This is a genomic window from Streptomyces sp. NPDC002671, assembly GCF_053592475.1.
This window is the reverse complement of record NZ_JBSFVU010000015.1, coordinates 111209-220325: the sequence shown is the minus strand read 5'-3', so window position 1 is coordinate 220325 and position 109117 is coordinate 111209. Positions and strand designations below refer to the sequence as shown.

At 70.9% G+C, this 109117-nt stretch carries 88 protein-coding genes and 6 pseudogenes (1 of these 94 only partly in view); 36 read left to right on the top strand and 58 right to left on the bottom strand.

All coding sequences use genetic code 11. The features are described 5' to 3' along the window. Positions 1-493 precede the first annotated feature (493 nt). From ACWD35_RS24255 to ACWD35_RS24225, 7 genes are all read right to left on the bottom strand, one after another. Entirely contained in the window at positions 494-802 is a 309-nt protein-coding gene (locus ACWD35_RS24255) for a hypothetical protein (RefSeq protein WP_451353372.1), read from the bottom strand. Beyond that, positions 799-1590, bottom strand: a complete 792-nt coding sequence (locus ACWD35_RS24250; protein ID WP_451353371.1) for a heavy metal-responsive transcriptional regulator — start codon at positions 1588-1590, stop codon at positions 799-801. The genes ACWD35_RS24255 and ACWD35_RS24250 overlap by 4 nt, the downstream gene beginning before the upstream one ends. Positions 1591-1725: 135 nt before the next feature. Continuing rightward, positions 1726-2142, bottom strand: coding sequence for an arsenate reductase ArsC (locus tag ACWD35_RS24245; protein ID WP_451353370.1), 417 nt, complete (start codon positions 2140-2142; stop codon positions 1726-1728). Between the two features lie 32 nt (positions 2143-2174). Then, entirely contained in the window at positions 2175-2909 is a 735-nt protein-coding gene (locus tag ACWD35_RS24240) for an aquaporin (RefSeq protein WP_451353369.1), read from the bottom strand. Continuing rightward, positions 2906-3280 carry an ArsR/SmtB family transcription factor gene (locus tag ACWD35_RS24235; protein ID WP_451353368.1) on the bottom strand — a complete coding sequence of 125 codons (375 nt, stop codon included), beginning with the start codon at positions 3278-3280 and terminating at the stop codon, positions 2906-2908. The genes ACWD35_RS24240 and ACWD35_RS24235 overlap by 4 nt, the downstream gene beginning before the upstream one ends. 81 nt (positions 3281-3361) lie before the next feature. Beyond that, positions 3362-3781 carry a hypothetical protein gene (locus ACWD35_RS24230; protein ID WP_451353367.1) on the bottom strand — a complete coding sequence of 140 codons (420 nt, stop codon included), beginning with the start codon at positions 3779-3781 and terminating at the stop codon, positions 3362-3364. 179 nt (positions 3782-3960) lie between these two features. After that, positions 3961-4896 carry a LysR family transcriptional regulator gene (locus ACWD35_RS24225; RefSeq protein ID WP_451353366.1) on the bottom strand — a complete coding sequence of 312 codons (936 nt, stop codon included), beginning with the start codon at positions 4894-4896 and terminating at the stop codon, positions 3961-3963. Positions 4897-5034: 138 nt separating this feature from the next. On the opposite strand from ACWD35_RS24225, the gene ACWD35_RS24220 reads away from it, so the two are divergent. From ACWD35_RS24220 to ACWD35_RS24210, 3 genes are all read left to right on the top strand, one after another. Continuing rightward, positions 5035-6279: an MFS transporter gene (locus ACWD35_RS24220; protein ID WP_451353365.1), complete on the top strand. Its 1245-nt coding sequence runs from the start codon at positions 5035-5037 to the stop codon at positions 6277-6279. A gap of 97 nt (positions 6280-6376) precedes the next feature. Then, positions 6377-6976, top strand: coding sequence for a cysteine hydrolase family protein (locus ACWD35_RS24215; RefSeq protein ID WP_451353364.1), 600 nt, complete (start codon positions 6377-6379; stop codon positions 6974-6976). A gap of 345 nt (positions 6977-7321) precedes the next feature. Beyond that, positions 7322-7804, top strand: coding sequence for a DUF4231 domain-containing protein (locus tag ACWD35_RS24210; protein WP_451353363.1), 483 nt, complete (start codon positions 7322-7324; stop codon positions 7802-7804). Between the two features lie 68 nt (positions 7805-7872). Here ACWD35_RS24210 and ACWD35_RS24205 read toward each other — a convergent pair whose 3' ends face one another. Continuing rightward, positions 7873-8007 carry a hypothetical protein gene (locus ACWD35_RS24205; RefSeq protein ID WP_451353362.1) on the bottom strand — a complete coding sequence of 45 codons (135 nt, stop codon included), beginning with the start codon at positions 8005-8007 and terminating at the stop codon, positions 7873-7875. Positions 8008-8298: 291 nt separating this feature from the next. On the opposite strand from ACWD35_RS24205, the gene ACWD35_RS24200 reads away from it, so the two are divergent. The 3 genes from ACWD35_RS24200 to ACWD35_RS24190 all read left to right on the top strand — a co-directional run bounded on the left by ACWD35_RS24200 (position 8299) and on the right by ACWD35_RS24190 (position 12330). Continuing rightward, entirely contained in the window at positions 8299-8901 is a 603-nt protein-coding gene (locus tag ACWD35_RS24200; RefSeq protein WP_451353361.1) for a GNAT family N-acetyltransferase, read from the top strand. 474 nt (positions 8902-9375) lie between these two features. Further along, positions 9376-10650: a hypothetical protein gene (locus ACWD35_RS24195; protein ID WP_451353360.1), complete on the top strand. Its 1275-nt coding sequence runs from the start codon at positions 9376-9378 to the stop codon at positions 10648-10650. A gap of 426 nt (positions 10651-11076) precedes the next feature. Further along, positions 11077-12330 (top strand): cytochrome P450 family protein, encoded by a 1254-nt coding sequence (locus ACWD35_RS24190; protein ID WP_451353359.1) that lies wholly within the window; start codon positions 11077-11079, stop codon positions 12328-12330. 437 nt (positions 12331-12767) lie between these two features. Here the strand turns inward: ACWD35_RS24190 and ACWD35_RS24185 are convergent, their stop codons facing one another. After that, complete coding sequence (locus ACWD35_RS24185) at positions 12768-13925, bottom strand: nuclear transport factor 2 family protein (protein ID WP_451353358.1); 1158 nt, start codon at positions 13923-13925, stop codon at positions 12768-12770. A gap of 146 nt (positions 13926-14071) precedes the next feature. Between ACWD35_RS24185 and ACWD35_RS24180 the strand changes: the two genes are divergently transcribed. The 4 genes from ACWD35_RS24180 (at position 14072) to ACWD35_RS24165 (ending at position 17062) form a co-directional block, all read left to right on the top strand. Then, positions 14072-14629 (top strand): helix-turn-helix domain-containing protein, encoded by a 558-nt coding sequence (locus tag ACWD35_RS24180; RefSeq protein WP_451353377.1) that lies wholly within the window; start codon positions 14072-14074, stop codon positions 14627-14629. Between the two features lie 43 nt (positions 14630-14672). Then, a complete protein-coding gene (locus tag ACWD35_RS24175; RefSeq protein WP_451353357.1) occupies positions 14673-14972 on the top strand; it encodes a hypothetical protein in 300 nt (99 codons plus the stop codon). Positions 14973-15055: 83 nt separating this feature from the next. Further along, positions 15056-16651 (top strand): MFS transporter, encoded by a 1596-nt coding sequence (locus ACWD35_RS24170; protein ID WP_451353356.1) that lies wholly within the window; start codon positions 15056-15058, stop codon positions 16649-16651. Positions 16652-16765: 114 nt separating this feature from the next. Continuing rightward, positions 16766-17062, top strand: a complete 297-nt coding sequence (locus ACWD35_RS24165; RefSeq protein ID WP_451353381.1) for a hypothetical protein — start codon at positions 16766-16768, stop codon at positions 17060-17062. Here the strand turns inward: ACWD35_RS24165 and ACWD35_RS24160 are convergent. The 3 genes and pseudogenes from ACWD35_RS24160 to ACWD35_RS24150 form a co-directional block, all read right to left on the bottom strand. Beyond that, positions 17040-17177 (bottom strand): annotated as a pseudogene (locus ACWD35_RS24160) (IS5 family transposase); the annotation flags it as partial. The gene ACWD35_RS24165 and the pseudogene ACWD35_RS24160 overlap by 23 nt on opposite strands. A gap of 220 nt (positions 17178-17397) precedes the next feature. Beyond that, on the bottom strand, positions 17398-17907 hold the full coding sequence (locus ACWD35_RS24155) for a hypothetical protein (RefSeq protein ID WP_451353355.1): 510 nt from the start codon (positions 17905-17907) through the stop codon (positions 17398-17400). A 298-nt stretch (positions 17908-18205) separates the two neighbouring features. After that, positions 18206-19666, bottom strand: coding sequence for an aminotransferase-like domain-containing protein (locus ACWD35_RS24150; protein ID WP_451353354.1), 1461 nt, complete (start codon positions 19664-19666; stop codon positions 18206-18208). 53 nt (positions 19667-19719) lie between these two features. On the opposite strand from ACWD35_RS24150, the gene ACWD35_RS24145 reads away from it, so the two are divergent. Both ACWD35_RS24145 and ACWD35_RS24140 read left to right on the top strand, forming a co-directional pair. Beyond that, positions 19720-21258 carry a DUF885 family protein gene (locus ACWD35_RS24145; RefSeq protein WP_451353353.1) on the top strand — a complete coding sequence of 513 codons (1539 nt, stop codon included), beginning with the start codon at positions 19720-19722 and terminating at the stop codon, positions 21256-21258. Next, positions 21255-21872, top strand: a complete 618-nt coding sequence (locus tag ACWD35_RS24140) for a LysE family translocator (protein ID WP_451353352.1) — start codon at positions 21255-21257, stop codon at positions 21870-21872. The genes ACWD35_RS24145 and ACWD35_RS24140 overlap by 4 nt, the downstream gene beginning before the upstream one ends. Before the next feature lie 84 nt (positions 21873-21956). Here ACWD35_RS24140 and ACWD35_RS24135 read toward each other — a convergent pair whose 3' ends face one another. Together ACWD35_RS24135 and ACWD35_RS24130 are read right to left on the bottom strand one after the other, a co-directional pair. Then, positions 21957-22646, bottom strand: a complete 690-nt coding sequence (locus tag ACWD35_RS24135) for a response regulator (protein WP_451353351.1) — start codon at positions 22644-22646, stop codon at positions 21957-21959. Next, the gene (locus ACWD35_RS24130) at positions 22643-23908 is read right to left on the bottom strand and encodes a sensor histidine kinase (protein ID WP_451353350.1); all 1266 of its coding nucleotides are present in this window, start codon (positions 23906-23908) and stop codon (positions 22643-22645) included. The genes ACWD35_RS24135 and ACWD35_RS24130 overlap by 4 nt, the downstream gene beginning before the upstream one ends. A gap of 196 nt (positions 23909-24104) precedes the next feature. Here ACWD35_RS24130 and ACWD35_RS24125 point away from each other — a divergent pair, with 196 nt between their 5' ends. The 4 genes from ACWD35_RS24125 (at position 24105) to ACWD35_RS24110 (ending at position 27426) form a co-directional block, all read left to right on the top strand. After that, positions 24105-24641, top strand: a complete 537-nt coding sequence (locus tag ACWD35_RS24125; protein WP_451353349.1) for a hypothetical protein — start codon at positions 24105-24107, stop codon at positions 24639-24641. A 209-nt stretch (positions 24642-24850) separates the two neighbouring features. After that, positions 24851-25552 (top strand): helix-turn-helix domain-containing protein, encoded by a 702-nt coding sequence (locus ACWD35_RS24120; protein WP_451353348.1) that lies wholly within the window; start codon positions 24851-24853, stop codon positions 25550-25552. A gap of 113 nt (positions 25553-25665) precedes the next feature. Beyond that, entirely contained in the window at positions 25666-26220 is a 555-nt protein-coding gene (locus ACWD35_RS24115; protein ID WP_451353347.1) for a dihydrofolate reductase family protein, read from the top strand. Between the two features lie 390 nt (positions 26221-26610). Beyond that, on the top strand, positions 26611-27426 hold the full coding sequence (locus ACWD35_RS24110) for an SAM-dependent methyltransferase (protein ID WP_451353346.1): 816 nt from the start codon (positions 26611-26613) through the stop codon (positions 27424-27426). A gap of 336 nt (positions 27427-27762) precedes the next feature. On the opposite strand, the pseudogene ACWD35_RS24105 reads toward ACWD35_RS24110, so the two are convergent. The 6 genes and pseudogenes from ACWD35_RS24105 to ACWD35_RS24080 all read right to left on the bottom strand — a co-directional run. Next, a pseudogene (locus tag ACWD35_RS24105) lies at positions 27763-28105 on the bottom strand (transposase); the annotation flags it as partial. A gap of 648 nt (positions 28106-28753) precedes the next feature. After that, a pseudogene (locus ACWD35_RS24100) lies at positions 28754-29104 on the bottom strand (class II fructose-bisphosphate aldolase); the annotation flags it as partial. Beyond that, complete coding sequence (locus tag ACWD35_RS24095; protein ID WP_451353345.1) at positions 29095-30039, bottom strand: 1-phosphofructokinase family hexose kinase; 945 nt, start codon at positions 30037-30039, stop codon at positions 29095-29097. The gene ACWD35_RS24095 and the pseudogene ACWD35_RS24100, both read right to left, overlap by 10 nt. Next, a complete protein-coding gene (locus ACWD35_RS24090) occupies positions 30036-31043 on the bottom strand; it encodes an ROK family protein (RefSeq protein WP_451353344.1) in 1008 nt (335 codons plus the stop codon). Before ACWD35_RS24090 ends, ACWD35_RS24095 begins: the two co-directional genes overlap by 4 nt. Then, a complete protein-coding gene (locus ACWD35_RS24085) occupies positions 31040-31912 on the bottom strand; it encodes an SIS domain-containing protein (protein ID WP_451353343.1) in 873 nt (290 codons plus the stop codon). The genes ACWD35_RS24090 and ACWD35_RS24085 overlap by 4 nt, the downstream gene beginning before the upstream one ends. 254 nt (positions 31913-32166) lie before the next feature. Then, on the bottom strand, positions 32167-34731 hold the full coding sequence (locus ACWD35_RS24080) for an RICIN domain-containing protein (protein ID WP_451353342.1): 2565 nt from the start codon (positions 34729-34731) through the stop codon (positions 32167-32169). A gap of 434 nt (positions 34732-35165) precedes the next feature. Between ACWD35_RS24080 and ACWD35_RS24075 the strand changes: the two genes are divergently transcribed. Further along, a complete protein-coding gene (locus tag ACWD35_RS24075) occupies positions 35166-36236 on the top strand; it encodes a substrate-binding domain-containing protein (protein WP_451353341.1) in 1071 nt (356 codons plus the stop codon). An 18-nt stretch (positions 36237-36254) separates the two neighbouring features. Here ACWD35_RS24075 and ACWD35_RS24070 read toward each other — a convergent pair whose 3' ends face one another. The 8 genes from ACWD35_RS24070 to ACWD35_RS24035 form a co-directional block, all read right to left on the bottom strand. Then, a complete protein-coding gene (locus ACWD35_RS24070) occupies positions 36255-37337 on the bottom strand; it encodes a glycerate kinase (RefSeq protein WP_451353340.1) in 1083 nt (360 codons plus the stop codon). After that, a complete protein-coding gene (locus ACWD35_RS24065) occupies positions 37334-38152 on the bottom strand; it encodes a sugar phosphate isomerase/epimerase family protein (RefSeq protein ID WP_451353339.1) in 819 nt (272 codons plus the stop codon). The genes ACWD35_RS24070 and ACWD35_RS24065 overlap by 4 nt, the downstream gene beginning before the upstream one ends. Next, positions 38152-39300 carry a dihydrodipicolinate synthase family protein gene (locus ACWD35_RS24060; RefSeq protein ID WP_451353338.1) on the bottom strand — a complete coding sequence of 383 codons (1149 nt, stop codon included), beginning with the start codon at positions 39298-39300 and terminating at the stop codon, positions 38152-38154. Before ACWD35_RS24060 ends, ACWD35_RS24065 begins: the two co-directional genes overlap by 1 nt. Beyond that, on the bottom strand, positions 39300-40451 hold the full coding sequence (locus ACWD35_RS24055; protein ID WP_451353337.1) for a Gfo/Idh/MocA family protein: 1152 nt from the start codon (positions 40449-40451) through the stop codon (positions 39300-39302). Before ACWD35_RS24055 ends, ACWD35_RS24060 begins: the two co-directional genes overlap by 1 nt. Positions 40452-40587: 136 nt before the next feature. Beyond that, entirely contained in the window at positions 40588-41568 is a 981-nt protein-coding gene (locus tag ACWD35_RS24050; RefSeq protein WP_451353376.1) for a hydroxyacid dehydrogenase, read from the bottom strand. Between the two features lie 122 nt (positions 41569-41690). Next, positions 41691-42599 (bottom strand): carbohydrate ABC transporter permease, encoded by a 909-nt coding sequence (locus ACWD35_RS24045; protein ID WP_451353336.1) that lies wholly within the window; start codon positions 42597-42599, stop codon positions 41691-41693. Continuing rightward, on the bottom strand, positions 42596-43537 hold the full coding sequence (locus ACWD35_RS24040; RefSeq protein ID WP_451353335.1) for a carbohydrate ABC transporter permease: 942 nt from the start codon (positions 43535-43537) through the stop codon (positions 42596-42598). Before ACWD35_RS24040 ends, ACWD35_RS24045 begins: the two co-directional genes overlap by 4 nt. Next, positions 43534-44880 (bottom strand): ABC transporter substrate-binding protein, encoded by a 1347-nt coding sequence (locus tag ACWD35_RS24035; protein WP_451353334.1) that lies wholly within the window; start codon positions 44878-44880, stop codon positions 43534-43536. Before ACWD35_RS24035 ends, ACWD35_RS24040 begins: the two co-directional genes overlap by 4 nt. Positions 44881-45161: 281 nt before the next feature. Between ACWD35_RS24035 and ACWD35_RS24030 the strand changes: the two genes are divergently transcribed. Next, on the top strand, positions 45162-47099 hold the full coding sequence (locus ACWD35_RS24030) for a DUF2264 domain-containing protein (RefSeq protein ID WP_451353333.1): 1938 nt from the start codon (positions 45162-45164) through the stop codon (positions 47097-47099). A gap of 5 nt (positions 47100-47104) precedes the next feature. Continuing rightward, a complete protein-coding gene (locus ACWD35_RS24025) occupies positions 47105-47884 on the top strand; it encodes a sugar phosphate isomerase/epimerase family protein (RefSeq protein WP_451353332.1) in 780 nt (259 codons plus the stop codon). A gap of 54 nt (positions 47885-47938) precedes the next feature. On the opposite strand, the gene ACWD35_RS24020 is transcribed toward ACWD35_RS24025, so the two are convergent. Both ACWD35_RS24020 and ACWD35_RS24015 read right to left on the bottom strand, forming a co-directional pair. Beyond that, a complete protein-coding gene (locus tag ACWD35_RS24020; RefSeq protein WP_451353331.1) occupies positions 47939-49009 on the bottom strand; it encodes a substrate-binding domain-containing protein in 1071 nt (356 codons plus the stop codon). Between the two features lie 134 nt (positions 49010-49143). Further along, positions 49144-52095, bottom strand: a complete 2952-nt coding sequence (locus tag ACWD35_RS24015; RefSeq protein WP_451353330.1) for a polysaccharide lyase family 8 super-sandwich domain-containing protein — start codon at positions 52093-52095, stop codon at positions 49144-49146. A 314-nt stretch (positions 52096-52409) separates the two neighbouring features. On the opposite strand from ACWD35_RS24015, the gene ACWD35_RS24010 reads away from it, so the two are divergent. After that, positions 52410-53552, top strand: coding sequence for a LacI family DNA-binding transcriptional regulator (locus ACWD35_RS24010; RefSeq protein WP_451353329.1), 1143 nt, complete (start codon positions 52410-52412; stop codon positions 53550-53552). An 84-nt stretch (positions 53553-53636) separates the two neighbouring features. Here ACWD35_RS24010 and ACWD35_RS24005 read toward each other — a convergent pair whose 3' ends face one another. The 20 genes from ACWD35_RS24005 to ACWD35_RS23910 form a co-directional block, all read right to left on the bottom strand. After that, positions 53637-54623, bottom strand: coding sequence for a TIGR01777 family oxidoreductase (locus ACWD35_RS24005; RefSeq protein ID WP_451353328.1), 987 nt, complete (start codon positions 54621-54623; stop codon positions 53637-53639). A gap of 331 nt (positions 54624-54954) precedes the next feature. Beyond that, entirely contained in the window at positions 54955-55884 is a 930-nt protein-coding gene (locus ACWD35_RS24000) for an amidohydrolase family protein (protein WP_451353327.1), read from the bottom strand. A gap of 135 nt (positions 55885-56019) precedes the next feature. Further along, complete coding sequence (locus tag ACWD35_RS23995) at positions 56020-56265, bottom strand: hypothetical protein (protein ID WP_451353326.1); 246 nt, start codon at positions 56263-56265, stop codon at positions 56020-56022. Between the two features lie 97 nt (positions 56266-56362). After that, the gene (locus tag ACWD35_RS23990) at positions 56363-57307 is read right to left on the bottom strand and encodes an aldo/keto reductase (protein ID WP_451353325.1); all 945 of its coding nucleotides are present in this window, start codon (positions 57305-57307) and stop codon (positions 56363-56365) included. Between the two features lie 38 nt (positions 57308-57345). Next, positions 57346-58836 (bottom strand): GMC family oxidoreductase, encoded by a 1491-nt coding sequence (locus tag ACWD35_RS23985; RefSeq protein WP_451353324.1) that lies wholly within the window; start codon positions 58834-58836, stop codon positions 57346-57348. Positions 58837-58921: 85 nt separating this feature from the next. Next, complete coding sequence (locus tag ACWD35_RS23980; protein ID WP_451353323.1) at positions 58922-60874, bottom strand: radical SAM protein; 1953 nt, start codon at positions 60872-60874, stop codon at positions 58922-58924. 32 nt (positions 60875-60906) lie between these two features. Beyond that, on the bottom strand, positions 60907-61836 hold the full coding sequence (locus ACWD35_RS23975; RefSeq protein WP_451353322.1) for an SDR family oxidoreductase: 930 nt from the start codon (positions 61834-61836) through the stop codon (positions 60907-60909). Beyond that, entirely contained in the window at positions 61833-62873 is a 1041-nt protein-coding gene (locus ACWD35_RS23970; RefSeq protein ID WP_451353321.1) for an ROK family protein, read from the bottom strand. The genes ACWD35_RS23975 and ACWD35_RS23970 overlap by 4 nt, the downstream gene beginning before the upstream one ends. Continuing rightward, on the bottom strand, positions 62854-63225 hold the full coding sequence (locus ACWD35_RS23965; protein WP_451353320.1) for a cupin domain-containing protein: 372 nt from the start codon (positions 63223-63225) through the stop codon (positions 62854-62856). The genes ACWD35_RS23970 and ACWD35_RS23965 overlap by 20 nt, the downstream gene beginning before the upstream one ends. After that, positions 63218-64429 carry a sedoheptulose 7-phosphate cyclase gene (locus tag ACWD35_RS23960; protein ID WP_451353319.1) on the bottom strand — a complete coding sequence of 404 codons (1212 nt, stop codon included), beginning with the start codon at positions 64427-64429 and terminating at the stop codon, positions 63218-63220. The genes ACWD35_RS23965 and ACWD35_RS23960 overlap by 8 nt, the downstream gene beginning before the upstream one ends. 8 nt (positions 64430-64437) lie before the next feature. After that, complete coding sequence (gene malQ / locus ACWD35_RS23955; RefSeq protein ID WP_451353318.1) at positions 64438-66486, bottom strand: 4-alpha-glucanotransferase; 2049 nt, start codon at positions 66484-66486, stop codon at positions 64438-64440. Next, complete coding sequence (locus ACWD35_RS23950; RefSeq protein WP_451353317.1) at positions 66483-69500, bottom strand: Cof-type HAD-IIB family hydrolase; 3018 nt, start codon at positions 69498-69500, stop codon at positions 66483-66485. The genes malQ and ACWD35_RS23950 overlap by 4 nt, the downstream gene beginning before the upstream one ends. An 11-nt stretch (positions 69501-69511) precedes the next feature. Beyond that, positions 69512-70462 carry a carbohydrate kinase family protein gene (locus ACWD35_RS23945; protein ID WP_451353316.1) on the bottom strand — a complete coding sequence of 317 codons (951 nt, stop codon included), beginning with the start codon at positions 70460-70462 and terminating at the stop codon, positions 69512-69514. Then, positions 70459-71565, bottom strand: a complete 1107-nt coding sequence (locus ACWD35_RS23940; protein WP_451353315.1) for a sugar phosphate nucleotidyltransferase — start codon at positions 71563-71565, stop codon at positions 70459-70461. The genes ACWD35_RS23945 and ACWD35_RS23940 overlap by 4 nt, the downstream gene beginning before the upstream one ends. Next, on the bottom strand, positions 71558-73651 hold the full coding sequence (locus ACWD35_RS23935) for a glycogen/starch synthase (RefSeq protein WP_451353314.1): 2094 nt from the start codon (positions 73649-73651) through the stop codon (positions 71558-71560). Before ACWD35_RS23935 ends, ACWD35_RS23940 begins: the two co-directional genes overlap by 8 nt. Beyond that, positions 73648-75111 carry a hypothetical protein gene (locus tag ACWD35_RS23930; RefSeq protein WP_451353313.1) on the bottom strand — a complete coding sequence of 488 codons (1464 nt, stop codon included), beginning with the start codon at positions 75109-75111 and terminating at the stop codon, positions 73648-73650. Before ACWD35_RS23930 ends, ACWD35_RS23935 begins: the two co-directional genes overlap by 4 nt. Next, complete coding sequence (locus ACWD35_RS23925) at positions 75108-75908, bottom strand: ABC transporter permease (RefSeq protein WP_451353312.1); 801 nt, start codon at positions 75906-75908, stop codon at positions 75108-75110. The genes ACWD35_RS23930 and ACWD35_RS23925 overlap by 4 nt, the downstream gene beginning before the upstream one ends. Continuing rightward, complete coding sequence (locus tag ACWD35_RS23920) at positions 75905-76762, bottom strand: ABC transporter permease (RefSeq protein ID WP_451353311.1); 858 nt, start codon at positions 76760-76762, stop codon at positions 75905-75907. Before ACWD35_RS23920 ends, ACWD35_RS23925 begins: the two co-directional genes overlap by 4 nt. After that, entirely contained in the window at positions 76759-77805 is a 1047-nt protein-coding gene (locus ACWD35_RS23915; RefSeq protein WP_451353310.1) for an ABC transporter ATP-binding protein, read from the bottom strand. The genes ACWD35_RS23920 and ACWD35_RS23915 overlap by 4 nt, the downstream gene beginning before the upstream one ends. Further along, complete coding sequence (locus ACWD35_RS23910) at positions 77802-79094, bottom strand: aspartate aminotransferase family protein (RefSeq protein ID WP_451353309.1); 1293 nt, start codon at positions 79092-79094, stop codon at positions 77802-77804. The genes ACWD35_RS23915 and ACWD35_RS23910 overlap by 4 nt, the downstream gene beginning before the upstream one ends. Before the next feature lie 244 nt (positions 79095-79338). On the opposite strand from ACWD35_RS23910, the gene ACWD35_RS23905 reads away from it, so the two are divergent. From ACWD35_RS23905 to ACWD35_RS23885, 5 genes and pseudogenes are all read left to right on the top strand, one after another. After that, positions 79339-80406 (top strand): glucose-1-phosphate thymidylyltransferase, encoded by a 1068-nt coding sequence (locus ACWD35_RS23905; RefSeq protein ID WP_451353375.1) that lies wholly within the window; start codon positions 79339-79341, stop codon positions 80404-80406. After that, positions 80403-81380, top strand: a complete 978-nt coding sequence (gene rfbB, locus ACWD35_RS23900) for a dTDP-glucose 4,6-dehydratase (RefSeq protein ID WP_451353308.1) — start codon at positions 80403-80405, stop codon at positions 81378-81380. Before ACWD35_RS23905 ends, rfbB begins: the two co-directional genes overlap by 4 nt. 340 nt (positions 81381-81720) lie before the next feature. Further along, a complete protein-coding gene (locus ACWD35_RS23895; RefSeq protein ID WP_451353307.1) occupies positions 81721-83421 on the top strand; it encodes a carbohydrate-binding module family 20 domain-containing protein in 1701 nt (566 codons plus the stop codon). 148 nt (positions 83422-83569) lie between these two features. Beyond that, positions 83570-86668, top strand: a pseudogene (locus tag ACWD35_RS23890) (alpha-amylase family glycosyl hydrolase); the annotation flags it as partial. A 192-nt stretch (positions 86669-86860) separates the two neighbouring features. Next, a pseudogene (locus tag ACWD35_RS23885) lies at positions 86861-89914 on the top strand (alpha-amylase family glycosyl hydrolase); the annotation flags it as partial. Between the two features lie 234 nt (positions 89915-90148). Here ACWD35_RS23885 and ACWD35_RS23880 read toward each other — a convergent pair. Continuing rightward, positions 90149-90928, bottom strand: coding sequence for an NAD(P)H-dependent oxidoreductase (locus tag ACWD35_RS23880; RefSeq protein ID WP_451353306.1), 780 nt, complete (start codon positions 90926-90928; stop codon positions 90149-90151). 140 nt (positions 90929-91068) lie between these two features. Here ACWD35_RS23880 and ACWD35_RS23875 point away from each other — a divergent pair, with 140 nt between their 5' ends. From ACWD35_RS23875 to ACWD35_RS23865, 3 genes are all read left to right on the top strand, one after another. Then, on the top strand, positions 91069-91917 hold the full coding sequence (locus ACWD35_RS23875; protein WP_451353305.1) for a helix-turn-helix transcriptional regulator: 849 nt from the start codon (positions 91069-91071) through the stop codon (positions 91915-91917). A 407-nt stretch (positions 91918-92324) separates the two neighbouring features. Continuing rightward, positions 92325-93659 carry a S28 family serine protease gene (locus ACWD35_RS23870; protein ID WP_451353304.1) on the top strand — a complete coding sequence of 445 codons (1335 nt, stop codon included), beginning with the start codon at positions 92325-92327 and terminating at the stop codon, positions 93657-93659. 235 nt (positions 93660-93894) lie between these two features. Beyond that, entirely contained in the window at positions 93895-95148 is a 1254-nt protein-coding gene (locus tag ACWD35_RS23865) for a cytochrome P450 family protein (RefSeq protein WP_451353303.1), read from the top strand. Between the two features lie 563 nt (positions 95149-95711). Here the strand turns inward: ACWD35_RS23865 and ACWD35_RS23860 are convergent. The 3 genes from ACWD35_RS23860 to ACWD35_RS23850 form a co-directional block, all read right to left on the bottom strand. Continuing rightward, positions 95712-96614, bottom strand: a complete 903-nt coding sequence (locus tag ACWD35_RS23860) for an aminoglycoside phosphotransferase family protein (protein ID WP_451353374.1) — start codon at positions 96612-96614, stop codon at positions 95712-95714. 380 nt (positions 96615-96994) lie between these two features. Next, positions 96995-97291 carry a hypothetical protein gene (locus tag ACWD35_RS23855; RefSeq protein WP_451353302.1) on the bottom strand — a complete coding sequence of 99 codons (297 nt, stop codon included), beginning with the start codon at positions 97289-97291 and terminating at the stop codon, positions 96995-96997. Between the two features lie 198 nt (positions 97292-97489). After that, positions 97490-98521: a saccharopine dehydrogenase family protein gene (locus tag ACWD35_RS23850; RefSeq protein WP_451353301.1), complete on the bottom strand. Its 1032-nt coding sequence runs from the start codon at positions 98519-98521 to the stop codon at positions 97490-97492. Between the two features lie 103 nt (positions 98522-98624). Between ACWD35_RS23850 and ACWD35_RS23845 the strand changes: the two genes are divergently transcribed. Then, entirely contained in the window at positions 98625-99569 is a 945-nt protein-coding gene (locus ACWD35_RS23845; protein WP_451353300.1) for a helix-turn-helix domain-containing protein, read from the top strand. A gap of 46 nt (positions 99570-99615) precedes the next feature. Here the strand turns inward: ACWD35_RS23845 and ACWD35_RS23840 are convergent, their stop codons facing one another. Together ACWD35_RS23840 and ACWD35_RS23835 are read right to left on the bottom strand one after the other, a co-directional pair. Then, complete coding sequence (locus ACWD35_RS23840) at positions 99616-99885, bottom strand: transposase (RefSeq protein ID WP_451353299.1); 270 nt, start codon at positions 99883-99885, stop codon at positions 99616-99618. Next, positions 99882-100733 (bottom strand): putative RNA methyltransferase, encoded by an 852-nt coding sequence (locus ACWD35_RS23835; protein WP_451353298.1) that lies wholly within the window; start codon positions 100731-100733, stop codon positions 99882-99884. Before ACWD35_RS23835 ends, ACWD35_RS23840 begins: the two co-directional genes overlap by 4 nt. Positions 100734-100935: 202 nt before the next feature. Between ACWD35_RS23835 and ACWD35_RS23830 the strand changes: the two are divergent. After that, a pseudogene (locus ACWD35_RS23830) lies at positions 100936-101496 on the top strand (transposase); the annotation flags it as partial. A 269-nt stretch (positions 101497-101765) separates the two neighbouring features. Here ACWD35_RS23830 and ACWD35_RS23825 read toward each other — a convergent pair. Next, positions 101766-102620, bottom strand: coding sequence for a DUF817 domain-containing protein (locus ACWD35_RS23825; protein WP_451353297.1), 855 nt, complete (start codon positions 102618-102620; stop codon positions 101766-101768). 351 nt (positions 102621-102971) lie between these two features. Between ACWD35_RS23825 and ACWD35_RS23820 the strand changes: the two genes are divergently transcribed. The 6 genes from ACWD35_RS23820 to ACWD35_RS23795 all read left to right on the top strand — a co-directional run bounded on the left by ACWD35_RS23820 (position 102972) and on the right by ACWD35_RS23795 (position 108494). Then, complete coding sequence (locus ACWD35_RS23820) at positions 102972-103289, top strand: hypothetical protein (RefSeq protein ID WP_451353296.1); 318 nt, start codon at positions 102972-102974, stop codon at positions 103287-103289. Next, on the top strand, positions 103235-104242 hold the full coding sequence (locus ACWD35_RS23815; RefSeq protein ID WP_451353295.1) for an NADP-dependent oxidoreductase: 1008 nt from the start codon (positions 103235-103237) through the stop codon (positions 104240-104242). The genes ACWD35_RS23820 and ACWD35_RS23815 overlap by 55 nt, the downstream gene beginning before the upstream one ends. Next, positions 104239-105045 carry an SDR family oxidoreductase gene (locus ACWD35_RS23810; RefSeq protein ID WP_451353294.1) on the top strand — a complete coding sequence of 269 codons (807 nt, stop codon included), beginning with the start codon at positions 104239-104241 and terminating at the stop codon, positions 105043-105045. Before ACWD35_RS23815 ends, ACWD35_RS23810 begins: the two co-directional genes overlap by 4 nt. A gap of 422 nt (positions 105046-105467) precedes the next feature. Further along, positions 105468-107468: a nitrate- and nitrite sensing domain-containing protein gene (locus ACWD35_RS23805; protein WP_451353293.1), complete on the top strand. Its 2001-nt coding sequence runs from the start codon at positions 105468-105470 to the stop codon at positions 107466-107468. Then, positions 107465-107884, top strand: coding sequence for a roadblock/LC7 domain-containing protein (locus ACWD35_RS23800; RefSeq protein ID WP_451353292.1), 420 nt, complete (start codon positions 107465-107467; stop codon positions 107882-107884). Before ACWD35_RS23805 ends, ACWD35_RS23800 begins: the two co-directional genes overlap by 4 nt. A gap of 313 nt (positions 107885-108197) precedes the next feature. Then, positions 108198-108494, top strand: coding sequence for a hypothetical protein (locus ACWD35_RS23795; protein WP_451353291.1), 297 nt, complete (start codon positions 108198-108200; stop codon positions 108492-108494). 88 nt (positions 108495-108582) lie between these two features. On the opposite strand, the gene ACWD35_RS23790 is transcribed toward ACWD35_RS23795, so the two are convergent. Next, positions 108583-109117: the 3' portion of an AAA family ATPase gene (locus ACWD35_RS23790; protein WP_451353290.1), read on the bottom strand. Its footprint extends 5 nt past the window's final position; the window shows 535 of its 540 coding nt (coding positions 6-540); the start codon falls outside the window, past its right edge; it ends in the stop codon at positions 108583-108585.

The following is a 109117-nucleotide window of genomic DNA, read 5'->3' as shown; positions in this document are numbered from 1 at the left end:
TACCGCAGCCCAATCGACTACGAACACAACCACCGCGCCAACTCCGCCCTGGAGCTGGCCGCTTAGAAGATCTCCACACAACGAGGGGATTGACAAGATCTTCGGGGGCAGTGGTGATATAGGAGGCCGTGACTTCGGCTTCCGCCTTGTGGTCGCTGACGATGCAGTCAGCCCAACCACGTCCGGACAGGACCCAGGCGATTCGCAGGTGGGCCATCCTCGTTCCCCTCCTTCGGCCACGGGTTCCCTGCGCTGATCACTGAGGGCCCCTCGCACACATCAGAATGTTCCAGCAAGCCGAGGGCGGTTGCCGCGCTGAACGTGCCGATCGCGCCGGCGATTGATCTCTTCCGCACCTGCTGCGGCACGCCTGCGTCTCCCACAACTACGAGCGCGGGATGACGCTGTGGGAGGTGCAGAGGGTCCTCGGACGCGGCTGGGCGATCACGGCACTCCGGTACGCCTCCGGACCTGCCACCGGTCCTGCGCAGCCTCAGCCCGTCGGTGCGCCGTCCTCGTGCGGCGGACCGACGGTGGGCATGCCGAGGTCGGCGCGGGGCGGCGCTGTTCCGCAGGCGGCTGCCCGTCGTCGGCGCACGACGAAGAGCCCGGTGACGGCGGCTACGGCCAGCACGGCGAGGGCGGGCACCCAAACGGCTCCGATCGCGGAGGCAGCCCCGACCCCGCCCAACAGGGCCAGGAGCGGCCCCGCGCAGCACACCGCGCACGCGGCCACCGCAGCCGCTCCCGCGCCGAACACGCCCCACGGGCGGGAGGGACGTGGGGACGGGGTGGTGGTCATGCGGGTGCTCCAAAGAGGTCGTCCAGTATCCCGGCGGCCCCCTCTGGTGCGCGGACCGTCAGCTGGAGAGCTTCGGGGGTCAGGTGCAGGGTGAAGTCGAAGAAGGCGCAGCAGCTCTGCTCGGCGGCGGCGAGCGCCGTGATCTGGCCGGCGAGTTCGGCGTCCGGCGGGAAGGACAGTCGCGCTCCGTCGTCGATCTCTTCCCGTCGGTCGGACTTTCCGATGAGCGTGCGCCACTGCTCGGTGCGCTCGTCCAGCTCGGCGCCACCGAGGGTGCAGGCGACCGGGACATCCCGCCACGTCTCTTGCCCCGGCTCGGGCGAGGGGCCTGTTGTGGGGCGGGTCGGGGAGAGCGCCACCGGCACGGGCCCGACGGGGCGCGCACCCGTCGTGGTGCAGCCGCAGTCCGGCCCGCACGCACCCTCGGGTGCCGGGCCCGACAGCGTGGTGTGCACACCGGCCAGGTGAGCGGAGAAGGCGCGCAGCTCCGCGATCCGGCCGTCGGTGTCCCTGATCCGATCAGCGACCAGTGGCAGCATCCGGGCGCGCAGTGAAGCGCACACACCCTCCTCACGGACGTCCAGGAGCTCGCGGATCTCCTCCAGGGCCAGGCCCAGCAGCTTCGCCGAGGAGATGAATGCCAGCCGGTCCACCGCGTCCTCGCCGTACACGCGGTACCCGGACGCGGTCCGCTCGGCCGGCAACAGGCCGGCACTCTCGTAGAAACGCAGTGTCGTCGCCGGGACACCGGAGCGTTCGGCCAGCTGCGAGATGCGGTAGGTCGTCACACCGCCGACGGTAAACCTTCCACCCGACTCGAAGGTCAAGCCGTGACCTCCCCCGCGACGGAACCTGCATGGGAAGAGCGACTCATACGTCGCCCGCGGACGGGGCACTCGCGTCGTCGCTGCCCACCTCGCCGTTCAGGCCGGTGCGATCTCCGCGATCAGGCCCTCGACCAGGGTCCTGATCTCGTCCCGGATCGGCCGGACGGCCTCGACGCCCTGACCCGCCGGGTCGTCGAGCTTCCAGTCGAGGTAGCGCTTGCCGGGGAAGACAGGGCAGGTGTCGCCGCAACCCATGGTGACGACGACGTCCGAGGCCTGGACCGCCTCGGTGGTGAGGATCTTCGGGGTTTCGGCGGAGATGTCGATGCCGACCTCGTCCATCGCCTGCACGACGGCGGTGTTGACCGTGTCGGCGGGAGCCGAGCCGGCCGAGCGGACCTCGACGCGGTCACCGGCGAGATGGGTGAGGAAGGCGGCGGCCATCTGGGAGCGGCCGGCGTTGTGGACGCAGACGAACAGCACCGACGGACGCGGACTGGCGGGAGCGCTCATGAGCAGGGGGCTTTCTCGGGAGAACGGATCGGTCAGGAGGCGGCGCGTTCCGGCTCGCCGTGCGGGACGACGAACTCATCCGCGGCGGGAGCAGGGCGGCCGTAGATCATCACGACGGTCCCGAGTCCGAGTACGGCTCCGAGCACTTGGGCCGCGATGAACGGGGCGACGGAGGCAGGGGCGATGCCGGCGAAGGTGTCGGTGAACGCCCGGCCGATGGTCACCGCCGGGTTCGCGAAGGACGTGGAGGAGGTGAACCAGTACGCGGCACCGATGTAGGAGGCCACGGCGGCCGGCGCGAGCGCGGCGCGGCCGATCCGGCTGAGGCCGAAGATCAGCAGTATCAGCCCGGCCGTCGCGACGACCTCGCCCAGCAGCAGGTGACCGGTGGACCGGTCGTGGCTGGAGAACTTGACCAGCGGCCTGGCGAACATGGCATCGGCCAGGACTGCGCCGCCGATCGCGCCCGTGATCTGGGCGGGTACGTATGCGACGACTTCCCGCAGGGCCGGGCCGTCCGGATCACGGCGGCCGGTGAACCAGGCGGCGAGGGTGACGACCGGGTTGAAGTGCGCGCCGGAGACCGGCCCTAGCAGCAGGATGAGCACGCCCAGGCCGAAGACGGTGGCGAGGGAGTTGGCGAGCAGCTGCACGCCGACGTCCTGCGACAGCTCGGTGGCCTGGATGCCGGAGCCGACCACCACGGCCACCAGCAGCCCGGTCCCGAGCGTCTCGGCGACGACCCGGCGGGCGAGAGAGGCGTTCACGCGTCGGCTCCGGCGGGCTGCGCGGTGGTCAGGAACGCGGCGAGCTTGTCCAGGACACCGGGCAGCACCCAGTAGTAGACCCAGGTCCCGCGCCGCTCGCAGTCGATGAGCCCGGCCTGGCGTAGGAGCTTGAGGTGGTGGGAGATCGTCGGCTGGGACAGGTCGAAGGCCGGGGTCAGCTCGCAGACGCACACCTCGCCGCCCTGGCCGCGCGAGGCGATCATCGACATCAGGCGCAGCCGGACGGGGTCGCCCAGGGCCTTGAAGACCTTGGCCAGGTCGGCGGCCTGGTCCTCGTCCAGCGGTGCGGCGGCCAGGCCCGGGCAGCAGGCGGCATCCTGGCCGATCACCTCAAGCTCTTGTTTTGACATGCCTCTATGTTGACGCTTTTCGATTCAAGCCACAAGGTTGCATCAATAAACGTCAATACAGGCCGATGGTGGAGTCCACCGCTACGACCCAGTCACGCCTGGGGGATCGGTCTGGCAGCAACGCCTCAAATCTGCCTCAGCGCGGGCCACCTCTGCGTCGTACTCGCTCGCGTCGAAGTCGAATTCCAGCAGTGGGCCCTCCCCGTGAGGAACCTGCCAGCCCGACCACTGGACGACATTCCCCATGCGCTGCACGGCCACGGAGAGGAAGCCGCAGCACCCCCCGGTGCACTCCGGCTCGCCCAACTTCACCCGGCGCGGCTCAGACGTCGCCCGCAGCGGGCTGGGGAGCCTGACGGGCAACGCTTCCGCTGCCAGCGGCCCGCGGCCCCCAGGGCCCACCGCCTGCTCCACCACGTCCTCGCCGTTGACCCAGAAGCGCAGCTGGGCAGGGAAACGCGGTCCCGGCGGCAGCACCGTGATCTCCAACCGATCGAACATCAGGCCACCCTATGGCCGCCTGCGAACTCGGCCAGCATGAGCAGGCCCAAGACGATGTCGCTGTAGCTCGCGGTGGTGGAGGCATACGGAGGGGGAGAGCGGGAGTGTGCCGATGGCCACGTCTGTCCCCGAGGAACCGTCCGTCGATCCGGCCGTGATGATCGAAGACGCGGCGTCGTTCAGCGCGGAATCACCCAGCCCGGCCTCCAGGTCCCGGCGGCGTCGTGGCCGGTCGCTGTCGCGGCGAGGTGGGCGCGGAGGGCGGCCAGTGCCGGGTGGGGGTTGTCACGGTGCCAGAGGAGCGAGTGCGGGTAGACGGGCGTCGGGTCGGTCACCGGGATGCGGCGCAGGCCGTGGCCGGCGGGCCAGACGAGGCGGGTCAGCTCGCCCATGAAGGTGGCCAGGGCCGGGGTGTCGGCGACGGTGTCGAGCAGCGCGTCGGAGCCGAAGTTCGGGCCGGTCGCCTCGATGGTGAGGCCGAACTCGGCGACGAGGTCGTCGTAGTACGCGGCCCACTCGGTACCGGGGACGATGCCTGGCATCCAGATCCGGTGCCCGGCGAGCTGAGCGACGGTCACCGACCGGGCGGACGCCAGCGGGTGGGCGGGGCCGGTGAGGAGCTGGAGCGGCTCGTCGAGCACCCGGACGGACTCGATGTCCTCGGGAAGGGGCCGGCCGGGCATGGCGACGGCGCGGAAGGACGCGTCGATGGCACCGGAGCGGATGGCGGTGACGGCCGTCTCGACGTCGAACAGCATCACCACGTCGAGGTCGATCTCGGGGTGCGCGCGGTGGAAGCCGCGCATCAGGCCCGACGGAGCGACGCGTGAGGCGATCACGTCGACGCGTAGCGGACGGCGGCCGGTGCGCACGGACGCGACCGCGCGCTCGGCGGCGCGCAGCAGCTCGCGCGCGTGGGGCAGGAAGGCCTGCCCGTCGATGGTGAGCTCGGAGCCGCGCTGCGTGCGGGTGAACAGCCGCACGCCGAGGTCGCGCTCCAGTGTGGCGATGCGCTTGGAGACGGCCTGCTGGGTGACCGACAGGTCGACGGCGGCTTTCTGGAACTGGCCCGCTTCCACGACGGCGACGAAGGTACGTACGGCTTCGAGATCCATGCCGACCCACCTTAGTGAACAACCGATCGTTGTGAAGAGCAGGCAAGGCAGTTGTTTGACCTGCTGGTCTGCCGCCCGCTTAGCTCTCACCGGTCAACGTCGGTTTGTTCGAGTGGGACATTGAGGGGCGCGCTGAGCATGGTGGGCAGGAGGCCGTTGGGCCGGCAGTTCGGCTGGCTGTGGGCGGCGTACGCGGTGAGCGCGTACGGGTCCGGGCTGGGGTTCGGGGCATTGCCACTGATTGCCGTGCTGGTGTTGCATGCCAGCTCGGCTGAGGTGTCCGCGCTGTCCGCGGTGGGGCCCGCGGTGGGTGCGCTGATCGCGGTGCCGCTCGCGCCGTGGGTGGAGTTCCGGCGCAAGCGCCCGGTCATGATCGCGATGGACCTGACCCGGTTCGCGGCCATGGCGACGATCCCGGTCGCCTACGCCCTCGGCCGGCTCGGTTTCATCCAGCTCCTCGTGATCTCGGCTGTGGTCGCCGCAGCCAAGATCGCGTTCAACGCGGCCAGCGGCGCCTACCTCAAGGCCCTCGTCCGGCCGGACGACCTGCTCGTGGCCAACGCGCGGTTCGAGTCCACGAACTGGAGTTCCATCGCGGTCGGGCCACCGCTGGGCGGGGCGGCGATCGGCCTGTTCGGGCCGGTCACCACCGTGGTGGCCGACGCGCTCAGCTACCTGCTCTCCGCGCTGAGCATCACCGCGATCCGAGGCCGAGAGGAAGCGCCGCAACCAACCGACAAAGGCCCCGTCCGGGTGGGCGCGTTGCTCGACGGCTGGCGACACATCATGGGCGATCCCGGCCTGCGGTCGCTCTACCTCAACAACATGCTCGTCTCCGGTCTGATCATGGCCACCGAGCCGCTGCTGGCCGTGCTCCTCCTGCGCCAGCTCGGGTTCCCGCCCTGGCAGTACGGCCTCGCCTTCGCCGCCCCCTGTCTCGGCGGACTCATCGGCTCCCGGCTGGCCCAGCGTGTCGTGGCCCGCTATGGCCGGCACTGGGTCTTCCGGACCGTCGGCACCCTGCGTGCCGTCTGGCTGATCGGCCTGGCCTTCGTCCGTCCCGGCGTCGTCGGCCTCGTCACCGTGATGGCCATCGAGCTGGCGATCATCGTCAACATGAGCCTGTACACCCCGGTGCTCGCCACCTACCGGCTCGAACGCACGCCCAAGCACCTCGTCGCCCGCACCCTGTCGGCCTGGTCGATCGGCCAGCAGGCGTCCATCGCCGTCCTCACCGCGCTCGGCGGGCTGCTCGCCGACGTCACCAGCCCACGCACCGCTCTCACGGTCGCGGGCTTGCTCATTCTGGTCACCCCGTTCTTGCTTCCCCGACGCGACCAGACGTCGCAGCACGAGCCGGAACTGTCCCGTAGCCACGCATGACGCACCGCGATTCGCCACTGAAGCCCGCAGGCCGCCGCTGATCCGTCAGCGCACGTCCGCATCGACCAGGCACACCACCAGCAAGGAGAACACTCGCGTGAGCACTGCCCCCGCACTCGACCCCGCGCACACCGCTCTTCTCGTCATGGACTACCAGCCCGCGATCCTGGCCGCGCTGCCCGAAGGCGGGGACCGCGAGGCTCTGCTCGGTCGTATGGAAGGGGCCATCGCCGACGTTCGTGCAACGGGCGGCACCATCGCCCACGTACGCGTCGGCTTCACGGAGGCCGACTGGGACGCGATCCCGGCCGTCAACAAGTCCTTCGCCCCGCTGGCCCAACACCGTGTCATGCACCACGAGGACCCGGCCACTGCCATCCACGAGCGCCTGGCTCCCCAGGACGGCGACATCATCGTGCGCAAAACCCGCTACGGTGGCATGTCCACCACCGACCTCGACCAGCAGCTGCGCGAACGCGGCATCACCACTCTGGTCGTCTCCGGCATCAGTACCAGCGGCGCAGTCCTGTCCACCGTCATCGACGCGGCCGACCGCGACTACCAGCTCTACGTCCTGTCCGACGGCGTCGCCGACCCAGACACCGAAGTCCACAACGTCCTGCTCCATCAGGTTCTCCCCTCACGGGCCCACATCGTCGACACCGCCGACCTGCATGCCCTGCTCCGGGCCGACTGACTCGAACCACGCGCCGATTCCACCCACGGCTGCCGCACCCACCTGGTGTGGCGGCCGTCCGCGGCCCAGTGCCGCCCTCGCCGTCCACGGTCTCGGGTGCCCACGGTCTCGGGTGTCCACGATCTCGGTGTCGTCATTCTGCTCGCTGTCGCCGGTCGCAGACGTCGACGACTTCCCGCACACCGACTGCCGGGGTGTGCTGCCCGACAGTCTTGAGGCGACGGGGATCCCGCTGTCACCGGAGCAGAGCGCCGCTAGCGCGCGAAGGCACTGCGGAACCGCACAGTTGCAGGTCGGCGTCTGCCGGGTCGAGCCGCAACGTGGCGACGAATATTTGGGGGCGGAGTGCAGCCGAACAGTGGACCAGGTGTAGGTCTCAGCCCGAGGGAGTCAGCCGCACTCCTGCTGGACAAGATCCGGCAAGGCAACGGCTACGCCCGCGGCAAGAAGCAGAGGTTCCGTAGAAGTGCTTCGGTGATCAAGATGCTGACGCTGGCGCTGTCCGCCGCGTCCACCATCATTCTGGGCCTGCAAAACCTCAACACATGGGCTGGTCTGGCCTTTGCGCTGGTGGCCCTGGGGACGTTGCTAGGGGCCGTTGAACCGTTCTTCAACTGGCGCTCCCGGTGGGTGCTTATGGAGGAAGCGCAGTACCGGTTCCAACGTCTTGCCGATGACCTCGAATACCTGATGGCATCAACGGCTGCCGATGATCTTACCTATGACCAGCTTGGCGAGGTTTTCGAGAGATACCAAACGATTTGGAATGACCTGAGTCGCACGTGGCTAGAGCACCGCCGGGAACCGACGCCGTCGACCAGCGCCTAGCTCGAAGCTGCTGCGGCACTGCATGCGGACGTGGTCAGCAGTGATCTGGCGCCGCTGGCGCTGCACGATCAGACGGTTGGGACGATCCGGCGAAGTCCGCCGCCTGCACCGCCTACCGGGGCAAGGCGCTGGCCGATCGCCGCGTCGGTGATGTCCTGGTCATTCCGCGGGCGCGCAACATAGCGGGACTGCAGGATCTGCATCACCGTCACTCTGGACGCGGCGGGCGCCCGGCCGCTGCCGGGACTGGATGGATCTCTCACGACCGCGGACGTGCGGGCGGTGATGGCGCGCACCATCCCGGTCAATGCGGCCTGGTTTCCAGGGGTACTGGAAGCCCACCGGGTCCCGGAGGGGTAGGCCGAGCATCCGCTGCTCGGCGATCTCGTGATGCTGCGGCACCCCGTGGGCGGCGGTCGAGTGCGGCCCGTCCGGGTTGGAGGTAAGAGCTTCTGCCTGGATGCCGACTTGGGGCGTGCGATAGGTTGCCCGCCATGTCTGGACTCGGACCCGTCGCCTGGCCACCTGCCCCGATAAGGACCGAACGGCTCGTGCTCCGCGAGTCCGAGGCCCGGGACCGTGCGGCGTTCATCGAGCTGTTCGCATCGCCGGAGGTGGGCACCCACATCGGCGGCCCTCGACCGCGTGATGAGCTCGAACGCGCGGTGCCTGAGGTGCCCGGGCGGCGACCTGGCCTTTTCGTGATCGATCTCGACGGAGCGATGATCGGCGTGGTCACGCTCGATCGGCGCGATGCAGAGCGTCCGGGTCACGTCCGTCCGGATGCCGGGGAGGCCGAACTCGGTTACATGTTCCTGCCGGAAGCGTGGGGATGCGGGTACGCCGCCGAGGCGTGCGCAGCGGCACTCGACTGGTTCGCCGACGTACTCCCCAGCGAGCCGGTGGTGCTCTGCACCCAGACCGCCAACGACCGCGCGATGCGCCTCGCGGCGAAGCTGGGGTTCACCGAGGTGGAGCGGTTCGAGGAGTACGGCGCCGAGCAGTGGTTCGGCGTGTGGGCTCGGTCACGCCGTCCGGTTGAGCTAGGGCCCGTCTTCAAACGGATCTTGCCCAGAGCAGGAACGACGCCAGGCTGACCGCCGCTTCGTAGGGGGCGGTGGTCTTGTGGTACCTGGTGGCCGGGACCGAGGCGCGGGACGCGGATGCGTCGAGGCAGCCTGGCACAAGATCCTGACCACTTCTGGTGAACCTGCCCGGCCGGAGGGATCACCTCTTCTGGAACCGTTTGCCGAGTTGGTGCGGGTGGTGCAGGCCGGGCCGCTGCTTGGCAATGCGGAGGAACTGACCGCTTATGAGAGGCGCGGGACAGCAGGGGGAAGCGGGCCCATCCGCTTGGTGGAAGCGGAACCCCAGGACAATGAGGACCCTTGAAGGCGGGCCCTGGTTGGCCCGCCGTCCGGCCGACTCTGTGCTCAGCTCCTGGCGGGAGTTCGGGTCGGTCGCCGCTGGTGTCACCGGCCTGGCCCTGCGGTGCGTTTTCGCGGCGTGAGCAGCCCCGGCCCACGGCCCCCGCAGGGCGCGGTCAGTGGCCGGGGCTACTGTGCTGCCGCATGAAGATCGAATCCCTTCTCGAGGACCTGGACAGCGACGACGCCGCGCGCGTGGAGGCCGCGGCCGAACGGCTGGCGGAGCAGGCCGACGGTGTGGTGCCGACGTTGCTGCGGGGTCTGGCCGGTGTGCAGCGGACCGCTGATCTGGAGCCGGTCATGCGGGTCTTGAGGCGCATCGGGCCGCCGGCCTTCGACGCCCTACTGGCGGCGTGGGGCCGGAAGGAGGTGACGGACTGGCAGGCGGGCCGGCTCCTCGGGGTGTTCGACGAGCGCTCCGCCGACCAGTACGCGGCCCTGGCGGCCGATCCGGACTACGGCAAGTCGGGCAACGGCTTCCAGGGGCTCTTCAGGCTGCGGACGGACTCCGAGGCCGGACTGCGGGCCCTGGTGGATTGCTACGCCCACGGCCGCCTCATCCCCTACAAGGCTTCCGACTACGCCCGCCTGCTGCACGACTCCTTCCAACCGCGGCTGCGCTCCCTGCGCCGCGACCCGGCCGCGTCCCCGAGGACCCGGCGGGGCGCGATGGCGGCGCTGGTGGCGGGCGGCGGCGCCGACGCGCTCGACGACCGCGACCGCGCGGCGATCGAGCGGCTGATACGGGTGAAGATCCCGCACGAGACCCCGAAGCTGCCGTCGTCGACCCTCAGCGGTTGGTGGATGGCCGTGCCCGGGGCGTCGTACGAGGGCGTTTTCGAGGCCCTGGACCTGCACGACCGGCGGCCCGTCACGGTCACCGCCGGCGTCCAGGCGGCGGAGAGCCAGGAGATCCGGGTGCCCGGGCCGGACGGCGCCGGCCGCACGGTGGGGCGAGCCTTCGTCACCCCGGAGCTGGACGGCTGGCGCCTGGTCTTCGGTCCCTTCGACCTGCTCGTCGGCGACCCCTGGGACGGCATGATCGAGACGGTCGAACGGGTCAGTGTCCACTGCGGTCAGGCCCAGTTCTTCTTCCTGGACGACGCCGGCGGCTCCGACGTGTGGATGGTCGCCGAGAACGGCCGGGTGATCCGTCAGTACGCCGCCGAAAGCGACCCCGAATGGGAAGGCGACCCGCTGCCATGGGAGACCCTCGCGGTCGACGACCCGGAATTCGACCCCGAGTACGACGAAGCCCCGTCCAACGCGGGCACCACGGGCGCCCGGTCCGCCTGCGGGTACCTCTCGGTCGACCCCGGCGAGGTCGGCCCGGACACCGAAGTACGCGGCCACGGCTGGCTGGCCCTCACCGCACCAGGCGTCGGCCACGGCGCGTTCCCCGGGACGCTTTGCATCTGAGGCTCAGTGCTGGCGGCCCCGGCACCAGCCCGGCCATCGGTCCCCTCGACGCCCCGTGGAGCCCGCCTGCGGGGCGCCCCGAACCCTGATGCGCGACCTGCGCGCAGTCGCGTCCCACCGGCGATCGGCGCGGGCCTCTTGCACCCCCGGCAGCGTGGTCGCCTCCGTCACAGGCGTCGGCGGAGTCGGCTGGGCTTCTGGGGCGCTGCCTCAGACCCCGCGTCTAAGACGCCGGCGAGGCTGGAAATGCCGGACCCCAGCCCGAAAACGGAAGGCGAGGCTGCAGTCACCGGTCCCCGGCTTCGGAAGTCAGCAGGCTGGATGGACCGAGCCCTCGGCCGAGGTGCCGGCGGGACGGACTTGTACAACCGGCCTTCGACACCGCACTGTTGGCCGGTAGTCGTTCATACGATCAGGAGTCCCGGCTTGTCTTCCCACACTCCCGCTCCCGCGCCCGCCCACGTCGTCGACCCCGTCGGCGGCTGCCCGCACGCCCTGAACGCCGACCTGCGGGCCCGGGGACCCGTTGCGGACATCGTCCTGCCCGGCGGGGTGCCCGCAGCGGTCGTCCTGGGGCACGACGCGCTCAAGGAATTCCTCTCCCACCCCGACGTGGCCAAGGACGCCCGCCACTGCCCGGCCCTGAACGACGGCACGATCCCCGCGGACTGGCCGCTGCGGGTCTTCGCCAACGCCCAGGGCATGCACACCGCCGACGGCGCCGACCACCGCCGGCTGCGCTCCCTCGTCGGCAACGCCTTCACCGTCCGCCAGGTGGAGCGGCTGCGACCGCGCATCGAGGAGCTGACCGCCGGCCTCCTCGACGACCTCGGCCGGGCCGCCGCCGAGGACCCGGACGGCATTGCGGACCTGCGCACCCACTTCGCGCTCCCGCTCCCGATGAGCGTCATCTGCGAGCTGCTCGGCGTGGACCCCGAGCACCGCGGCCGGCTGCACGACCTCACCTACACGGTGGTCATCGCCACCGACACCACCCCGGCGGAGGTGATGGCCGCCGTACGCGAGCTCGTCGCGCTGCTCGGCACGATCGCGACCGCCCGCCGGGCAGCCCCCGGCGACGACCTGACCAGCGCCCTGATAGCCGCCCGCGAGGACGGCGGCGACCGGCTCAGCGAGGCCGAACTCATCGGCACGATGCGCCTGATGCTGGTCGCCGGCCACGAGACCACCCTCAACCTGATCAGCAATGCCGTACGGGCACTGTGCACCCACCGCGACCAGCTGGCGCTGGTCCTGGATGGCAAGGCCACCTGGTCGGACGTGGTGGACGAGACGCTGCGCTGGGACGGCCCGGTCAGCTGGTTCCCCTTCCGCTACCCCACCCGCGACCTGGCCCTCGGCGGCACCGTAATCCCGCAGGGCACCCCGGTCCTCGCCGGCTACACCGCCGCCGGGCGCGACGAGGCCTTCCACGGCCCGGACGCCGACCGCTTCGACGTCACCCGGCCCGGCGCGGCCCGGCACCTCTCCTTCGGCCAGGGCGTGCACTACTGCGTGGGCGCCCCGCTCGCCCGCCTCGAGGCCACGATCGCCCTGGAACGGCTCTTCACCCGCTTCCCGGACCTCGACCTCGCCGTCCCCGAGACCGAACTGCCCCGCCAGCGCAGCTTCATCGGCAACAGCGTCGAAGCGCTCCCGGTGCGCCCGGTCCGGCTCTGAGGCGCGTTTTCCCGCTGACCCCTGCCGGCTCGCGGCGGGCGGGGACAGTTCCCGCTCCAGGTCTGGAAGTTATGGCCGCCGGCGGGGCGGACGAGGGTCCTGACACGGACCCCGCTGCCCGCCGCGGCCCGGATTTGTGCACGTCACCGAGTACGTCTGGGGCGCTGCCAGTGCCTCCACAAGCCGGGCGATCCAGCCGCCGAAGCCTGCCACCGCTACCTGGCCAAGGGCTGGCCGATCGGCGCGGTGGCTGTCGAAGGGGCCTGTAGCCACTTGGTCGGCGACCGCCTCGGCATCACCGGCGCCCGCTGGGGACTTGCCGGTGCTGAAGCCGTCCTCAAGGTGGTTTGAAGCCTCCCCCCGCAGGGCGGCTCCGAAGGGCCAGGGCGTGATCCCGACGCGACGCTGAAACGGGCGCAGGGTTGTTTCCTGTCCTCTCAGGGGTGCCGGTGATAAGCCTTGTTGGCGATGCGCCAGCTGTCGTCGGCGCGGGCCAGCAGGAAGATGTCGGTGAACGTGTCTGCGCCGTGCGAGAGCGTCATCGTCGCGGTCGCGACGGTGCCGTGGACATCGATGGCGTCGATGCGGCGGGAGCGGGTCGGTTCGTCCGGGGCTGGCTGGCCCTGGAAGAGAGCGCAGTACTCGTCCAGGGGCCACGAGACGAATGCGCCGTCCCGGATCCCTTCGATGTGCGCGGTGGGCAGGAACGCGTCGCGAAAGTGGGTGGGGTCGCCGGTGGCGTGCCCGCGGATGTAGGCGCGCAGCGGTTCGAGTACGGCGTCCTCCACGGCGGGGACCGTGGCGGCAACGGCGATATCGGCCTCGGGGGCGGCAGGGGTGTCGGCGAGGCCCGCTGCGCTGCGCAAGGGGATGTCCGACGCGGCGGCCAGCAGGGCCATGTCCTTGGCCAGTGCACCGATGGTGAATTCGGCTGTGGCAGCGGTCGGCTCGCCGAGGAGGAACGGTCGCTTGCGGGCCACGAGCCCGCCGAGCTGGCCGAGTTCGAGGACGTCCAGCACGTGGGTACGGGGCAGGCCGAGGGCGTCGGCTTGCCGCAGTGAGTCACGCAGCGCGAGGACGGCGCCGGCGAGGCTGTTGTTGGCGATCAGTTTGAGCGCGGCGGCGGCGGAGGCGTCGTCCACGCGCCGGACGGTGCCCAGCGTTTCCAGGATCGGTCGGACTCGATCGAATGCGTCTTGGTGAGCGGCGGCGAGAATCTGCAGGGCGCCGGCGGAGGCAGCCGGCACAGAGCCGAGCACGGGCGCGTGGACGTAGGACGGGCCGAGTTGCCGGGCCAGCTTCGACGCTTCGGCGGGCGCGATGGTGCTGGTGTTCAGCACGATCGTCTCCGCTCGCAGCGATTCACGGACGTCGTCGAGGACCTGCAGGCAGGCTGGGCCGTCGAACAGTGCCAGGAGCACGAGGTCGGCCTTCGCCACGGCCTCGTTCGGGTCGCTGGTCATCTTGACGGCGCCTGATGCGCGCCCTGAGCGTGTCCAGCCAACGACGTCCCAGCCCTGGGCGGCCAGTCGAGTCCCGATCGCGCCGCCCATGCGCCCCAGACCGAGGACGGCGATCGTGTGCGGTGTGGTCATGCGCACCAGATTGGTGCACCGCGATGGATGCGACAAGCGCAGATTTCGCAGGCTTGCCCTGCGGAACTCGCATACCGGATAGGCATACTGCCGCCATGGAATTGGCTGTGTGGCCGACCTTCGTGACCGTATGACGGCTCGGGTCGCTGTCGGCGGCGGCAGCCGGGCTCAATCACACGCAGTCGGCCGTCTCCGGGCAGATCCCTGGGCTGGAGCGGCAGCTCGGCGTGCCTCTGATGGAGCGCCATGCGCGCCCGGTGAGGGCCGAGGGGACATCGGCCCTCGGATCGTCAGGACACCGGGGGGCGCCGGGGCGGCTACGGCGGGCCATTTCCGCCCAAGCAGCCACTGCAACCAGGCAAGTTGCCGACTGGACGACAGGACGGTGCTCAACGGCTGGGGGTGTCATGTCCACGCCATCATTCACTACATGGCGAGACTCACCCAAACTCCACCCACTATCAACTGGGAGCTGCTACCATTTACCTATGGCTGTCAGAAATCGCGGTTTAGCGCTGATCGGTCTGACGATCAGCGTCCCTCGTCATCATTCGATACGGCGATCCTGTACGTCGCCCTCCCCGCTCTGGCAGTCGGAACCGGCGCCTCCACGGGTGAGCTGTAGTGAATCGTCGACTCTGTGCCGTCGTCTTCGCCGCCGCGATGCTCCCCGCGGGCTTCGGTGCAGGAAGCATGAACAGTGAGGGTGGCGGCATCGCATGAGTACGCCTGACCGAGGGCAGGTTCGTGGCCCGCCGCATCCTCGCGGTCGCTACCTGGCTGCAGGCCCGTACCGAGGGCTTGGACGGCCTGAAGCTGCCGATGGAGGAGCTGCCCGACAACATGGGGCGCCGCCTCGCCTCCGGCATGGCCGGCACCACCGAGGTGCCGGGCGTGTGGGTGGCCTGGCAACGCCACCGAGCTGACCGCCCAGGTCGGCGCCTCCGCCGCTGCCGGCGCCCTGGCCGCCACCCACATCAACGCCCTGCCGCCACCGCTGACACCAACGCGGCCCTCGCCGCAACACAGGGTGCCACCACCTCCTGACGTCTGGGCCCGCACCCACCTCCCATCCACTCGGCGACCGGTCCTTCGGCGCTGATTCTGCATGCCCTTTTCGAGAGGAATCCATGAGTACGAACCCTGCACAGGTGGCACCCGCTGACGGGAGCGGCGGGGGCGCGCTGGATGCGCGTCAGCTGCGCGCGATCCTGACCACCGTCTCGATCGCGCTGATGGCCGTCATCGCGTCGGTGTCCGGGCTGAACGTCGCTCAGACGCACATGGCCGTCGACTTCGACACCTCGCAGAACACAGTCCTGTGGATCATCAACATCTACACCCTTGCCCTGGCTGCACTGCTGCTGCCGCTCGGCGCGATCGGCGACCGCCTGGGCCGTAAGCCCATGCTGATCGCCGGGCTGGCCCTCTTTGGCGTCGCAAGCGTTGTGTCGGCCCTGGCCCCGAATGCCGAGGTGATGCTCGGCGCGCGCGTGGCCAGCGGTATCGGCGCAGCGACGATCATGCCCATCACCCTGGCCGTCATCACCTCCTCCTTCCCCGAGGAGCAGCGCGGAAAGGCGATCGGCGTCTGGACCGGCGTCGCCGGAGGCGGCGGCATCCTGGGCATGTTCCTCTCTGCCCTTCTCGTGGACGTCGCCGACTGGCGCTGGCTGTTCGCCCTGCCCGTGGCCCTGGTCGTCGTGGCCCTGGCCATGACGCTGAAGTCGGTTCCCAACTCCCACGAGCGCTCCCCCCACGCCTTCGACACCGTCGGCGCACTGCTGTCCATCGTCGCCGTGGCCGCCGTCGTCTTCGTCCTGCAGGAGGGACCGGAGCGAGGCTGGACCGCAGCCAGGACTCTGATCAGCCTCGTCGTCGGCCTCGTCGCCACGGCAGGTTTCGTGTCCTGGGAACTGCGTCGCCGGGACGCCTCGCTGCTGGACGTACGCCTGTTCCGTGAGCGCGGCCTGGCCGGCGGCTCGATCACGCTGGTCGTGGTCTTCGCCGTCCAGGGGGGTATCGCCGTAGTCCTCTTCCCGTTCCTCCAGGCCGTGGCCGGCTGGACGGGACTGCAGGCCGCTGCGGGGCTGATGCCCCTGGCCATCGCCATGATGGTGGCCTCCGGCCTGGCCCCCAAGCTGGCCGCGAAGATCGGCCCCCGAGCGACCATGAGCGCGGGAATCGCGCTGGTCGGCGTCAGCCTGGCGCTCATGGCCCTGTTCGTCTCCGTCGACGGCGGCTACCTGTCGATCCTGCCCGGCATCATCGTCATGGGCCTCGGCCTGGCCCTGTCCATGGTGCCCTCCACCGAGGCCATCACCCGCTCCCTGCCGCGCGAGAAGCAAGGCGTCGCCTCCGCCCTCAACGACGTCACCCGGGAATTCGGCACCGCACTCGGCGTCGCCATGCTCGGCGCAATCCTGACGGCCGGCTACCGCAACGCCATCGACGGCAAGCTGCACGACATCCCCCAGGGGACCGCGGACACCGCACGCGAAGGCATCGCCAACGCCGTCGAGGTCTCGGGCAGCGCAGGCTCACACGCGCATGACCTGCTCCACGCCGCAAAGCAGTCCTACGTCGACGGATGGCAGCAGTCCATGTGGGTAGGCGTCGCCGTCATCGGCGTGCTGTTCGTCTACATCGCCCTCCGCGGCCCGAAGAGTGCCACCCCCGCGGCTGCGTCGGACGAGGCAGAGGACACCGAGACCGTCGCCGCCTGATGACCGCATAAGAACTGGATGAACGGCACTCAGACTGCGCGAGGGCAGACCTGAACTGTGCGGCAGCCGGTCCCGGTTGACGGGGGGCCGGCTGCCGCACAGTCGGGGGCGGGGGTGTTCAGCTCGCTCGGTCAGGTGCTGTCACGGGACTGCTCGTGGTTCATGGACGGCTACCTCATCGGCACCGGTGCGACAGGCTCGGCGGCACGCTTCGTCGTCGCCCGGAACCATGACCAGGACGACTCGATGGGCGAACCCCGTGCGTCACTTCCCAACGACGCCGTTGAGCACCGTCCTGTGGTCCAGTCGGGGCCCCATCATCACGGGCCGGAGCAGCAGTGGACGTATCAAATCCCACTCGGCATCGGTCAGTTCATGGCGACGTTACGACGTGCCGTTTGCGCCCGCTGATCAGCTTGCCGCCGTCGAAACCGCGGCCGTCGGCGCCCACGACGGCATCCGCCGTGACCGACTGCGAGTCGATCACGCCCGCACTCGGCTCCGCATCCCGGCCCGACTGGGTCCGGACCCTCCGGTTGCCGGCCCCGGCCCGGCAGCAGCGACCGGACCACGACCCTGGCGCTTCTCCGGCTTCAACACCCATGAGCTGCACCAGAGGCGGCCTTGTCTCTATGCGCCGACCACCCCGCGATCACCCGAACGGGACTTTCGTTCGATCAACAACCGCCTTGATCGGTACGACAACGGCTGAACGGTGTCGGCTGACGATTGGCGGCCTTCGGTGGTCAGCGGTGGCGGCGGTAGTAGGAGACGGTCACGGCAGCAAGCAGCGGGCCCCAGAGGACCAGGGGCTGGTAGAGGATGCCGACGATGGTGTGCCAGGGCCCGAGCATCGCTGGAGTCTCCTCGACGCGCCACCAGAACACGAGATCGCTCCAGAGGCAGACGAGGGCCAGTGAGCCGAGGGCAGCGGGGATGACGGCGGCGAGCGGGTGAACTCGCCGGCCACCGATGACCGGGATCCACCGCGGCACCACCTCGCCCCAGGGCCGGACCAGGCCGAGCGTCAGCAGGGCGAAGGCCTCGGAAACCACGCTGAGCCCGATCACGTAGACCACACCCCAGCCGGGGATGTGGAAGTCATGGCGGAGCACCTGGTCGCTGTAACCCGCCGGAAGGCGGAGGGCCAGCGCGATCCGCCACAGCCCCGAGGGCACGGTGGTGAGGGCCGCGGCGTGTGCGGCTCGGACCGCCCAGCGGGGCGCCGGAGCAGGGGTGTTCGGGAGATGGGTCATGTGTCCAGACTTGCCGTTGGGCAGCGGCGTCACATCGTCCTGGAGGGTCGGAGACGTCCCCCTGTTGGGCGAGGACACGTCCCCCCACCGGGGGAGGTTCCAGTTCATCGCCGGCGGATGGCTCTAGTCTCCGCCGCAGGCAGATGATCGAGCAGGCGATGGCCGGTTCCAGTGTTCCGACCTCCCACTGAACCGGGCCGGTGAGGCCGAAGCCGTAGCGGCGGGCGAACCCGGGCCAGCGTGTCGTCCCTCTTCCCTTCGGCCGGCGGCGGCAGGTGTTCGCGGACCTGCCCCTCCCTCAGCAGCACCCACTGCGGGGCAGCGCTGTCCAGGCGGCGGCGAGGCGGGCGACCAGTTCGGTCGCGGTGTCCGGAGTGAAGGAGTACGGCAGACGGAGGAAGTCGTCGTGGGCCCCGGTGGTGTCCATGGTGTTGCCCGGGATGACCTCGGCGCCGTGGCGCAGGGCCAGCTGGGCGTAGCCGTGGGCGTCGGTACCCGGGGGGAGCCGGATCCACAGCACGGAGCCGGCCTGCGGGGGCTGCCACTGCCAGTCCGGGAGGTGCTCACCCAGCAGCCGGGTCATGGTGGCGAGCCGCTCCCGGCGCAGGCGTTCGCGCTCGGGTGCGAGGGCGGGAAGCCCGGGAAGCAGGCGCGCGGCCAGGGCCTGGTCGAGCAGCGGGCTGCCGAGATCGTTGAGCGCCTTGAGCCGGGCCAGGCGCTCAACGGTCTCCCGGGGCCCGCGGATCCAGCCGATCCGCAGCCCGCCCCAGACCGCTTTGGTCAGCGAGCCCACCGTCAGCACCGTTCCCCCGGCGGGGTGCGCGGCGATCGGCGGCGGGGCCTGCCCGGGGGCGAGGGCCGCGGCGTGCGCGCTGTCCTCGACAAGGACGACGCCGTGCTGGGCGGCGAGTTCAGCCACCCGGCGGCGGCGTCCGGCGGACATCAGGGTGCCGGTGGGGTTGTGACAGGTCGGCGTGACATACAGCAACGCGGGGCGGTGGACGACGAGTTCGGCTGCGAGACGGTCGATCCGAATGCCGTCGGAGTCGAGTTCGACGCCGATCAGCCGGGCGTCGGCCGCCCGCAGCGCGTCCAGGCAGCCGGGCCAGCCGGGGGACTCCACGATCGCGGTCGAGCCCCGCCCGAGGTATAGCCGGGCGATCAGGGTGACCGCCTGCGTGGCCCCGGTGGTCACCACGACCTGCTCGGGCACGGTCGGCAGGCCGTGCACGTTGTGGTGGCCGGCGATCGCCGCGCGCAGCGCGGGCAGCCCGGCCGGGTGATAGCCCGCGCCGCGGACCAGGTCGGGCAGGTCCTCGCGGGCCACGTCGAGCAGCGCCCCGGCCAGGTCCGGGCCGCTGGTCTCGGCCGCCTGCCCCAGCGAGATGAGGTCCGGCAGCTCCGTCACCAGCCGTTGGATCACCGCGGTGGCCTGGCCACCGCGCACCCGCCCGTCCTCCGGGGTCCGGTGGGAGGCCGCCGCCGTGGACACCCGGGTGCCGCTGCCCCGGCGGGTGTCGAACAGGCCCGCGGCGCGCAGCTCGTCGTAGGCGGCGACCACAGTCGCCCGGCTCACCGAGACCGCGTCGGCCAGCCGCCGCTCGGACGGCAGACGGTCGCCGGCCCGCAGGTCCCCGCAGCGCACGGCGTAGGTCAACGCCTCCGCGAGCCGCCGGTACAGCGGGCCCCCGGCCGAACTCCACTCTCCCAGCAGGTCGATCAGCACGGCGGGCTCGGAGGTCCCCCGATTCCAGTCCACTTCCCCCTCCATTGGCACGGGATCGCATACCGCCGCCGCCCGAGGCTAACGGTATGACAATCACCTCTTCTTTCGACCTTCGGCTGACCGCCGTCTGCGAGCTGTCCGTCCCCGCCGCGCGGGACGGCGCCGGACGGCACGAGTACGACGGCTCCGTCCAGGACCTCTCCCCGGACGGCGTGCGCCGCGGCCTCGCCGCCCTCGGCGGCCCGGCCGGCACCGCGCCGTATACGGACCCGCACGACGAGGCGCACGCGACGGCCGCCGAGCAGGCCCTCCGGGTCCGCCTCGGCGAGCTGGAACTGCACCGCAGCAACCCGATCTGGCACATCGAGAACCTTGAACTGTCCGGCTACGACCGCCCGTACGCGCCCCGACCCGAGCGGGACGCCGCCCGGGCGGCCCATCTGCGGCAGTGGCCGGACGCTGTGGACGCGGCCGTCGAGGCGCTGGACCGGGTGCCCGCGCCGCTGGCCGAGGCCACCCTGCCGCTCGCCCGCGGCCTGGCCGCCCACCTCGACCCCGAGGGCGGCCCGGTGCACACCGCCGCCGCCCGGGCGCACGCACGGCTGGTGGCCCACCTGGAGCGGGCCGGCGCCGACGGCCCGCCGTCCGCCGCGCTCGGCGGCCCCGCGCTCGCCCGGCTGCTCGGCGTGGCCGAGGCCTGCACCGTCGACCTCCCCGCGCTGACCGCCCGGGTGGACGCCGAACGGGACCGGCTGCGCGCGCTGCTCGACGAGTCACTCCGCCGTATCGACCCCGAGGCCGCGCCCGCCGACACCGTACGGGCCCTGCAGGCCGACCACCCCGACGCCGACGGCCTGTTGGCCGAGTTCGCGGAGCTTGTCGACGAGACGGTCGCCTGGACCGCCCGGCTCGACCTGGTGCCCCACCATGACGTGGAGGTCGCTGTCCAGCCCATGCCCGACTCCCAGCGCCGAGCACTGGCAGGCCTGTTCGCGTCCGCTCCGTACGAGGCCGACGCCCCCGCGAGCTTCCGGGTCACCCTCCCGGACGCCGGCTGGTCGGACGCCGAGGGCGAGCAGTGGCTGGCGACCGGCTTCAACCGGACCCTGATGCCCAACATGGCCGTGCACGAGGTGGCCCCCGGGCACGCCAGCCACGGCCGGGCGCTGCGCCGGGCCCCGAGCGAGGTCCGCCGCACGCTCCACTCCGAGGCCTTCATCGAGGGCTGGGCGCACTACTGCGAGGAGTTGGCCCTGGAACAGGGATTCCGCGCGGGCGATCCCCGGATCGCCGTCGCGGTCGCCCAGGACGCGCTGCGCCGGGTGACCCGCTTCGCCTGTGCGATCGGGCTGCATACCGGGGCGATGTCCCTGGCGGACGCGGCGGCCCGGTTCACCGCGGACGTCTCGCTGGCCGGGCCCGCCGCCTGGCACGAGGCGCAGCGCGGACTGTTCGACCCTACCTACGGCCGGTACACCTGGGGCAAGTTCGCCATCCTCGACGCGCGCGAACAGGCCGCGAAGCGCTGGGGCGGCAGCTTCTCGCTCCGCCGCTTCCACACCGCCCTGTTCGACCTCGGCGCGCCCCCGCTGGGCCTGCTGCGGACGGCGCTGGACCGCGGATGACCTCGCTCGCCGCCTTCCTGCTGGCCTCGCTGCTCCTGGTCGCCGTGCCCGGGCCCAACCTGGTCTACATCGTCACGCGCAGCGTCCAGGACGGAAGGCGGGCCGGCCTTGTCTCGGCCCTGGGCGTGGAGACCGGCACGCTGGTCCACGTCCTCGCCGCCGTCGGCGGGGTGGGAACCCTGATCACCGACCACCCGCTCGCCTTCACCGTGCTGCGCCACGCGGGCGCCGGCTACCTCGCCTACCTGGGCGTACGGACATTGCTCAGCCGCCCGCGGCCCGCCGCCGAGTCCGTCCCTCCCGCTCGGCGCCGACTGCTCCGGGTCTACCGGGACGCGGTCTTGGTCAACCTGCTCAACCCCAAGGTGATCCTGTTCTTCCTGGCCTTCCTCCCGCAGTTCCTGCCGACCGGCCTGTCCTCCGGGCAGACCAGGGCCCGGATGCTGCTCCTCGGTGTGACCTTCCTGGCCGTCGCGCTCGCCCTGGACCTCGGTTACGCCCTGCTCGGTGCCGCGCTCACCGGTCGGCTGCACGGCACACCGCGCCGCGAACGGCGGCTGTCCCGGCTGGTCGGCGGCGTCTACCTGGGGCTGGCGGCCCTGGTGTCCGCCTGAGCCCGGGTACGCCCGACGAAGGCCCGGACGGCACGGGCCGGGGGCCCTTTCATCGGGGAGCTGCTGTCATGGCCGTCGCCGCGATCAATCGGTGCTGTCTGTGGCGTAGCCGTGGCTGTGGGCCCAGGCGACGGCCTCGGCGCGGGTGGTGACGCCGAGTTTGGCGAACAGGTGGTTGACGTGAGTTTTGACCGTGGCGGGGCCGATGAGCAGGCGGCGGCCGATGGCGGCGTTCGGCAGTCCGGTGGCGAGCAGCCGCAGTACGTCCTCCTCGCGGGGCGTGAGCTGGAGAGCTGAGGGCGGTGTCTGCCGTCGTTCGTCGTCTTGGCCCTGGCGGTCTTGTACCTGTTGGCCGCGCACGGCCGCGGCGAGCAGTCGGCGCTGGACCTCGGGGTCGAGGGTGACCTGGCGGGAGACCGCCGCCTGGATGGCACGGGCGATCTGGTCCTTGCCGGCGTCCTTGGTGAGGTAGCCCAGGGCGCCGGCCTGGAGGGCGTCGATGATCTTGTCCTCGTCGGCCAGTGTGGTCAGCACCACGACGGCGACGCCGGGCAGTTCGGCGGTGATTCGGCGGGTGGCCTCCACTCCGTCGAGGACGGGCATCACCAGGTCCATGAGGACGGCGTCCGGGCGCAGTTCCACCGTGCGGGCGAGGGCTTCCTCGCCATTGGCGGCGCCGGCGACCACATCGATCCCCGGGACCATGTCGAGGAGGGTCATCAGTCCTTCGCGGACGGCTGCCTGGTCGTCCGCGACCACGATCCGTACGGTCATGCCTCCACCTCCGCGGCCACTCGCCAGCCCTCCGGGCAGGGACCGGCGGTCAGCTCCCCGCCGACCAGGAGCAGTCGCTCGCGCATCCCGGCCAGGCCGTAGCCGCCGGACACGCCTTCCACGGTAGGGGGCCCGGCCGTCTCCGGGGCCGTCGAGGCCATGTCCGGTGCCGTGTGGGAGACGATGGTGAGCCGGACCCGGTGCTCGGTGTACTCCAGGGTCATGCTCGCCGGTCGGCCCAGGGCGTGCTTGGCGGCGTTCGCCAGGGCCTCCTGGGCTACGCGCAGGAGCGCCAGGCTGGCCTCCGCTCCCAGGGGGCGGGGCCTGCCGTGCAGTTGGAAGTCCGCGGCGCGGCCTGTGGCTGTGTGGTGGCCGGCGGCCAGCAAGACGAGGGCCTCGGGCAGGGGCGGGGTGTCGGTACGTAGAGCGGCGATGGCGCGGCGGGTCTCGGTGAGGCCGTCTTTCGCGATCAGGCGCGCCCGGGCGGCGCGTTCGGTCGCCTGGGCCACGTCGGCCGGATCGGCGGCGAGCAGGTTCTCGATCACTTCGAGCTGGATGACGAGTGCGCCGAGGGAGTGGGCCAGTACGTCGTGGATCTCCCGGGCGAGGCGGGTGCGCTCGGCCAGTGCTGCGGCGCGCTGGCGCTCCTCCTGCGCTTCCTGGGTTTCCGCGAGCAGGCGGCGGGCTTGGAGGTGCTGGATGCGGATGCTGCGGCGGGCCACCCCGGCCAGGTAGGCGGCCAGCAGGATCGCGCTCCCCACCGTTAGGTCCTGGGTGTGGGTCCCGTGCCGGACAAGGGCCGTACCGGCGGCCAGAGCGAGCATGCCGCAGGTCAGCACCCCTGCGCTGATCAGCATGGGCAGGTCGGCGCCGGCCGCGATCGTCGCCAGGACGACCAGCAGGGAGACCGGCTGGGCGCCGGGCGCCGCGGTCAGTAGCACGCTGCCGGACACCACGACCACGCTCAGCAGCGCGGCCGTGGTGCGCTGCGGCACCAGGTCGAGGGCGAATGCGGCTCGCGCGGCCACCACGGACCACACCAGCCAGGCCACGGCGAGCAGCACGAATGCGGCGAGGTGGGCCGTGCTCCACCGGAACTGCCGCTGCGGCACGAGCGCGGTGACGACGGCGGCCAGCGCGATGGGCCGGAGCAGGACCATCGTCCACAGCTCGGCGCGCGTTCCGGACGGGCGACGGGATGCGTCATCGGTGGTGGCCTGCCGGTCGTGTGCGGCCGGATCGGGCCGGGAGCCAGGCTGCATGTGATCACGCTAAGCGAGCCGGTGCCCGCTCGTCTCCACCGACGGGTGGACAAGGGTGGACGTCACCGGCTCAACCCTCCTCGACCGGCGGGCGGAGGCCCGCGCGGCCTGGCGTAAGCACACTGGTCGAGGTTCGCCGGAGTCGCCCGCAGATCCTGAACCCCACCCCTTTCCACCACGCCCCCGAGGAGTCTCCATGTCCGCCTTCGAACAGGCACTGCTGGTGAACGCGGCCGTCCTGACCACCACCCTCCTGGCCGACCTTGGCCTCAAGCAGGTCACCCGCAAGCGGTTGACCCGGCCGCTGATCATCGCCGCCGTCATCGTCCCGCTCTTCATGCACACCCTGTTCACCAGCGGCATCGGCCTGACCATCGAGATGGTCGGCCTGGCAGCGGGCATCCTGCTCGGCCTGGCCGTCGCCAGCCGCCTGAAGATCATGCGGCGGACATCCGACGGCGCCCTGTCCACCATCGGCGGCTGGGATTACGCCGCCATCTGGATCACCGTCTCCGCGGCACGGACGCTGTTCTCCTACGGCGCCTCGCACTGGTTCACCATGAGCCTGGGTCGCTGGTTCGTCCAGCACGGCGCACTGCCCACCCAGGTCGACGCGATCGTCACCAACGGCCTCGTGCTGATGGCCGTAGCCGCGGTGATCACCCGCACCGTGGCCCTGCGCGGCCGCTCCCGCAACGCACTGACCGCCGAGCCCGCCCCGGTGCGCGATTGAGCTTTCACTCGGCCTCGCACGGAGGTGGCCCTGGAGTCCTAGACGACCCGACACATGCTCATCGGCTAGGCGCGGGGCTCGACCGCCGACCGCGCAGCGCGGCGCGAGGTGGAGTGCCGGGGGCGCCTGGGCCCGGGCAGGGTTGTCGTCCGGCGGGTGTCAGACTGGCGGTCCGGGGCTGGGTGTGTGGCCAGGGGAGGGGAACCGGGTTGGGCTTGGTGATTGAGAGCCGACCGTCGGAGCTGCCGTACATCGAGCGGGTGTGGCGCAGCCGCAGCGACGACGTCAGCCGGATGATGTCGGTTGCGACGTCGCACTGGGAGCTGGTGTTCTGGGAGCACCGCGGTCAGGCGCAGGCGGCTGTGCTGGGTCCGGAGGCGAAGGCGTCCCGTGCCCCGGTCCCCGGGGACGCTGTCTTCTTCGGGATCAGCTTCGCGCTGGGTACGTCGATGCCGCATATCCCGGTCAGCCGGCTGGTGGGCGGCAATGCGGCGATCCCCGACGTGACGCGGCGTTCGCTGTGGCTGAAGGGGTCGGCCTGGCACGTTCCCGACTACGACAACGCCGAGGCGTTCGTGTTGCGGATGGTGCGCGAGGGCATCGTGGACCTGGACCCGGTCGTGCCCGCTGTGCTCGACGGCGCCTGCCCGGATGTCTCCGATCGCACCCTGCAGCGGCGCTTCGTCGCGGCGACCGGCCTGACCCAAGGCGCCATCCGGCAGATCCACCGCGCCCGCCAGGCGGCGGTGTTGGTCCAGGAGGGCGTGCCGGCCCAGGAGGTCGTGCACCGGCTGGGGTACTTCGACCAGCCCCACCTGGCGCGGTCCTTGAGGCGGTATGTGGGGCGGACCGCCACTCAGCTGAGCGCACCGGACGCGGCCGAGCCGCTGTCGCTTCTGTACAAGACCTGACCCTTGGCGCCTGTCTAGCGTTCATGACGTAGCCGACGGGGTCGGCTCGTCCCGGCCGGAGCACCGTCCGGGCCGGGGCGAGGGCACGACTCGGGACTCATCATGGAGGAATCATGCGCAAGGTTGTTTCGGGTCTGTTCGTCTCGCTCGACGGTGTCGCCCAGTCGCCCAACGAGTGGCAGTTCGAGTTCGACGAGGAGATGGGTGCGGCGCTGGCCCACACGCTGGAGACGGCCGATACGATCCTGCTGGGCGGGGTGACGTTCACCGAGTGGGCCGGATACTGGCCGACGGTGACCAGCGGTGAGGACGCCGGTTTCGCGAAGTGGATCAACGAATCGCCCAAGTACGTCGTCTCCTCGACGCTGGACAGCGTTGAGGACTGGTCGAACAGCACGCTGATCAAGGGCGATCTGGTGGCTGCGGTCAACGAGCTCAAGGCGCGCGAGGGCAAGGACATCACCATCGCGGGCAGCCCGACGCTGGTGCGCTCGCTGCTGGAGCTGGACCTGCTGGACGAGCTGGTGCTGCTGATCCACCCGGTGGTGGCCGGCAACGGTCGCAAGAAGCTGTTCGCCGATGACGCCGCGCTGAAGAAGCTGCAGCTGGTGAGCGCCGAGCCGACCAGCAGTGGGGTGATCATCGCGACCTACCACCCGGCGCGCTGAGCCGGCGCGAAGGATCGTCTCTCCTGGTGACTCACGCGGGCCGTGCACCGGCCGGAGACCCGGCCCGGCTTGCTCCACGATTGAGTCACCGGGCACTGAGCCTTCCCACACTGCAACTGCTTGGGCAGAGTGATCTCGTTGCTCAGGTGCCTCCCGAAGTCGTGAACAACTGCTGTCCGCTTCCGGCGGTTCCTCTGCGGCGCGGTCGATTGCCCGCGCCGTACGTTCGCCGAGCCATTCGCTGAGTCTGCGCTCAGAGCCGAGAAACTTGATCGTCGACAGCCCTCACGCGGGCGACGTTCTACCCGAACTGACAGGTGGGAGGCGGGGGTTCGGACATAGGCTGTGCCTTGAATGATCCACGCCTTGGCTGAAAGACGGACACGACTCATGACTGACCCAACGACGACCACCGAGCAAGCGATGCGCCAGAAGATTGACACGTCGGTGCCGCACTCCGCCCGCATCTGGAACTACTGGCTCGGTGGCAAGGACAACTACCCCGTGGACGAGGAGGCCGGCGACGCGTACACCGAGGTCTTCCCTGGCATCGTCACCATCGCCCGCAGCAGCCGTGCCTTCCTGCGCCGCAACATCGCGTACCTGATCTCGGAGGCGGGTATCCGGCAGTTCCTGGACGTCGGCACCGGCCTGCCGACCGCCGAGAACACTCATGAGGTCGCCCAGCGTCTCGCCCCCGAGGCACGGATCGTCTATGTCGACAACGACCCTCTGGTCCTGACCCATGCCCGTGCGCTGCTCTATTCCTCCCCCGAGGGCGCGACCGCATACATCGACGCCAACGTGACGGACCCAGACCGCATCCTCGCGGCAGCCGCCGAGACGCTGGACTTCGGCCGCCCCACCGCGCTCATCCTCAGCAACATCCTGGGACACGTCGCCGACTACGATCAGGCCCGCTCCATCGCCACCCGGCTGATGGACGCCCTGCCGTCGGGCAGTTACCTCTCCATCAACGACGGGTCACGCGGCATCGACCCCATCTTCGAGCAGGCCCAGGACGCCTACAACAACAGCGGCGCCGCCCCGTACATCCTGCGCACCGTCGACGAGATCACCACGTACTTCGACGGCTTGGAACTCATAGAGCCCGGCGTCGTCTCGGTCACGCAGTGGCGTCCAGAACCTGGTTCGCCCACCCCGGACGTCATCGCCGAACACGGCGGACTCGCCCGGAAGCCGTAACTACTGGCTGGTGCCGGGGCTGCAGCGGCCAGGCTGCTGAGGCACCCTGGGGATGCCTGTGCGTGGGCGGGTCATGGCGCGAGCCGAGAGGTCATGGCGGTGAGACCCGTACGCTTTGATGGTTCCGCCGTCCGAGCGGATCCCTTCACAAGGGGTGCGGGTGCCAGCTCTTCCTCCGTCCCAGCACTACGGGCGTGCGCGTGGCTGGGGACACCTACCAGTGGCTTTACGTCTGGGAGGGGTGCGTCCATGCCTACAAGGACTCGATGAAGGATTTCTCCGGCGCGGTGGTGGAGGCGAGTACTGAGGTTGATCCCCGGGGGTGGACACCGGGTTTCACGCGACGAGTGACAACGTACGTGACGTGATCAATTGCTGTTCGTACTCGGCTGGCGCGAGGTAGCCGAGGGCGGAGTGGCGGCAGCGCCAGGCAGGCCTCGGCGAAGGTGGCCGATCCATATTGCGCGCCCCTGTCCGTGTGAGAGACGACGCCGTGGACCTGGCCGCCACGGGCGGCCACGGCCATCTCGATCGCGTCGGTGACCAGTGAGGTGCGCATGTGGTCCGCGATGGACCAGCCGATCACGCGCCGCGAGCAGATGTCGATGACCGTGGCGAGATACGGCCAGGTCGAGCCGACAGCGAAGTACGTTATGTCGCCGCACCACTTGGTGTTGAGCATTAGATCGTCACCGCCTCGAGTGGGTGCCGAACGGACGTCTTACGTCGACTGGAGCCTGTCCGACAGATCTTCGCGGGCTGCTCCCACGCCTGGCACGCGCGTTTGCAGACCCGCGAAGAGTCACCGGACAGGCCCGGACAGTCGCCGGTGTCGGTAGCCCAGACCGGCTCGCTGTCCCCGTCCCCGCTGTAGATGACGAAGTTGCGGTCGCCCTGCACGACGGCACGGTCACCGGGCTCTCCTTGGGCAACATGGACTACCAGGACTTCACCGACGCAACCGACGACGGTGTCTTCCGTGGCTTTTGATGCTGTGTGTGGTGATCACTGCAGTGCTGGCTGCCGCGTTCGCCGTCACCGCGCTCGTCGCCGCGGGGGCGGCTGTCACGGGCAGTGAGACCAGCGTGCAGGCCGGCAACGTCACCAACCGTCCGTAGCCAGGGACGCGCAGGCGCAGGTACGGGCGTGCGACAGAGGGGTCGGGCAGGTGTGATCCTGCCCGACCCCACCGCTCATTACTCTTGGCGCTGACCGTCGCCGCCGGTGATCGTCTCGACGTGCTTCCTGGGCACGCGCAGGTGTCCTTCGCGCTCGTAGAACTGCCGGGCGGCGGCCAGCTTCACCGCCTCGTATTCGGCTGTGGGTTGGATCCCAAGTTGTCCGCGTACTCCAGTACCGACGCATCGAACATGACGGAGGAGAAGCCGAGTTCGACGGCCTGGCGGACGAGGTCGGGGTCGGTGGCGTGGTCGAGGTGGACGCCCACCGGCACCCGGGCGGCGTCGGCGGCGGCGAGCACGGCGGCGCCGATGACGCCGAAGCCGCCGTGGTAGCGGACGGCGTTCTCGCTGAGCTGGAGCACGACCGGCGTCCGGGCGGCCACGGCACCGGCGATGATCGCCTGGGCGTGTTCGAGCCGGATGACGTTGAACGCGCCGACGCCACCTGCGGCGTCGACGGCGTGGGCGACGATCACGCCGGTACCGGTCAGCGGCATGCGGGAACTCCTTCGCGAGGGGTGAGGCGTTCGACGGTCACCTGCTCCAGCAGGCTCCGGTGGACGCCGGGATCGAAGTCACCGGCCTGCGGCGCGGCGACTGCTGCGGCGGACAGTGCCACGGCCTCCACGAGCTGGGCGGGCCACGGCGTGCCACCGACCACGCCCAGCGCCAGCGCGGCGACGGCCGCGTCACCCGCGCCAGTGGGGTTGCCCGCGATCCGGCGCGGGGGGCGGGCGCGCCAACAGCCCTGCGGGGTCACGGCGAGCAGGCCGGCCGGCCCGAGCGAGGCGACCACGGCCCGGGCGCCTGCCGTCAGCAGGGACTGTGCCGCGCGGAGCGGATCGGCCTGCCCGGTGGTGGCGATGAGCTCGTCGGCGTTGGGCTTGATCACCGCCGGCTCCTCGGGCAGCCCGGCGAGCAGAGCGGGCCCTTCCGCGTCCAGCACCGCGGGCACGTCGTGGCTGTGTGCGAGGCGGAGCAGGACGCCGTACGCGTCGGAGGGCAGACCCGGCGGCAGGCTGCCGGACAGGACCAAGGCCGCGGTGCCGTCCAGCAGTTGTTCGAAGCGGTCGAGGAAAGCCGCCCACTCGGCAGCCGAGACCGGCGGCCCGGGCTCCAGGAGGATGGTGGTGTCCCCGGCCTGCTCGTCCACCACCGCGACCGTGCGGCGGGTCTCGCCCATGGTTGCCACCAGGTGGTCGGTGAGACCGGCGGTGGCGAGGTCGCGGCGGACGGCCTCACCGGTCGGGCCGCCGACCAGGCCGGTGACGGCCGTCGGGTGGCCGAGCGCGTGCAGGACGCGGGAGACGTTGACACCCTTGCCCCCGGCGCGGCAGACCGCATCGCGCACACGGATGCTGGCGCGGGGGAGCAGCCGGTCCACCCGGTAGGTGATGTCCAGCGCCGGGTTGAGCGTGACGGTCAGGATCACGAGAACGTCCTCACGGCGGCGGTGTACGCGTGCTGGGGGAGCGGCGGTCGGCGGTCGGCGAGGTCCCGGGCGAGCAGCGCCGCACCGAGGCAGCCGGCCTGGTGGCCGAGTTCGGCGGGGACGACCGGCGGTGCCGGGCGGAAGGTCAGCCGGGCGGCCAGTGCCTCGCGCAGCGGGCCGAGGTACGGCTCCCCGGCTCGGGCGAGCCCGCCGCCGATGACGATCCGTTCCGGGTCGAGGAGCTGGACGGCCGCGCCCAGCCCGTCGGCGAGGGCGTCGACGGCCTCCACCCAGACCGCGGCCGCCACGGCGTCGCCCGCCTGCGCGCGCCGGTGGACGTCCTTGGCGCTCAGTCCGGTCCGGCCGGTGGCACTGCGGTAGCGGCGGGCGACGGCGGAGGCGGAGGCGAGCGTCTCCACACAGCCGCGGCTGCCGCACCGGCACGGCTCGCCGTCCGGACGGACCGTCAGGTGGCCGAGCTCACCGGCCGACTGCGAGACGCCCGTCCAGGCGCGGCCGTCCAGTATCAGGGCGGCGGCGATCCCGGTACCCACCGGGACGAACAGGAAGGAGCGGCTGCCCCGGCCGGCGCCGAGCCTGGCCTCGGCGAGGCCTCCGGCCCGGACGTCGTGGGCGAAGGCCACCGGGAGGTCCAGTTCGTGGGCCAGCCAGTTCCGTACGGGCACATCGCGCCAGCCGAGGTTGGCGGCGAAGACAGCCTTCCCGGCCTCCTCGTCGACGACGCCGGGCACCGCGATGCCGGCCGCGACCGGTGCGTACCGGTCGGCGAGATCGCGGGCGTGAGCGATGACGGCGTCGATGACGGCGTCCGGACCCTGCTCCGCCCCGGTGGGGCGACGTTCGCTGTGCACCAGCGAGCCGTCCGCCGCCATGACCCCGGCCTTGATCTCGGTGCCGCCGACGTCCAGGGCGATCACCGGTCCGTCGGCGACCGCGGCGGGGTGGTCGTCCACGGGGCTCGCGCCCTCGCCCGGCTCACTCATGCCTGGGCCAGGACGATCGAGCGGGTGAGGTTGCGCGGCTGGTCCGGGTCCAGCCCGCGGGCCTCGGCGAGGTGCACCGCGAGCCGTTGGGCGCGGATCAGGTCGGCGAGCGGGTCGAGTGAGGAGACCGAGGCAGCCGCTCCGGTCGCCCGGACCTGGTCCAGCAGCCCGGTCGGCGGCTCCCCGAAGAACCACACCAGGCTCTCCGGGCCGGTGACGCTGATCGGGCCGTGCCGGTACTCCATGGCCGGGTAGGACTCGGTCCACGATCCCGAGGCCTCGCGCAGCTTGAGCGCTGCCTCGTTCGCCAGACCGACCGTCCAGCCGCCGCCGAGGAAGGTGAACTGGTTTGCCTGGAGGGCGCCCTGGGGGAGCGGCTCGGCCAGCGCCGACTGAGCCTGCTCCGGGAGGTCGGCCGGCGCGGGACCGAGATGGGCGCGCAGCAGCACCAAGGCGGTGGTCGCGAAGCGGGTCTGCACGACCGACTTCTCGTCCGCGAACCCAAGGTCGACCACGGTCTCGGCGGCCTCGCGGATCGGCGTGGCGAGGTCGCCGGTGAGCGCGACGGTCGGCACTCCGGTCGACCGGGCGAGGGCGGCGAGCACCTCGGTGGTGGTGCCGGAGCGGGTGATGGCCACGACCCGGTCGTAGCGGCGGGCCGACGGGAACTCGGACGCGGCGAAGGCGTCGGTCTCGCCCAGCCCGGCCGACTCGCGCAGCGCGGCGTAGGCCTGCGCGATGTAGAGCGAGGTCCCGCAGCCCAGCACCGCCACCCGTTCGCCCGGCTCGGGCAGGCCTGACGGACGCAGGCCCATCGCCCGGCGCCAGCAGGCGGACTGGCTGGCGATCTCTTCGGCGACGTGACTCATCGCGACCTCCCTGTGAGATCAAGTGATCTGGAATGGATCAGGTATATCGCAGAAGATCAGATGTGTGCAATTAGTGATCGCGGATCGATCTGTTGTGATCATTCAGGGTCGTTCAGAGATCGTTCACTCGGCCGCTGTCGTCCTGCCCCTCTCGCACCTCGGCGAGGCGGGGGCACCGGGTGAGCGCACGCGCCATGCCCTGAGGCCCGCGGGCGGAGCCGCGCGGGCCTCAGGGCTTCCCCAGGGGCGACCGGCTAGCCGACGGTGAGGCTGAGGTCGTCGCAGGTGGACGTGGCCGATGCGGACGGCAGGTAGCAGAAGACCCTGGCGGAGGTGTTGGTGGCACCGGTGGTGAAGGTGGTTGACACCCGGGTCCAGCCGGTGGCCGAGGTGTGGCTGGTGACCTGCGCGCCTCCGTAGTTCTTCACACCGAAGCTGGTGGTGCTGCCCGAATCGGCGCGGACCCAGCCGGAGTAGGTGTACGTGGTGTTCGGAGACAGCCCGGTGACGGTGTACTCCATGGTCGCGTAGTCACCGGCCCCCGACGTGAGCTGCAGGTCGTGGGCGGGGCTGTGGGCCGCTGTGTCGGTGACGACGGCGGCGTTGTGGACGCTCCAGCCGGCCAGGTCGCCGGATTCGAAGTTCCCGGCGGGAATGAGGTTGGACGCACCGGCCGGGAAGGTGAGCGTCTGGGCGTTGACCGGGTGGGTGTCACCGGAAGTGCCGGTGTTGGACCAGTCGCGCTGGGGCGCGGTGACAACGCCGCCGGCGCCGGAGGTCAGGCTGAGCGCCTGGCCGCTGTAGCGGTTGACCAGCCGGTAGCTGCCGGCCGGCAGGCCCGCGTCGTCGACGGCCTGCAGGAACCACTGCCAGCCGACGCTCGTGCCCGTGCCCAGCTTGAGCGGGGCGCCCCAGGCGCGTCCGGAGTCCGCGGTGTCGTTCACGCCGATGTTCTGGCCCGAGGCGGCGTTGGCGATGGTGAAGAATCCGTCGCCGGTGGCGGTGAACTTCCAGCTCTGCGACGCGGAGGTGCTGCTGTCGGCCGTGGTGGTCAGGGCGGTCCCGGACTGGGACAGGTACAGGCCGTCACCGGCGGCGATCTGGTAGGGGGTGCCGGAACTGACCGGCGGGGTGGGCAGGTTGGTCGTCGCGGTGTCGATCGTGGTGCTGACCCACTCGGTACCCGACGTGGCGGTGCAGCTGTACATGCAGTAGTTGCGGAAGGTCTTGCCGACCAGGTAGTTGGCGGTCTTGCTGGTCCCGTCCAGCAGTGACCGGTACCAGGCGGCGCCACTGGGGTTGGTGACCGTGCCGATGTCCTCCCATTTCTGCGTGGACAGGTCGGAGGTGGCGTAGATGTGCAGCGGGGTGGAGGTGGTCGGGTTCTCGGGCCGGGCCATGCTGATGTACTTGCCGAGGTACGCGTCATAGGCGACGTCCACCCAGGCCAGCGGTGGGGCGCTGGGCAGCTGGCCGGCGCTCAGCTGCTGCGCGGTGGTACCGGTGTTGTTCGGGTTGTAGACGTCGTCCAGGTATCCGGGGCTGGTCCCGTCCGAGGGGACCAGGTCGGCCTCCTTGCCGCCGGTGCCCGGCTCCGTCCAGGTGCCGCCGTACCACTTCTTCCACGACGACGGCGCCATCTTGTCCGAGATCGGGGCCCGCGCGACGTGGCCGAGGTCGACCCGGCCGCCGCCCGACTGGTTCAGGATCTGCGTGTCGTAGTAGAGGTAGAAGTAGCCGGAGGCGTAGTCGACGAACAGCTTCGGGTCGCCGTCGCCGTAGTAGTAGGTCTGGTTCGGGAACTGGGCGCGGCCGTCCTTGGTGGGGTCGTTGCAGGAAGCCAACTGCACCGTGGTGTAGGCATCGACGCAGATGGCGGGGGTCGTCCCGGCCAGTTTGAGCTGTCCGGTGGCGCCGGCGGCCGGCATGGTGAAGGTCTGTGCCGCCGATCCGGGGGTCTTGCAGGGCTGGATCGTGAAGGTGGCGCCGGCAGCGGTGCCGGAGGCGGTCAGGCACAGGTTCGAGGCCGGGTTGACCAGGGTGTCGCCGACGACGGTCCACTTCTGGTTGGCGTTGCCGTTGCAGCCGTACCTGCCGACCGCGGTGCCGGCAGCCGTGCCGCCGCCGGTGACGTCCAGACACTGGCCGGCGCCCACGTGGACGCTGCCGTCGGAGGCCATCGTCCACAGCTGGTCGTTCTCACGCCAGGTGGCGAACGGCGAGGTGATGATGTGGTCCGTGATGGTCCACGTGTTGCCGTGGTCGCTGGACCGCGCGTAGTCGATCGAGTCGTAGTGCAGACCGTCGCGGAACGGCGACGGGGTGAACTCGTTGTGCACGGCCCCGTACCAGGTGCCGGTGTCCGGGTCGACCCACACGCCGATCAGGTCACAGTAGTTCCGCTCGGCATACCCCGAGGTCTGGGAGCCCTTGGGGTCGTAGGTGGAGAGCAGTCCGGTCGGGCTGTTGTTGCAACGGACCGTGGTGTCGGCGTTGTCGGGGGCCGAGGAGATCGCGGCCTTGGTGACGTTGGTGTCGATGTCCGTCCCGGTCCAGAACTGCCAGGAGCGACTGTTGCTGCCGCCGTACAACGAGTGCGAGGACTGGAAGTAGAACTTCCCGTCGCTGTCGATGAAGGGGTAGGCCGGCGTGTCGTCGGCATAGGCATAGCTTCCAGTGGTGCCGGTCGTGATCGTGTACGCCGGTGTCGTCGCGCCGGCGGGTGGCGCGGTCACCGCGCCGATGGCGGTGACCGTCAACGCCAGCGGTACCAGTCTTGCGAGCACGGCCCGTGCCCGCCGCGCAGTTCGAGACAGCATGAGCATCCTCTACGTGGGGTTCGGGGAAGCCTGGTCGGCTGCCGCGGCGACATGCCGCCGCGCAATTCGGCGGAGGGAGAATTCCCACGCCAGACCGTGGATCGGGGACCGATTCACAGCGGTCCACCTGACGCGGAGAAACCTAGGATCGACAGATGCCCCGGGCAACAGGCCGACAGCACATGACTGGCACATGATTTGCCGGGTGCGGGGACTCCGCGACCAACTGCACGGCGCAGCTGACCCGCCGTCAAGACCGCACGGCGGTCCAGGCTGCGCCGCAGCAGGCTCCGGTGTCCTTTCGATCCACTGATCAAGTCGAAAGAGGCGCTCTCGATCTCAAGCGGCCTTTTGATCTGCTGATGATCGAATGATAGAGTTCGATCTGATCAGATCCGTACAGGTCGGCGTCGGACGCCAGGGGAGGGAACCACGTGGCCGTCTCAGCGGGGATCCGGCGCGTGTGGATCACCAACGCCGTACGGGAACTCGGGACGGTCCGGATCGTGGATCTGGCCCGGCGTCTTGGAGTCCCCGCGGTGACCCTCCGCCGTGACATCGCGGCACTCGCCCGCGACGGGCTGCTGCGTCGGTCGCACGGCGCGGTCTCGCTTCCCGAGGAGGCCGGAACGGCCGGCCCCGGCAACCGGGAACGGGTGATCGGGATGCTCGTGCCCACCGTCGGCTCCTACTTCGACGAGGTGATCGCCGGTGCACGCGCTGCGGCCGTGGCTGCGGGCGCGCGGCTGGTTCTGGGCATAGCCCCGTACGAGTCCCGGGACGACAGCGCCCAGGTCGGGCGACTGCTGGAGTCGTCCGCCGAGGGGCTGCTGGTGACCCCCAACTGGGGCCCCGAGGGCCGCGATGAGGGCTTCGGCTGGCTCGACGAGCTGCCGGTGCCCGCCGTGCTCGTCGAACGCCGGGCAGCCCTGGGAGGCCCCGGCTCGGCACTGGACGCCGTGGGCTCCGACCACCGGCACGGCGTCCTGCTCGCCCTGCGGCACCTCGCCTCGCTCGGCCACCGCACCGTGACGCTGTGCGCCCGCAACGACACCTCGACGTCACACCAGGTCCGGGTGGGCTACGCGGAGGCCGTGCGCCTGCTCGGCCTGGCACCGCAGCCGCCCGTCGACCTGGACTCCGCCGGCCCCGGCCCCGGCCCCGATCCTGGCGGCGTCGGGACGCTGGCCGACCGGATCGCCGAAGGCATCACCGCAGGCGTCCGGGCCGCACTCGTCCACAATGACCACGCCGCCATCCAGCTGCCCCCGCTGCTGCGCGCCCGTGGCCTGAAGGTTCCCGACGACCTCGCGTTGATCTCGTACGACGACGTCTACGCCGCCCTCGCCGTCCCCGCGCTGACGGCCGTCTCCCCGCCCAAGCGCGCGGTCGGCACGGCCGCCGTGGAGCTGCTGCTGCGGCGCCTGGACGGCGGTGCGGGCCTCCCCCTGCGCCGGATCGACCTGCTGCCCACGCTCAAGGTCCGGGGTTCCTGCGGAGCCTGAACGGGCCGGCTGCCACGCTCAGTCCCGCACGTCGGCTTCGGTGGCGAGTGCGGCGCCGGCCCGGTGGAGCCAGTGGGTCGCACGGGCACGAGCCGCATCCGGGTCGCCGGCGAGCCGAGTGAGTGTCAGCACGCCTTCCTCGGACGACTCCCCGGCGACGATCCGAGCGGCGACCCCGGCCCGATCGGCGCGTGAGAGGACCTCGCCGACGACCTTGCCGAGCAGACTGGTGGCGTCGAACCGGCCCTCGCCGGTGACGACCAGGTCGGCCCCGGCCAGCGCCTCGTCCAGGCCGAGCAGGTCGGCCACGGCCGCCGCGCCGGGGATCACGGTGGCGCCCCAGGCGGCCATCAGGCCGTGGGCGGCGCCACCGGCCGCGCCCGCTCCGGGCTGCCACGGGTCCCCGCCGAGCAGCTCGGCGAGGCGGGTCAGACCCCCTTCGAGCAGCTCGATGTCGGCGCAGGAGGCCCCCTTCTGGGGGCCGTACACAGCGGCGGCGCCCTCGGGACCCAGCAGCGGGCTTGCGACATCGGTGAGCAACTGCACGCCGCCGGGGGGCGCGGCCCGGAACCGGCCGCGGTCGACCCGGAGGGCACGGGGGAGCGCACCACCGCCCTCGGGCAGGGATACACCGTCGGCGTCGAGCAGGCGCAGGCCGAGGGCTGCCAGCAGGCCGGCTCCGCCGTCGGTGGAGGCGGAGCCGCCGAGGGCGACCACGAGCCGCCGCGCGCCCCCGTCGAGGGCGGCGGCGATGAGCTCGCCGGTGCCCCGCGTGGTGGCGGTGAGCGGGGCGAGCTCGGTCATCAGCGTGATCCCGCTTGCGGTGGCGAGTTCGACCACGGCGGTGCCGTCCGGGAGGAGCGCGTACTCCCCGTCCATGGGACGGCCGTCGGGGCCGGTGCAGCCGCCCACGCGGATCAGGGAGGTTCCGGGGTGGCCGGCCGCGACGGCGGTGAGGGTGCCCTCGCCGCCGTCGGCCATGGGGCGGATCACAAGGTCGTCCGCCGGTCTGACGGAGCGCCAGCCGTCGGCCAGCGCCCGGGCCGCGTCGGCGGCGGTGACGGTGCCCTTGAAGGAGTCGGGCGCGAGGACGACCTTCACCGGGTTTCCACGTGCGCACGGTGACGCTCGATCATGGTCCGCAGCGTCTGCTCGCCGGGGGTCTGCCAGACCTGCTCGTTGAAGATCTCGACCTCGATCCAGCCGGTGTAGCCGGCTGCGGTGACCTGCTCGGTCATGGACCGGAAGTCGATCCGGCCGTCGCCCACGTGGCCCCGGCCGAGCAGGGCGTCGGCGGGCAGCGGCAGTGTCCAGTCGCAGACCTGGTACGAGGCGATCCGCTCTCCCGCGCGGGCGATCTGGCGCTCCAACTCCGGGTCCCACCAGACGTGGTAGCTGTCGACGACCACGCCGACCTGCTCGACCGGGAACTGCTCGGCGAGGTCGAGGGCCTGGCCGAGGGTGGAGACCACCGCGCGGTCGGCACAGAACATCGGGTGCAGCGGCTCGATGGCCAGACGAACACCGAAGTCGCCCGCGTGTGGCGCGAGTTCGGCCAGCAGCTCGGCTACCCGGGCGCGCGCGCCGACCAGGTCCCGGCTGCCCTCGGGAAGCCCGCCGACCACCATCACCAGGGTGTCGGTGCCGAGTTCGGCGGCCTCCTCCAGGGCCCGGAAGTTCTCCGCCAGGGCGGCCCGGCGGTGCTCCGGCTCCTGGGCGGTCAGGGAACCGCCGCGGCACAGGCTGCTCACGGCGAGGCCCGCGTCACGGACCAGCCTGGCGGCCGTCGCGACGCCGGTCTCGGCGACCTTGTCCCGCCACAGGCCGATCGCCGGGATTCCGGCGTCGACACAGCCCTGGACGGCCTCGGGCAGGCTCCAGCCCTTGGTGGTGATCTGGTTCAGCGACAGCCGCATCAGGCTTCCACCCCCGCCACGGCGAGGAACCGGCGCATCCGGTGGACGGCCAGGTCCGGGTCGGGCAGCACGCCGGCCGCGTCGGCGAGCCGGAACAGCTCCACCAGATGCGGCACGGAACGGCCGTTCTGCGCTCCGGCCACCATGGTGAAGTGGTCCTGGTGGCCGGCCAGCCAGGCCAGGAAGACGATGCCGGTCTTGTAGTGGTACGTGGGCGTGGCGAACAGGTGCCGGGCCAGTGGCAGGGTCGGGGCCAGCAGCGCGTCGTAGCGGTCGGGGTCGCCCGCGTCGAGCGCGTGCAGGGCGGCGGCGGCCTTGGCGGCGATCGGGTCGAAGACGCCCAGCAGGGCGTGGCTGTGGCCGAGTTCGTCGCCCCGGATCAGCTGCGGGTAGTTGAAGTCGTCGCCGGTGTAGAGCTTGACGTCCTCGGGCAGGGCACGGCGCAGGGCGATCTCCCGGTCCGCGTCGAGCAGGGACACCTTGATGCCGTCGATCCGGTCGGCGTGCTCCCTGATGAGCGTCAGCACGGTCTCGGTGGCCCGGTCGAGGTCGGGGGAACCCCAGTAGCGTTTCAGCGCCGGGTCGAACATCTCACCGAGCCAGTGCAGGATGACGGGCTGCCGTGACTGGCCGATCAGCCTCCCGTACACGCGCAAGTAGCCGTCCGGGCCGTCCGCGGTGGCGGCGAGCGCCCGGCTGGCCATCAGGATCGGCTGGGCGCCGGCCGCCTCGACCACTTCCAGCTGCTGCTCGTAGGCGGCCAGGATCACCGGCAGGGTCGTGGTGGGACGGGTGAGTTGGTCGGTGCCGACGCCGCAGGCGAGCCTGCCGCCGACGGCGTGGGCCTCGGCGCCGGAGCGGGTGATGAGTTCCCTGGTGGCGGGCCAGTCGAGGCCCATGCCACGCTGGGCGGTGTCCATGGCGTCGGCGACGCCGAGGCCGAGCGACCACAGGTGGCGGCGGAAGGCGAGGGTCGCGTCCCAGTCGACGGCGGCAGGTGCGCCCGGCGCGTTGGGGCCGAGCGGGTCGGCGACGACATGGGCCGCGGCGAAGGCGGTGCGGTGGACCGTCGCGGTACCAGGCACGTCGAGCGGCTCGGGCTCGCGCAGCCGGTGGGCGCCGATGCCGGGAAGTGTGATCTCGGCCATCAGATCTCCAGTTCGGGGACGTCGAGGCGGCGGCCCTCGGCCGCGGAGCGCAGGCCCAGCTCGGCGAGCTGCACGCCCTTGGCGCCCTCCAGCAGGTCCCAGTGGTACTCGGCACCGGTGACCACATGCTTGAGGAACAGCTCCCACTGCACCTTGAAGCCGTTGTCGAACTCCTGGTTGTCCGGAACCTGCTGCCACTGCGAGCGGAAGGACTCGGTGACCGGGAGGTCGGGGTTCCAGACCGGCTTCGGGGTGGCCGCGCGGTGCTGGAAGCGGCAGTTGCGCAGGCCCGCGACCGCGCTGCCCTCGGTGCCGTCCACCTGGAACTCGACCAGCTCGTCGCGGTCCACCCGCACCGCCCAGGAGGAGTTGATCTGGGCGGTGATGCCGCCCGCCAGCTCGAAGACGGCGTATGCGGCGTCGTCGGCGGTGGCCCGGTAGGTGCGGCCCTGCTCGTCGACGCGCTCCGGGATGTGGGTCGCGGTGTGGGCGTACACGGAGCGGATCGGCGCGATGATGCCCTCCAGCACATACTGCCAGTGCGGGAACATGTCGAGGATCATGCCGCCGCCGTCCTCGGCCCGGTAGTTCCAGGACGGGCGCTGCGCGGACTGCCAGTCGCCCTCGAAGACCCAGTAGCCGAACTCGCCGCGCACGGACAGGATCCGGCCGAAGAAGCCGCTGTCGACCAGCCGCTTGAGCTTCAGCAGGCCGGGCAGGAAGAGCTTGTCCTGCACCGCACCGTTGCACACCCCGGCCTCGCGGGACAGGCGGGCCAGGTCCAGGGCGGCCTCGACGGACTCGGCGGTCGGCTTCTCGGTGTAGATGTGCTTGCCGGCGGCGATGGCCTTGCGGATCGCCCCTTCGCGGGCCTGGGTGACCTGCGCGTCGAAGTAGATCTCGGCGAGCGGATGTGCCAGCGCCTCGTCGAGCGAGGTGGTCCAGTGACTGAGGCCGTGGCGGTCGGCGAGCTCCTTGATCTTCTGTTCGCTGCGGCCGACCAGGATCGGCTCGGGCCACAGGACCTCGCCGTTCCCCAGGGCGAGGCCGCCCTGCTCGCGGATGGCCAGGATCGAGCGGACCAGGTGCTGGCGGTAGCCCATCCGACCGGTGACGCCGTTCATGACGACGCCGATCACTTTGCGGGACATAGAGCGGCTCTCCTCATCGATGGGAGCTTCGGCGGTTGACGCCGAGGCATGGTAAGCGCTTTCCGGTGGGGTAAATGGAATCCCGCCGGGCTCTGTGGGACAACCCCGGCGGGTGACCAGGCGGCCTGACGCTTCGTCAGGCCGTGCGATGGATCGCCTCCGGCAGGACCGGGTAGGCGAACGGCAGACCTGCCGTGTAGCAGGCGAGTTCGTCCGCGACGGCGGCCCCCAACCGGTGCAGTTCGTTGCCGAGCGAACCGGCGACGTGCGGGGTGAGCAGCACGTTCGGCAGCTCGTACAGCGGCGAGTCGGAGGGCAGCACCTCGGGGGTGGTGACGTCGAGCACGGCACTGAGGCGCCCGGACACCAGCTCCTCGACCAGGGCGTCCTGCTCGACCAGCGCCCCGCGGGAGGTGTTGACCAGGGTCGCGCCGTCCGGCATCAGCGCCAGCATCCGGCGGCTGATCAGGTGGCGGGTGGCGGGGAGCTCGGGCGCGTGGACACTCACCACGTCGCTGAGCGTGCAGAGTTCGTCCAGCTGCACGGCACGGGCGCCGAGCGCGAGGGCCTCGTGCCGCTCCACGTACGGGTCGTGAAGCAGCAGTTCGAAGTCGTACGGCCGGAGCAGCTCCATCACCCGGCGGCCGATCTGCGAGGCGCCGACGATGCCCACGGTCTTGCGGTAGTTGCCCATGTCCGGGTGGGCGTGCTGCCAGTCCCGCCGGGCGCGCCGCTGCCGGTATTCGGAACTGATCCGCAGCACCTGCTTGTTGGCGAACAGGATGGCGGCGACGGTGTACTCGGCGACCGGGAGGGCGTTGGCCCAGGCGGCCGAGGTGACCTGGATGCCACGCTCCCAGCAGGCGTCGGTGATGTGGTGCTTGACCGAACCGGCGGCGTGCAGGACGGCACGCAGCCGGGGTGCGGCGGCCAGCACGGCCTCGTCGATCGGCGGGCAGCCCCAGCTGCTGACGATGATCTCGGCGTCGGCCAGGGCGGCGCGCGCTTCGGGGGTGCCGAAGTCGTCGATGACCAGCGAGGGATCGAGGTCGGCGAGGCTGGTGAGCCGGCCGAGCGTGCGGGAGTCGATCAGGCTCACGGCGAGCTCGCGGTGCATCGCCAGCACTGCTCGAGGCCGCGTACGTCCGGCTGGCGGCACCTGCGTACCGTCGGTGGACGCGGTCTGCGGGTCGGGCACTGGGGTCTCCGGAGTGTCGGCGAAGTGGGCTGAACGCGCGGTCACTTGATGCTGCCTGCGGTGAGGCCTGCTTTCCAGTGCCGCTGCAGGGAGACGAAGGCGACCACCAGCGGGATGACCGCGAGCAGCGAGCCGGTCACGACGAGCGGGTAGAAGCTGGGCTCGCTCCGGGTCAGGGTGTTCCAGGAGTAGAGCCCGAGGCTGACCGGGAAGAGCTTGGTGTCGGTGAGCATCACCAGCGGCAGGAAGAAGTTGTTCCAGATGGCGGTGAACTGGAACAGGAACACCGTCACGAAGCCGGGCATCACCATCCTCAGGCCGATCGACCAGAAGGTGCGCAGCTCGCCGGCGCCGTCCATCCGGGCGGCCTCCAGGACCTCTGCGGGCACGTAGCCGGCGCAGAACACCCGGGAGAGGTAGACGCCGAACGGGTTCACCAGGCAGGGGATGAGCACGGCCCAGAAGGTGTTGACGATGCCGACCTTGGAGGCGAGCAGGTACATCGGCAGCGCGAGCGCGGTGGTGGGCACCAGGACGCCGAGCAGCACCAGGCCGAAGAGTTTCTCCTTGCCGCGGAAGGCGTAGACCTCGAAGGCGTAGCCCGCGCAGACGCAGATGAACGCGCAGAGCAGGGCGCCGCCCCCGGCGTACAGCAGGGAGTTGAGGTACCAACGGAAATAGATCCCGTCGTCGACGGTGGCCAGGTCGTGCAGGTTCTGCTCGAGATGGAAGTTGGACGCGGTGAGCGCGGTGCCGCCCAGCAGGTCGGGGGTGTTCTTGGCGGCGGCGGTCACCAGCCAGCCGAGCGGCAGCAGGGTGTAGAGCGTGAACAGCAGCAGGGCGCCGTTGACGGCCGCTCTGGACAGGCTCCACGACCGCCGCGCACGCGTGCCGGGCAGGGGAGGGGCCTGGTGTGCGGCGGCTTGCTCGGGGCGGGTGAGCGTGGTCATGCGGTGGCCTCCGCTCGGGGCTCGGACCGGCCACGGGTGGCCCGGGTGACGATGAAGGACAGTGCGGCGGCCACCAGGGCGAGCATCACGGACGAGGCTGCGGCCAGGCCGTAGTTGTTGTGATCGAAGGCCGCGGTGTACGCATACATGTTGGGCGTCCAGGAGCTGACCACGGCGGGCGCGGTGCGATAGAGGACCATCGGCTCGGTGAACAACTGGAGCGAGCCGATGACGGTGAACATGCCGACCATCGTGATCGAGGCCCGGATCAGCGGGACCTTGATGCTGAGGGCGGTGCGCAGGGGGCCGGCGCCGTCCATGACGGCGGCCTCCATGACCTCGCTCGGGATGGCCTGCAGCGCGGCGTAGAAGATCACCATGTTGTAGCCGGTCCACTCCCACACGGCCATGTTGACCACGGCGGGCAGAGGGTGGCCGAGCAGGTCCAGGTGAGTGCCGGCCGAGTTCAGCGTGTCGATCACCGGGCTGATGCCGGGGGTGTAGAGGTACGTCCAGATCAGGGCTGCGATGATGCCCGGCACGGCGTGCGGGAGGAACAGCGCCAGCTGGAAGAAGTGCTTGGCCCGGGCCAGCACGGAATCGAGCAGCAGGGCCGCCAGGAGCGACAGGCCGAGCATGACGGGGATGTAGAACAGGCAGAACTCGACGATGGTCAGGAAGCCGGCCCGGTAGGCCGCGTCGCCGAGTGCCCGGGTGTAGTTGCCGAAGCCCGTGAAAACCGTCTCGGGTGCGCCGAAGCCCAGGCCGGAACGGTGCTCGGTGAACAGGCTCAGATATACCGCGTAGCCGATCGGGACCAGCATCACGGCGGTGAAGAGAAGGAAGAACGGGGCCAGGAGCAGGGCGGGGGTCCCGTTCCCCCCGCGCCGCCTGACGGTGGCGGCGCGGGGGGAGGAGCTGGTGCGAGGACGGGTCACTGGGCGACCTTGAGCCCGCGGTTCTTGATCTCGGCGACCGTGGCCTGCTGGGAGGCGTCGACGCCCGCGCCGATGGTGCCGCCGCCGGCGAGCTTGCCGAAGGTGTCCTTCATGGTGTTGTTGGTGACGCCCATGACCGGGCCCCACTGCCAGTTGGGCCGGATCGCCTTGGACTCGTCGACGAAGACGGAGTAGATGTCCTGGCCGCCGTAGAAGTCGGTCTTGAACGCCGCCTTGGCGGTCGGGACCAGGTTCGGGTCCGCGGGGAAGAGCGAGGAGGTTCCGGAGGCGATGCGGGCCTGGATGCCCTCGGGGGTGGTGGTCGCCCAGGTGGCGAACTCCACGGCCGCCTTGGCCTTCTTGCTGTCCTTGGAGACCGCGAAGGTGCTGCCGCCGAGCATGCCGCTGGCGGGCTGACCGTCCCAGGTCGGGACCGGGGCGACGGCCCACTTGCCGGCGGCGCCCGGGGCCCCGGCCAGGGTGGACTGCAGCACACCGCCGCCCCAGGCGGCGCCCACGTACGCGGCGGTCTCGCCCTTCTGCAGCGAAGCGGTCCACTGCTGGCTGAACGAGGGCTGGACGCGGACCAGGTCGTCGGAGACCAGCTTCTGCCAGTAATCGGAGACACGCTTGGTCTCGGGGGCGTTGATGTCGACCTTCCAGCTGTCACCGAGGCTGGTGAACCAGTGCGCGTTGTTCTGCCAGGCCAGCGCCTCCAGGGTGCTCGGGTCGTCCGGGAAGAAGGTGCCGATGCGGGTCTTCGGCTCGGCCTTCTTGAGCTTCGCGGCGTCGGCGCGGTACGCGTCCCAGGTCTTCGGCGGGGTGGTGATGCCGGCCTTGGCGAACAGGTCCTTGCGGTAGAACAGCGCCTGCGGAGCGGCGTCCAGCGGGAGACCCCAGGTCCTCTTGGCGAGGGTGGTCAGCTCGACGGCCTGCCGCAGGTACTTCGACCGGAGGCTGTCCGGGACGAGCTTGGTGATGTCCTGGACGGCGCCCTGGCTGACGAAGTCGGGCAGCGCCGCGTACTCGACGTTGAACAGGTCCGGGGCGTTGCCGGCCTTGACCGCGTCCGAGATCTTCGCGTAGCCGCCGGCGACGCCGGACGGGATCTCCTCGAAGTTGACCTGGACGTCCTTGTGGGAGGCGTTGAACGCCTTGACGACGTCCTGGGTGCCCTTGGCCCATCCCCAGAAGGTGATCCTGACCGGGCCGGAGGCCGCGCTGCCGTCGCCGGAACTCCCGCTGCCGCAGGCCGCGACGAGGGAGAGGGAAAGCGCACCGACGGTCGCGGCGGCCACGAGGCGCGCTCTGCGCGAACGAGCGGCGGTAGGGGTAGTCGACATGGCTCGGCTCCTGAGGAGGGGGACAGTGTGCCACTCGCCGACCGTCGAATCGTCGACGTCGGCGAGGTGTCGCAATCCTGCGACCACCTTCGATCAGAGTCAATAGTCGACGATCGATCGATCCGATCTGATCTGACTGTGGGTATGCGAGGCGTCGAATCCGGGATTTGGGGGCTCAGTGGCCCAATGGGGGCCGATCTGATCATTTGCTCGAATCTTCTTGACGAATGATCTGCCGGTTTCTAGATTCGATCAGCCCGCCTTGAGCAAGGAGCTCAGCCATGTCCTCGATCGCGCTGCCCCCCGAAGACCGGACCCTCAGTCCGTACACCGGATGGACCAGGGCCCACTGGGAAGCCGTCGCGGACGGCCTGCTGGAGTCCGTGGCGCGCTTCGCCGGCCCCGAGCACGCTCTGATCGTGCTCCCCGGCGAGAGTCCGAGCATCTCGGGACGGCGCTCGGACGCTCTGGAGGGCTACGCGAGGACCTTCCTGCTCGCGGCCTTCCGGGTCGCCGGGGCCGGTGGCGCGGACCCGGGCGGCGTCCTGCGCAGGTACGCCGAAGGGCTGGCGGCGGGAACCCGGACCCCGACCGTGGAGGGCGGCCTCGCCGACGGGGACCTGGTCTCCTGGCCGAGGATCGCCGACCGGCGCCAGGCCCTCGTGGAGGCCGCGTCGGTCGCCCTGGGGCTGCGCCTCACCCGCCCGTGGCTCTGGGACGGGCTCGACGAGCAGACCCGCGAGCAGGTCCGCGCCTGGCTCGCGCCGGGCCTGGAACACTCCCCGGTCGACAACAACTGGTGGCTCTTCCCAGCCATGATCGGCGGCTTCCTCGTCGAGGCCGGGCTCGACCACGACGGCGCCGGGCAGCGCGCCGTCGGCCGCGGGCTGGCGCGGATCGAGCAGTGGTACCTCGGCGGGGGCTGGTACACCGACGGCCGCCCGCGCGCCTTCGACCACTACAACGGCTGGGCCTTCCACCTCTACCCGCTGCTGCACGCCCACCTCAGCGGCGACGAGGGCTTGCTCGGCACCTACGGCCCCCGGCTCGCCGCCCACCTGGAAGGCAACGCCCGCACCTTCGGCGCCGACGGCGCGCCGATGCACCAGGGCCGCTCGCTCACCTACCGCTTCGCGTCCGCAGCGCCGCTGTGGGCGGGCGCCCTCACGGGGTACACCCCGCTCTCGCCCGGCACCACCCGCCGCCTGGCCTCCGGCGTGCTCCGCTACTTCATCGAGGGCGGGGCACTCGACGCCGACGGCCTGCTCTCCCTCGGCTGGTTCGGCCGGTACCCGTCCATGATCCAGAGCTACTCCGGCCCGGCCTCGCCGTACTGGGCGAGCAAGGGCTTCCTGGGCCTGCTGCTGCCCGCCGACCACCCGGCGTGGACGGCGGCCGAGGAGCCGGGCCCGGCCGAGACGGCGGACGCGGTCGTCGCACTCCCACAACCGGGCTGGCTGATCCAGTCCACCGTGGCGGACGGCCTGGTCCGCCTGCACAACCACGGCAGCGACGACCAGCCGGCCGACCAGGTGCTCCCCGACAACCCGCTCTACGCCCGCCTCGCACACTCCACCGCGACCGGGCCGGTCTACGACGGCGTCCCGGACAACCATGTCGGCCTGGTCGTGGACGGCGAGGTCAGCGAGCGCGGCCGGATCCGGCCGCTCGGCGCCGGGGACGGCTGGGCCGCCTCCGCGCACCGCCCGCGCGTCGGCGGCCGAGAGCTGCCCGGCGTCACCGTCACCTCGCTGGTCCTCGCCTCCGGCGCCGACGAGATCCACGCCCATCTGGTCAGCGGCGCCGAGCCCGGTACCGAGGTCCGGCACAGCGGCTGGGCGGCGGCCGGCGCCGCGGCGGAGCAGCAGGCGGACGGCCTGCGCGCCTGGGTGAGAGCCAGCGGCCCGCGGGGCGTGCGGCTGACCTCCGTCCTGGAGGGCGTCGAGGGCTTCGCCTCTGCGGACTGCTCCGGGCTGCCCGGCGGGACCGCCTTCGGAGCGGCGGGCGCGGTACCGGTGCTCACCGGCCGCACCCGCGCGCAGATCGCGTTGTTCGTCAGCGCGGCCAGGCTGGACCGGTCTGCTCCCGGGTCCTTCCACGGGCTCCGCGTACGTGCCGAGGGCAACCGCGTCCAGGTGCGCTGGCCGAACGGCGTCGGGCAAGAGGCCGTCCTCGTGCCCGGCGAGGTCACCGTCACCACCGTCCACTCAGAGGTCTGAACGCCATGCGCCGCGCCTTCTCCACCCTCGGCCTCCCGGGCCGCCCGCTCGCCGACGCCCTCCGGCTGGCCACCACGCACGGCTGGGCCGGCCTGGAGCTGCGCTGCGCGCCCGGCGAGGCGGTGCACCCGGGGACGACCGCCGCCGAACGGTCGGCGGCAGCCAGGGCGTTCGCCGTCACCGGGACCACGGCGCTGACCCTCGCGGGCTACACCGGTGTTGCGGCCCCCGGCGACGACGCCGAGCCGATCGCCGAACTGCGCGGCCAGTTGCACCTGGCCGCCGACATCGGAGCGCGGTACGTCCGGGTCTTTCCGCGCGGCGGCGACGGGCCGGCGGCCGAGGCCGACGACCGCGCGGCGACCCGGCTGTCGGCCGTGGCCGACACAGCACACTCCCTGGGCGTGCGGGTCCTGCTGGAGACGCACGACTCGCACCGCGGCGGGCAGGACGTGGCCCGGGTGCTGGAGCTGGTGGCCCACCCGTCGGTCGGCGCGCTGTGGGACGTGATGCACACCTGCCTCGCGGGCGAGTCGCCCGAGGAGTCCTACGCCGCCCTCGCCCCGCACCTCGGCTACGTCCAGGTCAAGGACATCGCAGGCCCGGACGACCTCGCCCCGCTGCCGCTCGGCGCAGGCGTGATGCCGCTCGCCGCATGCGTGCGGCTGCTGCCCTCCGACTGCTGGGTTTCCTGGGAGTACGAGGCTCCGTGGTTCCCGCAGGCCGCACCGCTCGACGATCTGCTCGGGCCCGGGGCGGCCCTCCTCGCCCGGATGTCCGGCTGAGGGACAGGCGGGACGACGACCGGCCCGGCAGACCGCCGGGCCGGTCGGGTGCCGTCACACGGCCCGGCCGTCGGCGGCGCCGCCGCAGGAACTCCTGACCTTCAGCTCCGGCAGCAACTGGACGTGGTGGACCGGCAGTTCCGGTCCGCTGTCGATGCGGCGCAGCATCAGCTCGACCGCCCCGGCTCCTACCGCGTGCTTGGGCGGGGAGACAGCGGTCAGCGGAGGCGAGGCCAGCGCCGCGAACACATCGTCGTAGGAGATCAGTGCCAGATCGTCCGGTGCGCGCAGCCCCCGGGCGCGCAGCAGCGGCGTCAGCTGGATCGCCTCCTGGTCGTTGTGGATCAGGAAGGCCCGCACGCCCTGGGCGACGGCCTCGGCGATCTGCGCGGCCAGGCCGTCCGTGTCGATCCCGGGGCGGTTGATGTCGATCACCGGCTGCGGCTCCAGCCCGAGCAGCCGCACACCCTCCTCGTAGCCAACCCGTACCTGGCCCGCCGTCCAGGAGTCGAGGCGGGCGGCGAGCGCCACGGACTCGTGCCCGAGCGCGTGCAGGTGCCGGAGGGCCAGCAGGACGCCGTGCCGGTGATCCGAGGCGATCGAATCCAGTTCGGCGGCGGCGCTGTCCGCGGGCGCGCGGCGCTCGACCAGGACGGTCGGCACCGGCAGGTCGCCGATCCACGCCGAGTTCACGGCGGCGGTCCCCGGCGGCCAGTTGGGGGTCATCAGCAGACCGTCGAGTCCGGCATCGAGCAGCTGGTCCACCTGGGCGCGGTCGTCCGCCGACTCATAGGCGGAGATGCCGAGCACCAGCCTGGCCCCGGTCGCGGTGGCCGCGGCGCGGGCTCCGTCGATGATCTCGTCGAAGTACGGGCCGACGGTGGGCACCAGCATGCCGATGACCCGCTCGCGGCTTTCCCGGTCCGGCGGGGAAGCGTCCTGTGGGAGGGAGACGGCGCCGTGCGACCGGCGCAGCAGCCCGGCGTCGGCAAGGGCCGCGACGTCCCGCCGCACGGTGACCGCAGCGGTGCCGATCCGGGCGGCCAGATCCGTGACCCGGACCGTGCCCAGTTCGCGGACGACCTCGAGAATCCGGGCTCGCCGCTCCTCCGCAGTGATCGTCATGTCCCTCTTCTCCCTGCCTGGCACACCGAAGAAGATGACCGTTGTCCAGACCGCCCGGATATCACTTGCTCATGTTCTGATCGAGTACACAGTAGGCGACTGACCCTGGTCACGGAAAGGCGCGGCGGGGAGGGTCAGGAGGTGATGATCTCCAGCTGCGGCGGGTTGGTGGTGTTCAGCCGGGTGTGGAGGACAGCAGCGAGTCCGGCGGCGCCGAGCGGTTCGAAGACGGCGAGGGATGCGGTGCCGTCACCACCGGCCGAGGTCTGGGCGGCGGCGACCGCGCCGGTGACGTCGAGAGCGATCCAGTCGTTGCCGGTGGAGATCGCGCCGGTGCCGAGTGCGGTGGTGCGGCTCGGGACGGTGTTCCAGGTGACACCGGTCTCGGCCCAGCCGTCCGAGGAGAGCCCGAACGCCTGGAGCGTGGTCTGGGTGCCGCCGGAGTCCTGGACGTTGCCGTAGACCCACAGCACCGCCCGGGAGACCTTGCCGGACAGCCCGGAGACGTCGAACTTCAGCAGCGACTGGCGGTTGTAGCCGTTGGCGGCGGCGTTGGTGTTCTTCACCACCATGGTCGTCGCGTTGCCGTAGTTGGTGTCGGCGTAGGAGCCGTCGCGGACGTAGGCGGAGGCGGTGGCCGCGAGCCGCGAAGCGGTGGCCGTCGCGGGCGCGGTGCCGGAGGCGCTGATCGTGGCGGTCTGGCTCGCGCCGTGCTTGCCGCCGGTCTCCGCCACCAGGCTGACCTGTCCGGACGTGGACAGCACGGTGATGCCGGAGGCGGACGTGACGGAGGCGTAGCCGGTGCGGGCGATGGTGATCCGGACGGTGGTGGCGGCCCGGGTGGGGTCGCTGACGGCGACGGTCATGCTGCCGCCCTCCCGCACCAGCACGGAGCAGGGGCCGTCGACGGTGATCGGCCCGGCGCTGCCGGCCGCGAAGAAGTTGGCCATGGTGAGACCGAGCGAGGGGCAGCTGATCGCCTGCACGGTGGCGGTGTTGGCGAGGACCGTGACGTTCGGGCTCGTGGCGCGCGCGGCGGCCTCCGACGCGGTCGCGCCCGGCATCAGCTGGTAGCTGTAGCCCGCGTTGCTCGGGTCGGTGCCGTGGTCGAACCAGATCGAGAGGTAGTTGCGGGTGATCGGGGTGGTCGAGGAGGTGCTGTTGATGTCCGACCACGCGCCGGTGCGGGCCGCGCGCTTGACGTTGACTCTCGCGCCGCCGGGGAAGACCCAGGCACCCATGCCGCCGACGGCCATGTACCGGCTGTCGGTGAAGGTCTCGCTCCAGCCGAGGGTGGCCGGCCGGACGGTGCCGTCGACGGTGAGGACGTGGCCGTTGCCGGCGCCGAGGTTGCGGTTGTCGATGGTGCTGCGGACGCCCACGCCGTCGGTGCAGGTGATGCCGGCGCCCAGGCAGAAGACCGAGTCGTCCAGGAGGAACCAGGATTTCTTGCCGACCAGTGTGGACTGCAGGCCCCGGACGTCCTGGCCGACCGCCGAGTAGGTGCCGTCCGTCGCGCCGCCGGCCCAGGCGGTGCCGGGGTGGGAAGCGCCCCAGGAGCCGCCGGCGGCGTTGGCCAGGGCAAGCGTGGACACGGTGGTGCCCGGCAGCATGTACGGGTCGACGGTCGGCCAGAAGGCGTCCGAGTACTGGCCGTCGCCGTAGGTGTCGCCGTACCAGTAGAGCATCCCGCTGTTCTGGTGCCAGCCCTGCAGGTTCTCGCCGTTGCCGGTCTCGTAGAAGGCAGTGCGCGATGAGCAGATGCTGAGCTGCGCCGCCCAGGTGGCGCGGCGGTGGACCGCCCGGTCCATGCCGAACACCACGCTGTTGACCGGCTCTGCCGTGGCGGCGACCGTGGCGTCGCTCAGGAGGGCCTGCGCGCGGGCGAGTTCGGGGACGTCCATGCCAGGGTCGTTCATCAGAGACTCGTAGTAGTCGCGCTGCAGCCAGCCCTTGACCATCGACTTCCAGCTCGCCGACTGGGCGGCCGAGGCGGCGCCGGAGGTGGCCAGGCGCAGGACGTCGGAGGCGACCCCGTGCCCGCGGGTGTGGTCGTCCTGCTGGATCGCCAGCGGGTCGCCGCGCAGCACGCCGCGGCTGACGGCCCGGCCGCAGACTCCGTCCATGACCAGGCCGTTGTAGACGAACGGCGCGAAGGAACCGGTCACAGCGGTGTAGATGTTCTGCACGTTCGGATCGGTGATGGCCCAGGTGGTGCCGGCGAACAGGGTGAGCAGCTTCCCGATGCCGTTGAGCAGTACGTCGCCGTAGGTGCCGGTGTAGGGGATGTAGGTGTGCTGGACGAAGCTGCCGTCCGTGTAGAGGCCGTCGCCGCTCAGCACGTACGGGAAGACCGGAGACAATGCCTGCTGGGCGGTGGTGATCACGGATGTGTTCTTTCCGACCACCCCCCGCAGCGCGAGGACCCGGCAGAGGTCGACGCGGTTGGCGCCGGTGCTGGTGCCCCCGTAGGTCGCGACGGCGGACGTCGGGACGAAGTGGTCGATCGCCGCGCAGTAGTCGGCTGTCTGCGTCGAGGTCAGCCGGCCGTACATCAGCGCGCTGACGTCCAGCAGCCGCTGCGGTGCGCCGATCTGCCAGTCCCACCAGTTGTTGTACGTGGTCGTGGTGGGCGTGTACGCGTTGGCGTGCATCCAGTCGAGACCGGTGGAGATGGCAGAGGCCAGCGAGGTACTGCCGGTGAGTCCGGTGTTCGGCTGCGCGTACGCCAGCGCCATGGTCCGTAGCCGCGCGTAGCTGCTGGTGATGTTGGCCGAGACGGTGCCGATCGGCAGGTCCGGCCAGAGTGAACCGCTGCCGGGGGCCATCGAGTTCTGGAACGAGCCCGCGTTCGTGCCGAGGGTGGACAGCGCGGTGGAGAACGGTGCGGCCTTCGGGTCGAAGCCGCTGCCGGTGAGCAGCTGCACCCAGGTGCCGCGCATGGAGTCGTAGGTGTCCGCCCAGGCCGCGGTCGGGCGGAGCAGCTGTCCGGCACCGGCCAGCGCGGCGGCGGCCCCGGTGAGCTGGAGCAGTCGCCGACGGCTCATGGAAGCGGTGAAGCGGCTGGTGGGTTGGGCTGCTGCCATTGGGCGTCCTCCTCGACGAACCCGCCCCGATACGAGTGGTCTGGACCGTAATGGCGGTGACTTCCGAGGGGCAATGACTCCTGGGCGTATGACTGACCACATGTTTTACCGGAGCCCGCGAGGACGCGTCACGGAACGCAGGGCCGTGGTTTTCCTGGTGGAACGTGGCCGGCCGGATGCTGAACAGCGGGCCGATTCATGGGAAAGTCATGTGCTCGAACGGGTGTTGACCGGACATCGATCCTGGAAAATCCTGGCGGGAGCGGTGGCCACGGTCGCGCAGGCTGCGACAGGTGATGGATCAGGGAGTAGGCATGGCGGGCTGGGCCCACCGACCGGCGGAGTCCGCCGCCCTGGAGGTCAGAGGGCTGAAGTTCCGCATGCTCGCGGACCGTCTGCGCCGGGAGATCGGCGAGGGCCTCTGGCCGCCGGGCAGTCGGCTGCCGACCGAGCAGGAGCTCGCCAGGGCACACGGGGCCTCGGTGAGCACCGTCCGCCGCGCCGTCGCCGATCTGGTGGCCGAGGAACTTGTGGTACGCCGCCAGGGTTCGGGCACCTACGTGCTCGCTCCGAAGGCGGCCACCAGCCGCTCCGCCCTGATCGGCGTCATCGTTCCCGACACCGCCTTCTACTACCCCCGGGTCCTGAAGGGCATCGAGGAGGAGCTCACGGCGGCGGGTGCGCGGTCCGTGATCGCCTGCTCCGGCTACGACCAGGCCCGGGAGATCAGAGCCCTTGCCGACATGCTCGACGCGGGCGCCGACGGTCTGCTCCTCGTGCCGACCCTGGCCGGGCCGGAGACCCCCGAGGAGTGCCTGACCCGGCTGTCCGGACTGCCGGTGCCGGCCGTCCTGGTGGAGCGGCGGGGGACGAGCCTGGGCGACACCACCGAGAGCGTCTGCACCCACCACGAAGCCGGGGGCTACGACGCCGTGCGCCACCTGGCCCGGCTCGGCCACCGGGTCATCGGCCTGGTGCTGCGGCTGCACAGTCCCACCACCGAACCGGTCGGCCGGGGCTTCCATCAGGCCGTCCGCGAACTCGGCCTCTCCAGCACCGAGTTCCGGGCGGCGCTGGAGGAATGGAGCCCGGCTGCGGCCGACCGCTGCCTGGCCGGGCTGCGTCATGCCGGCGCGACCGCCGCCGTCTGCTTCGGCGACCGGCAGGCGGCCCTCCTGCAGGCCGCCGCCCGCCGCTGCGGGCTGCGCGTCCCGGACGACCTGGCGTTGATCGCCTACGACGACGAGATCGCCGACATCGCCGAGGTCCCGCTGACCGCCGTGGCACCGCCCAAGCACCTGCTGGGCCGTACGGCTGCCGCGCTGCTGCTGAACCGGCTGGAGCACCCGGAGGACTCCCGCCGGCAGGTGCTGCTGCGGCCCGCGATCACCGTCCGGGAGTCCTGCGGAGCCGCCAGGCCCCGGCTCGCCTCGCTCGCGGACTGGCCTCGCACCTGAAACCCCCGGGTCAGGGACCCGGGGGTTCTTTGGCCAGTGGTCGTTGTGCCCGTCGGGGGCGGGCAGGTGCCGGCCGGGGGCAGGTCACCGCCCGGCTGGCTCACGGGGGGAGAGGATACGGCGAGCGCAGGGGCGGTGGGTGGCCCGCTGTACGAGAGACGTAGCGGCCCTCTCCCACTCGGGATACGCGAAAGCGAACCCGGCTGCGCGCAGCCGACCCGGCACCACCCGACGGCTCTTGAGCAGCAGCTCGGTGTCCGAGCGCAGCGCGAACGCCCCCAACTCGGCCATCCAGCGCGTCGCCGGCAGCCCCACCGGGACGCCCCAGGCCGTGCGCAGCGCCCGCATGAAGTCGCGGTGCGGAAGGGGGCCGGGCGAGGCGAGGTTCACCGGCCCATCGAGGTCGTCCCGGGCGATCAGGAACTCCACCGCTCGCACGAAGTCTTCGTCATGGATCCAGGAGATGTACTGCGCGCCGCCGGCTACCGGACCGCCCAGCCCGAGTCGCGCCAGCCGCGACAGTACGTCGAACACACCGCCCCGGTCCGGGCTCATGACCATCGCCGAGCGCAGCGCCACCTTGCGGGTCGCGGGAGTCGGCGCCTCGGCCTGCGCGCGCTCCCAGTTCTGCGCGATCTCGACGCTGTACGCCCAGTAGTCCGGCACCCCGGCCTCCGAGCCTCCGATCACCCCGGTCGCCTCGTCGTGTGCCGCGTCGAAGCGGTGGGCGTAGACCGTGGCCGTACTCATCTGCAGCCAGACGCGCGGTGGCCGCGCGGCGGCGGCGATCGCCTCTCCGACCACCCGCGCCGAATCCACCCGGGAGTCCATCATGGCTTGCAGGTTCGCGGCGGTGTAACGGCAGGAGACGCTGCGCCCGGCCAGGTTGATCACGACATCGCAGCCGTCGATCGCCGCGGCCCAGCGGCCGAGCGTGGCCCCGTCCCATCCGATGTCGTGCGCCCGCACGGGACGCCGGGTCACTACCGTGACCTCGTGGCCGGCTGCCGTCAGCGCACGGTCGAGAATCGTGCCCACCTGTCCGGTTCCCCCGGGCAGCACTACCTTCATCGAACCCCCTCGGCTTCGCTCGGCATCAGCGTAGCCCGTCTTTTTGAACGTGTTCAACTTGGGTGCGCGTTTGAGCACCTTGATCCGGTTGACATGGCCTTCCACGACGCCGGAGTTCCAAGGCTGTGACAGGCCGTAGTTGGTCGCCTTGCGGGTGGATGAGGATCCAGCGGGTGACGGCGCGGGCCGATGGCGGCCGGGGCCCGACCGGCTGGGGCTTGCCGCGGAGGACGGAGCCGTCGGCCTGGTCAGCTGGCCATGCCGCCTCTGTATTCGGTCGCAGTCTCCGCCGGGCGGCTCGGCGAGGGCCGGGCCGACTTCGCTGATGGCATTACAGCCTGAACAGCCTTGCTGCGTTGTCGTGGCACACGGCCCGCAGCCACTCCTGTCCGAGGTCCAGCCGCTCCAGGGCGTGGAGCTGGTGCACGTAGGGGTAGGGGATGTTGGGGAAGTCGGAGCCGAGCAGGATGCGGTCGCCGAGGCCGGCGAGCCGGGGCAGGGCCTGGCTGGGGAAGGGTGTGAATGCCTCGGTGAAGTCGGTGAACGCCATCGTGGTGTCCAGCCGCACTTGCTTGTACTGCTCGGCGAGGGAGAGGAAGTCCTCGTACTCGGGCATCCCCATGTGCGCGACGATCAGCCGCAGTCTTGGGTGCCGTGCCAGCACCTGCGCGATCGGTTCGGGGCCGGTGTGTTTGCCGGGCGCTGGCCCGGAGCCGCAGTGGATCACCACGGGGACCTGGGCCTCGGCCAGAACGCCCCATGCCTGCTGGAGGAGTTCGTCGGCCGGGTCGTATGCCCCGACCTGGACGTGTGCCTTGAAGACGCGCGCGCCCGCTTCGACGGCCTCGCGGACGTAGGTCTCGACGCCCGGCTCGGGGTAGAGGGTGGCGGTGTGCAGGCACTCGGGGGTGCGGCCGGCGAAGTCGGCCGCCCATCCGTTCAGCCACCGGGCCATGCCGGGCTTGTGCGGGTAGAGCATCGCGGTAAAGGCCCGGACGCCGAACTGCCGCAGCACATCGGCTCGTTCCGCCTCTTGCTGCCGGTAGGTGATCGGCCACTCCAGCCCGCCGGTCAGCGGCCCCTGCGCGTCGAAGTAGTCCCAGACCTTGTGCAGGACGCGCTCGGGCATGAAGTGCGTGTGGACGTCGACCAGTCCGGGAAGGCCGAGCCGGTCCCAGAAATGGCGGACCTCACCGGCCTCCTCACTCGAGGCGTCGATGGAGCCGGCCGAGTCGCCGGAGGTCGAGGACTGATCGTTCATGCGGCCCACGATCGATCCTGGTGAGGGGGCGGGTCCACCCCTTTCACCCTGAGCTGGGTGAGGGATTCGTCACCCGGAGCTTGACTGAGGGTCAGGTCCAGGTGGGCATGGCGTGCTCGGCGTCTGGCGTGCTGGTCAGGGCTGTTGGGCTGGTTCCGTTTCGGCCACGAGGGTGAACAAGCCCGGCTCTGTCTCGGTGGGGATGCCGCGGGCAACCAGCCGCTTGAGGCGCGAGCGCATGCCCTCGCGGTGCTTGGGCTCGGTACCGACATCGAGGATCTGACACAGCTGTCCGGCGCGCAGCGGACCGTTGAAAGGCAGCGGCCGGAGCCCCTTCTCGCCGTCGGCGCGGGAGACAACCGCAACGTCGACGCCGAGCAACGCCCCGTCGTCCTTGATATCACCACGGACGAACTCGCAGAGGTCATCAGCAGGCTCCTCGTCTGCGGACGACGGCCGAAGGGCTGCAGCGACCGCTTCAGGGCAGGGGGACGCCACGTGCGGCGACCCACAGCGCGTACCACTCCTCGTGGGTGAGGTCCGGCTCGCGCAGCACCGCGTCCGCGCAGGCGCTGATGCGTCCGGGGTGGGTGGTGCCGACGACGGGGGCGATGCCCGCCGGGTGGCGTTGGAGCCACCACAGGAGGATGGTCTCCGGCGTGGTCTCTTTGCGGCCCGCGAGGTCTGTGACGAGCTGGTTCACCGGCGTGTCCGCGTGGGTGGTGAGGCGGCCCTGGGCGAGCGGGCCCCAGGCCTGAGGTCGGATGCCCTCGGCCGCGCAGAATTCCAGCGTGCCGGGCGCGAAGCCGTTCTGCGTCGCGGCCGGTGTGTTGAAAAGGACGCCCGCCTCCACCCAGTCGCGCCGGGCCAGGCTCATCTCCAGCTGGTCGACGACCAGCGGGACGTCCAGGTGGGACTGGAGGAACGCGATCTGAGGGCCGTTCATGTTGGACACGCCGAACTGCCGGACCAGCCCCTGGGAACGCAGTGAAGCCAGCGCCTCGGCGATCTCCTCGGGGTCTGCGAGGGGGTCCGGCCGGTGCAGGAGGAGGACGTCCAGGGCCTCCGTGCGCAACCGGACGAGACTCTCCTCGACCCGTCGCAGGATGCTCGCTCCCCGCAGGTCGTAGTGTCCGGGCCGGTCGCCGTCGGGCAGCCGGATGCCGCACTTGGTCTGCAGGACGATGCGCTCCCGCAGCCCGGGCGTCCGGGCGAGCACCTCGCCGAAGACGGCCTCCGATTTGCCGTACCGGTAGATGTCGGCGTGGTCGAACGCCGTGATGCCGGCGGCCAGGGCCGCCTCGATGGTGGTCTCGGCGTGCTGGATGTCCTCGGCCGTGTACGGCCGGCTGTCCCAGCCGCCGCCGAGGCCCATGCAGCCGTAGACCAGCTTGTGCGTGCGTATGTCGGTCTGTGCCGCCATGGCGGTCTCCGTGGTGAGTGCGGGTGGTGGTGGGACGGTCAGGTGCGAAGGGTGTCGGCGAGCATCTCGGCGACGGCCAGGACCGGCAGCTGGGTGTTGGCGGCGGGGACGGTCGGCAGGACGGAGGCGTCGGCGATCCGCAGATCCGCCACACCGTGGACCGCGCCCTGCCCGTCGACCACCGCCCGCGGGTCGTCCGCCGGGCCCATGGCGCAGGTCCCCACGGGGTGCCAGTAGGTGCCCACCCGCCGGCGCAGATCGGTGTCGGACAGCGTGTGGGCCGGTGTTCCGTCCGCGGGGGCCGCCAGCGGCCTCAGGGCCGCGGCCAGTTCCTCCACCTTCCGGAGCCCCGACCGGACCACCGCCACGTCGCGGCCGTCCGGGTCCGTCAGGAACGCGGGGTCGATCTCGGGGGGTTCGAGGGGATCGGCCGAGCGGAGCCGAACGTGTCCGCGTGAGACGGGCTTCATCAGGAAGGCGGAGATCCCGGCCTCGTACTGCCCCGGCGGAAGCCTGCCGAACAGCGGCGGGCCGGCCGTGGGCAGCAGGTGCAGGTCCCACGCCCCATCCGGGCAGTACTCGCTGGCGGCCCGGACCAGCATCCGGCTGACGTACAGGTCCCCCTCCGCCTCCTTGGCCGCCAGGGCCGCGTTCAGATCGTCCGCGGGGGACAGGGGGACGAAGACACCGGGCTGGTCGGACAGGTTGGCGCCGACGCCCGGCAGATCGGCCTCGCACCGGACACCGATCTCCTTCAGGTGCGGGGCGGGTCCGATGCCGCTGCGCAGGAGCACCGCGGGGGAGCCGAAGGTGCCGGACGCCAGCACGTACGTGTCGGCCACCAGCGTCGTCCGCTCGCCGTCCAGGACGACGCGTACGCCGCGCACGCGGCCCTCGCGTACGACCAGCCGGTCCACCAGGGCACCGCCCAGGATCGTCAGGTTCGGTCGCGCCCGGGTCGCCGGGTCCAGGTAGGCGAAGGCGGCGTTGAAGCGCAGGCCGCCCGCCGCGTTGAGCAGCGGCCGGCCGTAGCCCGGCCGACCGGGCGTGCCCATGTCCACTTCCCGGTAGCCGAGTTCGCGCGCCGCCACCAGGGAGGCCGAGGCCCAGGCGGACAGTTCGCTGTCCGGGCCGGTGTGCAGGCCCATACGGTCCACGGCCCTGAGCCGGTACGGCTCCAACGCCGCCGCCGACCACCGTTCGCCGCCCGCGCTCGTCCACTCGGCGTGGTCGGCGTGCGAACCCCATGTGTTCCAGGCGCCGTTGATGCACGAGGAGCCGCCGAGGACCCGGGCCCGGATGCGGTAGAACGCGGTGTGCCGCTCCCACACGTCGTCACGCGGCAGAGCACGGGCGCTCAGCAGTTTCTGCGGCCACTCCTGCTGTCGTGGTCCGTAGTCGGGGCCCGCCTCCACGAGGCACACCGACCGGCCGGGGTCCTCACTGAGGCGGGCCGCCAGCACGCATCCGGCCACTCCGCCGCCGAGGACGACGACGTCATGGCCGGACGGGATGGATGATCTTGTCATGGTCGCTCCGTTGAGGTGTCGTCGCATGGGGCACGGCGGGAGGGGGCCGGCTGAGCCGGTAGGGCCGGACGCGGGTGCGCCGAACTCACAGCGGGCGCACGCCGAGTTCGGCGAGGAGCAGGCGCCGCTCGATCCGCGGGGCCGTGACCGGATCCGCGGCTGCCTTCCAGCGCCGTACGGCCGTGCGCAGTGTGCCGGTGTCCGCGTGGCGCAGCGCGGCCACGAAGCGGTCCAGTCCCCGGCCGCCGCGCGCCTCCTCGGGAGTCGGCACGGGACCGGCTGCCGGAGCTGCCGCTGCGACCGGCTCGCCCGTCAGTGCGGGGGCAAACTCCGGTGAGAACAGGGAGGACAGCTCCGCGCGGCGCTCCGGGCCGGCCAGAGAGCGCAGCGACTTCACGGTCACAGACTCCTCCTCGTGTCCGCGCGGTGAGCCCCAGGAGGCGATGTCCGCGGCGGGCAGCGTGCTGACGGAGGCCAGCAGGGCCAGCGCCGACACGGCGCGGTGGCCGCGCAGCACCTGCCCGGCCCGGGCGCACCAGCGCGCCAGCCGCTGCCGCGCGGCGATGTCCGGTGTACCGCCCGCGGGCAGCGCAGCGAGCAGAATCCGCCAGCAGTCCAGGTGGACGTCCAGGAGATCCTCGGCAAACGTGAAAGCGGACGTGAACGCGGACGGGCGCCTGGTGTCGCCCTGCCCCTGGGCGGCCAGCGCGGGAAGGATCTCGGCGTACAGCAGCCGTACGATCCGGTGCGGGGCGCGCTGGACCCGCCAGCAGTCGTCATGGAGGTGGTCCGCCAGCAGCTCCTCCACCGCGACCGGCTCCGCCGCCAGACCGGTGCGCACACCCCCGCCCTCTGCCTCGAAGTGGTACAGCTCGTCGAGGTGTTCCCCGGGCCGCAGCGGGGCGGAAACCCGCTCCACCTCCGCCAGTACCGCGTCGCTGCGCGCCAGCAGCGCCGCACGGCGCTCGGGCGTCAGGGCCGCCGCGTACGGCTTGAGGCGGTCCAGTTCCCGCGAGAACGCCTGGAGCAGGAACGGCGTGGTGAGCCGGTGGCTCATCGGCAGTCCCAGATAGGGGAAGACCGCGCAGGTGCGGCAGGCGGGGCGCTGCCCCACCTCCTCCTCGCGCACCCGGATCAGCTCCGGGTCCCGCACCAGTTCCCGGTACGGCCGTTCCCAGGCGAGCGAGGCGTCCCACTCGTGGTAGCAGGGCAGCATGACCCGGCCGTCCGGACCGATGGTGAGGATCCGGGAGTTGGCCCCGCACGCGGTCACGGTCGCCGGATCGAGTGTGCGCAGATGATGCAGGAAGGCCAGGTTCACCACGGTGTGCGGGGCGTACCGCTGCTCCGCGACCCGGCGCAGCAGCAGCGACGACGGAACCGCGCAAGGTGCCTCGGTGACTGCGGCCGTACCGCCGCGCCCGTTGACCGCGGCCAGCTTGAGCATGCGGACCGAGCCGGCCGGGCGTACCTCGCTCTGCGCGGCGAAGTAGCTGAACATGGGCGCCAGATAGATGTCCACCTCGTGCCGCTGCGCATAGGCGACCACGTCCTGGAGCTCCGCGACGTTCTGGTCGGTCACCACGCAGATCAGTTTGAGGTTGTCCGCCCCGTCGGCCCTCAGTTTCTCCACCAGGGTGAGGGTGCGGTCGAGCGTGTCGGTGCCCCGGATGCGGTGGTAGCGCTCGGCACTGAGTGTGTCCAGCGAGATGTTCAGCGTGTCGACGAGCGGCACGATCTCCGCCGCCTGCGGGGCGAAGCGGATCGCGTTGGTGGTGAGTTCCACGGTCATGCCCAGCTCATGGGCGTGGCGTACCGCCGTGGTCAGTTCGCGGTGCAGGGATGGTTCGCCACCGGTGATGTCGAGGTAGGTGACGCCGAGTTCCGCGAGTTCGTCCAGGCAGCGGCGCAGCCCGTCGGCCGTCAGCTCCTGGTGTCCGTCGAAGACGGGATCCTGCCAGACGTTGCAGTAGCCGCAGCGGGAGTTGCAGCGGAAGGTGAGGTACAGCCGGGCATGCCGGAAACGTGTGGGCGCCATGGCCAAGAGGGGCTCCTCGTGCAGGTGCGGATTCAGACGACGTAGGTCCCGGCGAACGCCGGCGCCAGCAGGCGCGCTCCCTCACGCACGCCCCGGACGGGGATCCTCTCGGTGGTGGGCAGAGTCGCCAGCAGCTCGCTGGTGAGACAGGCGTTCACCGGGCGGGAGGCGTAGCGCGTACGGGCCCGGGGCACCGGTGTCACCAGGCCCGCGGGCGCTCCCAGTACCCCGGCGATGACGGTGGCCCACTCGGCGCGTGTGACGCGGTCGGGGCCGCCCAGGTGCAGTACCGGGGGCAGCGGGTGCCCTGCGTACAGGAGGGCCGCTGTCACCTCCGCCACGTCGTCCAGGAGCACCGGCGTCGTCCAGTGGTCGTCAGGGGCCTCGATCCGCTCTCCCCGTTGCAGCCGGTGGGCGCAGGCGGCGAAGAAGTTCAGCCACTTGCCCGCGTCGGCCGGCTCGTGGCCGTACACCAGACTGACGCGCAGGGCCACGGCCCGGGGGGCCTTGGCGAGCAGCGCCTCCTCGGCCTTCAGCTTGGCCCGACCGTAGGCGTTCGCCGGGGACACGGGTGTGCTCTCGGTGTTGTGGGCCGTCTCACCGCCGAAGACGTTGTCGGTGGAGATCATGACGATCCGGGTGTCCGGTGCCAGGCCGGCGAAGGTGTCCGCCACGGCGACGTGCGCGGTCCTTGCCTCGTCCGGGTGGTCCTCGCACCAGGTGACGTCGGACGGGCCGTGCACCAGGACGATCCGCCCGGGACGCAGGCGGTCGAGCAGTCCCCGGCAGGCCTGGGCATCGGTGGCGTCCAGGGCACCCCAGCGGGCTCCGTACCTCTCGGTCGGCAGGACGGGCGGACGGCGCGAGACGAGTGTCACGGCCTCACCCGCCGATGCCAGACGCCGGGCGATCCCGGTGCCGACCAGGCCGCTGCCCACCACGAGGGTGCTGTCACCGGTCATGGCGCCCCCTGGGAGGAGGACACCAACGTCCGGTCCGCCAGCAGCCGGCCGGCACCGATCAGCCCGTGGTCGTCGTCGGCGATCCCGAGCGACACCATCCGGTCGATCTGCCCGGGATCGAGGCCGAAACAGCCCAGCCGCACCAACTCGGCCACCAGCAGGCGCCGGTACGGTTCGCCGACCGCCAGGGCGAAGCCGCCCATCAGGATGTAGCGGCACACCCCGATCGACGTGAAAACTCCCATGATCGCCTGGGCGAGCGGAGTGAGGGTGCCGCGCAGCACCTTTGTGGCGAAGGGATCGCCCGCGCGTACCGCCTCGGCGACGGCCCGGTTGTCGATGTGCTCCGCGCGGCCGTGGCACAGTGCGGCGAGCCGGGAGCCGCGGAAGGACATCCCGTCGGCGCGAGCGGCCCGGCGTGCCGCGGCCAGCACGCCCCGCCCGGAGGCGATGGCGCCCAGGTGGCCTCGCCCCCCGCAGTCGCACAGCGGCGCGTCGGGGGAGAGGTCGCACACCCAGTGCCCCAGCTCGCCGCCGTGGCCGTCGGCGTCGACGAGGACCTCGCCGCCGCGGAACACCTTGTTGCCGATGCCGGAGCTGACGGTCAGCAGGCAGAAGTCCCCGGGTTCGGTGGCGGCGTACCGCCAGGCCGCCGCCGTCAGGTCGTTCACCACCACGGCCGGTGCGCCGGTCCGCTCCGTCAGCAGCTCCCCGAGCGGCAACGGGTCTCCGCGCCGCCCCCAGACGGTGGGGGCGGCGAGCACCAGCCCGGCGGCCGTGATGGGTCCCGCGAAGGCCACGCCCAGCGCCCGCGGCGGACGTCCGCCGGTGTGCGCGGCGACCTCGCGCACGATCTGCGAGACCACGCGCCGCTGGAGCACCGGCACCGGTGCGCCGGGATCGCGGTGCATGCCGTCGACCGGCACCCGGCGCACCCGGGAGACGGCGCCCGTCGTGGGGTCGTAGGTGCCCACCCGCAGCGTGGTGCCGCCGACGTCGAGCACGGTGAACACGTCGTCAGCCGGTACGTCGCTCACCCAGTTCCTCCTCGAAGACGAGCAGCCTGAGGTCCCGCTCACCGTCGTTGAGCAGGCCGTGCTCCCCGTAGGCGGGGTTGACGACGACATCGCCGGGGCCCACCCGGAACTCCTCGCCGTCGCGGTACATCAGGCCGCCGCCGTCCAGCACGACGTAGGTCTCGCGGTCGGCGCCGTGCCGGTGCCGGCCGATCGAGGTGCCCGGCGGCAGGACGGCCAGGTCGATGAAGTCCGCGCCCGGGGAGCCCGGCCGGCGTGCGAAGACACGGTGGGCGAGGATCGTGCCGAGACCGCCGTGGTCCCGCTCCTTGCCTGCCAGCAGGTCCCGCAGGTTGACCACGGGCTCAGGCATCGTGCCGCTCCCCGTCCGCCGCCAGCGCATCCAACGCGGCCGTCAGGACGTCCCCGGGCACGTCCTCCAGCTCCTCGACGAAGGCCGCCTTGCCGATGCCCGTCGGGACGACGAGGTGCAGCTTGCGGCCCCGGCGCTGCCAGGAGGCGCGCAGGGCCTGGGTCATCAGCTCCGGTGTGCAGGTGCCGGGATCGAACACCGGCAGCCCGATCCGCCGCAGCAGCCGGACGATGCGGTCGCAAGTCTCGTCGTCCGCCAGTGAGAGCAGGCGCGCCAGGTGTGCGGAGAGCGCCATGTCCACGGCGACCGCCTCGCCGTGCTCCAGGCGGTGTCCGCCGGCCGTCTCGACGACCGGGCTGAAGGTGTGGCCGAAGTCGACGAGCCTGGCCAGGTCGTGTTCCTGGAGGTTGGGGCAGAGCTCCTCCATCATCAGACGCATCGACGTGCGCAGGACGTAGGTCTCCAGATCCCCGTGGGAGTGGTCCGTGCGGCCGTCGGCGCCGACAGAGCGCCGGAACGCGTCCGGGTGCCGTTCCAGCGTCTGGAACAGGTCCTCGTCCAGGATCACGGCCATCTTCACGATCTCGGCGAGGCCGCAGCGGATCTCCCGGTGCGGGAGCGTCGCGAGGAAGGCGGGGTCGTTCAGGGAGGCGTGGGCCGGGTGGTAGGCGCCGAACATGTTCTTCGTCTGCAGGGCGTTGACGCCCGTCTTGACGCCCACGCCGACATCCACCTGGCCCACGAGGGTGGTGTTGACCTTGATGTAGCGGATGCCCCGGGCATAGATGGACGCGGCGAAACCGACGACGTCGGCGAGGATGCCGCCGCCGACGGCGAGCATCACACCGTGCCGGTCCAGTCCGTCCGCCTTGGCGAGGGCGCAGACGTTCTCTGTCGCGGCGAGCGTCTTGTGGTGTTCGCCGGTCGGTATGACGTGCAGGGTCCACTGGCCGTGCCTGCAGTGGGCGTCCAGGTAGGCGCGCAGCCGGTCACCGTAGAGCCGGTCGACGGTCGGGCTGACGAAGGCCACGACCCGGCGGCCCTCCAGGTGGCCGGCGAGCAGGGCGTTGTGCGGGTCGAGCGCCCCGGCGGTGACGTCGACCCGGTAGCGGGTGCCGTCCGGGGCTCTCAGGTCGAAGCCGCCGGGGTCCTCGCGGACCCCCGCCGGCGGATGGCCGACCCGATCAAGAACCTGGCCTGACATTTCTCTCCTCAACTGTTCTCACGTTGACGCCGAAGGTCCGCGAACACCCGGGACAGAGCGGCCACCAGGGGCCGGCCGGACAGGTCCTCCAGCGGTACGGGACGGCCCTGGCCATCGCTCACAGGCAGCCGCCAGTTGGGGTGCACCGTGGATGTGCCGGGAAGGTTCTGGGGTCTGCGGTCGCCGGTCGCGTCCGGCAGCCAGACACCGAGCAGACGTGCCGGGGTGCGGCACAGGAACCGGTGCAGCGCGACGACCTCGCCGTCCGGGTCGGGCAGCAGCCCGAGCCGCTCCAGTTCGGCCAGCCAGCCGTCGCGTTCGGCGGCGGCCTCGGCCTTCTCCTCCGCCTCCGGGCGGGTGAGCAGGTCCAGCCGCGCGCGGAGTTCGACGTGCTCGCCGCTGAGCCAGGCGGCGGTCGTCGGCAGGTCGTGGGTGGTGAGCGTGGCCAGGCAGTTGTGCCGCCATTGCTCGGGAGGCAGCGGGCCCAGCCGGCCCTCCGAACCCCCGAGGTACTCGAAGCGCTGCACGGACGTGCCGAGTATGCCGCGCTCGTCGAGCGCCTTGCGTACGCCGGCCTCGACGGTGCCGAGATCCTCGCCGATGACGGCCGCGCCGGCCCGGTGCGCCTCCAGCATGAGCACGCCCAGCATCGCCTCGGCGTCGTAGCGGACATAGGTGCCCTCGGACGGGCGCCGCCCCTCGGGCACCCACCACAGGCGGAACAGGCCCATCACATGGTCGATGCGCAGGGCGCCCGCGTGCCGCAGCCCGGACCGCAGCAGACCGGCCAGCGGCCGGTAGCCGGACGCGGCGAGTCCGTCGGGGCGCCACGGCGGCTGACCCCAGTCCTGGCCCAGCGGGTTGAAGTCGTCCGGCGGCGCGCCGACGCTCATCCCGGTGGCCAGGCAGTCCTGCAGCGCCCAGGTGTCGGCGCCCTCCGGGGCGACCCCGACCGCCAGATCGTGGATCAGGCCGATCCCCATTCCGGCCTCGGTGGCCGCCGCCTGAGCGGCGGCGAGCTGCTCCTCGGTCACCCAGGCGAGCCAGCGGTGGAAGTCCACCTCGGCGGCAAGCTCCTGTCGGGCGCGGGCCACGGCCGGGGAGCGCGGGTCGCGCAGCCCGGCCGGCCACGAGCGCCAGGCCCCGCCGTGCACGCCGGCCAGCGCGCACCAGGTGGCGAAGTCGGTCAGGTCCTCGCTCTCGCGCGCGGTGAACTCCGCGAAGGCGGCGGCTCGTCCGGGCGAGAGCGGCACCTGGTGCACCGCGCGCAGCGCCTCGTGCTTGAGGAAGCGCACCCTCTCCCGGTCGATGAGCGCCTCGCCGCGCAGCACGCCCTCGTTCAGGGCCCGTGCCCGCGCGACGCACCGGTCGGCGGTACGCCGCGCCTCACCCGCGAGGTACGCGTACTCCGGGATCTCCTCCACCCTGAGGTGCAGGGGGTCGGGGTACCGGCGGGAACTCGGCCGGTACGGCGACGGATCCGGCAGCGGACCGGGCTCCACGGCGTGCAGCGGCCCGAGCTGCACGAAGTCCGCCCCTAGGGCACGCCCCGACCAGGACGCCAGCTCCGCCAGGTCACCGAGGTCGCCCATGCCCCAGGACCGCCGCGAGAGCATCGAGTACAGCTGGACCAGGAACCCCCAGTGCCGCCCGTCCGGCACGGGCAGCCGTTCCGGTACGACGAGCAGCGGCGCGGACTCCTGGTGCCCCGGCGCGCTGATGTGCAGGGTGTGCCGGCCGACCGGGAGGGCACCGGACAGGGCAGCCTCGTCGCCTCCTTCGAGTTCCACTTCCGCCGCGGCGTTGCCGGGCAGCCCGAGCCGGGGCACGGCACCTGCGCGTACGACGACGCACTCGGGCAGCAGCCGGGCCGCCGTACGCTCGCGGTGGGCCGCCAGCGCGGCGCGGGCCGCCGCGTCGGTGGCCGCGTCCACGCCGCACGCTGCGAGCACGGCCACGAGCGTGTCCCCGGCCACCGTCACCCGGTGCCCCCGGTCGGTGGTGTAGGCGGTGGATATCCCGTGGACGCGGGCCAGTTCCTGCAGGACGGCGGTCATGAGGCCGGCTCCGAGGTGCCGAAGAGGCGTTCCAGGACGACTGCGACCCCGTCCTCGTCGTTTCCGGGCGCGATCTCGTCGGCCATCGCCCGCAGCGCCGGATGGGCGTTGCCCACGGCCACGCCGTGCCCGGCCCAGGCCAGCAGCGGGATGTCGTTGGGCATGTCGCCGAAGGCGATGGTCTCGGCCGCGTCGAACCCGAGGAGCCGTGCCGCCCGCTCCACACCGGCCGCCTTGGTGGTGCCCGCCGGCAGGACCTCCACCATCCCCTGCACCGAGTGCACGACGGTGACCTCGTCCCCACACAACTGCCGTGCCACCGACGCGACTTCGTCCTCCGGCACGCTGGTGTGATGCAGCACCAGCTTGTCTATGGGGTCCGTCCACAGCAGTCGGCGGTCGGTCGTGACGTCCCAGCCGTGCCGGACGCGTTCACCGAACCGGGGAGTGACCTTGAAACGGCTCTCCGGCGGTGCCGTCACGACGCCGAGTTCCACGGGCCCCAGCGCGGCCTCGACGCGTTCGACCACCCGGCGTGCGAGGCCCCGGTCGAGCGAGGCCGAGGTGAGCAGCCGGTCGGCGCCGGCGTCGTAGAGCTGGGCACCCTGGCCGCACACGGCGAGCCCGCGGTAGCCGAGGGCGGTCAGGTACTGTTTGCAGGCGGTGGCGGGCCTTCCGGTGACCACGAGATGGTGGGCGCCCGCCTCGGCCGCCCTGGCGAGGGCGCGCAGCGTGCGGTCGGAGACGGTCTGGTCGCTGCGCAGCAGAGTGCCGTCGAGGTCGGTCGCCATCAGCCGGAACGGCGGCCGGACGGCCGGGGCCTCGACCGGGACGGTGTCCCAGGTGACGCGTCCCGAGGCCAGGGTCAGCATGACGAGCAGACGGTCTGCGACCGGCGGACCGTCCAGGACGCCCCGGAAGACGTCCTCGCCCGCCCGTGCGAGGGGCGCCAGGACGATTCCGCTGCCCGCGGGCACGGCCTCGTCCGAGGCGATGGCCTCAGCGCGGGACTCCAGATCGGACGGGGAGCCACCGGTACCGGGGACCGCCACCTCCACGTGCCGTGCTTCCGGGTGCCGGTACGCGATGTGCCAGCGGCCCGACGGATCCTGACGCACCGCGCAGCGCCCGTGCACCCGTGCCGCCCAGTCCTCGCGCCCGGCCGCGCGCGCGGTGCCGGCGCAGCGGGCGAAGTCCGCCCGCGCGTAGGCGGCTGCGAAGAGACGCTCGTAGGCACCCTCGTCGAGTGGTGCGCACCGCCCGTACGCCGTCACGTCACCCAGGGCCGCGGCGGACCGTGCGATGAGCTCCCGGTGCCGGACCCAGGCGGCGGAGGGCAGGGCGTCGAACCAGCCGTACCGGATCGCGTCCTCGGCGGGGAAGGCTCTGGGCCGGTCGCGCAGGACGTCCGTGAAGGCCGCCAGGCGCCGGTCCGCGCTTCGCGCCCAGGTGAACTCACGGGCGAGGGAACGGGAGTTGGCCGACAGCCGGGCGTAGTCGTCGGGGGCCGCGCGCCGCAGGGCCGCGGCCTGGCGTATGCGCTCGGTGAGCGCACGCGTGAGGTCCGGGTCGTCGTCGCGGAACGAGCCGGGCAACGACAACCCGGTGGCCCGCGGATCGTCCGGGGGCAGGGCGTGCCCGAAGTGCGCCGTGACGCTCTGCGCGGTCGCGATGGGCACCGCGCCGCACGCCATCGCCTCGGCCTGGGCGATGAGGAACCCGTCGAGCTCGAACTTCGACGGGAAGACGCAGAAGTCGGCACACGCGGCCTGCTCGAACAAGGTGTCCTCGTCGGCCAGACGCCAGTCCAGGTGGATCCGGCCGGGGTGGCGGTCGGCGACGCTCTGGAAGTACGCGTTGCCGACGGATGCCCCTTGCCCGCCGCCCCCGCTGGTGGCGAAGCGCAGGACGAAGGCCGCCTCGGTGCCGCTCGCCAGGACCTCCTCGACGGCGCGGACCAGTTCCAACTGCCCCTTGTGGTGCACCGCGTAGCGGGCGGCGTGATAGAAGACCGGGAGGGAGGGATCGAGACCCAGGGAACGAAGGACCGCCTCGCGGTCCACGGCCGCCGGATCGCGCGCCAGCCAGCTGTCGGATATCCCGCAGCCTCCCATGAGCAGTCTGTGCGCCTGTTCGCGCAGCATGCGGGACACCGGCAGGGTGTGGAACAGGCTCTCGAACGGGGTGTCGCGGAAGGTGCTGTAGTAGTCCCGCTGGCCGGGCGAGACGAAGTCGACCAGATCGGCGTGCGCCAGGACGAGCGGCAGGAAGGCGACATGGTCCGGGCCGTACTCGACATGCATCCGGGTGCCGGCCAGGGCCCGCGCCATGATTGCCTCCGGGCTGTCCTCGGCGGGCGGCGGTTCCTCCAGGGCGTCCAGGTCCGCGCGCACTCCGAACATGTCGAGCAGCCGTTCCACCTGCGGGCGGTACACCTTCTGCGTGACGGGCGCGTTGGCCGCGACGGTGCTCACGGTCCGCAGGGACGGGTCGCCGGCGAACAGGGGCGGCAGGAGGTAGTGGTAGTACGGCTCGAAGCCGTGGACCACCGCCTCCTCGCCCCCCAGGTACCGCTGGATGAAGTGCGCTCCCGCGACCTGGAACACCAGCGGCTTGAAGAACGCCAGGTCCCTGCCCTCGGTGCCGGGCGGCGGATACAGCCGGTCGGGCAGCAGGTCCAGGAAGGCGTCGGAGAGGAAGTAGACGTCCACGCCGTCGAGCCGCAGCCGGTGCGCCCGGGTGGTCAGCTCCAGGCTGGTCTCGGACGGGTGCTCCGGCCATACCTTGGGGTCCAGTACGAGCGGGACACTGTGCTCGTGGACGTAGGGGAGTTCCTCGATCGAGTGGTCGCGCCGCAGCGTGCCGAGGAGCCCGTGCGTCGGAGTGACCAGCGACACGCGGTGACCGCGGGCGGCGTACTCGCGCGAGAGGTTCCACACCAGTGGTGAGAGCCCGCCGCGCATCAGGCGGTGGTCGAACCCGCCGCACTCGAAGGCGAAGTGGATGATGTGCATGCGCCGGCGCCTCACCGGCTCGCCGCGGCGCGCGCACTGGCCGCCCGCAGCCCCGGCAGGTCGATGAACTCGGTGTGGGTGCCGACGCTGCCGCACACGAACGCGCCGGCCACCGACCCGGCCAGCACGCACTCAGGCAGCGCGTGGCCCTCGAAGAAGGCGTGCAGGAAGGCGGTGACGAACGCGTCACCGGCACCGTTGCTGTCCACGACCGGCCGCTCGGGCCGTACGGCGGGGAAGTGGCGGATCGTGTCGTCGCCGCGCTCCAGCAGGTAGCAGCCGTCGGCGCCGTCGGTGGCGACCACGAACCGGGCCCGGCCCTCGTCGACGACGGCCCGCATGACGGTGTCCAGCCGGTCGTGGATCGCCGCCGCGCTGAGGAAGACGTGGTCGGAGTTGAGGGCGTAGTGGCGGTGGTGCGGGTTGTGCCCGTCCCAGTCGTGCAGGTCGGTGGAACTGGTCACGCCGAGACGGTGGATGTCCTCGTACATGTCCTGGTTGTGGCCGATGATCGACAGGTGGACATGGGCGGACCGCTGGAGGAAGGGCAGGTAGAAGTCGCGGGGCAGCCTGAGGTCGGCGGGGTGCCGGCCGTCGTAGAAGGAGAAGCGGCGGCCCTGCGGATCCACCAGGTTCGCCGAACGGGGAGTGCCGTGCGGCGAGACGAGGTGGCTGAAGTCGAGGCCGTGGCGGGCGTAGTGCTCCAGCACCATACGGCCCTGCGGGTCCTCGCCGAGGAAGTCGATGAACTTGGTTCGCAGGCCGAGCGCATGCCAGCCGAGTGCCACGCCGTTGCCGGTGTGCCCGACATAGTCCCGCAGTGGCTCAACGAAGACCGAGTCGCCCGGCGGCACGCGCAACTCGTCCACGCGCACGATGGTGTCCACGCCGACCCCGCCGACGACCAGGACGTCGTAGTCGCTCGGAAGCTGTTCGTCGATGTGGTGCTCGGGCAGGGTCATGCGCTCACTCCTTCGGCAATGTGCTGAATGTGTCCGTCCTCCAGGACGACCGCCCCGTCGATGTCGGCCTCGGGCGGTATCACCGCGCCGGGCAGCACCACGCTGCGCCGCACCCGGGCGCCCGCGCCCACCCGGACCCCGGGGAAGAGCACGCTGTCCTCCACGAGCCCGGCGTTGACGAGGTCCGACGGGATCACCGACGCGCGCACCCCGGCGGCGTCGGCGACCCAGCGCCGCCCGACCCCCGGCCGCAGCGTCCGGGGCATCCGCCCGACGGGCAGGGGCGCCCGCGGCCCCGAGGCGAGGGCCAGATGCGCGCGGTGGTAACGCTCGACCGTGCCGATGTCCTCCCAGTGGCCGTGCACCTCGTGGCCGCGGATGTGCTCCCCGGCCGCGAGCATCGCGGGGATCACGTCACGGCTGATGTCGTGCTGCCAGTCGGTGCCGTCCAGGTCGGACAGGTACCGGCGCAGTACGGCGGCGTCGAAGACGCAGAACGCTGCGAAGACCAGGTCGGAGGTGGGGTTCTCGGGTTTCTCGACGAACTCGGTGAGCCGGCCGCCGCCGTCGAAGCGGACCATGCCGAACAGGTGCACCCAGCGTCTCTCGATGCGCTGGTAGGCGACGGTCAGCGCCGCGCCCGAGGCCCGGTGCGCCTCGACCAGCGGGCCGTAGTCGTACCGGTAGACGTGGTCGGCGTGCAGGACGAGGACGTCCTCGACGCCCTCGGTGAAGATGTACTCGCCCTTGCGGATCAGGGCGTCGGCGGTTCCGCGCTCCAGCGGCCAGGTGCGCCGCGGGAGCCGCGCAGGCAGCCCACGGCCGCGATAGGCGGCGTCGTACGGCCCGAAATGCACCCGGAAGCCCGGCCCGGTGTTCCACACCCGGTGCAGGTCGTCCATCAGCAGCCGCTCCTCGTACTGCGACAGCAGCAGCACCTCCGGCAGGCCCGAGGCGCGGGCGTTGGCCAGGCTGAAGTCGATGAGCCGGCAGCTGCCGCCGTACGGGACCAGCGGTTTGAGCCGCCCCGTGCCCAGCGGGCCCATCCGGCGACCCTCACCGCCCGCGAGCAGCACCGCCCTCACGGTCCGCAGATCAGCCATGACGCACCTCGTCCCAGGTCACCCGACCTGAGGACAGGGTGAGCAGCAGCCGGCCGCCGGCGTCCGGAGCCTCGCCCGTGAACACGCCCGGCCCGGTGCGCTCCAGGGTGCGCACGTTCGGCAGGGCCCGGGCCGAGCCCCGCCGCGCCTCGACGACTTCCACCCTTTCGGCGTGCGGCAGCCGGTACTCCAGACGTCCGTCGGCCAGCACCCGGGAGCGTTCGCGCAGCCGGGCGGCCTCCGCCGCGGGCACCGCCCCGGGGAGCCGGCCGAGGACCCGCTCGCAGGCGGCGAAGTCGGCCCGCTGCCACGCGGCACGGAACATCCGCAGGGCCGCCTCCGCGTCGAGCGGGGCGCGGCGCTCGTAGGCCTCGATGTCACCGTGCTCGATCGCGGCAGCCGGGGTGACCTGGTCGTCGGTGAGCAGGCCGAACCACCCCTGCCGCAACGCCAGTTCGGTGGACAGGGCGGCGGGCCGGCCCTCCCACAGGCGGGAGAACGCCGCCAGGTGCAGGTCGGCGCAGTGGTCCCAGGTGAAGACCCGGGCGACGGCCGCGGCGCGCTCGGACAGCTCCCGGTAGCGGGCGGGTTCGTCCGACCACAGGGCCGCCGCCTGCCGGATGCGGTCCGCAAGCGCGGCGGTGAGCAGTTCGTCGTCCTCCGCGAAGGAGCGGTTCACGGCGAAACCCGTGGCCGTGTCCGGGCCGTCGGCGTGCCGGAAGTGCTCCATACCGCGCTGGTCCGTGGCGATCGGCACCGCGCCCACCGCCATGGCCTCGCCCTGGGCGATCAGGAAGGTGTCCATCTCGAACTTGGAGGGGAACAGGGCGAAGTCGGACGCCGCCGCGCAGGCGAAGACGCGCGCCTCCTCGACGCGCTCCCACTCGAAGTGCAGCCGGCCCGGGTGGCGGGCGGCGACCTCGTGGAAGAACGGGTCGTCGATGCCGTTCCCGGAGATGCAGCGGATGACGAAGTTGGCCTCCAGGCCCTCGCTCAGCACCCGGTCCACGGCCCGCATCAGCTCGACCTGGCCCTTGTGGTGGACGGCGTAACGGGCGTTGTGGAAGAACGTCGGCAGAGCGGGGTCGAGGCCGAGGCCGCCGAGCACCTCCGCCCGGTCCACCTCGGCGGGATCCCAGGCCAGCCACTGGTCGGAGATGGCGCAGCCGCCGACGAACATCTTGTGGGCGTTGCGACGCACCACGTCGGCGATCGGCAGCTGCCTGAAGAGCGGCTCGAACGAGGTGTCGTTGAAGCCCGCGTAGAAGTCCAGCTGACCGGGCGACAGGAAGTCGATCAGGTCGGCGTGCTCGGCGGTCAGCTCGTAGATCGCCACATGGCCGGGCGGGTAGGTGTAGTGCAGGTGTGTGAGCTGCTGGTACTGGACGACCGCCGCGGGCACGTCGGGCTCGGGCTCCGGGACGGGGAGCTTGACGTCCACGTCGAGCAGCTCGAAGAGCCGCTCCACTTCGGGCGCGTACACCTTCTTGGTGATCGGCATGTTGCTCTGCACGTTGCTGACCACCAGCTTGGCCGGGTCCTCGCGCAGGGCGGCCGGCAGCAGGTAGTGGTAGTACGGCTCGTGCGCGTGGACGACGGCCTTCTCACCGCCGAACCAGCCGCGCAGGAACCGCACACTGTCCGCCTGGAAGACCAGCGGCTTGAAGAACACCAGGTCCCGGCCCTTGGCGGAGTAGGGAGGATAGAAGGTGTCCGGCAGCCTGTTCAGGTACTCGTTGGCGAGGAAGTACAGGTCCACACCCTCCAGACGGATGCGGTGCGCGGTGGTGCGCAGCGCCAGGTCCACCTGCGCCGGGAAGCCCTGCCAGACCCGGGGGTCGAGGACCACCGGCAGAGCGTAGACGTCCTCGTAGGGCAGGTCCTCCACCTCGTACCGCTGCCGCAGGTCGTCGAGCCTGCCGTGTGCGGGCGTGACGATGGACACCCGGTGGCCGCGGGCGGCGAAGGTCCTCGAGAGGTTCCACAGGTACACGGACGTGCCGCCCTGCAGGAAGGTGTGGTCGAAGCCGCAGCACTCGAAGTACGTCTCGATGATGTGCATCCGGGGCGCGTTCACGGCGGTCATGTCCTCGCGGGGGTCGTCGGGGCGGGGGAGGCCAGCGTGAGCGCGTGGCGCAGGTCGATCGCGGCGTGGTAGGGGCGGGCGTGGTCGTGGTTGTAGCCGAGTTCGTGCAGGAGCCGGCGCAGGTACAGCAGCCGCCGCAGCGGGCTGTCGGAGGCGGGCCCGAGCAGCAGGTGCAGGACACGCTCGCGCCAGGCGTCGGCGGTGCGGAAGACGTTCTCCAGCACGGCCCGTCCCGCGGGCGGCAGACCGGGCGCGCCGTCCAGGGAGCCGTTCATCGTCTCCGTCGAATCGATGCCGAGACGGCGGGCGCTCTCGAAGGCCGCCTCGTCGGCCGCGAAGTACTCCAGCGCGCGCTGGACGGCGACGAGGTCCTGCAGGGGCGACTGGGCTGCGTAGCCGGGGCCGTCGGAGGAGAGGGCGGGCGTGGACAGGTCGATGACGCTCATCCGCCAGGTGCCGCCCGCTCCCTCCGCGCACAGCAGATGGGACAGGTGCAGGTCGCCGTGACAGGGACCGGCGCCCGGAGCCGTTGCCCGACCCGCGAACCCGGCCTTCAGTGAACTCAGTTCGGACTCGAGCGCGTCGAAGGCCGCGTGCCGGGCGGCGTGCGGGAGGGGAGATTCCGCCCGGGCCAGCTCGTCCAGCCGTGCCGAGGCCCGGGTCAGGGCGTCGGTCACGGGGTAGCCGGTGGCGGGGCCGCCCAGGCGTGCCGACAGATCCCGGTGGAAGGTGTTCAGGAATCGTCCGGCCGCGCGCAGCCTCCCCTCCAGCGGACGCAGATGGGAGCGTACGAGCTCGCCCGGCGCGGTGCCGTCCGCGAGCCGCGGCCACAACGAACGCAGGTTCTCGCGCAGCGGCGCGTCGATGCCGGGCCCCGGCGCATGCCGGTAGAGGACACCCAAGGGGTGCCGGGTCCCGCGGACGGGGTCCGTGTACGTGTAGTCCCCGGCCCATTCGGGCGTGTGTCCGGCGCCGTTCATGAGCCGCAGCACTTCGGGCTCGTGGATCGCTTCGTCCAGCCGCCGGTACGTCTTGTGGATGTACGGCAAGCCGCCCGTCTCCACCAGGGACAGCGCGTTGGAGGACCAGCCCTGGTCGAAGGGCAGCCACCGAACCTCGCCGGCCGGTGCCGAGGGCGCGCGGCGGAAGTCCACGTGCCCGCCGCGCGCGGTGCGCAGCCGTGCGCCGGCGAGCACACGGCGCACGGCCGCGAGTCCGAAGGGCCCGTCGCCGCCGGCCTGTGTCACGGCACCCGACGGCTTTTTGCGCACGGGGACGACGATCCGCTCGCCCGAGGCGGGGCCGCCGACGGCCGCCACGACCAGCAGCAGCTCGTCGCTGTCCAGCTCGACGTGGTCGACCGCTTCGTAGCGGTGCGCGGCGCGCAGATCGCGGGGCATCCAGGACGCAGTGCGCAGCAGGGGTTCGAGTTGTTCGTCGTGGATCACGAGGGTGGTCAACTCCCGGTCATTTCGAAGGCGTTGACGCCGCGCCGCCATACGGCCAGGGCGAGGGCGAGGGCACCGGCCGTCACCAGCGGCAGCCAGACCACCAGCCCCGTCGCGCCGGTCAGCAGGTAGACGCACGGCACGTAGGAGGTGAAGGCGAAGGGCAGCACCCAGGTCAGCAGGGCGCGCAGCGAAGGGTGGTAGATGTCCAGCGGATAGGAGGCGAACTCCGACACCTGGTTCGCCGCGTACATCGACGGCAGGCTGGTGACGGTCCAGAAGGACAGCGAGGCGAACAGCAGCTTCACCGAGGTGTGGATCAGGGCGCCGCAGAGCACCAGCAAGGGGGCCACGGCCCACTGCAACGGGGTGAGCTGCAGGTCGAGTTCACTGCCTGACCAGCTCACCAGCACTGTGCCGACGGCCAGTTCGCCGAGTCCGTCGGGGTGGAAGAAGCGCTCCGAGAGCAAGGAGAACAGCGGGCTCACGGGGCGGATCAGATAGCGGTAGAACTCGCCGCGCTGGACCAGTTTGCGCCCCAGCTCCCACAGCTGGTCGGTGAACAGATGGTCCAGCCCGCGCGGCAGCAGGGAGAAGCCCAGCAGGAACAGCACCTCGTGATACGTCCAGCCGCCCACCGCGGGAACCTGGCGGAAGACCAGGCCCACCACCGCCGTCTGCAGACCCACCCGCACCAGGAAGGCCCCCGCCCCGAGAGCGAAGTCCATGCGGTACGCGCTCAGCCGGTGCAACCCGACCCCGCCGAGGAAGAAGGCCAGCCGCAGCCGGCGCCATATCGTGCGGGTCATCCGCCGAGCACCTCCAGACGCCTCAGCGAGGCCCGCCACAACGCGGCGCTCAGCAGCGTGAGACCGGCCACCCAGCCGATCTGCCGGGCCAGCACGCGGGCCGCGCCGGCCACCCCGTCGTAGCGGCCGAGGAGCAGGACGAGAGGTCCGTCGACCATGCCACGGAAGGGCAGCGCTGATGCCAGGGCCGCGAGCGGCCCGGGCATCAGCGCGAGGGGTACCAGCTGCCCGGCGAAGAAGGCGACCACGCTCTGCTTCACCATCCGTACCCCCCAGGTGTTGGTGGTGACGAACCCCGTCATCCCGGTGAGCAGGTTCACGAGGAAGGCGAGAAGGACGGACAGTGCGGTCGACACCAGGAAGAGCAGGACGTCCACGGGCCGCGGCACGGTGAGCGGCACGATCAGGGCGAACAGTCCCAGGACGGGTACGCCGACCAGGACGGTGTTGGCCGCGACGACCGGCAGGCAGGCGAAGAACCGCACCACCGGATAGCTGACTGGCCGGACCAGCATGACGGCGACGTCACCGCGGTAGACCTCGGCCGCGACCTCGTCGTCCACCCGGTTGGCGTGCAGGATCTGCAGCACCTGGGCCATCAGCAGGTACGTGGTGATGCCCTCGGTGGTGAAGCCGCCGGGGCCTTCGCCGGGAGCGGCGCCCGCGTACACGGCCCGCCACAGGAAGACGGTGACCGCGGCGCCGGCCGCGGCCGTGATCCCGGTCGTCACGAACGTCGAGCGGTACTGCAGCAGGGACTGCAGTCCGCCGGTGGCGAAGGGCAGGTAGCGCCGGACGCGCGTGGACGGCAGGATGGCTGCGCCGCTCTCCTTCTCCGCCGAGAAGCCGGTCATTGTGCCCCCTCCCGGCGCCGGCCCGGGACCTCGGCCGGGACCGGCTCGTGATGCCCGCTGCCGTAGATCCGCCGCAGGACGTCCTCCAGGTCGGGTTCCGGCGCGTAGCAGTCCGTCAGGTCGAAGCGTTCGAGCAGGAAGGCGAGCACCTGCCGGGAGCTGAACCGGTCCACCGGATAGTCGACCCTGATCCGGGCGTCCTCGGCGGACGTGACGTTCACCCCGGGCAGCCCCTGCTCGATCTCCGCGCAGGCGCGCTCGGGCGGCGGCCCACCCCGGTGCTCGAACAGGACGCAGCGCCGGTCGGCGGTGCGCAGCAGGTCCCGGATGCTGCCCTGGTGCACCACGCGTCCCCGGTCCACGACCAGGGCGCTGTCGCAGATCGCGGCGATGTCCGTGATGTCGTGGCTGGTGAGGACGACGGTCGTCCCCAGCTCCTGGTGGACGTGGTTGACCAGGTGCCGTACCGCGTCCTTCAGCACCATGTCGAGACCGATGGTCGGCTCGTCCCAGAAGACGACCGCCGGATCGTGCAGCAGGCTCGCCGCGATCTCCGCCCGCATCCGCTGTCCCAGACTCAGCTGACGCACGGGTGTGGTGCCGAGGGCGTCGATGTCCAGCAGCTCCCGGTACAGGGCGAGATTGCGCCGGTACACCGCGTCGGGGATGTCGTAGATGCGCCGCAGGATGCGGAAGGAGTCCGGCACGGACAGGTCCCACCACAGCTGGCTGCGCTGGCCGAAGACGACGCCGATGCCACGGGCGTTGGCCTGCCGGTGCCGGTAGGGCTCGATGCCCCGGACCAGACAGCGTCCGCCGGTCGGCGTCATGATGCCGGTGAGCATCTTGATCGTGGTGGACTTCCCCGCCCCGTTGGCGCCGATGTACGCCGTCTTGGTGCCGGCCGGGATCGTGAAGGACACGCCGTCGACCGCACGGACGATCCGGTGCTCACGGGTGAAGAGGGTGGCGAGGCTGCCGACGAGCCCCGGCTTGCGCTCGGCGATCCTGAACTCCTTGACGAGGTTCTCCGCGACGATCACGACAGCACCTGCTCCAGTGCCTGCTCCAGGAGCCCGACGCCCTCGTCGAGCAGCGGCTCGTCGATGGTGAACGGCGGTGCCAGACGCAGGATGTGGCCACCGAGGGCCACTCTGAGTCCCAGGTCGAGGGCGGTGGCGTACACAGCCCGCGCGATGTGCGGCGCCGGTGTCCGGCTCTGCCGGTCCGTGACGAACTCCAGCCCGTACAGCAGCCCCAGACCGCGCACCTCACCGAGGTTCTCGAAGCGGGCCGGGAGCGGTGACAGCCGCTCGTGCAGCAGTTCCCCGAGCACGCGCACGCGTTCCAGCAGGCGGTCACGTTCGACGACCTCCAGGGTGGCCCTGGCCGCCGCGATTCCGAGCGGGTTGCCCGCGTACGTCGACGCGTACGCGCCGGCCCCGGAGGCCGCCGGATGGTGCAGCAGGTCCGCCCGTCCCGCCAGGACGGCGAAGGGAAACCCGCTGGCCATGCCCTTCGACAGGGTGACCAGGTCGGGTTCGATGCCGAACTGCTCGCTCGCGAGGAACGTTCCGGTCCGTCCGCCCCCGGTCAGCACCTCGTCGGCGACGAGCAGCACTCCGTTGGACCGGCATGCGTCGGCGATCTGCTCCCAGTAGCCGGGGGGCGGCACGACCACGCCGGCGGCGCCCAGGACGGGTTCGAAGACCAGCGCCGAGATGTTCGGCTTGCCGGCGATGTGCCTGCGCACGAGGGAGGCGCAGCGCAGCCCGCACGAAGGGTGGGTGAGCTCCAGGGGGCAGCGGTAGCAGTAGGCCGAATACCCCAGGGCCGAGTTGCCGGCGAAGGACTGGTGGCCGATGTCCCAGTGCACGAGCATCCGGGCGCCCATCGTCTTGCCGTGGAAGCCTCCGCGCAGGGCGCCGATCCGGTTGCGGCCCGGCGCCGCGGTCGCCTGCACCACACGCAGGGCGGCCTCGACGACCTCCGCTCCGGTGGAGAACAGGGCGTAGGTGTCGAGCTGTTCGGGCAGCAGCCGGGCCAGCAGTTCCAGCAGCGCGGCACGGTCGGGAGTCGCCGAGTCGTGCACGTTCCACAGGCGCCGGGCCTGCGCGGTCAACGCCTCCACGACCTCGGGGTGCCCGTGGCCCAGGGACTGGGTCAGGGTGCCCGCGGCGAAGTCGAGGTACTGGTTGCCGTCGAGATCCGTGAGGACCGCGCCGCGGCCCTCGGCGAACACCCGGCGTCCGACGGCCGCCTCCTCCGAGGCGCCCGGTGCCAGATGTCCAGCCTCCTGCTCCAGTCGTTCCAGCTGGTGCCGACCTGTCACTGCTGCTCCCGACGTCCGTGCGAACTCCCTTGCAGCGCAGCGCCGTTGGGCGATGCCGAGGCGAGTGAAACATCAATCGCCCAGTGGCTGCAAGAAGTTGCTGAAAGTTTCAGATCAGTCTTGCGGAGGGCGCTCGCTCTCTGCTTGAGTCAAGATCAGCTCAACCGGTGACACCGCGACTTTCGTTCGAGGAGAGATCCGTGAGACCACAGACCCAGCCCCCTCCGCGACACCGGTGGCCGACGTGAAAGCCCTGGTCCTGGCGGGCGGCACCGGCAGCAGGCTGCGGCCGTTCACCCACACACGCGCCAAACAACTCCTCCCCATCGCCAACAGGCCCGTGGTGCACTACGCCTTGCAGGCGATCGCCGACGCCGGCATCGAGGACGTGGGAATGGTCGTCGGCACCCACGCCGACGACATCCGGCGCGCCGTGGGAGACGGGTCCGCCTTCGGGCTGCGCGTCACCTACCTTCGTCAGCACCGACCGCTCGGCCTCGCACACGCGGTGCTGATCGCGCGGGACTTCCTGGCGGACGACGACTTCCTGCTGTACCTCGGGGACAACTACCTCGAGGACGGCGTGACCGGCTTCGTCCGGCGCGCCGCGGCCCGCCGGGACACCGCCCGCCTGCTGCTCGCCCCGGTGCCCGACCCCACCGCCTTCGGCGTCGCGGAGGTCGACGACGAGGGCCGGGTGCGGCGGCTGGAGGAGAAACCGGAGCGGCCCCGCAGCGACCTCGCCCTGGTCGGTGTCTACGCCTTCACTCCTGCTGTGCACGAGGCCGTGCGTGCGATACAACCCTCCGCCCGGGGCGAGCTGGAGATCACCCATGCCCTGCAGTGGATGATCGACCGCGGTCTCGGCGTGCGGGCGGAGACGACCACGGGGCCGTGGCGCGACACCGGCAGTGTCGACGACCTGCTGGAGGTCAACCGGCACGTGCTGGACCGCATGGAGGGGCGTGTCGACGGCAAGGTCGATCCGCACAGCGTCCTGGTGGGCAGGGTCCGTATCGCCGAGGGCGCGGTGGTCAAAGGGTCGCGGATCGTTGGTCCCGTCGTGGTCGGAGCGGGCGCGGTCATCAGCAACTCCAGCGTCGGCCCGTACACCGCCATCGCCGAGGACTGCCGGGTCGAGGACAGCGCGATCGAGTTCTCCGTGCTCCTGCGGGGCGCGTGCGTGGAGGGCGCTTCCCGGATCGAGGGGTCGCTCATCGGCCGCGAAGCGGTCGTCGCCACGGCACCCCGTCCTCCCCACGCCCATCGTCTCGTCATCGGCGACCACAGCAAGGTGCAGCTCACCTCATGACTTCTCGCATACTCGTCACCGGCGGAGCCGGCTTCATCGGTTCCGCCTACGTCCGGGCGCTGCTCGGCCCGTCGGGGCCGCCCGGTGTCGCGGTCACCGTGCTGGACAAGCTCACCTACGCGGGCAGCCTCGCCCGCCTCGACCCGGTGCGCGCTCGTCCCGGCCTGGCTTTCGTGCAGGGTGACGTGTCCGACGTACGGACGGTACGCCGGTTGGTGGCCGGGCACGACGAGATCGTCCACTTCGCGGCGGAGTCGCACGTGGACCGCTCCATCGAGGACGGCTCCGGGTTCACCCGCACCAATGTCCTGGGCACCCAGACCCTGCTGGACGCGGCGCAACGGCACGGTGTGCGGACGTTCGTCCAGATATCCACCGACGAGGTCTACGGCTCGATCGCCGAGGGCGCGGCCCGCGAGGAGGACCAACTGCGGCCCAGCTCGCCGTACGCCGCCTCCAAGGCCGCGGCCGACCTCATGGCGCTCGCCCATCACCGCACCCACGGCCTGGACGTCCGGGTGACCCGCTGTTCCAACAACTTCGGCCCCTTCCAGCATCCGGAGAAAGTCATTCCGTGCTTCGTGGCCACTCTGCTGACCGGCGGGAATCTGCCGGTGTACGGCGACGGAAGGCAGGTGCGCGACTGGCTGCACGTGGACGACCACGTCAGGGCGGTCGAGCTGGTGCGCACGGCGGGGAGGCCGGGGGAGACGTACAACATCGGTGGCGGCACCTCGCTGACCAATCTCGAACTCGCGCACCGCCTGCTCACTCGGTGCGGCGCGGGCCCCGAACGGATCACGCACGTCATGGACCGCAAGGGCCACGACCGTCGTTACGCGGTGGACGACAGCAAGATCACCACGGAACTCGGATACCGGCCGCGGGCCGACTTCGAGCAGGAGCTGGCCGCGACGGTGGACTGGTACCGCGGTCACCGATCCTGGTGGGAGCCGTTGCTCGTGGCGGTCTGAGCGTGGCGGGACGCGCCGGGAGTGGGGTTGGGCACTCCGGCCCGGCCGGCCGGGCGCGTAGGGGAGGGCGTCGTTCGCGAACCCCGCGGCCGGGGGCCGGAGTTCGTTGAAGGTAACACTCCTGAAATCTCTTGCGAAAGAGATTTCACCCCCTCAATTCAACTGTTGCCTCGTCAACTTGGGTTGCTGCGCGAGGGGTTGACCTTCAGCGGGTGGCGCCGTACGGTCTCGACCGCAATTTCTTGCAGAAAGAACCAACGAACGGCCTTCTCCGGCATGGCGCGTTGCCCGACCGAGGCTGGACTCCGGTTACCACCCCACTCCCCGAACTGGAGACACCATGGCCAGAAAGACCGTGGCCGCTGCACTCGCCTGCCTGGCGGGAGCCGCTGTGGCCGTCACGGCACCCGCGCCGGCGCAGGCGAGCGCGCCCGGCGGCAAGGACGTCACCGCGGTGATGTTCGAGTGGAACTTCAACTCCGTGGCGAAGGCGTGCACGGACGAGCTGGGCCCCGACGGGTACGGCTACGTCCAGGTCTCCCCGCCGAACGAGCACATCCAGGGCACCTCCTGGTGGACTGCCTACCAGCCGGTCAGCTACAAGATCGGCACGAAGCTCGGCGACCGCACCGCCTTCAAGAACATGGTGGACACGTGTCACGCCGCGGGCGTCAAGGTGGTCGCCGACACCGTGATCAACCACATGGCGAACGCCTCCGGCACGGGCACCGCCGGGTCGTCCTTCAGCAAGTACGACTACCCCGGCACCTACTCCGCAGCCGACATGGACGACTGCACCGCCACGATCACCGACTACACGAACCGCTGGCAGGTCCAGCACTGCGAGATGGGCGGCCTGCCCGACCTCGACACCGGCGAGGAGTACGTCCGCAAGACCATCGCGGGCTACATGAACGACCTGCTCTCCCTCGGCGTCGACGGCTTCCGCATAGACGCCGCAAAGCACATCGACGAGGCCGACCTCGCCAACATCAAGTCCCGGCTCACCAACCCGGGCGTCTACTGGAAGCAGGAGACCATCGGGGCCGCCGGGGAGGCGGTGCAGCCGTCCGAGTACTACAACACGGGCGACGTCCAGGAGTTCCACTACGCCTACGACCTCAAGCGGGTCTTCAGCAGCGAGAAGCTCGCATACCTGAAGAACTTCGGCGAGGCCTGGGGTTACGTCTCCAGCGACAAGGCCTCCGTGTTCGTGACCAACCACGACACCGAGCGCAACGGCGCCACCCTCACCTACAAGGACGGCGCCAACTACACGCTCGCGCACGTCTTCATGCTGGCCTGGCCCTACGGCTCGCCCGACGTCCACTCCGGCTACGAGTTCAGCGACAACAACGCCGGCGGCCCCAACAACAGCCAGATGAACGCCTGTTACACCGACGGCTGGAAGTGCCAGCACGCCTGGCGCGAGATCGCGAGCATGGTCAGGTTCCGCAACACCGCTGCCGGGACGGCGGTGACCAACTGGTGGGACAACGGCAACAACCAGATCGCCTTCGGCCGTGGCGACAAGGCGTACGTCGTCATCAACCACGAGGGCGCCACGCTGACCCGCACCTTCCAGACCTCCCTGCCCGCCGGCAGTTACTGCGACGTGCAGAGCGGCAAGGGAGTCACGGTCGACTCCTCCGGGCAGTTCACCGCGACGCTCGGCGCCAACTCGGCCCTCGCCCTGCATGTCGGGGCGAAGAACTGCGACACCACCACCCCGACCGACCCCGCCCCGGTCACCGGCGCCTCCTTCAACGTCAACGCCACCACCCAGTGGGGCGAGAACATCTACGTCGTCGGCAACAACTCCGTCCTCGGCAACTGGAACACCTCCAGCGCCCTCAAGCTGGATCCCGCGAGCTACCCCGTCTGGAAGCTGGATGTGTCCATGCCCGCAGGGACGTCGTTCGAGTACAAGTACATCCGCAAGGACGCAAGCGGCAACGTCACCTGGGAAAGCGGCTCCAACCGCACGGCCACCGTCCCGTCCAGCGGCATGATCACGCTGAACGACACCTGGCGCAGCTGACCGCAGTCCCCGCGACGCGACCCTGACCGCCGACGACAGACGGCGGTCACCGGTCAGGACCGCCCGGCCCGCTCCCCGGTACCGGGCGGTCCCACGCCCCGCCTCAGGGCGGTGCCCGTCCTTGCCCACAACCACCATTTTCGAGGAGATGCGTCACGTGGTCGGCAGACCCAGACACCATGCAACCGCCCTGGCCGTCGCGCTCTTAACCGCGGCCCTGCCACCGCTGGCGCCCCGGGCGGCGGCCGAGGGAGCGCCCCCGCCGCCGTCGGACGCCCGGCTCGCGCAGGAGCCGGACCGTCCGGCCGCGAGCAGGGAACAGTTCTACCTGCTGCTGCCCGACCGGTTCGCCGACGGATCCCCGGCCAACGACCGAGGAGGCCTCACCGGCGACCGTATGACCACGGGATACGACCCCACCGACAAGAACTTCTTCCAGGGCGGCGACCTCAGAGGTGTCATCGACCACCTCGACTACATCAAGGGCCTCGGCACCACCGCCATCTGGCTCGCGCCCGTGTTCAAGAACAAGCCCGTGACGATCCGCGACGGCAAGGCGACCGGCAACTACCACGGTTACGCCATCACCGACTTCACCCGGGTCGACCCCCACTTCGGCACCGAGGCCGACCTGTCGGAGCTGATCGACAAGGCCCACGCCAAGGGCATGAAGGTCTTCTTCGACGTCGTCACCAACCACACCGCGGACACCATCGACTACGCCGAGAAGCGGTACGGGTACCGCAGCAAGGGCGCCTACCCCTATCTGGACACCGAAGGCCGCCCCTTCGACGACAGCACGGGCATGCACACGACGGACACGGCCGGCGCCCCCTACACCCCGCAGGCCTCCACCGACCCGCAGGACCGCAAGGTGCCCGACTGGCTGAACGACCCGGCCATGTACCACAACCGCGGCAACTCCACCTTCGCCGGAGAGAGCGCCCTGTACGGCGACTTCATGGGCATGGACGACCTGTGGACCGAGCGGCCCGAGGTCGTCCACGGCATGGAGCAGATCTACGAGAAGTGGGTCGACGACTTCGGCGTGGACGGCTTCCGGGTCGACACGGCCAAGAACGTCGACATGCCCTTCTGGACCCAGTGGGCCACCGCGCTGGACCGGCACGCGGCGCAGCACGGCCGTCGGCACTTCTTCCTCTTCGCCGAGGCGTTCTCGGCGGACGCGTCCATCACGGCCCCGTACGTCACCCAGGGCCGGCTCGACGCGACGCTCGACTTCCCTTTCCAGGCCGCCGCCCGCAACTTCGCCTCCCGCGGCGGACCCGCCGACGACCTCGCCCACGTCTTCGCGCAGGACTACCGCTACAGCACGGACAAGACCAACGCCTACAGCGAGGTCACCTTCCTCGGCAGTCACGACATGGGACGCATCGGCACCTTCGTCGCCCAGGACAACCCCGGCGCGGGCGACGCCGAACTGCTGCGGCGGGACCGCCTGGCGCACGAGCTGATGTTCCTCTCGCGAGGCAACCCGGTCATCTACTCCGGTGACGAGCAGGGATTCACGGGCTCCGGCGGTGACGTGGACGCCCGCCAGACGATGTTCGCCTCCAAGGTCCCCGACTACCTGGACGACGACGAGATCGGCACCGACCGCACCGCGGCCTCCGACGCCTACGACACCACGCATCCCCTCTACCGGGCGGTCGCCGCCCTCTCCCGGCTGACCCGGCAACACCCCGCCCTGCGCGACGGCGCCCAGACCGAGCGCTACTCCCAGGGTTCCGTGTACGCCTTCACCCGCACCGACGTCCGCCGGGGGCGCGACTACATGGTCGCGTTCAACAACGCGACCGAAGACAGGACCGTCACCCTGCCGTCCGGTTCGGCGGACACGGCGTACCAGGCGCTGTACGGCACCACGGGCAGGGTGCGCAGCGACGCGGACGGGAAGATCACCGTAACCGTGCCCGCCCTGTCCTCGGTCGTGTACGAGGCGACACGGCCCCTCGCGCCGCCGACGGCCAAGCCCTCCCTCAGGCTCCACGCCCCGGACGCGGGCGCCGACGGAACCGTGGAGATCTCCGCCGGTGTCGGCGGCGGCGGATACGACCGGGTCGTCTTCGCCGCCCAGGTCGGCGACGGCGCCTGGCAGACCCTCGGCACCGCCGACCACGCCCCCTACCGGGTCACGCAGAACATCGCCGCGGACGTCCCGGCCGGCACGCCGCTCAGGTACAAGGCGGTCGTCGTCGACAGCGCGGGCAGGACCGCGAGCGACTTCGCCACGACGACCGCGGGCCAGGCGCCGGCGGCCCAGAAACCGACGGCGCGACGCCACTGGGCCGTCGTCCACTACCGGCGGCCCGACGGTGACTACACAGGTCTGCGGCTGCGGACGGCCGACGGCCGGACCGCCGACTTCAGCGGCCGGGACGCCTACGGAGCCTTCGCCTGGTTCGCCCCGGCCGAGGGCGCCACCGAGGTCCCCTTCACCGTGGAGAAGGACGGCACCGCCGACGGCCCCGAGCGCACCCTCGACTTCGCCGCGGCGCCGGAGGCATGGACCGAGCAGGGCAGCGACGCGGTGACACAGACCCGGCCCGCGGACGCGTACCCGGCGCAGGACCCGACGAAGGCGATCATCCACTACCACCGTCCCGACGGGGACTACGACGGCTGGGGCCTGCACGCCTGGACCGGCGCGGCGCACCCGCCGGAGTGGAACGACCCCATCCGGCCAGTGGGCCGGGACTCCTTCGGCCTGGTCTTCGAGGTCCCGCTGACCGACCAAGCGGACTCTCTCAGCTACATCCTGCACAAGAAGGAGGAGAAGGACGTCACCACGGACGAGGCCCTCGACTTCTCCCTCTACGGGCACGAGGTGTGGCGCGTGGCCGGCGACCCCGCCTACCTCACGCCGTCCCTCGGCGGCGCGTTCGGCCTCGACCTCGGGACGTCGGCCGCGACCTGGCTGGACGACACCACCGTCGTATGGCGGGGGACCGGCGCCGGGGTCGCCAGTCAGCAACTCGTGTACGCGCCGGACGGCGGCATCACCCTCCGGCAGGGGTCCCTGTCGGACGAGGGCCGCTGGCTGCGCCTGAACCCCGCGCAACTGACCGACGCGCAGCGGGCCGCCCACCCGCAGTTCTCGGACTACCAGGCCTTCACCGTCGACCCACGCGACCGCGGCCGGATCGCCGGGGCGCGGGCGAGCCGCCAGGTGATCGCCACCCAACGAGGGGAGGACGGCGCCCTGCTCGGCGCGACCACCGTGCAGCCGCTCTCCACTGATCCGGAAGCGCCCTGACCCAAAGCGCCCTGACCGAAAGCGCACTGCCCCAAAGCGCACTGACGACAAGGAAAGAGCCGCAACGTGACCGCACAACCCACCGCCCGCGGCAACCCGGGCGAACGACCGGCCGGACTCCGCCACCGGAGCCGCCCGGGCACCGTCACCCGTTCCGCCACCGTGGCCGTCACCGCCGCGCTCCTGGCCACGGTCCTGCACACCGCCCAGCCGGCGAGTGCGACGGAGAAGCCGCCCGCTCCGCCGTCGGACGCCCGACTGGCCGCGTCGGCATCCCGCCACGACATGACCCGTGAGCAGTTCTACTTCCTCCTTCCCGACCGGTTCGCCAACGGCTCCACGGCCAACGACCGGGGCGGTCTGACCGGCGACCGCACGGTCACCGGATACGACCCCACGGACAAGGGCTTCTACCAGGGCGGGGACCTCAAGGGGCTGATCGACAAGCTGGACTACATCAAAGACCTCGGCACCACCGCGATCTGGCTGGCCCCGATCTTCAAGAACAAGCCGGTGCAGGGCAACGGCGAGAGCGCCGCCTACCACGGCTACTGGATCACCGACTTCACCCGCGTCGATCCGCACTTCGGTACCAACGCGGACCTCGCGGAACTCATCCGCAAGGCCCACACCAAGGGCATGAAGGTCTTCTTCGACGTCATCACCAACCACACGGCCGACACCATCACCTATGCCGAGAAGACCTTCGGATACCGCAGCAAAGGCGCCTATCCCTACCTCGACACCGAAGGCCGCCCCTTCGACGACAGCAAGGGGATGCGGAAGGTCGACGCGCGCGGCCTTCCCTACACACCGCAGGTCAACCCGGCCGAACAGAACGTCAAAGCCCCGGCATGGCTGAACGACCCGACGATGTACCACAACCGCGGGGACTCCACCTTCGTCGGTGAGAGCGGCCTCTACGGCGACCACACCGGCCTGGACGACCTGTGGACAGAACGCCCTGAAGTCGTGCACGGCATGGAGCAGATCTACGAGAAGTGGGTCAAGGACTTCCGCATCGACGGCTTCCGTGTCGACACCGTCCGCAACGTCGACATGCCGTTCTGGACCCAGTGGGCGACGGCCCTCGACGCGTACGCCGCGAAGAAGGGCCGGAAGAACTTCTTCATCTTCGGCGAGACACTGTCCTCCGACCCTGCCGTCACCTCGCCGTACGTACGGCAGGGCCGCCTCGACGCCACGCTCGACTTCCCGCTGCAGGACGCGATCCGCCAATACGCCTCCCAGGGCAGGGCGGCCGACCGGCTCGCCGACGTCTTCGCGCAGGACTACCGCTACACCACCGACAAGGCGAACGCCTACGAGGAGGCGACCTTCCTCGGCAACCATGACATGGGCCGCATCGGCGGCTTCCTGCTCAAGGACAACCCGAAGGCGGACGACACCGAACTCCTCCGGCGGGACCGCTTCGCCCACGAACTGATGTTCCTCTCGCGGGGCAACCCGGTCATCTACTCCGGCGACGAGCAGGGCTTCACCGGCGCCGGCGGCGACAAGGACGCCCGCCAGACGATGTTCGCCTCCAAGGTCCCCGACTACCTCGCCGACGACGAGATCGGCACCGACCGCACGGCCGCCTCGGACGCGTACGACACCTCCCACCCGCTGTACCGCGCGATATCCGCGCTGTCCCGGCTCACCCGGCAGAACCCGGCGCTGCGCGACGGCGTCCAGACCGAGCGCTACGCCAACGACTCCGTGTACGCGTTCTCGCGCACGGACACCCGCCGGGGCAGCGACTACCTGGTCGCGTTCAACAACGGCTCCGAGGCGAGGACCGTGGAGATCCCCACGAGTTCGGCCGGCATGACCTACCGGGGTCTGTACGGCACCACCGCAACGGTGACCAGCGGGACGGACACCAAGGTGACCGTCACCGTCCCGGCGCTGTCGTCCGCGGTCCTGAAGGCGACGCAGCGGCTGGGCACCCCGGCCACGCCGCCCTCCCTCACGCTCCGGGCCCCGGCGCCGGGCGCGACCGGAGACGCCGACGTCTCCGCGGAGGTGAGTGGTGGCGGCCTGAACCGCGTCGTCTTCGCCGCCCAGGTCGGCAACGGCTCCTGGCACACGCTCGGCACCGCCGACCACGCCCCCTACAAGGTCACACAGCGCCTGCCCGACACGGTGAAGCAGGGCACCCCGCTGCGCTACAAGGCCGTGGCGGTCGACCTCGGGGGCCGCACCGCGAGCGCCCTGGCCGGCTCCACGGCGGGCCAGGCACCGGTGGCGCAGCCGCCGAGCGCCGTGCACCGTGACTACGCCGTCGTGCACTACCTGCGCACGGACGGCGACTACACCAACTGGCGCCTCGAATCCTCCGGCCAGTCGGCCGAGTTCACCGGGCGCGACGCCTACGGCGGCTTCGCCTGGGTCAAGCCGGAGGACGGCGCGAAGAGCGTGACCTACACGGTCACCGGCAACGGCACCGCGGACGGCCCGCAGCGCACCATCGACCTGACGAAGACGGGCGAGGTCTGGATCCGGCAGGGCGACGACGGCCAGGCGGACACGGCACCGCAAGGGGCGTACCCGGCCCCCGACGCGACGAAGGCCGTGATCCACTACCACCGGGCCGACGGCGACTACGACGGCTGGGGCCTGCACACCTGGACCGGCGCCAAGAACCCCACCGACTGGTCCGGCCCGCTCACGCCGGTGAGGAAGGACGTGTTCGGCGTGACCTTCGAGGTGCCGCTCGCCGAAGGCGCGACGTCCCTCAGCTACATCATCCACAAGGGCGACCAGAAGGACATCGCCGCCGACCGGTCGCTGGACTTCGGAACCTACGGCAAGGAGGCCTGGCTGATCAGCGGTGACAGCAACTACCTTCTGCCGACCGTGGGAGGCGCGCCGGACCTTGACCTGGGCACGGCGAAGGCGCGGTGGATCGACTCGGACACGGTCGTGTGGAAGGTGAAGGTCACCGATTCCACCAGCCAGCAACTCGTGTACGCCCCGCACGGAGGCATCACCGTCAAGGACGGCGCGCTGTCCGACGAAGGGTACTGGCTGCGGCTGATCCCGACGAAGCTGACGGACGCACAGAAGTCGGCACACCCGGAGCTGGCGGACGACCCGGCGTTCACGATCGACCCCCGCGACCGCGACCGGATCCCTGCGGCACTGCGCGCCCAGGTGATCGCGACGCAACGGGCGGCCGACGGAGCCCTGCTTGCCGCCAACGGAGTCCGCATCTCCTGACCGTACCGTCCTGCACCGCGAAACGGGCACGAGGTGGAGGCCGCCGCACAGTGATGCATTTGACTTGGCGTCGGATTCCCAGCCCGTTCTTGGTCGGCAGGGCGGTCAGGCCGATGAGGTCTTCTCAGCGCAGGCCGAGGAGTTCGCCCTTGCGGAGTCCGGTGCCACGGCCCTCGGGCTGCTCCTCGGGTTCGCGCCCCGGCTCGTCCTGTCCGTCGCCGGCGGTCAGCCGCGCACGTGCAGCCCGAAACCCGTGCGGCCCGCGGGCTCCAGTCCCTCCTTCAGGTGCAGCGAGGGGATCTCGTAGTCGCCGAAGTTCTGCCGCCGGAACGCGATCGGCTCGGTCGACTCCAGGGTGAGCAGGCGCTGCTCCCAAGCCTTGGCGACGTCCGGGTAGTCCTCGCCGGTCAACCGGTCGGTGCCGTACAGCACGAACGGCGGCAGCACCTCGATGCCGGGGTAGTAGAGGATGCCGTGGTGGATCGGGAACAGCAGATCGTCGATGGGGCCGTTGATCCCGCGAGCGGCGTAATGCGACTCCGGGCCGCCGACGGTCACCGACAGCAGCGCCTTCCTGCCCGCGAGGGTCCCTTCGCCGAAGCGCTCGCCGTACCTGGTGTCGCTGTGCTCGCCGACGCCGTAGGCGAAGTGGTAGGTGAACACCCGGTCCACCCAACCTTTGAGGATCGCGGGCATCGTGTACCACCACAGCGGAAACTGGAAGATGATCGTCTCAGCCCACAGCAGCTTCTCCTGCTCGGCGAGGACGTCCGGGGTGAGCGTCCCGGCGTCGAAGGCCCGGCCCGAGTCCAGGGCGACCTTCAGCGGACTTGAGGCGTTGGGGCCGTAGTCCGCGGCGTCCACGACCGCCTTCCAGTTCATCGCGTACAGATCGCTCACCCGTACCTCGTGCCCGGCGGTCTCCAATGTGGACACCGCGAGGTCCTTCAGCGAGCTGTTGAGCGACTTCGGCTCCGGGTGGGCGTAGACGATCAGCGTCTTCATGGGAACTCCTTGGGATCGGGTCCTTTCGATTCTGGGCGCCGCGGCGTCCGGCGTTCAGGGGCGCCTCTTCCGTCGGACGGGACTTCCTGGTATTGGCAGGGCCACCTTCACACGGGCACCACCGAGGCGATACTGGGGGCATGGACGATCTTGCGGGCTTCCTGCGGACCCGGCGTTCCCGGATCGACCCGGCGGCCGTCGGCATCTCCACCGACAGCCGTCGTCGGGTCGAAGGCCTGCGCCGCGAAGAGGTCGCGCACCTGTCGGGAGTCAGCGTCGACTACTACGTACGCCTGGAGCAGGGCCGCGCGACCCAGCCCTCCGAGCAGGTCCTCGACGCGCTCGCCCGCGTCCTCGGCCTCGACGAGACTGAACGCGGGCACCTCTACCGGCTCGCCCGGCAGCGCCGCCGCCGCGCGAAGGCGCCGGGCGGGCGGGTCCGGCCGGAGCTGCTGCGCGTCCTCGACCTGGTCACCGACGCACCCGCGCTGATCATGGACCACCGTCTGGACGTGCTCGCCGGGAACCGCCTCGCCGGGCTCCTCTACGGCCGGCCGATGCCGGGCCTGAACACCGCCCGGCACATCTTCCTTGAGGAGACCGAGCGCGGCCTTTACGCGGACTGGGAGAAATGCACCCTCGACGTGGTCGGGCACCTGCGCCTGGCCGCGGGCAAATACCCCGAGGACCCTCGCCTGGCCTCGCTCATCGGCGAGCTGGCGATGGGCAGCGAGCGCTTCCGCCGCCTCTGGGCCCGCGCGGACGTGCGCGCCCGCACACATGGATGCAAGGCGTACCGGCACCCGCTGGTCGGACTGCTGGAACTGCACCAGGAGAACTTCGCGCTACCTGACGAATCAGGCATGGAGCTGCTGGTGCTGTCCGCGGCCCCCGACAGCCCCGCCGAGGACGGGCTGCGCTTGCTCGCGGGCCTGGGCGCGGACAGCAGTGACGCGCAGCCCACAGTGAACGCTCAGGTCCGCGAGTAACTCAACGACGCCCACGACGAGGGCTTCTTCGAACTGGCGGTCGACGCGGCGCTGTTCCAGTGCGGCGGCCTGACCGCGAAGCGGCACGGTGAGGGAGACCTGGCTGACCGGGCCGGTGCCCAGGGCGGTTCGTCCGATGTGTTGGCAGTCGGGAGCCACCCCACCTGTCACTCCCCGCGCGCGCTGCGTCTGGGCGACCGACCGCTCCAACTGCTGTGCGCCGTCCAGGACATCGACCTGGCCGCCAAGGGTTTGCAGGGAATCCAGACTGTCGGTCGCGCCGGTATCGCACGTCGCCACGATGTCCGGTGTCTGGTGAACCACCCGCAGAAGGTGGTGACTTGGGGCACGTGGTGAGGCAAGGTCAGCAGGACCCCCCGCGCTGTCCAGAGATACCGGAGGCCAGAGTGCGTACCCGCACCGTCCCGACCCTGCTGCTGTCCGCCGCCCTCACCGCGGGCGTCCTCGTCACGACCGCGGCCCCCGCCATCGCCGCGGAAACGGCCGTCACCGCCGAGGCGTCCTTCGCGGACCAACTGCGCGCGATACCCGGCGTGACCCTCACCGGCGTCACCGACAAGGGCGGCTACCCGCTCTACTCGCTCACCATCACCCAGCCGATCGACCACAGCAAGCCCGAACTCGGTACCTTCGGGCAGCGCTTCACCCTCTGGCACAAGTCGGTCACCAAGCCGGTCGTCTTCTACACCGGTGGCTACGGTCTCTCCAGCTCCACCCGTGAGCCCACCGCGATTGTCGACGCCAACCAGCTCAGCGTCGAGCACCGCTTCTTCGGCCCCTCCCGGCCGGCCGACGTCGACTGGTCGAAGATGACCGTCTGGCAGGAGGCGAGCGACGAGCACGCCATCGTCGAGGCGATCCGCCCGCTGTACGACAAGAGCTCCAAGTGGCTCGGCACCGGTGGCAGCAAGGGCGGTATGACGCAGACGTACCACCGCCGCTACTACCCCGAGGACCTCGACGCGGTCATCGCCTACGTCGCTCCCGACGATGCCAACAACCATGACGACAACGGCTACGAGCGGTTCTTCGAGACCGTTGGCACGAAGGAGTGCCGTGACGCGCTGAACGCGGTCCAGCGCGCGATGCTCGAACGCCGCGACACCCTGCTTCCCAAGTTCGAGGCGACGGCGAAGGAGAAGGGCTACACCTTCACCAACACCCTCGGCACCACCGATCGTGCCTACGAGTTCGCCGTCCTGGACCAGGTCTGGAACTTCTGGCAGTCCGGCACCGCCGCCGACTGCCCGACCGTCCCGGACGCCGAGACCGTGTCCGACGACGACCTCTACACCTGGGCGCTCGGCCACGGCCTGTCCATCTACGAGGACAGCTCACTCGGCGCCAACGGCTCCGGCCCCTACTACCGACAGGCCGCCGCTCAGCTGGGCTGGGCCGACCTGAAGTTCAAGCACCTCAAGGGCGTCCGCCACTACCCGGACATCTACCAGCCCAACTCGGTGCTGCCTGCCGACATGCGCACCGACTACAACGGCAAGGCCGTCTCCGACGTCGACAAGTGGGTGCGCAGCGACTCCGAGCGCATGATGTTCGTATACGGGCAGAACGACCCATGGAGCGCCGAGCAGTTCGAGCCAAGCTCCCACGACTCGTACAAGTACATCGTTCCCGGTTCCAACCACGGCGCCCGTATCTCCTCTCTGCCCGCCGACCAGCGGGACGAGGCCACCGCCACGATCAAGCGCTGGGCCGGACAGTGAGAGTCCGCCCGGTGGACGGCTGACATGTGAACGGGCCCGTCCGGCGTCGCCGGACGGGCCCGCCACTCCCCGGTCGTGACCACAGCTGTTCAGCTCTGTCAGGTCCTCCTTTCGGCGTAAGTCACAGAGCCGTCATACTGGGATATATGCACTCAAAGACTGCTGAATCCGCCACGCAGTCCGTGGCGAACCCAGACGTTCTGTGCAGCACTTCGACGTACTCCGGGAGACGACGATGAGCGAGCAGCCGCTCCTCCTGCCCTATGCCGATCCGGCCTTCGTGACCAACCCGTTCCCGTTCTATCGACAGCTGTGCGAGGAGGGCCCGGTGCGGCGCGCGGTCATCGTCGGCGGCCTGGAGGCCTGGCTGGTCACGCGCTATGAGGACGGCCTCGCCGCGCTCAGCGACCCGCGCCTGAGCAGCGATGTCCGCGACGCGTCGGACCCCCGGCTCCTGGAACAGCTGCCGGTGACGGAGCGCGAGTCCATGCTGCGCAACATGCTCCGGGCGAACCTGCCCGACCACACCCGCCTGCGTCGCCTGGTCTCGAAGGCGTTCACCGCGCGCCGGGTGGCCGAACTGCGGCCCCGTGTCCAGGCCATCACCGACGGGCTGCTCGACGCGATCGTGCAGGCCGGCCGCGCGGACCTCGTCGCCGACTTCGCGCTGCCGCTTCCGGTCACGGTGATCAGCGAGCTGCTCGGGGTGCCCACGATGGACCGGTACGACTTTCAGCGGTGGACCGACGACATGATCCTCCGGGGACCCGAGCCGCCGGACCCGACCGTGGTCGACGGTGCCTGGCAGCAGATGCGCGCGTACCTGATCAAGCTTCTGGAAGCCAAACGGGCCAACGCCGGAGACGACCTGCTCAGCGCTTTGATCATCGCTCGGGACGAGGAGCAGCGGCTGGACGAGGACGAGCTGATCGCCATGGCGTTCCTGTTGCTGGTGGCCGGATACATCACCACGGTCAACCTGATCAGCGGCGGCATCGCCGCACTGCTCGCTCACCCCGACCAGCTTCAGCTGCTGCGGGACGATCCGGCGCTGCTGCCGGACGCGATCGAGGAGTTCCTACGCTACGACGGACCGGTCAACCCCGGTATCGCCCGCTTCGCGCGCGAGAACCTCGAGATCGCAGGCGTGAGGATCCCGCGCGGCGCCACCGTGCTGGTGGCCTCCGCCATCGCCGACCGGGATCCGGCGCGGTTCCCGGACCCCGATCGTCTGGACATCACCCGTCGGGACAACGCCCACCTCGCGTTCGGGCACGGAATTCACTACTGCCTGGGCGCCCCGCTGGCCCGGCTGGAGGGCCAGGTCGCCATCGGGAGTGCCCTGCGCCGCCTTCCCGGTCTGGCCCTGGCCGTGCCGCCGGGCGAGCTGCAGTGGAGGCCGAGCGGCCTGCGCGGCCCCGAGCGCCTGCCCGTCACATTCACGCCCGGGTTCATGCCCGACGGCACCGGCCCGGCCGTTCCGGCTTGATCCGGACAGGGTCCCTTCGGCGGGCTGCCGTCGCTGGTGCGGGTGGACGACCTTCCCGCCTGCACGCCGTACCGCAAGCGCACGGTGGAGGCTCTGAACGACGCGGTGGAGGAGATGCTGCTGGTCTCCTTGCCCGGATACAGGCGCCGGGCCTGGCCGACCGGAGCACGCCATCCCGATCCCGTCGATGCGCGGGCCTCAAGGACGACAGCACGCCCCGGCAGGCGCGGGAAGCAGACCCGACCCCCCTGGACGGCGAGATGGAGGTGTTCGACGCAACCGACCCGGCCCGGCACCTGGGAAAGGCCTGCCTCGCCCAGACCGCGACGCTCCAGCAGCGCCGGGCTCTCAGTTCGGTCAGGGAGAAGAAGGCCCGTGCGCGGATCGCGGGCAAGCGGCAGCCCGAGAGGCGGGCACCACGTCGCCCCGGTTTCGGCCAGCCCGTTCCACCATCGACGGTGAACGCCGGGGTTGAGATGCCAGAGGACCGCCTTAAGGGCATCACGAGCAGGCGGAGGTCTGTTCGTCTCCGCGGGGAGAACATCGTGAGCGATGCTCCGTGTCTACATCAGACCGCCTCTCAGGACACGATCGAGCGCTGCCCGGCCTGCGGGTCCCCATGTCGGCTTGCCGCCAGGAAGGCCCCGATCTCCGTTCTGGCCCATAAGCATGAGGAACAGGCTTTTCAGAGCAGCCAGCCCGCGAGCGCGCCGGATCGTCGCCTCGTCCGCATGCGCGTACACGTCGAAGAAGCGTGAGGCGGCGCCCGCGGGAAGGACCACCCATGCGGCCGAGAGGTCCCACGCCGGATCGCCGGCGAACATGTCACCGAAGTCGATCACACCCGAGAGCGTCCCGTCCGAGGCGACGACATTTGCGGGATGAAGGTCACCGTGCACCCATACCGGCGGGCCCTCCCACTCGGGGGCCGCTACGGCATCTTCCCAGACGGCCCGGACCTCGTCGGCAATACTGCCGGGTGCAACGGCTTGAAAGAAGTGGTCGAAGCCGTCCGTGCACTTCTTGGGGTGAGCGCCGCGGTCGGAACTGGTCGGCGCCTCGGCGGGCGCCTCCACATGGAGCGCCCTGAGGAAGCCCGCCAGAGTGTCGGCCGCGTGGTCGCCGCGGCTGATCGAGGTGTAGTCCAGTGGCTCGCCGGGAACCCACGTCATAATGGTCCAGGGCTTCGGGAAGCGCGCGGACGGTTCACCGATCCGCACAGGGTTCGGGACCGGGAGCGGCAGGCGCGGGGCCAGGACGGGCAGCCATCGGCACTCCTTGCGCTGGAGATCCGGGGCACGTTCTGTACGCGGCATGCGCACGGCCAACTCGTCCCCAAGGCGCCACTGTTGATTGTCCCATCCGCCCGCTACTTCGCGGATGGCCAGCCCTGCAAGGTCCGGATGCTGCTCCTGCAACAGGTCGTGGACCAGATCTGCGGTGATCTCGATCTCGGCGTCGGTCATGCGAAGCCACAGTACTGGGGCAGGCGGAGCGGCGGGGTCGTCAGCGTTGCAGAAGTCGTCGAACAGCACGTTGAGCCCGTAGTCCAGGTCCTCAAACTCCTCCGGCTGCAGCCACACGTCGTGTCGCCACGAGGGACTCGCCAGAGCGAAAACCGCCGCCACAACATGCAATCGAAAGGCGAGGAACCACAGACCTGCCCTGCCCGATTCCCCGCCTCGCAGCGCGATGCCCGCCGCGGAGCGGATCTCGGCCAGGTCAGGCAATCCCCGAACGTCATGACCGGGCTCTGCCGCTTTGTCCGCGTCTCAACACGCAGGCGGGTTGGTCTGGCCATGAGGGCTGGCCGGCCCGTCGGCGCTGGCAAGGGAGAGGGAGTGTCTCAGTCGACGATGACGGCCATCTTGCCCATCGCCGCACCTGCTTCCAATGGAACGTCAGAGAGCGGAATATCGGGGCTGCCCACGACGAAGGTGCTGCCGAAGAAACTGAGTTGTACGCCGGTGGGGAGATCGGTGATCGGGTTGAAGTCGCGTACTGGCTCGAAGCCCTCGGGCACCGCCGCCAGTTCGGCCCATCCCAGTGACGAGTTCACCGCGACCACGTTGGTGGCCGGTACGGTGACCAGCTCGGCGTAGCTGCCGTTTCGGGTGCGGCCCATGCCGCCGACAACCGTCACCGCCATCCCCCAGCCGACCGGCCGACCCTTCCGCAGGCCGGGCAAGCCGTTCGGAGCGCGCCGCCTATCACACAGCAACGCCGCGCGCCCCTGACAGCGATGGACCGGCCCGAGGACGGCCGCCCCCTAGCGGGCCGGTCTTGGGGGGATGGGCCCGGTCATCGGTGTGCAAGGCGCACCGTGCGGGCGGGCCGCCCGTTACGGGCGCAGTTCCAGGGTGATGTGCGGGGCCAGTGCGTTCAGGAAGTCGGGTGCGTCGAAGATCTCGCCGGCGGAGGCCACGCCGGCCGTCCTGGTCTGCCCGGTGAGGATGCGGTCGACCGCTTCCACCGCGAGCGGTGCGGTGACGGCGTAGATGTCCTGGCCGCGGGCTGCGGCACGCCGTTCGGTGTCGCCGGAGCGCACGACGACGTCGACGAGGAAGGTCTGTGCGGACCGCCCGTGCTCGTCGACCGCGGTGGGAGTGGGCGCGTCCGGGGCTACCACGCCGCTGGCCGCCTCGGTGGTCATGTAGGTGCGCACGTCGGGGATGGACAGGTGGCTGGGGATCGTCACGACGTCGGCCATCGTGAACTCGCCGATGACTGCCCGGGCGCCCATCGGCTCCGGGAAGGGCCACTTCAGGGTGGGCAGGTCGTCGTTGTGGTACTCCAGCTGCCCGTTCGCGAAGCGGACCCGGCGGCCACCACGCCGCTCGACGGAGACCTTGCCCGCGGCGCGCGTCCCCTCCGTTGGCTCCCAGCTGTTCAGACCGTACGCGATGTGCGCCTCGTCGGCCTCGGTCCAGTCGCCCATCGCGGCGGTGGCCAGCAGGTCGCCGAGGCCGCCGTAGAAGGCCATCGCGGGGACGATCACTGTGCCCGCGTCGCGGGCACGGTCCGTGAAGTGCGCGAAGGTGTCGGCGTTGGCCTCGATCTCGGCCGCCACATCGACGTATGGGATCCCGGCACGCAGGGCTGCTTCGATCACGGGGGCGGCCGTCGTGGCGAAGGGCCCCGCACAGTTGATGACGGCTGCCACGCCGTCCAGCGCGCGGTCGAGCGAGACCGGGTCGTCGACCGACGCAGGACGGACATCGAGTCCGGGGTACTTGTCCGCCAGCGCCTTCAGCTTGTGGACGTCGCGCCCGGCCAGGACCGGGACGAATCCGCGCTCCTGGAGGTGTGCCACAACGAACCGGCCGGTGTGCCCGTATGCGCCGTACACCGTCACCGTCTGCCCCGCTGCCATGACTTCTCTCCTGTGCTCCGAACCGATCAACTGCAAGCATCCTGGCATTGTTGAACCATCAACCGTGAGTGTCTGGAACGACATGCCCCGTACACTTTCGGACATGAGAGCAGTCGCGCTGGCCATCACCGACGGGATGCTGCACTTCGAACTGTCCGTGGCCCACGAGGTCTTCGGCTCCGCCCCGGCCGCGGTCACCGTTCCCTGGTACGACCTCACGGTCTGCGGGCCGGACATCGTGCCCTTCGGCCGGTTCCACCTGGAGCCCGACCACGGCCTCGACCACCTGCAGAGCGCCGACACCGTGATCGTCCCCGGCTGGGCCGACGTCGACGTGAACCCGCCCGCCGAACTGGTCGACGCGGTGCGCGCGGCCCACGACGCTGGCGCACGCGTGGCCTCCCTGTGCACAGGTGCGTTCGTCCTGGCCGAAGCCGGCCTGCTGGACGGGAAGCGCGCCACCACCCACTGGGCCCACACCGACGTCCTGGCCGCCCGCTACCCCGAGGTGGAGGTTGACCCGGACGTGCTCTACGTGGACAACGGGAGCGTGCTCACCTCCGCCGGCAAGGCCGCCGCGCTGGACCTGTGCCTGCACCTGGTCCGCCTCGACCACGGCTCGTCGATCGCCAACGCCGTCGCCCGCCGCCTGGTCGTCCCACCGCACCGGTCCGGCGGCCAGGCCCAGTTCGTCACCGCCCCGGTGCCCGCCCAGGACGAGCACCCGCTCACCGCCCTGTTCCCGTGGATCATCGAGCGGCTCGACCAACCGCTGACCGTGGAGGACCTGGCCCGCCAGGCCCGGATGAGCTCACGCCACCTGGGCCGCCACTTCCGCGCGGCAACCGGTACCACTCCTCTGCAATGGCTGCTGGCCCAGCGGATCCGCCACGCCCAGGAACTGCTGGAGAAGTCCGACGACAGCATCGACACCATCGCAGCGGCCACCGGCATGGGCACCGCCACGACACTGCGCCGCCACTTCAACCGCACCCTCGGCGTCCCGCCGGACACCTACCGCCGCACCTTCCGCTCACGAACCCACTAGGCGCTGTCCGGTCTGTCCGGTCGATCTTGTGGTCTTGCGGCGAGTGTCAGGCGCTGTCGAGCAGCTCGTGCTTGGCACTCTGGAAGTTCGCCAGGGCCTGCGGCACGTTGTCGAAGTAGTCGTTCCAGAAGCTGGGGCGTTGCCTTCTTACCGAACTGGGCCGGGGTGATGTGCGGTACCGGTAGATGATCCCGTCGATGATGCGCCGGCGGTCGGCGAACGGACGCCCTTTCTTACCGACGTTGCGGGGAAGAAAGGGCGCCAGGCGTGCCCACTGCTCGTCGGTCAGCAGGGGCAGGCGCCCGCTCGTAATCACCGAGGCTTGTAGGCGGTGGCCAGCACAGAGACAGTGACCAGGTTGGGCAGGTGGCCGTCATCGCTCAGGTCTGCACGGCTCAAGTGGCGTGCGCTCGGTGTCATCCCCACCAAGTCCAGGGCCTCCAGCCCGACCAGAGCCATCGGGTATTCCACCTGTTCCGTAACGACGGCCTCGAAGTAGGGAGCCAGTGCCTGCTGTAGGCGCTGTTCCTTGGCCGGGTCGATGGTGACCATCGCAGGCACCCGGCCGCGCAGCTCGGCCAGGTGCCGCCCAGTAGGACGGACCACGATCAGCCGGCCAGCCGGGCGGAGCACTCGGCAGAACTCGGCTGGATTGCGCGGGGCGAACACGTCCAACACCACATCCGCCACCTCGTCAGCCAGCGGGAAGGGACGGAAGACATCCCAGGTCGCCGCAGCGGCTCGTTCATGGGCTCGCGCTGCCGAGCGCAGCGCGCGCACCGACGTGTCCAGGCCCAGACCGCGGGCGCCGGGCAGCTGGTCGAGGACGCCGGCCAGGTAGTAGCCCGTGCCGCACCCGACGTCCACGACCGTGCCCCGCTCAGGCACGGAATCGGCCGCCAGGCGGGCCACGGCTTGGCGGATGGGCGCGTACCTGCCGGTGGCCAGGAAGCGGTCCCGAGCCTGGACCATGGCCGCGTCGTCGCCGCTCGTGGCGCGGGTGCCCGTCAGGAGGCTGACGTAGCCGTGGCGGGCGATATCGAAGGTATGGCCCGCGGGACAGCACAGGGCGCCGCGGTCGGGGTACAGGCGGCGCGTGCGGCACGTCGGGCAGCGCAGCAGGTCGAGGGACAGTTCGAGGGCAGAGGGAAGCAACACGGGCACGAGGCGCTCCTGGCAAGGCTGAAGGGAAGAGACCGTGCCTGCACGTGCACGCAGAAGGTCACTGCCTCAGGGAGGAACGGGCAGTGCCAGGAATGTGGTTCATGCCGCAGGCACACCAAGGAGGGCGACGTCGTCCGACATCGCCCTCAACGCCTTCCGATCACAGGAAGCAGCAGTGCGGGGTGCTCATGAATGCCACGCCATGAGTTTACGAGCCTCGACGAAGCCTTCATATCCGCCGAAGTTGAGAGACACGGCACGGGATGCGTTCGCGGAAGTGGCATGCTTCCGGGGGAAGTTGTACGCGTGTCTGACCGCGCGTGGCGACGCGCGTCGCGGGCATGGGGCTCTCTACGGCGGCCTCAACCAGGGACGGGTCAACGTTGCCCTGCCATGACCGGGCCTTTTGCCACACGTTCGGCCGGGGCGAGGGCAGACAGCAGATGGTCCTGGGCTGGCCCTACTCCATCGTGGCCGCGCTCGAGATCGGCCGCACGTCCTGGCCGTGCTGGACGCCGGTTATGACGCACCCCGCATCGCTCACCTGCTGGGCGATCTGCCGGTCGAGATCCTCGGTCGCCTGCGCTCCGACCGCGTCATGCGGCGGCCGACACCGCCACGGGTCTACGACCCCAGGGGCGGCCGACCGCCCAAGCACGGCCTGGCTCGACCACGGTGGACCGCTGCCCATCATCGGGGCACCGTCATCCGCCTGGTCGTGGAGCGGCTGCCCCGTTCGCAGCTCGGAGGCGGCCGACCGGTGGACGTGGCTGGTGATCGCGTATCAACCAACCGCGGATGCGAAGGCCTGGCGGGACTCCGGCCCGGCCGAGCAGAGCACTGCCTGGGTGTGACCGCGCTCGGCGACGGCGCCTACATCAGCACCGGCCTGATCGTCCCGCACCAGGGCGAGGAAGAAGACACTGCCGCCCACCGCAAGGTCCGTGCTTGCACAACCTCGCCATGGCAGGGTGAAGCAGCAGGCCAGCAGTCACCCAGACATGCCCGCCACCAGGCCTTCTGCAACACCCTTTAGGTTCTGTCTCTTTGGTCAGCGTCGTGCCCAGATGAGGATGGCCTCGAGGTGGAGTGCGGTCTGGTAGGCGATGGCGTCCGCGACCGGCCCAGTGCCGCGAGCACGAACGTGACGCTGATGAGCAGGGCCCAGGCGCCGAACTTGCCGACGCCGACGGGCTGCCAGCCGTGCAGTTGGTACGGGTAGCGCCAGGCGCCCACATAGGTGGCGAGGTTCTCCGCCACCCACAGGAAGAACCCGATCAGGACGAACGACAGCGCCAGCGGCATGCTCCGCCGTACCCCGCGCACCGTGAAGCGTACGGAGGTGCCCGCGGTGACGGCCACGAGGAGGGCCGCGAGGAGCCAGCGGACGTCGGGCAGCCAGTGGTGGCTGAAGAAGTTGACGTAGACGCCGGCAGCCACCAGTGCCGTCGCCCGTGGCCGGTAGCGGCACAGTTCCAGTTCGAACAGATGCCAGGCTCGGCAGATGTAGCTGCCCACGGCCGCGTAGAGGAAACCCCCGTAGAGGGGAACGCCCGCGAACTTCAGCACGGCTGGTTCCGGGTAGCTCCACGAGCCCTGCGACACCTTCACCAGCTCGAACGCGAGGCCGATGACGTGGCAGGCGCTGATGACAGCGACGTCCCGTCCGCTCTCCCAGCCGCGCCGCCAGAACAGCAGCGTGAGCAGCACGCCGTAGCCGACGAGCAGGTCGTAGCGGGCCACCGGTAACCGTGGCAGCAGTGTCGACGCCGCCACTCCGGACAGCAGGGCGATGGCGAAGGCGCAGGCCCGGGTCTGGGTCCAGGTGAAGTCGAGCAGCTGGCCGATCAGGGACGCCGGGGGGCCGGCCGGTTTTGTACTGAGCATGGTGAGTAGAGGGACGGTGCGCGGCCCCCTTCCGGTTGCCGCGGACACCCACTGACTCGCGCGCCCGCCACGGTGTTGAGGCGGCCCGGAAGAGAGCGACGGCGCTTGTTACTCGGACGCTGGCAGCGTCGGCTCTGAAACGCGGGGATCCGGCTTGATGGATCCCTCGCCGTCGACTCTCTCAAGGCCGATGACGCAGGGGCGCGCTCGCGCATCTACCAGCAGAACAGCATCCCCACCTGCTGCCCTCACCGGAACAGCGAACGCAACCCTCAAGAGCGCCGTATGAAGCCAAGAAGGCCGTCATCTCCGGCACTGGGTGCGTCTTCCCGCAGGCGTCCAACGTGCTCCATGAAGGAAGTCGCGCAGCGCATCAAGGACGCCCAGGCCAGTGGGCTGCCCGGCGTCTACGGCAGCCGCACCGTCCTCACTCACCTCTGCGGCGACGGGCAGATCCAGGACAACCGCGACAAGGCATGCCTGCGCCGCCTGCGCCGCCCAACGCCCCGGACCCTAGACCCCTGGACCACGGATGACGTGTGGGGAATATCACGCCCACAGGCCTACCTACTGGTCGGTATGGTCACGGGCAGCCGCGAACGACAGGAGGCGCGATGTCCGCGACCAACCGCCAGATCCGTCTGGCAGCCCGCCCCGTGGGCGAAGTGAAACCCGAAGACTGGGAGCACCACAGCGAATCCCTCGAGGAACCGGGCCCGGGCCGGTTCACGGGCCGGACGCGCGTCATCTCCCTGGATCCGGCCATGCGGGGCTGGCTGGACGACCGCCCCTCCTACCTGCCGCCGGTGGGCATCGGGGAGGTGATGCGCGCCGGGTCGGTCATCGAGGTCACCGCATCCAACCACCCCGGCTTTCAACCGGGTGATCACGTGGTCGGCACGTTCGGCGTCCAGGAGTACGTGGTCTCCGACGGCCGGGGCGCGATGAAGATCGACACCTCGCTCGCCCCGCCCTCGACGTATCTGGGAGCGCTGGGTATGCCCGGCATGACCGCCTACTTCGGCCTGCTGGACGTCGGGGCGCTGAAGGACGGCGAGACCGTCGTGGTGTCCGGGGCCGCCGGCGCGGTCGGCACCATCGCGGGTCAGATCGCGAAGGCCAAGGGCTGCCGGGTCGTGGGCATCGCCGGAGGGCCGGAGAAGTGCGCGCTGCTCACCGACGAACTCGGATTCGACGCGGCGATCGACTACCGGGCCGACGACGTCAAGAAGGCGCTGCGCGAGCACGCCCCCGACGGCATAGACGTCTACTTCGACAACGTCGGAGGGGACATCCTCGACACCGCGCTGACCCGGCTGGCGATGCACGCGCGCGTCGTGGTCTGCGGTGCGATCAGCCAGTACAACAACACCACCCCGGTCAAGGGCCCCTCGAACTACCTCTCGCTGCTGGTGCGCCGCGCCAGGATGGAGGGCTTCGTCGTCTTCGACTACGCCAAGCGCTACACGGAGGCGGCGCAGGAGATATCCGCCTGGATCGGCGCCGGCCACATCAAGGTCAAGGAACACGTGGTGAGGGGCACCGTGGACGACTTCCCCGAGACGTTGCAAATGCTCTTCCGCGGCGAGAACGTCGGCAAGCTCGTGCTGGAGCTGGCATGACCGCCGCCGAGAGCGGGGCCGCCGCCGTGCGGGAAGAGCAGAGAGACGGTGCTGCGCTGCAGGGAAAGGTGGCGATCGTTACCGGCGCTGCCAGCGGGCTGGGCCGGGCCACGGCGGTGGCACTGGCGAGGGCGGGGGCGCGCGTGGTCGTCGCGGACCTCGACGCGCGGGGCGGCCGGGAAGTGGCCGACATGGTCGGCGGCCATTTCCGCGCCTGCGACGTGTCCGACTTCGACGCCAACCGTGCGCTGGTCGAGTTCACCCAGGAGCAGTACGGCGGCGTCGACATCGCGCTCCTCAACGCGGGGGTGGTGACCGGATGCGGCGTCGGCGAGGACTTCTCCGCGGCGCGCTACCGCCGGGCGATGGGGGTCAACCTCGACGGCGTGGTCTTCGGCACCCACGCCGTGCTGCCCGCGCTGCGGGCTCGCGGCGGAGGATCGATCGTGGCGACCGCGTCACTTGCGGGCCTGGCGGCGGTGCCGCTCGATCCGCTGTACGCGGCCAACAAGCATGCGGTCGTGGGACTCGCACGCTCCCTGGGTCCGGCTCTCGCGCCGGAGAACGTGCACTTCAACGCGGTCTGCCCAGGGTTCACGGAGTCGCGGATCATCGACCACCTGCGCGGCATGCTCTCCGAGCAGGGTCTGCCGGTCATCCCGGCCGAGGCCGTCGCGGACACGGTGCTGCGGATCCTCACCGGTGACGGCACCGGGGAGTGCTGGTTCATCCAGGCCGGCCGCGAACCCGAGCCGTTCCGCTTTCGCCGCGTTCCCGGCCCGGGCAAGCCCGTCGGCGTCTGAGACTCCTCCGGGGTGGGTCCTGAGAACGACCGGGCCCACCCCACCGCCGTGAGGAACCGGCTCGAACGGATGGGGTGCTGGACGAAACGGAATCCCTGCGGGCCACCTACAACGTGCTGGGTGCCGGGTCACCGAGGACTTCAGCGCCCCCGGCAGCTCCTGCCGCCGCTGTTCGTAAGAGGCGAGCATCGCTGTCACAGTCTCTTGGCCCGCGGTGTGAGGGGGTCGCAACTGAACTTCCCACGCGGCCTAACAGGTCGGAAACCGGCCGCTACGGTGGTCGGACTAGCTTCGTGACTATGAGGGTGTGGACGCCACTACAGTCGGCGCTCGGCAGGCTTGGCACAGTCGGCAAGGGCGGTTCAGGCCCGGACAGTTCGGGGCGCCGCCGCCGTGGCCGAGCGTCTCCCGGCCGTCGGCCGATGCCTGGCTGGCGCAGCATCAGGGGCCGGGTGGCGGTGGTCATCACGGTCCCGATCTGCCTGCTGCTGGCAGTGGCCGGTCTCGTTGTGCACGGCCGCGCCGAGGCCCTCAAAGACGCCCGGGCGACCCGAGCCGAGGTCGGCCTCAGCTTGCGGATCCAGGCCCTGGTACACCAACTGCAACGCGAACGGGGCCTGACCAACGGTCTGTTGGGAGGCGAGGAGGATTTCCGCCCACCGCTCGCCGCTACGCGCAAGCGCGTTGACACGGCGCTGCGCGGAATGCGCCGTGAAAGCACCGTCGAGGTTGTCATCCACCGGCACTTGCAGCGCCTTGGCGACATCCGGTCCGCTGCCGACTCGGACACCGCAGACCGGGCCGCGACCCTGACGTTCTACACCACCGCCGTCGACGCCCTCGACGCCGTCGACCCGGTGGCGGAGACCGCGACTGGCACCGACCGCCAACTGCGTGACGGACTGGGGGCGTTGCGGGAACTGGCTGCGGCGAAGGAGTCGGCCGCGCTCGAACGCGGACTTCTCAATGGCGTGTTCGCCGCCGGCGGCTTTCACGGCCGCGAGTACCTCACGTTCACCGAGGTGCGTGCCACGCGTGTCGCCGACCTCGCCCGCTTCCGGCAGGTCGCCACCTCCTCCCAGCGTGCGGCCTTGAAGAACGCCTTCGGCACCGAGGACGCCGAACGCGCGACCGCCTACGAGAACCAGGCGGAAGGCGCCACCGACGGCTCCACGCCGCGCGCCGATGCCAGTGCCTGGTGGGATGCGATGACCGTACTCGTCGACGATCTGTACGCCGTCCAGCAGTCGGTCGGTGACGACATACGGGACCGGGCCGACCGGCTCAGCCACGACGCCGAGGTGGGCCTCGCCGCTCTCGGCGCAGGAATGCTCATGGCCGCCCTCGTCGCGGGCCTCGCCGCTTTTGCCTCCCGTTCCCTCACGCGTCCGCTCGGCGCGCTCGCCGAGGCCGCCCACGACGTGGCGCGGCACCGACTGCCCGCAACGGTCGCCCGTATCCAGCAGTCCCCGCAGGACCATGCGGAGCTCCTCCTGCCGGCGGACGTCCCGGACAACCCCGATTCACAACCGCTGGGCGGCGCGGCGGAGATCGCCGAGGTCGCCGCGTCCCTGCACCAGGTGGAACGCACCGCCCTCCACCTGGCTGCCCAGCAGGCCGCCCTGCGCCGCAACACCACCGAATCACTCGCCAATCTCGGCCGCCGCAACCAGAACCTCTTACGTCGTCAGCTCAGCCTCATCACCCGCCTGGAACGGCAGGAACTCGACCCGGACGCCCTCGCCGAGCTCTTCGAGCTCGACCACCTCGCCACCCGTATGCGGCGCAACGCCGAGAGCCTTCTGGTCCTGACCGCGCAGAATCCGCCGCAGCCCACGGCAGCACCCGCCGACGGCCTGGAAGTCGTCCAGTCCGCCGTTGCCGAGGTCGAGCAGTACCGGCGGGTGCTGATCGCGGCAGTGGAGCCGGTGCGGGTGCGCGGGCACGCCGTCGCCGATATCGCTCACCTCCTTGCCGAACTCATCGAGAACGGGCTGACTTTCTCGCCACCGACCGAACCGGTCGAGGTGCACGGCTGGTACGACACCGAGGACGACACGTACTGCTTCGCCGTCGTCGACCACGGCATCGGCATGTCCGAAGCCGACAAGGAACGTGCCCACGCCCGCTTCTCCGACGCCGGCGAAGAAGCCTTCCTCGCCGCGCCCACGCGGTTCCTCGGCCACCTCGTCGTCGGCCGACTCGCCCGCCGCCTCGGTGAAGGCGCCCAAGTCCACCTCTTCGACACCACCGGCGGCGGCCTGTCCGCACTCCTTGCCCTCCCCGGGCGCCTGCTTGCCCCCGTGGAGGGCCTCTCCGCCTCACCCCCGCCCGCCCGGCCCGCTGTCTCCACCCTGCTCAACGGCTTCAGAGCAGGTGTCGCCCGCGCCGAGGCCCGAAACACACAAGGAGCGTCATCGTGACCAGCGCCGTTCAGAGTTTCGGCTGGCTCATCTCGGAGTTCGTACGCACCGCCGACGGCGTCACCGATGCCGTCGCCGTCTCCTCCGACGGCCTGCTCATGGCCGCCTCGGACACCCTCGGCCGAGAACGCGCCGACCATCTCGCCGCCGTCGTCTCCGGCATCACCAGCCTCGCCCAGAACGCGGCGACGGCACACGGCTTCCGCGGCATGAAGCTCGTCATGATCGAGATGCTCGGGGGCTTCCTCATGGTGGGTCGCATCCGCGACGGCAGCTGCCTCGGCGTCCTGGCCGCAGAGGGGTGCGACGTCGGTCTGGTCGGCTACGAAATGGCCGTCCTCGCCGACCGCGCCGGAGAACTGCTCACCCCGCAGTTGGTACGCGAACTCCACTCCGCCCCCCTGGCCGCGAGGTAGACACCGCGCACTCCGGCTGCCTGTCTCTCAGAACCCTGCCGATGCCGCCGAGCAGCAGGCCGGCGAGCGGCCCGCCGACGGCGACTGTGAACGCCGTCCGTGACGTCGCCGCCGGTCCATCCGGGTCATTCCACCGTGCGCCCACAGCATCACGTCCCGCACGGTCATCGCGTCCTGCAGGCGGTCAGCGCATGCGTCACCAAAGGGATCCCCGGCAGCACAGGGATCGCCACGCGGGCGGAAGCGGTGCTGTGCACCTACGGTGGTCTGAGAAGCGGTGGCAGGTGGAACCAGCGTTGCCGAGGAGGCTGCGATGGAGGAGCACTTCGTCTGGGTGACGACGCGTCGCCTTCAGCCGGACACTCTGGAGGAGTTCGAGCGGGCATGGCGCCCCGCCCCCTACCCGCAAGGGCTGCGACGTGCCTTCGCGTACTGGTCCGAGGACGGCCAGGAGATCACCGGGGTGTCGTTCTGGGATTCCAAGACGGCATGCGACTCCTATCGGGCCTCCGAGCCGGAGGCTCAGCGCCGTGCCCAAATGGCCTCGTATGTCGTCGAGGAGCGGGAAGCCTTCTACCGCGGCCGTGAACTCACCCTTCCCCGGCCCTAGTGCTCTGGCCACATAGGTTCACCGGTTCGGGGGTCGTGGTGGTTGGACTGCCGCTGAGCGACCACGCGGCGCGCAGGCGTGATCCGAGTTATCGGGTGGCCTCTGTCAGCCCCTGAACTGCGTCGATCACGCTGACCACCACCTCAGTCACCGGCTGGGATGCATCGATGATCGTCGCGCCACGGCTTTCGTAGATCGCGCGCATCCGAGGATTCCACTTCAGGGCCGCTGCGAGCTCTTCGGGATGTTGACCGAATGTGTTCGTAGTGCGGGTCGCGAGCCGGTGGCGGAGGGTGTCATCGTCGATCACCAGGCACACGACGAGGTCGAAAAGATCACGGACGTCTGCCTCGTTCTCCGCCGACCCACACAAGAACGCGATTCGGAAACGAGACTCCTCGGCGAGGGTCTCAACGCGCTCACGGACGATCGCCCACCCGTATCGGTCGAGCCAGCCCCCAGGAACCGGATACGGAGGATCCACCACAACCTCGCCCTTGGCTCGGTCGATCCAGCGACTGAAGCCGTCCTCGTCGGCGTCGAGCGCAACGTAACCACGCGCTCGCAACACCCCGCAGACCGTGGACTTACCAGTCCCTGAATTGCCCGTCACCCACACCAAT

What these genes read in the sequence shown, in the direction of transcription:
- ACWD35_RS23850 (WP_451353301.1), bottom strand. Translation starts at nt 98,521, where the DNA reads ATGGCAGCGGGGCAGACGGTGACGGTGTACGGCGCATACGGGCACACC.
- ACWD35_RS23845 (WP_451353300.1), top strand. Translation starts at nt 98,625, where the DNA reads ATGAGAGCAGTCGCGCTGGCCATCACCGACGGGATGCTGCACTTCGAA.
- ACWD35_RS24065 (WP_451353339.1), bottom strand. Translation starts at nt 38,152, where the DNA reads ATGCGGCTGTCGCTGAACCAGATCACCACCAAGGGCTGGAGCCTGCCC.
- ACWD35_RS23810 (WP_451353294.1), top strand. Translation starts at nt 104,239, where the DNA reads ATGACCGCCGCCGAGAGCGGGGCCGCCGCCGTGCGGGAAGAGCAGAGA.
- ACWD35_RS23935 (WP_451353314.1), bottom strand. Translation starts at nt 73,651, where the DNA reads ATGACCGCCGTGAACGCGCCCCGGATGCACATCATCGAGACGTACTTC.
- ACWD35_RS24030 (WP_451353333.1), top strand. Translation starts at nt 45,162, where the DNA reads ATGTCCTCGATCGCGCTGCCCCCCGAAGACCGGACCCTCAGTCCGTAC.
- ACWD35_RS23925 (WP_451353312.1), bottom strand. Translation starts at nt 75,908, where the DNA reads ATGACCCGCACGATATGGCGCCGGCTGCGGCTGGCCTTCTTCCTCGGC.
- ACWD35_RS23805 (WP_451353293.1), top strand. Translation starts at nt 105,468, where the DNA reads ATGCCTGGCTGGCGCAGCATCAGGGGCCGGGTGGCGGTGGTCATCACG.
- ACWD35_RS23815 (WP_451353295.1), top strand. Translation starts at nt 103,235, where the DNA reads ATGTCCGCGACCAACCGCCAGATCCGTCTGGCAGCCCGCCCCGTGGGC.
- ACWD35_RS24090 (WP_451353344.1), bottom strand. Translation starts at nt 31,043, where the DNA reads ATGAGTGAGCCGGGCGAGGGCGCGAGCCCCGTGGACGACCACCCCGCC.
- ACWD35_RS24000 (WP_451353327.1), bottom strand. Translation starts at nt 55,884, where the DNA reads ATGAACGATCAGTCCTCGACCTCCGGCGACTCGGCCGGCTCCATCGAC.
- ACWD35_RS23985 (WP_451353324.1), bottom strand. Translation starts at nt 58,836, where the DNA reads ATGACAAGATCATCCATCCCGTCCGGCCATGACGTCGTCGTCCTCGGC.
- ACWD35_RS24220 (WP_451353365.1), top strand. Translation starts at nt 5,035, where the DNA reads ATGGTGGGCAGGAGGCCGTTGGGCCGGCAGTTCGGCTGGCTGTGGGCG.
- ACWD35_RS23990 (WP_451353325.1), bottom strand. Translation starts at nt 57,307, where the DNA reads ATGGCGGCACAGACCGACATACGCACGCACAAGCTGGTCTACGGCTGC.
- ACWD35_RS24085 (WP_451353343.1), bottom strand. Translation starts at nt 31,912, where the DNA reads ATGAGTCACGTCGCCGAAGAGATCGCCAGCCAGTCCGCCTGCTGGCGC.
- ACWD35_RS24055 (WP_451353337.1), bottom strand. Translation starts at nt 40,451, where the DNA reads ATGTCCCGCAAAGTGATCGGCGTCGTCATGAACGGCGTCACCGGTCGG.
- ACWD35_RS23875 (WP_451353305.1), top strand. Translation starts at nt 91,069, where the DNA reads ATGGACGATCTTGCGGGCTTCCTGCGGACCCGGCGTTCCCGGATCGAC.
- ACWD35_RS23940 (WP_451353315.1), bottom strand. Translation starts at nt 71,565, where the DNA reads ATGGCTGATCTGCGGACCGTGAGGGCGGTGCTGCTCGCGGGCGGTGAG.
- ACWD35_RS24050 (WP_451353376.1), bottom strand. Translation starts at nt 41,568, where the DNA reads ATGCACCGCGAGCTCGCCGTGAGCCTGATCGACTCCCGCACGCTCGGC.
- ACWD35_RS23945 (WP_451353316.1), bottom strand. Translation starts at nt 70,462, where the DNA reads ATGACCCTGCCCGAGCACCACATCGACGAACAGCTTCCGAGCGACTAC.
- ACWD35_RS24205 (WP_451353362.1), bottom strand. Translation starts at nt 8,007, where the DNA reads ATGCAGATCCTGCAGTCCCGCTATGTTGCGCGCCCGCGGAATGACCAG.
- ACWD35_RS24035 (WP_451353334.1), bottom strand. Translation starts at nt 44,880, where the DNA reads ATGTCGACTACCCCTACCGCCGCTCGTTCGCGCAGAGCGCGCCTCGTG.
- ACWD35_RS24115 (WP_451353347.1), top strand. Translation starts at nt 25,666, where the DNA reads ATGCGCAAGGTTGTTTCGGGTCTGTTCGTCTCGCTCGACGGTGTCGCC.
- ACWD35_RS24140 (WP_451353352.1), top strand. Translation starts at nt 21,255, where the DNA reads ATGACCTCGCTCGCCGCCTTCCTGCTGGCCTCGCTGCTCCTGGTCGCC.
- ACWD35_RS24020 (WP_451353331.1), bottom strand. Translation starts at nt 49,009, where the DNA reads ATGACGATCACTGCGGAGGAGCGGCGAGCCCGGATTCTCGAGGTCGTC.
- ACWD35_RS23865 (WP_451353303.1), top strand. Translation starts at nt 93,895, where the DNA reads ATGAGCGAGCAGCCGCTCCTCCTGCCCTATGCCGATCCGGCCTTCGTG.
- ACWD35_RS23820 (WP_451353296.1), top strand. Translation starts at nt 102,972, where the DNA reads ATGAAGGAAGTCGCGCAGCGCATCAAGGACGCCCAGGCCAGTGGGCTG.
- ACWD35_RS23920 (WP_451353311.1), bottom strand. Translation starts at nt 76,762, where the DNA reads ATGACCGGCTTCTCGGCGGAGAAGGAGAGCGGCGCAGCCATCCTGCCG.
- ACWD35_RS24015 (WP_451353330.1), bottom strand. Translation starts at nt 52,095, where the DNA reads ATGGCAGCAGCCCAACCCACCAGCCGCTTCACCGCTTCCATGAGCCGT.
- ACWD35_RS24225 (WP_451353366.1), bottom strand. Translation starts at nt 4,896, where the DNA reads ATGGATCTCGAAGCCGTACGTACCTTCGTCGCCGTCGTGGAAGCGGGC.
- ACWD35_RS23860 (WP_451353374.1), bottom strand. Translation starts at nt 96,614, where the DNA reads ATGACCGACGCCGAGATCGAGATCACCGCAGATCTGGTCCACGACCTG.
- ACWD35_RS24025 (WP_451353332.1), top strand. Translation starts at nt 47,105, where the DNA reads ATGCGCCGCGCCTTCTCCACCCTCGGCCTCCCGGGCCGCCCGCTCGCC.
- ACWD35_RS23950 (WP_451353317.1), bottom strand. Translation starts at nt 69,500, where the DNA reads ATGCACATCATCCACTTCGCCTTCGAGTGCGGCGGGTTCGACCACCGC.
- ACWD35_RS23975 (WP_451353322.1), bottom strand. Translation starts at nt 61,836, where the DNA reads ATGACCGGTGACAGCACCCTCGTGGTGGGCAGCGGCCTGGTCGGCACC.
- rfbB (WP_451353308.1), top strand. Translation starts at nt 80,403, where the DNA reads ATGACTTCTCGCATACTCGTCACCGGCGGAGCCGGCTTCATCGGTTCC.
- malQ (WP_451353318.1), bottom strand. Translation starts at nt 66,486, where the DNA reads ATGACCGCCGTCCTGCAGGAACTGGCCCGCGTCCACGGGATATCCACC.
- ACWD35_RS24200 (WP_451353361.1), top strand. Translation starts at nt 8,299, where the DNA reads ATGTCTGGACTCGGACCCGTCGCCTGGCCACCTGCCCCGATAAGGACC.
- ACWD35_RS24110 (WP_451353346.1), top strand. Translation starts at nt 26,611, where the DNA reads ATGACTGACCCAACGACGACCACCGAGCAAGCGATGCGCCAGAAGATT.
- ACWD35_RS24245 (WP_451353370.1), bottom strand. Translation starts at nt 2,142, where the DNA reads ATGAGCGCTCCCGCCAGTCCGCGTCCGTCGGTGCTGTTCGTCTGCGTC.
- ACWD35_RS24170 (WP_451353356.1), top strand. Translation starts at nt 15,056, where the DNA reads ATGAGTACGAACCCTGCACAGGTGGCACCCGCTGACGGGAGCGGCGGG.
- ACWD35_RS24155 (WP_451353355.1), bottom strand. Translation starts at nt 17,907, where the DNA reads ATGACCCATCTCCCGAACACCCCTGCTCCGGCGCCCCGCTGGGCGGTC.
- ACWD35_RS24130 (WP_451353350.1), bottom strand. Translation starts at nt 23,908, where the DNA reads ATGCAGCCTGGCTCCCGGCCCGATCCGGCCGCACACGACCGGCAGGCC.
- ACWD35_RS24230 (WP_451353367.1), bottom strand. Translation starts at nt 3,781, where the DNA reads ATGTTCGATCGGTTGGAGATCACGGTGCTGCCGCCGGGACCGCGTTTC.
- ACWD35_RS23965 (WP_451353320.1), bottom strand. Translation starts at nt 63,225, where the DNA reads ATGCCTGAGCCCGTGGTCAACCTGCGGGACCTGCTGGCAGGCAAGGAG.
- ACWD35_RS24185 (WP_451353358.1), bottom strand. Translation starts at nt 13,925, where the DNA reads ATGACCACACCGCACACGATCGCCGTCCTCGGTCTGGGGCGCATGGGC.
- ACWD35_RS24255 (WP_451353372.1), bottom strand. Translation starts at nt 802, where the DNA reads ATGACCACCACCCCGTCCCCACGTCCCTCCCGCCCGTGGGGCGTGTTC.
- ACWD35_RS23795 (WP_451353291.1), top strand. Translation starts at nt 108,198, where the DNA reads ATGGAGGAGCACTTCGTCTGGGTGACGACGCGTCGCCTTCAGCCGGAC.
- ACWD35_RS23960 (WP_451353319.1), bottom strand. Translation starts at nt 64,429, where the DNA reads ATGTCAGGCCAGGTTCTTGATCGGGTCGGCCATCCGCCGGCGGGGGTC.
- ACWD35_RS23980 (WP_451353323.1), bottom strand. Translation starts at nt 60,874, where the DNA reads ATGGCGCCCACACGTTTCCGGCATGCCCGGCTGTACCTCACCTTCCGC.
- ACWD35_RS24235 (WP_451353368.1), bottom strand. Translation starts at nt 3,280, where the DNA reads ATGTCAAAACAAGAGCTTGAGGTGATCGGCCAGGATGCCGCCTGCTGC.
- ACWD35_RS24195 (WP_451353360.1), top strand. Translation starts at nt 9,376, where the DNA reads ATGAAGATCGAATCCCTTCTCGAGGACCTGGACAGCGACGACGCCGCG.
- ACWD35_RS23880 (WP_451353306.1), bottom strand. Translation starts at nt 90,928, where the DNA reads ATGAAGACGCTGATCGTCTACGCCCACCCGGAGCCGAAGTCGCTCAAC.
- ACWD35_RS24060 (WP_451353338.1), bottom strand. Translation starts at nt 39,300, where the DNA reads ATGGCCGAGATCACACTTCCCGGCATCGGCGCCCACCGGCTGCGCGAG.
- ACWD35_RS24145 (WP_451353353.1), top strand. Translation starts at nt 19,720, where the DNA reads ATGACAATCACCTCTTCTTTCGACCTTCGGCTGACCGCCGTCTGCGAG.
- ACWD35_RS24135 (WP_451353351.1), bottom strand. Translation starts at nt 22,646, where the DNA reads ATGACCGTACGGATCGTGGTCGCGGACGACCAGGCAGCCGTCCGCGAA.
- ACWD35_RS23895 (WP_451353307.1), top strand. Translation starts at nt 81,721, where the DNA reads ATGGCCAGAAAGACCGTGGCCGCTGCACTCGCCTGCCTGGCGGGAGCC.
- ACWD35_RS24010 (WP_451353329.1), top strand. Translation starts at nt 52,410, where the DNA reads ATGGCGGGCTGGGCCCACCGACCGGCGGAGTCCGCCGCCCTGGAGGTC.
- ACWD35_RS23825 (WP_451353297.1), bottom strand. Translation starts at nt 102,620, where the DNA reads ATGCTCAGTACAAAACCGGCCGGCCCCCCGGCGTCCCTGATCGGCCAG.
- ACWD35_RS24125 (WP_451353349.1), top strand. Translation starts at nt 24,105, where the DNA reads ATGTCCGCCTTCGAACAGGCACTGCTGGTGAACGCGGCCGTCCTGACC.
- ACWD35_RS24005 (WP_451353328.1), bottom strand. Translation starts at nt 54,623, where the DNA reads ATGAAGGTAGTGCTGCCCGGGGGAACCGGACAGGTGGGCACGATTCTC.
- ACWD35_RS24080 (WP_451353342.1), bottom strand. Translation starts at nt 34,731, where the DNA reads ATGCTGTCTCGAACTGCGCGGCGGGCACGGGCCGTGCTCGCAAGACTG.
- ACWD35_RS24045 (WP_451353336.1), bottom strand. Translation starts at nt 42,599, where the DNA reads ATGACCACGCTCACCCGCCCCGAGCAAGCCGCCGCACACCAGGCCCCT.